The 115343-nt window shown below is 42.2% G+C and carries 93 protein-coding genes and 6 pseudogenes (2 of these 99 cut by a window edge); 20 read left to right on the forward strand and 79 right to left on the reverse strand.

Annotated features, from left to right (window positions below):
• From PGQ38_RS00240 to PGQ38_RS19605, 3 genes are all read right to left on the reverse strand, one after another.
• Positions 1-2322: the 5' portion of a glycoside hydrolase family 3 C-terminal domain-containing protein gene (locus tag PGQ38_RS00240; protein ID WP_195991280.1), read on the reverse strand. Its footprint begins 807 nt before the window's first position; the window shows 2322 of its 3129 coding nt (coding positions 1-2322); its start codon is at positions 2320-2322; the stop codon falls past the left edge of the window.
• A 182-nt stretch (positions 2323-2504) separates the two neighbouring features.
• Positions 2505-5000: a glycoside hydrolase family 2 TIM barrel-domain containing protein gene (locus PGQ38_RS00245; protein ID WP_270430471.1), complete on the reverse strand. Its 2496-nt coding sequence runs from the start codon at positions 4998-5000 to the stop codon at positions 2505-2507.
• Between the two features lie 93 nt (positions 5001-5093).
• Positions 5094-5333, reverse strand: a complete 240-nt coding sequence (locus tag PGQ38_RS19605; protein ID WP_334304063.1) for a DUF6783 domain-containing protein — start codon at positions 5331-5333, stop codon at positions 5094-5096.
• Here PGQ38_RS19605 and PGQ38_RS19610 point away from each other — a divergent pair.
• Positions 5265-5426 carry a DUF6783 domain-containing protein gene (locus PGQ38_RS19610; RefSeq protein WP_334304064.1) on the forward strand — a complete coding sequence of 54 codons (162 nt, stop codon included), beginning with the start codon at positions 5265-5267 and terminating at the stop codon, positions 5424-5426. The genes PGQ38_RS19605 and PGQ38_RS19610 overlap by 69 nt on opposite strands.
• Here PGQ38_RS19610 and PGQ38_RS00250 read toward each other — a convergent pair.
• From PGQ38_RS00250 to PGQ38_RS00265, 4 genes are all read right to left on the reverse strand, one after another.
• Positions 5374-6672 carry an alpha/beta hydrolase-fold protein gene (locus PGQ38_RS00250; protein ID WP_204452455.1) on the reverse strand — a complete coding sequence of 433 codons (1299 nt, stop codon included), beginning with the start codon at positions 6670-6672 and terminating at the stop codon, positions 5374-5376. The genes PGQ38_RS19610 and PGQ38_RS00250 overlap by 53 nt on opposite strands.
• A gap of 285 nt (positions 6673-6957) precedes the next feature.
• The gene (locus tag PGQ38_RS00255; RefSeq protein WP_270430473.1) at positions 6958-7779 is read right to left on the reverse strand and encodes a carbohydrate ABC transporter permease; all 822 of its coding nucleotides are present in this window, start codon (positions 7777-7779) and stop codon (positions 6958-6960) included.
• Positions 7776-8657: a carbohydrate ABC transporter permease gene (locus PGQ38_RS00260; protein ID WP_186900886.1), complete on the reverse strand. Its 882-nt coding sequence runs from the start codon at positions 8655-8657 to the stop codon at positions 7776-7778. The genes PGQ38_RS00255 and PGQ38_RS00260 overlap by 4 nt, the downstream gene beginning before the upstream one ends.
• 120 nt (positions 8658-8777) lie before the next feature.
• Complete coding sequence (locus PGQ38_RS00265) at positions 8778-10094, reverse strand: ABC transporter substrate-binding protein (protein ID WP_118577574.1); 1317 nt, start codon at positions 10092-10094, stop codon at positions 8778-8780.
• A 354-nt stretch (positions 10095-10448) separates the two neighbouring features.
• Between PGQ38_RS00265 and PGQ38_RS00270 the strand changes: the two genes are divergently transcribed.
• Positions 10449-12278 carry a sensor histidine kinase gene (locus tag PGQ38_RS00270; protein WP_270430476.1) on the forward strand — a complete coding sequence of 610 codons (1830 nt, stop codon included), beginning with the start codon at positions 10449-10451 and terminating at the stop codon, positions 12276-12278.
• Between the two features lie 21 nt (positions 12279-12299).
• On the forward strand, positions 12300-13043 hold the full coding sequence (locus PGQ38_RS00275; RefSeq protein ID WP_187565216.1) for a response regulator transcription factor: 744 nt from the start codon (positions 12300-12302) through the stop codon (positions 13041-13043).
• A gap of 93 nt (positions 13044-13136) precedes the next feature.
• On the opposite strand, the pseudogene PGQ38_RS19615 reads toward PGQ38_RS00275, so the two are convergent.
• Positions 13137-13187: pseudogene (locus PGQ38_RS19615) on the reverse strand (DUF6783 domain-containing protein); the annotation flags it as partial.
• On the opposite strand from PGQ38_RS19615, the pseudogene PGQ38_RS19620 reads away from it, so the two are divergent.
• Positions 13164-13412, forward strand: a pseudogene (locus PGQ38_RS19620) (DUF6783 domain-containing protein); the annotation flags it as partial. The pseudogenes PGQ38_RS19615 and PGQ38_RS19620 overlap by 24 nt on opposite strands.
• A gap of 430 nt (positions 13413-13842) precedes the next feature.
• Here the strand turns inward: PGQ38_RS19620 and PGQ38_RS20315 are convergent.
• The 15 genes and pseudogenes from PGQ38_RS20315 to PGQ38_RS00355 form a co-directional block, all read right to left on the reverse strand.
• Positions 13843-15969 (reverse strand): annotated as a pseudogene (locus PGQ38_RS20315) (glycosyl hydrolase family 95 catalytic domain-containing protein); the annotation flags it as partial.
• A 44-nt stretch (positions 15970-16013) separates the two neighbouring features.
• Positions 16014-18380 carry a glycoside hydrolase family 31 protein gene (locus PGQ38_RS00285; RefSeq protein WP_270430479.1) on the reverse strand — a complete coding sequence of 789 codons (2367 nt, stop codon included), beginning with the start codon at positions 18378-18380 and terminating at the stop codon, positions 16014-16016.
• Positions 18381-18566: 186 nt separating this feature from the next.
• Entirely contained in the window at positions 18567-19436 is an 870-nt protein-coding gene (locus PGQ38_RS00290; protein WP_148461547.1) for an AraC family transcriptional regulator, read from the reverse strand.
• 121 nt (positions 19437-19557) lie between these two features.
• On the reverse strand, positions 19558-19854 hold the full coding sequence (locus PGQ38_RS00295; protein ID WP_173718067.1) for a hypothetical protein: 297 nt from the start codon (positions 19852-19854) through the stop codon (positions 19558-19560).
• On the reverse strand, positions 19855-21027 hold the full coding sequence (locus tag PGQ38_RS00300; RefSeq protein WP_270430480.1) for an aminotransferase class V-fold PLP-dependent enzyme: 1173 nt from the start codon (positions 21025-21027) through the stop codon (positions 19855-19857). It lies immediately after the preceding gene.
• Between the two features lie 5 nt (positions 21028-21032).
• A complete protein-coding gene (locus PGQ38_RS00305; RefSeq protein ID WP_187565221.1) occupies positions 21033-22400 on the reverse strand; it encodes a hypothetical protein in 1368 nt (455 codons plus the stop codon).
• Positions 22401-22721: 321 nt separating this feature from the next.
• Entirely contained in the window at positions 22722-25649 is a 2928-nt protein-coding gene (locus PGQ38_RS00310) for a cobalamin-dependent protein (RefSeq protein ID WP_330673613.1), read from the reverse strand.
• Positions 25650-25986: 337 nt separating this feature from the next.
• Positions 25987-26523: a DUF2284 domain-containing protein gene (locus PGQ38_RS00320; RefSeq protein WP_173718065.1), complete on the reverse strand. Its 537-nt coding sequence runs from the start codon at positions 26521-26523 to the stop codon at positions 25987-25989.
• Between the two features lie 163 nt (positions 26524-26686).
• A complete protein-coding gene (locus PGQ38_RS00325) occupies positions 26687-28657 on the reverse strand; it encodes an ASKHA domain-containing protein (protein WP_270430482.1) in 1971 nt (656 codons plus the stop codon).
• A 49-nt stretch (positions 28658-28706) separates the two neighbouring features.
• Positions 28707-29111, reverse strand: a complete 405-nt coding sequence (locus PGQ38_RS00330) for an HI0074 family nucleotidyltransferase substrate-binding subunit (protein ID WP_270413098.1) — start codon at positions 29109-29111, stop codon at positions 28707-28709.
• Positions 29083-29391 (reverse strand): nucleotidyltransferase family protein, encoded by a 309-nt coding sequence (locus tag PGQ38_RS00335; RefSeq protein ID WP_226814871.1) that lies wholly within the window; start codon positions 29389-29391, stop codon positions 29083-29085. The genes PGQ38_RS00330 and PGQ38_RS00335 overlap by 29 nt, the downstream gene beginning before the upstream one ends.
• Positions 29392-29679: 288 nt before the next feature.
• Positions 29680-33057, reverse strand: coding sequence for a bifunctional diguanylate cyclase/phosphodiesterase (locus tag PGQ38_RS00340; RefSeq protein ID WP_270430483.1), 3378 nt, complete (start codon positions 33055-33057; stop codon positions 29680-29682).
• A 327-nt stretch (positions 33058-33384) separates the two neighbouring features.
• On the reverse strand, positions 33385-34425 hold the full coding sequence (locus PGQ38_RS00345; protein WP_270430484.1) for an alpha/beta hydrolase: 1041 nt from the start codon (positions 34423-34425) through the stop codon (positions 33385-33387).
• Between the two features lie 42 nt (positions 34426-34467).
• Complete coding sequence (locus PGQ38_RS00350; protein WP_270430485.1) at positions 34468-36978, reverse strand: glycoside hydrolase family 2 TIM barrel-domain containing protein; 2511 nt, start codon at positions 36976-36978, stop codon at positions 34468-34470.
• Positions 36979-37131: 153 nt separating this feature from the next.
• Positions 37132-39072: an alpha-L-rhamnosidase-related protein gene (locus tag PGQ38_RS00355; RefSeq protein WP_270430486.1), complete on the reverse strand. Its 1941-nt coding sequence runs from the start codon at positions 39070-39072 to the stop codon at positions 37132-37134.
• Positions 39073-39362: 290 nt separating this feature from the next.
• On the opposite strand from PGQ38_RS00355, the gene PGQ38_RS00360 reads away from it, so the two are divergent.
• Positions 39363-40409, forward strand: coding sequence for a Fic family protein (locus PGQ38_RS00360; protein ID WP_270430487.1), 1047 nt, complete (start codon positions 39363-39365; stop codon positions 40407-40409).
• Between the two features lie 365 nt (positions 40410-40774).
• Here the strand turns inward: PGQ38_RS00360 and PGQ38_RS00365 are convergent, their stop codons facing one another.
• From PGQ38_RS00365 to PGQ38_RS20935, 4 genes and pseudogenes are all read right to left on the reverse strand, one after another.
• Complete coding sequence (locus PGQ38_RS00365; protein ID WP_118577592.1) at positions 40775-41221, reverse strand: YwiB family protein; 447 nt, start codon at positions 41219-41221, stop codon at positions 40775-40777.
• 24 nt (positions 41222-41245) lie between these two features.
• On the reverse strand, positions 41246-42067 hold the full coding sequence (gene murI, locus PGQ38_RS00370) for a glutamate racemase (RefSeq protein WP_118577593.1): 822 nt from the start codon (positions 42065-42067) through the stop codon (positions 41246-41248).
• A gap of 87 nt (positions 42068-42154) precedes the next feature.
• Entirely contained in the window at positions 42155-42382 is a 228-nt protein-coding gene (locus PGQ38_RS00375) for a hypothetical protein (protein ID WP_270430488.1), read from the reverse strand.
• A 63-nt stretch (positions 42383-42445) separates the two neighbouring features.
• Positions 42446-42508, reverse strand: a pseudogene (locus PGQ38_RS20935) (hypothetical protein); the annotation flags it as partial.
• Between PGQ38_RS20935 and PGQ38_RS20940 the strand changes: the two are divergent.
• On the forward strand, positions 42491-42544 hold the full coding sequence (locus PGQ38_RS20940; protein ID WP_465220659.1) for a DUF6783 domain-containing protein: 54 nt from the start codon (positions 42491-42493) through the stop codon (positions 42542-42544). The pseudogene PGQ38_RS20935 and the gene PGQ38_RS20940 sit on opposite strands and share 18 nt — an antisense overlap.
• On the opposite strand, the gene PGQ38_RS00380 is transcribed toward PGQ38_RS20940, so the two are convergent.
• The 6 genes from PGQ38_RS00380 to PGQ38_RS00405 form a co-directional block, all read right to left on the reverse strand.
• Positions 42541-44205 (reverse strand): GerAB/ArcD/ProY family transporter, encoded by a 1665-nt coding sequence (locus tag PGQ38_RS00380; protein WP_270430490.1) that lies wholly within the window; start codon positions 44203-44205, stop codon positions 42541-42543. The genes PGQ38_RS20940 and PGQ38_RS00380 overlap by 4 nt on opposite strands.
• Before the next feature lie 9 nt (positions 44206-44214).
• Complete coding sequence (locus PGQ38_RS00385) at positions 44215-45705, reverse strand: spore germination protein (RefSeq protein WP_270430588.1); 1491 nt, start codon at positions 45703-45705, stop codon at positions 44215-44217.
• Between the two features lie 182 nt (positions 45706-45887).
• Positions 45888-46562, reverse strand: coding sequence for a GntR family transcriptional regulator (locus PGQ38_RS00390; protein WP_118577596.1), 675 nt, complete (start codon positions 46560-46562; stop codon positions 45888-45890).
• A 15-nt stretch (positions 46563-46577) separates the two neighbouring features.
• Entirely contained in the window at positions 46578-47432 is an 855-nt protein-coding gene (gene ispE, locus PGQ38_RS00395; RefSeq protein WP_118577597.1) for a 4-(cytidine 5'-diphospho)-2-C-methyl-D-erythritol kinase, read from the reverse strand.
• Between the two features lie 241 nt (positions 47433-47673).
• Positions 47674-49230 (reverse strand): DUF3794 and LysM peptidoglycan-binding domain-containing protein, encoded by a 1557-nt coding sequence (locus PGQ38_RS00400; protein WP_118577598.1) that lies wholly within the window; start codon positions 49228-49230, stop codon positions 47674-47676.
• A 29-nt stretch (positions 49231-49259) separates the two neighbouring features.
• Positions 49260-49706 carry a protease complex subunit PrcB family protein gene (locus tag PGQ38_RS00405; protein WP_118577599.1) on the reverse strand — a complete coding sequence of 149 codons (447 nt, stop codon included), beginning with the start codon at positions 49704-49706 and terminating at the stop codon, positions 49260-49262.
• 202 nt (positions 49707-49908) lie between these two features.
• On the opposite strand from PGQ38_RS00405, the gene PGQ38_RS00410 reads away from it, so the two are divergent.
• Entirely contained in the window at positions 49909-50649 is a 741-nt protein-coding gene (locus PGQ38_RS00410) for a lysophospholipid acyltransferase family protein (protein ID WP_118577600.1), read from the forward strand.
• Here the strand turns inward: PGQ38_RS00410 and PGQ38_RS19625 are convergent.
• Positions 50613-50798 (reverse strand): DUF6783 domain-containing protein, encoded by a 186-nt coding sequence (locus tag PGQ38_RS19625; protein WP_334298310.1) that lies wholly within the window; start codon positions 50796-50798, stop codon positions 50613-50615. The genes PGQ38_RS00410 and PGQ38_RS19625 overlap by 37 nt on opposite strands.
• Here PGQ38_RS19625 and PGQ38_RS19630 point away from each other — a divergent pair.
• On the forward strand, positions 50709-50942 hold the full coding sequence (locus PGQ38_RS19630) for a DUF6783 domain-containing protein (protein ID WP_308768458.1): 234 nt from the start codon (positions 50709-50711) through the stop codon (positions 50940-50942). The two genes, PGQ38_RS19625 and PGQ38_RS19630, sit on opposite strands and share 90 nt — an antisense overlap.
• On the opposite strand, the gene PGQ38_RS00415 is transcribed toward PGQ38_RS19630, so the two are convergent.
• A complete protein-coding gene (locus tag PGQ38_RS00415; protein WP_195699800.1) occupies positions 50885-51823 on the reverse strand; it encodes an AraC family transcriptional regulator in 939 nt (312 codons plus the stop codon). The two genes, PGQ38_RS19630 and PGQ38_RS00415, sit on opposite strands and share 58 nt — an antisense overlap.
• Before the next feature lie 295 nt (positions 51824-52118).
• Between PGQ38_RS00415 and PGQ38_RS00420 the strand changes: the two genes are divergently transcribed.
• On the forward strand, positions 52119-54530 hold the full coding sequence (locus tag PGQ38_RS00420) for a glycoside hydrolase family 3 protein (protein WP_270430493.1): 2412 nt from the start codon (positions 52119-52121) through the stop codon (positions 54528-54530).
• Between the two features lie 132 nt (positions 54531-54662).
• Here PGQ38_RS00420 and PGQ38_RS00425 read toward each other — a convergent pair whose 3' ends face one another.
• Genes PGQ38_RS00425 through PGQ38_RS00445 form a run of 5 tightly spaced genes read right to left on the reverse strand, consistent with a single transcriptional unit; the run spans position 54663 to position 59741 of the window.
• Positions 54663-55301: a bifunctional 4-hydroxy-2-oxoglutarate aldolase/2-dehydro-3-deoxy-phosphogluconate aldolase gene (locus PGQ38_RS00425; protein ID WP_118577609.1), complete on the reverse strand. Its 639-nt coding sequence runs from the start codon at positions 55299-55301 to the stop codon at positions 54663-54665.
• 15 nt (positions 55302-55316) lie between these two features.
• On the reverse strand, positions 55317-56369 hold the full coding sequence (locus PGQ38_RS00430) for a sugar kinase (RefSeq protein WP_270430496.1): 1053 nt from the start codon (positions 56367-56369) through the stop codon (positions 55317-55319).
• A gap of 2 nt (positions 56370-56371) precedes the next feature.
• Entirely contained in the window at positions 56372-58117 is a 1746-nt protein-coding gene (gene ilvD / locus PGQ38_RS00435; protein ID WP_270413074.1) for a dihydroxy-acid dehydratase, read from the reverse strand.
• An 18-nt stretch (positions 58118-58135) separates the two neighbouring features.
• The gene (locus tag PGQ38_RS00440; RefSeq protein ID WP_270430497.1) at positions 58136-58372 is read right to left on the reverse strand and encodes an HPr family phosphocarrier protein; all 237 of its coding nucleotides are present in this window, start codon (positions 58370-58372) and stop codon (positions 58136-58138) included.
• A 13-nt stretch (positions 58373-58385) separates the two neighbouring features.
• Entirely contained in the window at positions 58386-59741 is a 1356-nt protein-coding gene (locus PGQ38_RS00445) for a GntP family permease (protein ID WP_270430498.1), read from the reverse strand.
• A 280-nt stretch (positions 59742-60021) separates the two neighbouring features.
• Between PGQ38_RS00445 and PGQ38_RS00450 the strand changes: the two genes are divergently transcribed.
• Both PGQ38_RS00450 and PGQ38_RS20325 read left to right on the forward strand, forming a co-directional pair.
• Positions 60022-60711: a FadR/GntR family transcriptional regulator gene (locus tag PGQ38_RS00450; protein WP_270430500.1), complete on the forward strand. Its 690-nt coding sequence runs from the start codon at positions 60022-60024 to the stop codon at positions 60709-60711.
• Positions 60712-60732: 21 nt separating this feature from the next.
• Positions 60733-60816 (forward strand): DUF6783 domain-containing protein, encoded by an 84-nt coding sequence (locus PGQ38_RS20325; protein ID WP_416386267.1) that lies wholly within the window; start codon positions 60733-60735, stop codon positions 60814-60816.
• Between the two features lie 6 nt (positions 60817-60822).
• Here the strand turns inward: PGQ38_RS20325 and PGQ38_RS00455 are convergent, their stop codons facing one another.
• From PGQ38_RS00455 to PGQ38_RS00520, 14 genes and pseudogenes are all read right to left on the reverse strand, one after another.
• Positions 60823-60963, reverse strand: coding sequence for an HAD family hydrolase (locus tag PGQ38_RS00455; RefSeq protein ID WP_243243830.1), 141 nt, complete (start codon positions 60961-60963; stop codon positions 60823-60825).
• Positions 60964-60974: 11 nt separating this feature from the next.
• A pseudogene (locus tag PGQ38_RS00460) lies at positions 60975-61785 on the reverse strand (IS256 family transposase); the annotation flags it as partial.
• Positions 61786-61959: 174 nt separating this feature from the next.
• Positions 61960-62832 carry a YitT family protein gene (locus PGQ38_RS00465; protein WP_118577616.1) on the reverse strand — a complete coding sequence of 291 codons (873 nt, stop codon included), beginning with the start codon at positions 62830-62832 and terminating at the stop codon, positions 61960-61962.
• A 61-nt stretch (positions 62833-62893) separates the two neighbouring features.
• Entirely contained in the window at positions 62894-63646 is a 753-nt protein-coding gene (locus PGQ38_RS00470; RefSeq protein WP_173681746.1) for a GntR family transcriptional regulator, read from the reverse strand.
• Between the two features lie 179 nt (positions 63647-63825).
• Positions 63826-64806, reverse strand: coding sequence for an SIS domain-containing protein (locus PGQ38_RS00475; RefSeq protein WP_118577618.1), 981 nt, complete (start codon positions 64804-64806; stop codon positions 63826-63828).
• 38 nt (positions 64807-64844) lie between these two features.
• Entirely contained in the window at positions 64845-65837 is a 993-nt protein-coding gene (locus tag PGQ38_RS00480) for an SIS domain-containing protein (RefSeq protein ID WP_270430501.1), read from the reverse strand.
• A 30-nt stretch (positions 65838-65867) separates the two neighbouring features.
• Positions 65868-66737: a PfkB family carbohydrate kinase gene (locus PGQ38_RS00485; protein WP_195379557.1), complete on the reverse strand. Its 870-nt coding sequence runs from the start codon at positions 66735-66737 to the stop codon at positions 65868-65870.
• 4 nt (positions 66738-66741) lie between these two features.
• Positions 66742-67389, reverse strand: a complete 648-nt coding sequence (locus tag PGQ38_RS00490) for a carbohydrate ABC transporter permease (RefSeq protein WP_202187643.1) — start codon at positions 67387-67389, stop codon at positions 66742-66744.
• A gap of 185 nt (positions 67390-67574) precedes the next feature.
• Positions 67575-68465 carry a carbohydrate ABC transporter permease gene (locus PGQ38_RS00495; RefSeq protein ID WP_118577622.1) on the reverse strand — a complete coding sequence of 297 codons (891 nt, stop codon included), beginning with the start codon at positions 68463-68465 and terminating at the stop codon, positions 67575-67577.
• Positions 68466-68524: 59 nt separating this feature from the next.
• Positions 68525-69832, reverse strand: coding sequence for an ABC transporter substrate-binding protein (locus PGQ38_RS00500; protein ID WP_118577623.1), 1308 nt, complete (start codon positions 69830-69832; stop codon positions 68525-68527).
• 289 nt (positions 69833-70121) lie between these two features.
• On the reverse strand, positions 70122-71510 hold the full coding sequence (locus PGQ38_RS00505; RefSeq protein WP_270430503.1) for a glycoside hydrolase family 32 protein: 1389 nt from the start codon (positions 71508-71510) through the stop codon (positions 70122-70124).
• An 83-nt stretch (positions 71511-71593) separates the two neighbouring features.
• Positions 71594-72439 (reverse strand): carbohydrate ABC transporter permease, encoded by an 846-nt coding sequence (locus PGQ38_RS00510; protein WP_195589307.1) that lies wholly within the window; start codon positions 72437-72439, stop codon positions 71594-71596.
• Complete coding sequence (locus tag PGQ38_RS00515) at positions 72436-73317, reverse strand: carbohydrate ABC transporter permease (RefSeq protein WP_195589309.1); 882 nt, start codon at positions 73315-73317, stop codon at positions 72436-72438. Before PGQ38_RS00515 ends, PGQ38_RS00510 begins: the two co-directional genes overlap by 4 nt.
• 24 nt (positions 73318-73341) lie before the next feature.
• Positions 73342-74643: an ABC transporter substrate-binding protein gene (locus tag PGQ38_RS00520; protein ID WP_270430505.1), complete on the reverse strand. Its 1302-nt coding sequence runs from the start codon at positions 74641-74643 to the stop codon at positions 73342-73344.
• Between the two features lie 294 nt (positions 74644-74937).
• On the opposite strand from PGQ38_RS00520, the gene PGQ38_RS00525 reads away from it, so the two are divergent.
• The 4 genes from PGQ38_RS00525 to PGQ38_RS00540 all read left to right on the forward strand — a co-directional run bounded on the left by PGQ38_RS00525 (position 74938) and on the right by PGQ38_RS00540 (position 80005).
• Positions 74938-76668 (forward strand): sensor histidine kinase, encoded by a 1731-nt coding sequence (locus PGQ38_RS00525; protein WP_195589315.1) that lies wholly within the window; start codon positions 74938-74940, stop codon positions 76666-76668.
• Positions 76665-78233: a response regulator gene (locus tag PGQ38_RS00530; RefSeq protein WP_195589318.1), complete on the forward strand. Its 1569-nt coding sequence runs from the start codon at positions 76665-76667 to the stop codon at positions 78231-78233. The genes PGQ38_RS00525 and PGQ38_RS00530 overlap by 4 nt, the downstream gene beginning before the upstream one ends.
• A 195-nt stretch (positions 78234-78428) precedes the next feature.
• Positions 78429-79106, forward strand: a complete 678-nt coding sequence (locus PGQ38_RS00535) for a helix-turn-helix domain-containing protein (RefSeq protein WP_195698868.1) — start codon at positions 78429-78431, stop codon at positions 79104-79106.
• A 32-nt stretch (positions 79107-79138) separates the two neighbouring features.
• Positions 79139-80005 (forward strand): IS3 family transposase, encoded by an 867-nt coding sequence (locus PGQ38_RS00540; protein ID WP_270430589.1) that lies wholly within the window; start codon positions 79139-79141, stop codon positions 80003-80005.
• A 111-nt stretch (positions 80006-80116) separates the two neighbouring features.
• Here the strand turns inward: PGQ38_RS00540 and PGQ38_RS00545 are convergent, their stop codons facing one another.
• The 5 genes from PGQ38_RS00545 to PGQ38_RS00565 all read right to left on the reverse strand — a co-directional run bounded on the left by PGQ38_RS00545 (position 80117) and on the right by PGQ38_RS00565 (position 83331).
• Positions 80117-80509 (reverse strand): VOC family protein, encoded by a 393-nt coding sequence (locus PGQ38_RS00545; protein WP_270430507.1) that lies wholly within the window; start codon positions 80507-80509, stop codon positions 80117-80119.
• 87 nt (positions 80510-80596) lie between these two features.
• Entirely contained in the window at positions 80597-81130 is a 534-nt protein-coding gene (locus tag PGQ38_RS00550) for a DUF3877 family protein (protein ID WP_270430590.1), read from the reverse strand.
• Between the two features lie 199 nt (positions 81131-81329).
• Positions 81330-82124 (reverse strand): GNAT family N-acetyltransferase, encoded by a 795-nt coding sequence (locus PGQ38_RS00555; protein WP_204452490.1) that lies wholly within the window; start codon positions 82122-82124, stop codon positions 81330-81332.
• Positions 82125-82280: 156 nt separating this feature from the next.
• Positions 82281-82781 carry a fimbrial biogenesis chaperone gene (locus PGQ38_RS00560; protein ID WP_270430508.1) on the reverse strand — a complete coding sequence of 167 codons (501 nt, stop codon included), beginning with the start codon at positions 82779-82781 and terminating at the stop codon, positions 82281-82283.
• A gap of 64 nt (positions 82782-82845) precedes the next feature.
• Positions 82846-83331, reverse strand: a complete 486-nt coding sequence (locus PGQ38_RS00565; RefSeq protein WP_118577634.1) for an RNA polymerase sigma factor — start codon at positions 83329-83331, stop codon at positions 82846-82848.
• A 177-nt stretch (positions 83332-83508) separates the two neighbouring features.
• Here PGQ38_RS00565 and PGQ38_RS00570 point away from each other — a divergent pair, with 177 nt between their 5' ends.
• Together PGQ38_RS00570 and PGQ38_RS00575 are read left to right on the forward strand one after the other, a co-directional pair.
• Positions 83509-84048 carry a nitroreductase family protein gene (locus tag PGQ38_RS00570; RefSeq protein ID WP_270430511.1) on the forward strand — a complete coding sequence of 180 codons (540 nt, stop codon included), beginning with the start codon at positions 83509-83511 and terminating at the stop codon, positions 84046-84048.
• Between the two features lie 147 nt (positions 84049-84195).
• Complete coding sequence (locus PGQ38_RS00575; protein ID WP_270430513.1) at positions 84196-85317, forward strand: DUF362 domain-containing protein; 1122 nt, start codon at positions 84196-84198, stop codon at positions 85315-85317.
• A gap of 58 nt (positions 85318-85375) precedes the next feature.
• On the opposite strand, the gene PGQ38_RS00580 is transcribed toward PGQ38_RS00575, so the two are convergent.
• From PGQ38_RS00580 to PGQ38_RS00600, 4 genes are all read right to left on the reverse strand, one after another.
• A complete protein-coding gene (locus PGQ38_RS00580; protein ID WP_270430515.1) occupies positions 85376-86392 on the reverse strand; it encodes an ATP-binding protein in 1017 nt (338 codons plus the stop codon).
• Positions 86393-86693: 301 nt separating this feature from the next.
• Positions 86694-87950 carry an RNA-guided endonuclease InsQ/TnpB family protein gene (locus tag PGQ38_RS00590; protein ID WP_270430516.1) on the reverse strand — a complete coding sequence of 419 codons (1257 nt, stop codon included), beginning with the start codon at positions 87948-87950 and terminating at the stop codon, positions 86694-86696.
• Positions 87951-88005: 55 nt separating this feature from the next.
• Positions 88006-88416, reverse strand: a complete 411-nt coding sequence (gene tnpA / locus PGQ38_RS00595) for an IS200/IS605 family transposase (RefSeq protein WP_416386729.1) — start codon at positions 88414-88416, stop codon at positions 88006-88008.
• A 510-nt stretch (positions 88417-88926) separates the two neighbouring features.
• Entirely contained in the window at positions 88927-90963 is a 2037-nt protein-coding gene (locus tag PGQ38_RS00600; RefSeq protein ID WP_270430517.1) for a beta-galactosidase, read from the reverse strand.
• Positions 90964-91098: 135 nt separating this feature from the next.
• Here PGQ38_RS00600 and PGQ38_RS00605 point away from each other — a divergent pair, with 135 nt between their 5' ends.
• Complete coding sequence (locus PGQ38_RS00605) at positions 91099-91860, forward strand: PIG-L family deacetylase (RefSeq protein ID WP_270430518.1); 762 nt, start codon at positions 91099-91101, stop codon at positions 91858-91860.
• Positions 91861-91914: 54 nt separating this feature from the next.
• Here the strand turns inward: PGQ38_RS00605 and PGQ38_RS00610 are convergent, their stop codons facing one another.
• From PGQ38_RS00610 to ileS, 3 genes are all read right to left on the reverse strand, one after another.
• Positions 91915-93600 (reverse strand): AAA family ATPase, encoded by a 1686-nt coding sequence (locus PGQ38_RS00610; protein ID WP_270430519.1) that lies wholly within the window; start codon positions 93598-93600, stop codon positions 91915-91917.
• 210 nt (positions 93601-93810) lie between these two features.
• Complete coding sequence (locus PGQ38_RS00615) at positions 93811-96288, reverse strand: glycogen/starch/alpha-glucan phosphorylase (RefSeq protein WP_270430521.1); 2478 nt, start codon at positions 96286-96288, stop codon at positions 93811-93813.
• A 25-nt stretch (positions 96289-96313) separates the two neighbouring features.
• On the reverse strand, positions 96314-99466 hold the full coding sequence (gene ileS, locus PGQ38_RS00620) for an isoleucine--tRNA ligase (protein ID WP_270430523.1): 3153 nt from the start codon (positions 99464-99466) through the stop codon (positions 96314-96316).
• Between the two features lie 674 nt (positions 99467-100140).
• Between ileS and PGQ38_RS00625 the strand changes: the two genes are divergently transcribed.
• Positions 100141-101409, forward strand: a complete 1269-nt coding sequence (locus PGQ38_RS00625) for a D-alanyl-D-alanine carboxypeptidase family protein (protein WP_226855081.1) — start codon at positions 100141-100143, stop codon at positions 101407-101409.
• 63 nt (positions 101410-101472) lie between these two features.
• On the opposite strand, the gene PGQ38_RS00630 is transcribed toward PGQ38_RS00625, so the two are convergent.
• From PGQ38_RS00630 to PGQ38_RS00665, 8 genes are all read right to left on the reverse strand, one after another.
• Positions 101473-101913, reverse strand: coding sequence for an RpiB/LacA/LacB family sugar-phosphate isomerase (locus tag PGQ38_RS00630; protein WP_148461497.1), 441 nt, complete (start codon positions 101911-101913; stop codon positions 101473-101475).
• Between the two features lie 32 nt (positions 101914-101945).
• The gene (locus PGQ38_RS00635; protein WP_195991252.1) at positions 101946-102725 is read right to left on the reverse strand and encodes a cyclase family protein; all 780 of its coding nucleotides are present in this window, start codon (positions 102723-102725) and stop codon (positions 101946-101948) included.
• Positions 102726-102795: 70 nt separating this feature from the next.
• Positions 102796-103761, reverse strand: a complete 966-nt coding sequence (locus PGQ38_RS00640) for an ABC transporter permease (protein WP_173769409.1) — start codon at positions 103759-103761, stop codon at positions 102796-102798.
• Complete coding sequence (locus PGQ38_RS00645; RefSeq protein ID WP_148461494.1) at positions 103754-105256, reverse strand: sugar ABC transporter ATP-binding protein; 1503 nt, start codon at positions 105254-105256, stop codon at positions 103754-103756. The genes PGQ38_RS00640 and PGQ38_RS00645 overlap by 8 nt, the downstream gene beginning before the upstream one ends.
• Before the next feature lie 89 nt (positions 105257-105345).
• Positions 105346-106338 carry a substrate-binding domain-containing protein gene (locus tag PGQ38_RS00650; RefSeq protein WP_148461493.1) on the reverse strand — a complete coding sequence of 331 codons (993 nt, stop codon included), beginning with the start codon at positions 106336-106338 and terminating at the stop codon, positions 105346-105348.
• Positions 106339-106384: 46 nt separating this feature from the next.
• Complete coding sequence (locus PGQ38_RS00655; RefSeq protein ID WP_148461492.1) at positions 106385-107908, reverse strand: FGGY-family carbohydrate kinase; 1524 nt, start codon at positions 107906-107908, stop codon at positions 106385-106387.
• 13 nt (positions 107909-107921) lie between these two features.
• Positions 107922-108737 carry a transketolase gene (locus PGQ38_RS00660; RefSeq protein ID WP_148461491.1) on the reverse strand — a complete coding sequence of 272 codons (816 nt, stop codon included), beginning with the start codon at positions 108735-108737 and terminating at the stop codon, positions 107922-107924.
• On the reverse strand, positions 108730-109680 hold the full coding sequence (locus tag PGQ38_RS00665; protein WP_195991249.1) for a transketolase family protein: 951 nt from the start codon (positions 109678-109680) through the stop codon (positions 108730-108732). The genes PGQ38_RS00660 and PGQ38_RS00665 overlap by 8 nt, the downstream gene beginning before the upstream one ends.
• A 251-nt stretch (positions 109681-109931) precedes the next feature.
• On the opposite strand from PGQ38_RS00665, the gene PGQ38_RS00670 reads away from it, so the two are divergent.
• Positions 109932-110816, forward strand: a complete 885-nt coding sequence (locus tag PGQ38_RS00670; protein WP_148461489.1) for a MurR/RpiR family transcriptional regulator — start codon at positions 109932-109934, stop codon at positions 110814-110816.
• A 312-nt stretch (positions 110817-111128) separates the two neighbouring features.
• Here PGQ38_RS00670 and PGQ38_RS00675 read toward each other — a convergent pair whose 3' ends face one another.
• From PGQ38_RS00675 to PGQ38_RS00695, 5 genes and pseudogenes are all read right to left on the reverse strand, one after another.
• On the reverse strand, positions 111129-112088 hold the full coding sequence (locus PGQ38_RS00675) for a 3'-5' exonuclease (RefSeq protein ID WP_148461487.1): 960 nt from the start codon (positions 112086-112088) through the stop codon (positions 111129-111131).
• A 340-nt stretch (positions 112089-112428) separates the two neighbouring features.
• Entirely contained in the window at positions 112429-112863 is a 435-nt protein-coding gene (locus PGQ38_RS00680; RefSeq protein WP_195991248.1) for an Hsp20/alpha crystallin family protein, read from the reverse strand.
• Positions 112864-113087: 224 nt separating this feature from the next.
• Positions 113088-113901: pseudogene (locus PGQ38_RS19640) on the reverse strand (ABC transporter ATP-binding protein); the annotation flags it as partial.
• 340 nt (positions 113902-114241) lie between these two features.
• Positions 114242-115165: a SufB/SufD family protein gene (locus tag PGQ38_RS00690; protein WP_148461485.1), complete on the reverse strand. Its 924-nt coding sequence runs from the start codon at positions 115163-115165 to the stop codon at positions 114242-114244.
• Positions 115165-115343: the 3' end of an ABC transporter ATP-binding protein gene (locus PGQ38_RS00695; RefSeq protein WP_148461484.1), read on the reverse strand. Its footprint extends 553 nt past the window's final position; only the last 179 of its 732 coding nucleotides appear in the window; its start codon lies beyond the right edge, outside the window; its stop codon occupies positions 115165-115167. Before PGQ38_RS00695 ends, PGQ38_RS00690 begins: the two co-directional genes overlap by 1 nt.

Consider the following 115343-nt stretch of genomic DNA (forward strand, 5'->3'; position numbering starts at 1 on the left):
TTCTCTCTCTACAAGTTCTTTATTGAATGTTGCTGCAACTACAGGTTCTGTAGGCATGGAGCTCATAGAGTAGGAAGCATATTCGTTGTCTGAAGAAACATAAGTCGGCTCGGAAGAGTTGGATTCATTCCAGCGGGTTGCATATCCTGCAATCTGGTCGTAGCTGTAACCGATCGGTCCGTCATACCAGATTGCTTCTGGCAGGAAAATAGAATCCAGCTTCTCAAAGTTTTTATCTCCTGCTTTTTCAATAAAGTTGGCAGCCTCTTCCAAAGTCAGCTGATCCATAAGCTGATCCCATTTTTCATCAGACAGAGGAAGTGCACCTGCGAAAGTTCCATCCTCATTAAACTGGAGGAAATCAACGGTGCTTAATCCGTTGTCAGCTCCCCAGACAACTTCTTCGTCATTGTTCTCAGTAAGCTCATAAGCGGAGTTTGTAAGACCTTTCATCATTTCCTCTATTGGAGTAATGCTTTCCACTTCTTTCCAGCCCTTGCTCCAGTCAGAACGTGTAGTGTATTCAGCAGTATCCGGGATCAGATTGTTAATATCGCAATCCTGGAATGCATTCTCTACGTTTTCAGAATAAGTCTCTTTATCTTCACCAAGAGAAACTGTCACTACATTTTCCGGCTCAATTGTTTCATCGTCTGTAATTGTGATCAGATCGTCTGTGGAATCTGTTTTTACCGCCAAGACATTGTTTAATGCTTCATGCGCACCGTTTCCGATTGTGAAATAATAATCACCGGAATCCAGCACCCATGCGCCCTCTGTTCCATCTTCTTTTACAGCTTTTTCATCATAACTTGCCATATATTCCGGAGCGAACTCAATTTCCAGAGTCTGTGATTCGCCAGGCTCAAGAACCTCTGTTTTTCCAAAATCAAGAAGCTGAATAGAAGCTTTCTCCAGTCCGCCCTCTATATATGGTGTCTGTACATAAAGCTGGACAACATCTTTTCCGGCAACGTCACCGGTATTGGTTACCTTCACTTTTGCAAGTCCCTTTTCCCCAGATATTACATCTACACTTTCCAGCTCCTGAGTAAAGGTTGTATAAGATAAACCATATCCAAACGGATAAGTTACTTCATCTACATAGTTCCAGGCTTTGCCAGTAGAAGAGCCTTCTGTGGTGGCTGCATTTCCCTGATCCAGAACAGTATCCTCGTAACGGGTTTCATAATATTTATAACCAATATAGATACCTTCTGTTTCTACTACATACCAGTCACCCTTGTCTGCTTCTGTAAGTTCTGCACCAGATTCTGCATTGGAAGCATTAGTATAAGTATAAAGACCAAAGTTGGTCATTGCCGGAGCAGAAACAGAACTTGTGGCATAAGTATCAGAAATATGACCGGATGGATTCACAGCGCCAGAAAGTACATCACATACTCCAAGGAATCCATTCATTCCCGGAAGTCCAGTCCAAAGAATTGCTCCAATCTCCGGATCATCCTTCAGTTCCTGGATTTCCATAGGAACATCAGAATTGATCAAAACGATCACCTTGCCATTGCTATTTTCCTTTGCAAGCTGGATCATCTCTTTTTCGTAAGCTGAGATAGACATCGGTGTGTCGAAGCTGTCCCCATTAGGATCCTTCATATTTGTGCTGTAGTCAGACGCCTCTGAACTGTCTCGGGAAAGAACAACAACTGCTGTTGTATCCTTAGCAGATTCCAGAATATCATCTGTGTAAAGTTCAGCAGGTGCCTCACCTACTGTATATGTATCTGCTTCATTATAAGAAGCGGAAAAAGCAGGTACAAGGCTATGGCCCGGAACTTCATTTCCAAAGAAAGAAGCTTTTCTGTAATATGGCGCGCAGGTTTCACTTGCATAAAAGCCTTTCATGGTTTCATTTACTGTGAAGCCTCTTTCATCCATAGCTTCTTCAATACCATAAGCGATCTGACCATCCTCTGAATCAGCCACAACAGAGGAACCAATTAATCCGCCGGTTCCCGGAAGATGGCTGTTTAAGCCCCAGAGGGTAACAGCTTCTTTGGATTTGTCAAGTGGAAGAGTCTGATCTGTATTTTTGAATAAAACGGAACCTTCTGAAGAAATTTCAGCAGCCAGCTGTTCTTTAGCCTTTACCAGATCCTCTACATTGTCAAATTCAGATTCATAATAAATGCCATCAGAGTCAGAATCTCCCTGCTCGATTTTGTAGCTTGAGGTTCCAAGTGTCGCATTAATGAAATCCACTCTTGCATTTGCAATTGAGCTTCCGCCCAGTGTGATTGTGAGAAGTGAGGCTGTAGTTGTTGCCAAACCACGCCAGATTTTCCCGGTATGCTTTTTCATATTTCCTTTCCTCCTAGTAAATTTCCTTTGACAGATAAACACATACTTTTCAGATAGTTACTCTGTCCTTTCAGTTCTGTTTGAACCGCTGGATTTACTATAGCAAAAGGAATGGGATTTGTGAAAAATTCGGCAAATTTGGAACCGTTTCTGGCAAAACTGGTAAGCATATGAAATTTAAATCAATCTAATATTTCAATCTCTGTCTCTGCATTTCCAAGCTCAGATTCAGCTTTCACAACTACTTTACCAGCTCCAGCCTGTGGACGGATAATCGCCAGTGCTTCTCCATAATAAGTATCTGTCTCATTGCTCTGGTAGCTTTCCGGATAGTATGGGCAGGCACTTCCAAATGCCAGAAGCTCGCCACCTTTTACAGCAAGCTTGATTCTGCCTCTTGCCAACGGTTTTGTCTGGCCGTTTTCGTCTGTGTAGCGCATTCTTACGTAGCAAAGATCGGTGTTTGCATTCACACAGGTAAGCTCTGGTTCTGCCTGGAGGATTGTTTCTTTTCCCGCGGTTGTCAAGGTTTTCTCTTCAATTATATTGTCATCTGCATCATAGGCAACAGCCTTGATTTCTCCATTCTGATAGGTTGTATCAAAGAATACCTTGCAGTCATTTTTCGGCTTCTTAGTGCCTACACACTTGCCGTTTATATACAACTTCACATGATCTGCACGAGTGTAAACTTCCACTTTTGCTGCATTCCCATCACAGCCATTCCATGACCAGCTTTCCATTGCATTTGTCATTTTCCATGCAGAAGGAGAATGGGCATCCTTTGTGTGATCAACCGGCATAACTGCAATTGCCAGATCCTCCAGTTCAAAGGCAACTCTGGTATATGCCATCTCGCCAAGAGGCTTTCCTGTGAGATCAATTCGGCCTGAACCGGCACTTACCCAGCCACAGCCGCCATCAAAACGAGGTGCATAATCCTTATATTCCCATGCGCCGATTCCAACCTCACCCAGATAATCCTGAGCTGCCCAGACGAAGTCACCAATGATACGCTTATCACGTTTTGCTTCCTGCATAAATCTGTAAGCATCTGCACAGAATGTTTCACTTCCAAGAATAATTCGCTTGGAATACTTCTTTAAGTCATGACGGTAACGCTTGATTCCATAGTTATATCCTGCTACATCCATATTGGCATATGCATCCCTTGTTTTCACATCACATGGATAAAGAGTTGCTCCTGTTTTCATAAATTCGGCACCAAAAATTCCGGCTACTGTGTTATAAAATTCACTTCCCACAGCCTTTTTCTTCTTGGCATTCTCAGCAGCTTCATCTGCTTTTTTATCGCTGTAAACACCAAATCCCATAGAGCTTAAGAAGTTAAAGAAGATGTTGATTCCGCAGCTTACAGGGCGGGTGGAATCCAGCTCATGAAGTCTGTCTGTAAGGGATTTTGTAAGGGCAATTCCCTTTTTCTGCGCAGTCTCAGATACTTCATTTCCTGTGAAATACATGATCACAGATGGATGATTATAGTCCTTATCCACCATATCTTTTAAGTCTTTTCTGTAATTTTCCAGAATCTCATCTGCATAGTCATACTTTGTTTTATGGATATACCAGCCATCAATATATTCGTCCATTACAAGCATTCCCATCTCGTCACAGGCGCGAAGAAGTGCTTTGGAGCATGGGTTATGTGCAGAACGGATTGCATTATAGCCAGCGTCCAGAAGGATGCGGATTTTACGGCGTTCTGCAAATTCATACGCACAGGCACCAAGAAGGCCGTTATCGTGATGGATACAGCCACCTTTTAACAGGACACGTTTTCCATTGATACAGAAGCCCTCTTCCGGAGTACAGCTTACTACACGGATTCCAAAGGTTTCTTCCTGAATATCCTCGCCGAAGGTTACGCGACAGGTGTAAAGATTCGGTGCTTCCGGACTCCAAAGGTTTGCTCCCGGAAGAGCAATTTCTCTAGAAAATTTACCATCTGCCTGGAGAATTTCCAAGGCGATGATCTTATCTGATGCTTTGTCAGAATTTTGAACGGTTGGTTGTACTGCATTTTCGTCAATACACTGCTCTATGGTCTCGTCTGTCTGGTCTGCACTTTCGCCAGCCACAGCTTTTCTGGTAACAATCTGTTTCTCCATAATTTCCACTTTCACCTCACCGGCAGCATTCGGCCATGCCTCCACGCGGATTTTCGGCTCCTTATAATCCAGTGTAGTGATCTTCACGCTGTCAAATCTTAAATGTTTCTTCGGCACGATATACAGCCACACCGGACGGTAAATTCCGGTACCGGAATACCAGCGGCTATTAGGCTGATCGTGATTGATCACTTCCACCCGGATCACATTTTCTTCCCCGAATTTTACATATTTTGTTGCATCTACATAGAAACCAAGATAGCCATAAGAATGATATGCAACTTTTTCGCCGTTGAGATATACAGTTGCCTTACGGTAAACGCCCTCAAATTCCAGGATCACTTTCTCGTCTTTCGCTTTCTCTGGAAGGATAAATGTTTTCTCGTAAGTGTAATCCTGTGCCTCATACCATCCTGTATTCACACCGCCGGCACTTGTCTCGCTTCTCTCATCCAGCTGCATGGCATCATGCGGAAGAGTTACTGCAAATGCGTTTTCTTTATCTCCTGTTTTGTAGCAAATCCAGTTTTCGTTAAATGACTGCTTCATGATTTCCTCCTGAAATTTTCTATAATTTTCTTTTAATGTCAAGCGGATATTCCAGGTCCGCTTCGCTACTTACTCATAACCGAATGCTGCTTCTCAGCTTAATTCTACCAAATAAAAAGCAGGCTGCGCTATTCCAAACGCAACCTGCCAAAAAACACGCGCCAACTGTGCAAAAAGCGCATTGCTGTTCTCCTGTTCGCAGCAACAGGCTCTAAAGCCTGTTTGAAAAATCATTCCCGCAATCTGCACGCCCCACTTTGCGGTATATTTCACCCGAATTCGGTTGCCGTAGCCCGCTACGGTGCCCCCATCCGAGCGAAATCTCCCACAAATTGTGACGCACATCTTGCAGAAAGCCTTTTTCAAACACGCTCTAGAAAATCTTCTGTAAAAAATTATACAGCGCCAGATGCCAGTTTCCCATAGAATGATACCGCATTGGAAATACATCAAAACAGGTATTTACACCAGACCGCAATCTGGGTTCAATATCCAGCAGAGCCTGGTAATCCTGAATCTGTCCAGGCAGGGCGAAGTCGAAGTTGCCACTTGCCACATATAAATAATGAATTGGCAGTTCTGCAAAATCGCCTGTCTGAATGGTGTCTTCAAATGCAGTCTTGTCTGTCCTGCTTCCGCTGAAGGCCCCGAACCAGGAAAAATAATCCAGGCTCTGGCACAATACGGAATGATACATCGTTACCGCCCCTCTTGACAAACCTGCAAAGGCTCTGTGATCCCGGCTCCTGGAAAATCCCTTATCATCTGCCGATTTTGCATATGTAGAATAAGAGGATTCGATCTCAGGCATCAGATCATTTCGCAGCTCTTTTGCAAAAGAATAGGTCAGCTGATCCAGATCATCTGCACAGTCATCTTCCACATAAAAGGTTGGTGTCACCACGATCAGTGGCTCAATATCTCCATCTGCGATCATGTTATCCAGCATGGTTTTATTATATGGATTTGTTTTCAGCCAGTATTTTTCATCATCACCAGTTCCATGCATCAGATACAGAATATTATACTCTTTTTCCTTACTGTAACCATATGGAAGATATACATAAGCTGACTTTTTCACGCTTCTTCCATCAGTGGCATAAGCCCTGGTATCGTATACAACTTCTTCCACGGTTCCAGCCTGTTCTGGTTCTTCCCCATCATATTTTGCAGGGACTGCCCACAGTTCATCTCTTGCCAGTCCCTGCGCTTCATGTCCTGCATCATACCTTACTTTCCAAAATCCCAGAAATCCTGCCAGTATCAGAACTGCTGCCGCAAGCGGTAAAACTGCCACATGCCCCATAGGGATTTTTTTCCAGATCATCACCGTTGTCCCCAGGCTTCCTCCCAGCGTGGCTACAATAGCCTCTGCCAGAAATAACCAGTTAAAATAATATGTACTGGTAGAAAAATTGGTATTAAAATACAGAATGAAAGCTGCCGCTGCAATCAGCAGATATAAAAATGGCATTCTGCTTTTCCATGCCATATACGCCACCAGCATAAAAACCACCGCGATCATACTGAATGTAATAAATGCTGTCTTATCTCCCAAAATTGCAAACCGGACAATATCAATTCCGGAAAGCAGCACCAGAACAACTGCGGGAATCTGGCTGATCCGGTTCCACATTTTTTCATCTGCTGTCATCTCAATTTTATGCCTCATTATTTTCCCACTCCTACATTTTCTCCAGATACTTTACCACATTTCATGGATCATTTCCTGAAAAATCCGCAATTTGCAGCTCAGAAACCGCAGACTGCATACAATAAAATTCTTCACAGATAAAGATAACAGATTTCTTCTTATTTTTCAGCATTCTGGCAAATGTAGGCACCTTTTAGGCAAAAAAATACCGGAAACAGCTCTCCAAATCCTAACATTCAAAGAACCATTCCCGGTTTAGAAGGAATTTCAATTATAATTTGCAGCCTCGCTGCGCGCCCCAGATCATTCTTTCACCGCACCGGAAGTCATACCGCCCACAATATATTTCTGTCCGATCATATACACGATTACAACCGGAATACAGGTAAGTACAATATCAGCAAAAATGTAATTCCAGTAGCTTTTATTTTTTCCAAAGAACTGATAAACAGCCATAGTCATCGGGAACATTTTACTCTTGCTTGACAGATACAATGGAGTCAGGAAATCGCTCCACACACCCATGAACTGCAGGATAAAACAGGTCACCATAGTTGGCTTCAGAAGAGGCATGATAACCTTAAAAAACAGGCTGATAGGACCTGCGCCATCAATGACTGCTGCCTCATCCAGTTCCACCGGAACAGAAACCACAAAGTTGCGGATAGTAAACACACAGAACGGAATCATGGCGCTTGTAAACACCATAATAATTCCCTGTCGCGTATCGTTCAGATGAAGAGTGCTTAATACTCTCACCAATGTTACATAGTTAACCGGGAAAAACAGTCCGCAAAGTACGAAATAATATAAAAATACATTTAATCTGGTACGCTTGCGGCACATTACAAAGGCAGCCATTGCACAGAGCACAACCCCAAAAGTAGTTGCAACCAGTGCGTAAAGCAAACTGTTTGAAAATCCCTGGATCAGGTTTCCTTTGTCAATAACCTCGGTATAATTGGAAAACAGCCATTCTTTCGGCAGGGCAAGACTCATTCGGGAAGCCTCGCCTTTACTCTTGAAAGAGTTTATAACTACCATATAAAAAGGCAGGATAACGGTCAGGCACAGCAGGATGCAGACCAGATGTTTCAGCAGATTCTGAACTTTTTTCTTTGTCATTGCTGTACCTCCTGTTTTCCTAAAGTTTTAACAATTACAACACCAGCAATTGCTGTGATCAGAAGCAGAATACTGTTCAAAGCAGAAGACATACCGTACTGACCTCTGGAATAAAGCTGGAATGCATAGGTGGTAAGAACCTCTGTTGCATGTCCAGGGCCACCGTTTGTGAGAACGTAAACAATATCAAATACCTTCAGACCGTATGTAATACCAAATACCAGGTTGATCATAATGGCGCCGCTGAGCATTGGAAGTGTCACATAGCGAAGTCTCTGCCAGAAGTTTGCCCCATCGATCTCAGCTGCCTCATAGTAGGATCTCGGAATGGTATTCAGACCGGCAAGGAAAATCGTCATTACATAACCAATACCTCTCCATGCATCCACACCATAAATGGATTTCCACACAACGCCAAGATCCGAAAGCCATTTCTGTTTCAGGATTCCAAGATGCAGACCATCCAGAATTGCATTTAAAAGACCATTGTTATAGTTGAGAATGGACTTGAAAACAAGACCAATGATAACAAAAGGAAGGATAGACGGCAGATACAAAAGTGTTCTGTAAAGTCCCTTTCCTTTCAGTCCTTCCTGAAGCATGATGGCAATCAGAAGTGCCGGGATCAGCTTCACAATATTGGAAATAATGGTAAATTTTAATGTATTTCCAATACCGCTTAAGTAATCCTTATTTGATGTAAAAATCTCTTTAAAATTGTCCAGTCCCACAAAATGGACACCATTTAATACACTTCTTGAATTCCAGTCTGTGAATGAATATGCAACACCCATTATACTGGGAAGCAGGAAAAAGATAATGTACAAAGCCAGCGGCAGTATCAGAAACCACTGTGGATAAATTTTCTTCTTATTCAAAGGCGATACCTCCCCTTTATCAAACAGTGCGAAGGAATCACTCCTTCGCACTGAAGATATACCCTTATTAAATATCTTATGCTTAAATAATTATGTCAATTTCTTACCGAAAAACTTTATTTAGTTCCAGTTTGCATCGCCAACTGTCTTGGCAGCCTCTGCACGGTTGGTGTCCATATTTGCAAGAACGTCATTTGCTTCCATTTCGCCCTGGCAGAACGCAACCATATCCTGACCGAACTGCATCCAGTAGTCGTTTGTATATTTGGTACCAGTCTGAAGAACAGATACGCTCTTCTTGCTGTCATCTACTGTTGCAAGGAACTCTTCTTCCTCTGGCAGCCAGTGTTGCTCAATTGCATCATCGTTCATATCAACGTTTGTGTATGCAGGAGAGTTGTCAAGGATTTCCTGAAGACTCTCTGTGGTTGTAACAAAATTGAAGAATTCTTTTACAAGATCCTCATGCTCTGTTCCCTTGTAACCAAACATGGTAGGTCCAGCCGGGTTGGTCGGATACCAGGTGTTATCGCCAAGTGGGATCAGGAACATACCAAACTCATCCTCTGTGCCTGTGTCATCTTTGATCTGCTGAATGTAACTGGAGTTTGCCATAGCCATTGCAATGTTTCTGTCGCCAAATTCATTTGTCAGGTTGGTGCTGTCAGTTCCAATCCAGTCCTCTCCGAAATATCCTGCATCGGAAAGCTCTTTGAACTCGTTCAGAACCTCAAGCATTTTCTCATTGTCAGCAAATGTAGCCTGATTTGTATTCAAAGCATCGTAAAGTCCTGGTGTAGCTTCTTCGTAAACACCACCGATCTGGAAGAATGCCAGCTGATGCTGCCATCCATCTGCACCTGGCATAAACCATGGAGTAATTCCCTGTTCTGCGATCTTAGCGCAAAGGTCTTTCAGCTCTGCATAAGTAGATGGTATCTCCCAACCATTCTCTTCGAACAATGTTTTGTTATAAACCATTACATATTCTGGTGAATTGTGCCAGATCTGAAGTCCGTATAATTTATCATTGTATACACAGGATGTTTTTCTTGCTTCCGGCATAAGATCTTCCCAGGAAGCTCCTGTGAAATCAATACAGTATTTCTCTGGATCAACGATTGTAGACTCGATTGCAAATGGGTTGGACTGAATCCAGAAAATATCTGCACAGGAATCAGTAGCTAATTTTGACTGAAGAAGATCAGAATACTGGTCAGCCGGAATAGTCTGAAGGTCAACTGTTACACCATAAGTATCTTCAAAACGCTCGATTGTTGCATCATATCTGTTATCCATCCAGCCTGCTGATACCAGAATACTCAGCTCCTCACCGGAAAAATCTGCAGTCTCCTCTGCAAATACGGTAAGTCCGCTTGTCATGGACGCGATCATTGCTGCTGCACAAGCCACTGCCACAAAACTCTTTCTTTTCATTTACATATCCTCCTTTTAATAAAATGGCATTTACCTCATTCAGGAATCTCCGCTGATTCCTCTGTCCTTTTGATGATATTATTTTATCAGTCATGTACTTTTTAATCCATGGATATTCTTACTTTCAATTTGTACTTTTTTCACCATACATTATACTATTTTCATATAAATTCATGTCTCTGCGCAAAGCCACTCACAATTCTTATATATATTTTCTCTGTTTTCGAGCATTTATTTGTACTTTTTATACAAATATGATATACTGATTTTTAATGTTTCACACATGGATTTCTGCATCTGCTTTCCTAATATAGTCAGTAGCACGGGCAAAACAATTAAAGGAGGTATCGCCAGATGAAATCACGCAGTTTACAATCCAAACTTTTTTTTGCCTATATCAGTCTGGCCTGCCTGATTCTGTTTTCCTTTGCATTTTTTTTCTATGTTTTTGTATCCAGACAGCTGAAGGATAGTCAGATCAGTGCCATGAATACGCTCAATTCCAGCTTTCAGACTCAGGTAGATTCCGCGATCCGCAATCTGGATGCAGTATCTGTAAACATTAACTACAGCAATCAGTCAAAAACCATTCTGGACAATTCCTTCAACTTAAATATTTCCAGCAACATGCTTTCTGCCATGTCTGATTTGTTTATTTCCCTTTCCGGAACCGAGCTGAAGGCAGATCAGGTAAATCTCTATGATTTTTCCGGATATGTTCTGGAAGCCGGCATCTCAACTATAGTCAAAAAGACGGATGGCTCAAAGGATGAGTGGATTGAGGCCGCCCGTGAACTGGAGGGAAAAAAAGTCCTTACTCCACCCTACTGTACCAGAGAATATACAAAAACAGCCACCTATGACCAGTGGTTTATTTCCCTGTACCGATCCTTTAATAATCAATATAAACGTGGCGTGGGTGTGATTGAAACAGCCAAGCAGTGCAAATCTGTTTTTAAAAGTATCATCACTTATAAAAAAAAGAACCATGAAGATGCTGCCAGCATCTATGTTTTTGACAGCAATGGCGATCTGATCTATCCCTACGATATTTCTCAGGAATACAAAGCAGCACTTCAGCCCTACTATGAACTTACCAAGGGAGATGATTCAGCCCTCACTTTTATCAGTCCTCTTACAGGAAAAACAGAGTATGCAGCAGAGGCCGTATCCTCTTATACCGGCTATACCTATCTTACAATTCAGCCGGAATCTGTAGTTCTGGCTCCGGTTTACAATCTGCTTCGTATTCTTGCGGCAATTGTTGCGCTGTTTCTGACAATCTCCATCTTTATTTCCTACCGGCTTTCCCGTTCAGTCGTAAAACCGGTAAAGCATCTGAAGCATATTATTCAGCGCATGGAGCTTGATACACTTGGACAGGAAAAGGTAACTGCATATCCGGTTTCCGTTAATGAACTGGAAGAGCTCTACCAGGCCTTTCAGCTGATGAGCGACAATCTGAAGGATTCCATGGAGCAGCTGAATCAGGCTAAGGAGCAGGAAATGAAAGCCAGAAGCATGGCTTTGCAGACACAGATCAATCCTCATTTTTACTACAATACCTTGTCCAGCATTATAGTTCTGGCAGAGAACGGAGATTCTGAGACCGTGGTAAAAATGTGCCGGAATCTTTCCCGGATCATGCGTTATATTACCAATACCACAGAGACAACGGTCACTTTAAAGGATGAACTGGATTATGTACAGAAATATCTGTATTGTATGAAGGTCCGTTATCAGTCCAGCCTGAATTACAGCATCCATGTAGATGAAAGCCTTCTTTCCCAACCAGTCCCCAAGCTGATCATCCAGCCTATTGTGGAAAATGCCATTCGCTATGGTTCGAACTGTGCACCGCCATGGAACATTTCGATCACCAGCATGGTCACGGAAGGAAGCTGGCAGATTGAAGTAACGGATTCCGGTCCTGGCTTTACAGAGGAAGCCAAAGAGAGGATCACTGCCAACATTATGAAAGCCATTCAGAATCCGGGACTTCCGGAACTAAAAATAAATGGGCTGGGAACTATAAATGTGTATCTCAGATGGAAAATATTCTGTAAAGGAGACATTATTTTCAGATATGGAAATACCGCTGATGGGCACGGAATCGTGTCTATTGGACGGTATTTTTCCAAGACAGCTAAATCAGCAGATGAAACTGACTGCATAAGTGAATAAGCAAGGAGGAATCAAAACAGTATGACGTACACTGTCATCGTTGCGGAGGATGAAGAACTTCTGCTCACAAATCTTGTCCAGAAAATCCAGAAAGCGGATCCGGATTTTCTGGTGGCAGGAACTGCACAAACAGGCGATCAGGCTCTGGCTCTGGTAGAAAAGCTCAGCCCTGATCTTGTAATTACGGATATCCGTATGCCTGTGATGGATGGAATCACCCTGCTCACAAAAGTAAGGGAGCAGTTTCCATTTACTAAATTTATTATCACCAGTGGATTTTCAGATTTCGAATATGCAAAAAAGGCCATCACTTTAAAGGTTTCTGATTATCTACTGAAGCCAGTTGATTCAGAGGAGCTTAAAGAAGCTCTCTCCAAGATCAAACAGGAATTTCAGATTGCCGGAAATGATTACGAAGAGGTGTTTAATGCCCGGACTGCTGCCATGACACCAGCCCAGATTGCCACATTACTGAAAGATTTCATTGTAAAAAACTACAGCGAGGACATTAATCTGAACCTGATCGCAGATAACATGAACTACAGTCCCAGCTACCTGACCAAAATTTTCTGCCAAGTCTACGGTTGTACCCCGTCCAAATATCTGATCACCCTGCGCATGAGCCACGCCCAGCGCCTTCTGGTCCATGAGCCTGGTCTGTCCGTGAAACAGATCGGGGAAATGTGCGGCTATCATGATCAGGGGTATTTCAGCAGGATTTTTAAGAAACATACAGGTAAAAGCCCGTTGGAATTCCGGGGGTAAAGCTTTGAAGACCGGCAGGGATTGTTCCCTGCCGGCCTTCTGACACGCTCTAGAGCGTGTTTGAAAAAGGCTTTCTGCAAGATGTGCGTCACAATTTGTGGGAGATTTCGCCCGGATGAGGGCGCCGTAGCGGGCTACAGCAACCAAATTCCGGTGAAATATACCGCAAAGCGGGGCGTACAGATTGCGGGAATGATTTTTCAAACAGGCTCTAGATCCGGAATAATTCTGCATGCTCTTCTTTATACAGCTCTATATTTAAGTACTCTCCAAAGTGCACTTCATCCGGTCTTCCGTATTCATAGGAAACCTTCACAGATTTTCCTGGCCATGGGTTTTCCACTCTGCATGGGTGTCCTTTGTGGCTGAGTATGCTAACCCGCTCTACCTCACCGTCTTTCAAAGCAGCGCTTACCTCAAGCCCTCCCCAGGCACGGAAATTCCGGAAAAAGGCGTTTGGATGCTCAGCTCTCGGCCATACTGGGAAAATGCGGATCATGCCCTCGCAGCTTTGCAGCATCATCTCCTGGATGGCATCCGGGATGGTGTTCAGCTGCTCGATTCCATGAGGATTTTCCTTCAGAAAACCGTTTGGGATTCCCCGGTTTAGGATCATATCGCGCATTTCTTTCCAGATGATTTCCGGAGCGTAGCCTACACGTACTGCGGCAGTGAAAAACAGACAGCTTAGGTTAGAGGCATTAAAAGCACCAGCCTTGTAGAAATGAGGATTTTTTACTCCACCAGATTCCATTCCATTGCTGTAAGCTTCGCCATTTTCTAATTCACCATTGCTATTGAACAGCAAGTTATTTGCATTATCTTTATCTGCAAATTCTGCTTCTTCAAGTGCCTTCCTGTATTCCAGCTCTCCCAGCGCATTCTCCACCAGTGCATGTATCTGCACTGTATTTCGCGCCACTTCCAGCTCTTCCGGGGCACTTCCAAGCCCAATTGCATTGCCCGGATATATCTGCATCACATTTCCCGGAAAATGGAAAGACCATTTGCCACCGATACCTTCATCATAATAAATCTCTTTGTCCAGCATTTCTTCCGGAAGCAGATCCTCCAGCTTCACATCCACCTCTTTCCAAAGAGTTGGATTCTCCTGAATCTCCCGAATTGTCCCCTTTGGATAAGGTGCCAGGTTTTCTGCGATTTCCAGCCATTTTTCTCTCTTTTTCTCATCCAGATCAAGTGCCTCACTGATTCTCGGCATCCAGGTAAAGAAGGTTTTCAGATAACCTAATGTATTCACCGGATCTTCCGGAACGCCATTGTCACGGATGTTCCCATCTGTGCGCTCGTGCATACCATCTCCAACTACATGGTAAACGCCATCCCTGCACACCAGATCCTTTTCCCAGAAATCTGCCACACCGCGAAGATAAGGATAAACCTTCTGTGCATACGCCTCATCCTCCGTGATTCCATAACGATAGATCATATTCAAAGCACCGTGAATGGCTGGGGATTTCATATGCAAAAGCAGGGCCTCACTTACCAGACCGTGAGGTCCCAGTCCCAGCGGATAATAAAGTCCCTCATGGTGAAGCAGCCGCTTACACATCTCATCTGAAATTTCCATCAGTTTCAGATAAGGCGCATCGTGAGGATCGGACTGCTGGAAATGTCCGGAGACCATCAGATTCAGATAGGGAGACTGATGGTTATAATTAATCTTATAATTTCCATTCCATGCCGGACGGTCAAAAGTACTGATTCCCAGAATATTGGGCGGATATTCCGGATCCCGTGATACACTTGCCAGCATATATTTTGACAGATAATATCTCTGCTCGATCACCGGATCATCCAGAGAAATTTCGGAAACACTCCAAAACTTTTTCCACCATACCAGGTGCCGTTCATGAAGAGTTTCCACATCTTCTTCCGTTATCCACCTTGCCCTGGAAAAGGCATACTCATAAGGTCTGCTGCACTTCGCCCAGGAGCGCACTGGCAGAACGAAGGTTGCCCGCTCACCGGCTTTTATTTTTCTGTGAGTGCTTCTGTCACTTAGCTTCCCTGTATTTCCAAATGCTTTAACTGCCTCAACATTCTTTAAAATACCGTTTCCCGCCGAAGGTTCTGTAAATACCGCTTTATTTGATTTATTCCCACTTTCCTCAGTGGATATAATAGATTCTTTCTTTAAAGAACCCAAACTTTCAACGCCGCCAATTACTTTCGTTTCCTTCAGAAAGCCCCCAGCAAAACCAACCTTAGTTGGAATATCCACATGATCTGAAAACTGCCGGTATCCACTTACAATCCCACCGCCGGTTTTCTTTACCTGCAGCGGACGTCCCGTCACCAGTCCAGCGAACATTCCGTTCTGGATATTCTCCGACTCACCGCTTCCCCAGACATCCACAGCTTTTTCGCAGCCTTTTCCTATTTCGTCCGGAAAATAAAAATCAAATTCCACATCCAGATCTGTCTCACTCTCAAACTCTACCACAAGAATGTTCTCATCTGCAGCCACCCAGCTTTTCAGAGAACATTTCTCTCCGGCGGAATTTGTCAATATTGTTATAGTTTCTCCCGTGGCAAACTTCTGCTCCGTATACCACCTGGCACCCTCCATAGCAGGAATATCAAACACCATACGCCCTACCGGTCTGGGGCTTCCGCCGCTTACCGCCGGATCACATTTGGCAGAACTGTTATCATGAAAGAATTCCCAGTTCGCCGCACTTTCCATTTGCCAGAAGTCATTGGTCGTAAACCAGAACTGTGGATACCTCCCATCCCCGGCCACTGCCGCCAGCAAATCTCCATTTCCCAAAATCGGCGCGTCAATCTTCGTCCCCGCATTCTGCCAGATTTTCCATCGTCCGCCCCCTGAAACATCCACATTTCCATCTGGCACAGCCGTCGGAGCCTCAGTAAATACAGCCCTATTTCTCTCTACAACCATATATCTTTCCTTCTCTCCACTTTCGCTTCCCGCACCGCAGTATCCTACTTTATAATCACCGTCTCATAAACCGCTTCCCTCATTCCCGGGAAGCTGCCCTCTCTACGCCCATTCACCAGCTGTCCTGCCGCATCCTTCCACTGGAATCTGGTCGTCGCATACGCCCCATTCTCAAAGTTATAGTTATTTCCTTCATCCTCATACAGCACAAACTCTCCGTCTGCCCCAGGATAAACGATAATCTGTACCGGCTTCTCTGGCTCCTGCTCTGCATAAACCAGCCCATCAGCCACCGGAATGATCGCACCCGCCTTCACGAAAATCGGGATCCGGTCAATAAGTGTCTCCACCTTCACATACTGGCCGCCCTCATATTTCTCATTTGTCCAGTAATCGTACCAGATCGTACCAGCCGGCAGATAACACTCCCATGTCTTTTCCCTGTTAAGCACGGTACTTTCCGGACCATAATACATAGGCTCCGTAACTGCACAGATCAGCAGGGATGGTCCAAACATAAACTCATTCTCCACCTTTCGCACCTCCCTGTCCTCCGGGAAATCAAACAACAGGCTTCGCATAATGGTATAATCCTCAAAATGTACCGCCCCTGCCAGCGAATAAATATAAGGCATAAAATGATATCTCAGCTTGATAAATTTCTCGATAGCATCATAGAACATAGTGCCCTTTTCCCCGAAATTCCAGATTTCTCTCGGCGTATCTGTACCATGAGACCGGAACATAGGAAGAAATGTTCCCATCTGAAGCCAGCGTGTATAAAGCTCACAATATCCCTTATCTTTCACACCCTCATTATATTTTCCCTGCCAGAACCACTTGGGCTCCGGATCCGTGTTGCATCCGCATCCACGGTTCTGCCACTTATCTGCAACTGTGAAAAAGGCTCCGATATCCAAGGTCCAATAGGGATAACCGCTCAGTCCCATATTCAAACCTTCTACGATCTGGATCTTCAGATTCTTCCAGTCCGCGCAGGTATCTCCAGACCACAGCATAGCTGCATACTTCTGACCAGATGCATAACCGGAACGTGTCAAATTCAGTACACGCATATCCTCCCGATCCTTTCTCTGGTTCTCATAAATTCCCTTTGCATGCTCCAGGGCAAAAGCGTTGGCCACAGCAGGATCCAGGTATTTCTTGTGCTCGCCTCCAACCAGCTGGAAACGCTCCCAGGGCTCTCTTTTCACCGCACCGCCCCAGTCCGGACCGGAAAACGGCTCTGTGGAGTCACACCACCAGGAATCAAAGCCCTGGTCAAACAGCCCCTCCTTCGCCTGTTTCCAGTACATTTCTCTTGCTTTTTCATTAAAAGCATCATAGGTTGCATAATCATACAGAAGATATCCGGCATCAAAAAATTCCTGATGATTTTTTCCTCCGGCATTCATATTCGGCCATACAGAGACCATGCTGTGGGCATGCATCTCATGAATCCGCTCCATGCACTCCTTGTTATCCCCATAACGGGACTGATCCAGAATCTTCTCCCCCCAGTTGCCCGGATCCCAGGTATTCCAGTCCTGAACCACACAATCCAGCGGAACCCCGATTTCTCTGTAATGGCGTACAATTTCCTCTAATTCTTTGGAAGTATAATACTGCTCCTTGGACTGAATATAACCATAAGCCCACTTCGGCAGCATCTGCGCCTTGCCTGTCAAATAGCGATAATCATGGATAATTCCATCCATGGTATTGCCGCCCATGAAATAATAATCGATCTGATCCACTGTATCCAAAAACAGGTAAGACTCCCTTCCCTCATCATTAAAAGTCATCAAAGAACAGCAGTCAAACAGCACTCCATATCCTTCTGTAGAAACAAACAGAGGCATTGGAATCCTCATATTGTGCTGGTAAAGATACTGATTGTGTCCGCGATAATTGTAAATTCCTTCCTCCGCCTGGCCAAGACCGTGAATCTCTTCCTCCTCTTTCCAGTCGAAAAATACCCTTGCACGATAACCGTCGCGCACCTTCTCCGGCTTCAGATTCTGAATAAAGTTACGCTCACCGTCAACTGTTTTTACACGGTTGATAACCGGCTTCTCACCTCCAGTTGTATACCGCACTACATCAATTTTTGTTAAATCTGCCTTATCCTGTATGCACCACCTGGTTCCGTCCGCGTGCTTCCACTCTATTCTTCCAGATGAAAGTTCCAGAGAGACCAGAACTTTTCCAGTCTTTAGTTCCAGCTTTTCTTCGTTTTCCTCTGCTGCAAACTCAACTGCCGGATATTCCTTTTTTTCAATAATAAGAGAGTCGTTTCCCTTAATCTCCTCTTTTCCAATTACACAGCGGATAATTTCCTCTGTAACCGGAATCAGCCGGTATAACATTCCTACCGCTTCCGTCTGTACATACCTGTCTGTTTTTATCATTTTCCATTCCCTCCGTTTTTCAATCCCCTTTTTTTACGTTGTCTGTCTGAAAGAGCCTCTTGCGTGATAATAAATTCCAACGAAATTTTCCATTACATAAAAAGCTGGCACATCAGGACAAAGCTTCCTACTTTTATCCTAACATGCCAGCCTGAAAAAGGTCTATGTCTTATCTGCTCCTGAATTTTAATTATTTTTACTCTTCTCATATCCGGGAGTTTTTCCCATATGCTTCTTATATAATCTGTAAAAATTGGAAATATTATTGAACCCACATGCCAGGGCAATCTCAGTCACATTTGCCCCATCCTCCCGAAGCAGCTCCCGGGCCCGGTTCACGCGCAGACGTGTCACATAATCACTGAAGCTGATGTTGGTGAACTTACGGAAATAGGAGGAGAAATAGTTGGAGCTCATATAAACAGACGCTGCAACCTCCTCCAGCGTAATCTTCTCACAATAATGAGCGTTTATGTAAGTAAAAGCCTGCTCCAGACGTTTCATGGCATTTTTCTTTTCCCGAAGCATTTCACCGGACTTGGTCTCATCCTGATAAGCCCGGATCAGCATGGTCAGAATCCGCAGAACATTCGCCTTAATCATAAGCGGATAGCCCTCCTTGCGCTCCTGCCATTCCTGGTAAATCTCCTGTATGCTGGTACGGATCTCCGTATTCACCGGTTCTTCATGGCCCACTCTATTCTTAAAATTAGTTCCACGCTCAACAAAGGGCCGCAGATATTCCGTATCAAAAGTACTGATCTTCTCTGCTACAAACTCCGGCGAAAAGATCATAACCAAAAGCTTCATTCTGCCTCCCAGAAGCTTCCAGCCATGCGGCTCTACATTATTGAAAATGATAATATCATTCTCTTCCATGGTATATTCCTGTCCATTGACGAAATAGTTTCCCTTTCCTTCCAGAACCCAGGTGATCTCAAAATAGCTGTGCCAGTGCCAGGTTCCCGGATGACTGTTGGAAGGGTTAAGCTCCACTTCTGATATCTGAAAAGGAAATTCTTTATCAAGAGGAATGCTGTCTCGTTCCAGTCTCATACTCTGCCCCCTGTAATAATCTCATGAGCACAGTATAGCAGACTTGGGTTCTGCATGCAATCAGCCTTAAAGATTATGTTATTGTTCACTCCGTGACCAGTAACACGGAGCGAGCAGTAACTTATTCTTTTTGGGGACCGGAATCCAAAAATTCTTCTAACTTTTGCAGCTCATCCTCATGCTTCCCATGAACTGCAATTCTGAAATAATCTTTTCCCTGCACTCCCTTTATCATATAATAATCATTTTCTATTTTGAAAAAAGGCTCTTTCAGCATATCCAGATACACAAAACTTCCCAGAGGTCTCAGACTTAATATAAAAGCTCTGTCTATAGGCGCATCCAGAAGGTAATCCGTTGCGAACCAGCCTGATTCTGCACACTTTTCTCTTGACGGCTGTTTTCCAAGAATTTTCATTTAATCGGCTCCTCTCAATGATACTGCAATCTGGCCTGCTGCCTCCAGAAATGCAAGGATTTCCTCTTCTTTCGTAAACCAGGAAACGCTCACTCTCACAGTTCCACTATTTTTTGTTCCCATTGCCTCATGAATCAGGGGGGAACAATGAAGTCCGGCGCGCACTGTAATTTCATAACCATTTTCCAGGATATATGCCGCATCCGAAGCCTTCAGCCCCTGAAAATTCAGGCTCATAACAGGTCCCTTACATTCCGCAAAGCTGCCATATACCTGTACCCCCGGAATTTTTCCAAGCCCTTCATACAAAAGCTTCATCATCCTTTCTTCTTTTTCCTGTATCCTGTCTACGCCGGTTTCCAGCACGAATTCCACACCGGCAAGAAGTGCCCTGATTCCAGGCAGATTCTGAGTGCCGACCTCATACTCATAATCACCGTCTTCATAAGTAAGCTGTTGACTGTTCCGCCCTGTGCCGCCATACTTCAGTGGCTTCAGCTCCAGCCCCTTTCTTATGAAAAAGCCCCCGGTGCCTTGTATTCCCAAAAGACTTTTATGCCCTGTAAAAATAACCCCATCTGCCTTCCAGCTGTCTGCATCCACCGGAATACAGCCTGCACTTTGCGATACATCAACAAGCAGAAGCAGATTATTTTCTCTTGCAAAATTTCCAATCAGCTTCATATCCTGCACATATCCGGTCACATTGGAACAGTGATTTACAATAAGGGCTGACGGATTTTTTCCTGTGTTTTCCAGAGCTTCTTCCAAACCTTTTTCCAGCGCATTCCGAGTAACTGCTCCATTTTCCAGGCAGGAAATGATTGTTACAGGATGCTTCTTTAATACCGGCTGATTCATAAGCGGGCGCAATACACTATTGTGTTCTGTCTGGGTTGCCAGGATTCCACACCCCTCTTCTCCGTAATCCAGTCCACACAGCACTGTGTTCAGGCTTTCCGTAGCACCTGAGGTAAAAAAGATCCGGTCATGAGCATGGATGCCCAGCAGCTTTCCAAGCTTTTCCCTGCACCTTTCTTTTGTATCTTTTTTCAAAATTGCGCTTCCTCCCCGGAATTGCGAAGCAGGCGTGTCCATAAGACACGCCTGTACAGCTTCACATACAGAGGAAGGCTTGGGCCAGGAAGTGGCCGCATTGTTCAGATAGATCATCTAACTCATCCTTCCAGGATATTGAAATCCATAACCTTTGCAATTTTTTTGATCAACCTGGTATAATCACCAAAAATCAGAACCTGATGATGTCCAAAGCCAGCCAGATTGTGCATAAACTCCCTTGCATCATCCATCTGGATATAGTAATACGGGCTGCAATAGGTCTCGGCATATTCCGAACGGATTACTTTTCCTTTCTTAATGCACATGGTATCACCTGCCGGATTGAAACGACCAAGTGTAATATAATCGTCTTCGTTCTGTGTAAAATCAACCTGAAGCTTACCGCCGAAGCCCTGTCCGGTAAATGCCCACAGCTTGTATTCCAGCGGTTTTGTTCCGTATCCGTTCATACAAAGGGCCGGAACTGCATGATGGATCCTGAGCAGCTCATCTGTCTCATGATTTGGATTTCCCATAAAGGCCGGACGGTTTGCAGCGTATTGCATGATCAGCATTGCCATAAGTGCATTCAAGTCTTCCTCGCATCCGCTTGGAATTCCCTCATCCTTCATAATTGAATGACACATGCATGGTGTAAATTTACGGTTCTGTGGAATTTCCGTCGTACAAAGCTCATGACAGGCTGTGGAAAATGCATTGCAGTCATAAATATCCATCATTTTCTTTGCTGCAAGATAGTATTTGATATCGTTGATAAACCAGTCTGTATTTACCTGGGTATCTGTAGAGCCTGCAATCAGCTTCTCGGCAATCGGCTTAGCCTCTTCATCGGTAATCTGATCCATATATTTGAAAATAGAAGTAAATGGAAGCTTGATTACCTCGAATCCATAGCGCTGACGAAGGATCTCAGGATCACGGATAAGACTCTGGATTCCAAATGTAGGCTGTGATCCAGCAGTCAGCACAAGTGCTCTTGTATTGCGAACTGCTTTTCTTACCCAGAGAATATGTGCGATCTCATTTACATCCTGAAGATCCATTGCCACATATGCTTCCACGCCAATTGAGCGGCAATATGCTGCAAAATCAATGCCCTCATTTCCATTCTGCCAGATAATGACCGGTTTTCTGTAGCGTTCCAGCTTCGGAATTCTCCATCCCATGCAAAGGAAGCAGTCAATTTCATCTACATCTTCACCGATCTTGTCGAACATTTCTTTTTCTACAACAAAGGATTCATTATATCTTACATCCAATGCCTCTTTAAATTCAACCTCGCTAATCACGTCCTTCAGGGCCTCTACAGAGCTTTTGAAGGTTTCATCAGCAACCTTTGTCTCTGCCTCTACAGTCATGTCTTCTTTTCGTCCGGCACGGCACGGTCCCTCCCAGAAATGAGTATGTGTCAGACAACCGATCAATGGTCTTACAACAAGTTTTACATCCATAGCTTTCTGTTTCATAGTTTGAAATACCTCTTTTCCCCATTCAATTTTTGTGTTTCCCCCGCGTATTAATTTCAATTATATCTTTTAAAAAAACTTTTTCTTCTATTTTCTTCCTGTTACTTTATACTTTCTTATTGTTTTTTTGTACTAATTGCACAAATATTATAATTATTCCTATTAGTTTTATATGAATTATTGCACGTTGTATATCTCATACAGACAACGCAAAGCGCCGACAGATTTACCTGCCGGCGCTTTGTGGTTTTTATTATGGAGTTAACAAAATAAACTTAATTTGAATATGAGTTTGCTTCCGTCAATAGGATTGCATATGTTTCAGCGTCCCAGAGACTCTACAAAAGTTCCCTTCACATCGCTCCAGTTGCGGTCCGCATAATCCAGAAGATAAGCAGCCTGCTCCATGGACATTTCCGGGAAAAGAAGGAAAAGGCTGTGGGAACCGTATTTATTTACAATTCGGTCTACGTTGCGGATCCAGTCTTCAAACTCACCGGAATATACCTTTACCCAGATGGATTTGCCTGCTGCAATTGCTTTATCATAGATCACATCCCAATCCGGAAGGGTTCCGTCCGGACCGGCATCACCGCTGGTCCACTGAAGAGCATCAATTCCCTCAATTTCCATAAGCGCATCCATGTGCTTAATTGCAGCCGGACCATCCAGATGATAAAGTACATGATCCACATTTTCAGACTGACTGCGTAAGGACGGCTGGATATATTTACGGAAATCTTCCGGTGACATCATTGCTGAGAAATCGCACTGAAGCTTCACCGTTCTGCCTGGTCCCCAGATCTGGAATACGGTGTATGCATTTCCGCCTTCTTCATCTTTGATAACATCATAAAAACGGTCATAATATTCATAATAAATGTCCGTTACCTCCTGGATTCTTTCCCCGATCATTTCCGGCTCATCCAGAAGATCAAACAGAATATCCTGCGCTCCGCGAAGAGAGGCAAGAACATCAATGTTTTCCATAAGATCCGGCATATCCACATAGAAGTCATCTCCGGCAAGTGCCTGACAATCCTTTGCAAGCTGAAGATGTTTCTTAAACCATTTATTCTCCGGATCAAAGGTCAGCTTCGGCACACCGTCCCAGCCGTCCAGACATTTGTTAAACCATACTGTATCTTCTTTAAACCCAATTTCAGAACCAAGATAAGAAGCAAGTGAGCCTGGTCCAAAATCAATATTCAGATTCGGAAAGCTCTCTCCAAGGAATGCATGTGTCTGGCAGAAGTAACGATAGCGGTCAACAATTCTCTGAGGGTTCTGGTATTTGTCCTCCATATCTTTCCACTTCAGTTCTTCCGGCATATTATAGTATTTTCCCTGACAGATCTGATCCAGATAGCCGCCCTCTACAGGTGTTCCGTCGGAGTACTGCTCCACCTCAGGTCTTCTTGCGATTACGCACATAAGCGGTCTTCCCGTGTTCTTATGCGCCCAGTAGTTGCGGAATTTCTCTTTGGCAGCTTCCATATTTACTTTGTAGCCTTCACCAGGTTTCGGAAGCTGAATTTTGCTCAGATCCACTTTATCCTTTACAAAATGAGGTGCCTCATGAAGCGGTCTGCGTACCCAGGTACCATTGGTTTCGGATGTTTCGTAGGAATCATCTTCCGGAGTTTCTTCTGCATCCGGCTCTGACTTTGTCTGCGCATCAGTCATCGCAATATTTTTCTCTTTGTCTTCCGCACCTGCAGTTACGCTTTCCTCGCCCTTTACTGAAACCTGGTCAAATTCCCCGGCTGCTGCCTTTGCACAGAATCCGGATTCCGCATATTTTTTTGCACACTCTGCTGCAGAAGCTGCATCCTCTGTGTATGCGTCTGCTCCGATCTCATCTGCAAACTCCTGGCTGATAGGCGCACCGCCAACCATAATCTTAATACGGCTTCTGAATGGCTGTGAAAGAAGTGCTGCTACTGTGTCACGAAGTGACGGCATTGTAGTGGTAAGAAGAGCGGAAAGTGCTACAATGCTTGCTTCTTTGTGCTTATTTACCTCATCAATAAAAGTCTGGATCGGCACATCAACACCAAGGTCAATTACTTCGAAGCCTGCACTTTCGAACATCATTCCAACCAGGTTTTTACCAATGTCATGAAGATCTCCGGCAACCGTTCCAAGAATGATGGTTCCTGCGCTTCCGGCCTCTCCGGTTGCAAGATATGGCTTCAGTACTTCCACACCAGCCTTCATGGCTCTGGCTGCAGCCAGCATCTGTGGTACAAAAATAATCTCTTTCTTAAAGTTATCGCCAACAACTGCCATGGCGCCGATCATGGCGTCGTTGAGGATTGCAGTTGGATCACATCCTGCATCAAGTGCCTCCTGGACAGCCTGTCCGATTTCTTTATTTTTTCCATCCTGGGTTAATTTGAAAACCTTCTGCATTTTCTCATCAAGCGGAGATGCAGGAGCCGGCTGAGCGGCTTCCTCGGATGCTTTGTTTCCGAATTTATCAATATACTGCAGGCAGTATTCATCACGCTCCAGAAGTGCGTTTGTTGCATAGATCATACCAATCATGTTTTTGTTGGTCGGATCTACGATGGCACTGTCCATACCAGCATTCATAGCAAGAACCATAAATGCCTGGTTAATATTTTTTCTCACCGGAAGTCCGAAGGAAATATTAGAAAGTCCGCTTGTAATGTGGATCTCCGGATATTCGTATTTGATTCTTCTGCAGCAGTCTGCAAATACAGTCAGCGCAGTCTGGTCTGTTCCCAGGGTTACAACCAGTGGGTCAATATGTAAACGGCTTGGTGCAATGCCGTACTGTTTCGCTTTTTCCATAATTCCGAAGAAAATTTTCATACGACGCTCTACGGAATCCGGAATTCCATCGTTATCGCAGAGAAGGGCTACGCACTCCCAGTCTGTGTCTGCGATCACTGGAAAAATCGTGTCAATTTTGTCTCCTTCAAGGGAAACAGAGTTAATAAGTCCCGGTCTTTTACAAAATGGAATGGCTGCCACACAGGATCTTGCACTTGGACTGTCCACACAGATTGGTGTATCTGTCACTTCCTGTACAAGGTCGATCATCCATTTCAAGGTTTCTACTTCTACAGCCTCTTCTACTGAGGCACATACGTCCAGAAATGTGGCTCCCGCTTCTGCCTGCATTCTGGCTCTTTCTCTGATCAGGTCCGCATCCTTCTCAGCAATGGCTTTTGCAACTGACGGAATGGATCCGTTCAGCTTCTCACCAATAATAATCATGGCATTTTCCCTCCAATATGAAATTGTAATTGCTACTGTTCACTCCGTGACCAGTAACTTGTAATTTTCTGTCACAATCTTCTCCGCAAGCTGTAACAGTTTCGTTCTCTCCGCTGCAAGTCCTCCGCTAAAAGGACTTGCTTTTTACAAATTCATTTTATATCAATTGGGGGAAATTCCTCTTCTGTTATTTTCTCATTCGATTATACTATCTTACTGTGAATAATTTCACAGCTTAATGCATATGCAGGATTTCAGAGCAAAGCATCGTAAAATACTCACATATACAACTTTTCTTTGCGAAATATCTAACCACCTGCATTTCATCTTCCCAGTTTCACTTTAATAAATAACAGCTGGTATACGCAATCTTTCCAGGACCATAATAATAGTCAAGGTGGTTTGCCTGACAAACCTGCATGACCAGCATTCCATAGGCTTCCATAGAGGAAAAGGCCTGGTCCGGAAAGCGGCAGGGAGCGTCCGGACAGGTACAGGTTTTGCATTTTGTGCAGCAGCCTGCGCCCATTGGAAGCATATTCGGGTAAAATTTCCGCAGATCTTTTTCCAGGCTGTAAAAGGAGGCTTTGTGCATAGCTTCTGTGCGCATCATGCCTTCCCCATCCATGGAATCCTCCAGCTGTCCCACTGTCTGTACCAGGATTCCAAGTTTATACTTTCTTACTCTTTGTTTGCATTCCTCCAGGGTTCCGCAGCCGGGCGGACAACTCCAGCATTTGTTGTATTTGTGACAGGAATCGGAGGCGCACATCTGGCGTACTTCTGGCTTTAGTTCAATGGTATCGCAGGCCAGGGGTACCACGTTGGTGAAACCGTGGGACAGGCATAGTTGTTTTAAGTCTTTGAAATTCATGTCTCTAATCCTTTTTTAATCATTATTATCCACAGATAACAATATGCAAAAACATTTTATAATTCTCTGTCTTCTATTTTTATATCTTGTTTCTATTTTTTATCTTGCTTCTATTTTTATAAAATCAGCACTAAAATTTCCTGTAATAAACACGGAAATCTCTTTACCTTTCAAATCCCAGCTCATCTACGAAACAATCCTGAAATTCCGGGCAGGCCGCCAGTTCCAGAAATTCCATGTTTCGCACTGCATTTTCAATCTCGTGACGCTCATTCTTATTTAGCAATGCAATCTTAGCACCTTCCCCGGCGATATTTCCCACACATTGTACTTTCTTCACAAAACTTTCCGGGATCAGCCCAATCCGGGCTGCGTTTTCTGCACTCATATAATTGCCGAATCCACCTGCCAGATACACGGTCTGGATCTGGGATTCTTCTATGCTTCTTTTCTTTAATAAAAGCTGGATTCCAGCGGCAATGGCTGCTTTGGCAAGTTGAACCTCGCCAATGTCTTTCTGGGTAAGATAGACTCCGCAATCATTCTCAAAACGCGACTGCCCACTCCCATTTTTTTCGTTTCTCTGTAGGCACTCCGTTTTCTCACTTTGCGCATCCTCTGACATATTCTGCTCACATTGGGCAAAAACAGTTTCTTGTGGTGGCACAAGCATAAACGTGTCTGATCTTTCCTGCCCACTGTGAAGAATTCCATTTTCCTCTAACAGACCTGCACGCAGAAGCTCTGCCACCAGATCAATCAGCCCGGAACCGCATAGGCCTACAGGCTTCTCACCGCCAATTGTGGTATACTGCCATTTTCCATCTTCATATTTTACATGATCGATAGCTCCCGGAAGCCCCCGCATTCCGCACTGGATCTTCGCCCCTTCAAAGGCTGGGCCAGATGCCGCGGAGCAGGCTGCCAGGCCATATTTATTTCCAAGAATCATCTCTGTGTTAGTTCCGATATCCAGCATTAAAGTTATTTCATCCTTCAGATCCTGTCGAAGAGCCAGAAGACAGCCACTGGTGTCTGCGCCTATGTATCCGGCGATATTCGGAAGAAGGAGCAACTGGCCTTTTTGGTGGATGTGAATACCATAATCGGCTGCGCGCAAAGTAAGGGACTGACTGATTGCAGGCGTATATGGCGCATGTACCAAAGAAGCCGGGGAAATTCCAAGAAACAGGTGGTGCATACAGGTGTTTCCAACAAGACTTACCTGATAGATATCTTCCACTCCAGGCATCCATTCAGCGCTTTTCGTCTTGCCATTGACAGTTTGATCATTCACTTTTTTCCTTCCACTTGCTATTTTGGGAGCTTTTTGAGTTTTTACAATAAGACTTTCCAGTATTTTATTTATTGTCTTCTGCACGCACTTGCTCAGCGTTTCTGTGCCATGTTCCAGCGCATAATTGGCTCTTTGAATTACGTCTCCGCCATACTGCATCTGAGGATTCATTCTACTTTCTACTGCCAAGTTTTCCCCAGTTCTACCATCCAGAAGATACCCCACAATTGTAGTCGTTCCAAGGTCGATTGCCGCAGTAAAAATCCCATCACCTTTTTCACCACTACTATTCACTCCATGGACAGAATCTTCATGGACGCCAACAATTGGTCTTAAATCAAGGATTTCTTCATCTGTATAGGCTACTTGCCACTCTGGATTGAAGCTTCGTTTTTCATAGAGACTTCCGGCAAGTTTTACATCTGTTTTTATACACCCATAATCTACATCTGACGTTCTTTTATTGTCTGAGATTCCATATACGTCTTCCACCAGCCGCTCCCACTCTGACTTTTTTTCCCCAGTCTCCGGCTTCTCCAGCCACACTGTTTTCACCTGCAATTCTGGCTGGAAATTCACCTTTCTGGAAAATCCTTCTCTCAAAATTTTACCTCTATTTTTCTTCCCGGGAATCTCCACCTGACAGTCCTTTTCCACCTTCGTCTGACATGCCAGCACAGGCTTTCCATCTACCTTCACCAGACATTTCCCACAGGTTCCCTGCCCTCCGCAAGGCACATCCGGCGCAAGCCCCGCCTGAATCTCCGCCTCCAGAACGCTGGTTCCAACCGGAACCTCTATACTAATCTCTTCCCTCACAAAATACACCTTAGCCATAACCCAAACTCCCTAAAAACAACCGACCGGGCATGCCCCGGTCGATGTATTATTCTTTCAGCAATTTTTCAACAGCCTTTTTGAAATCGTATAATTTATCAATATACACATGAACAATTGTCCCGCAATGTTCTTTCACAATCACTCCATCATAGTCGTGTGCAAGCTGATTTCTTACTTTCAGCATATCCATCCACTCATCACCAGTAATCAGATTCGCCTGAAATGATTCTCTGAGAACTTCTCTTGGTGAGCCAGTGACAAATCCAGTTATTGCATAATACTGTACCAGAATATCTTTCATAACCTTCCACGCCAAGTCAAATGTAATACTGAATTTAGCACTGATTCCACTAAGTACAAAAGAATCTGACAAATCACGCTGTTTCGCCTCCGCCAGAGAGTCCAGTGAATTTCTAAACGACTCAAATCTTCTTATAAATTTCTCGTCCATATTGTTTTATATCCTCCAACAACAGCTGATTCTGACAAGTATCAAGATCAACCAGATCAATTGTGTACAATGTTGGAATCTCTTCTAAATTCTCCTGCAAATCAAGAATTTCGTGTGAAGCGACTCCAGACACTGCAATGTCAATATCGCTCCGCTCTGTCGCAGTTCCCTTTGCCCGGGATCCATACAGAATTATCTTCTGTGCCCCATACAATCTGCACCGTTGTATAATTTCTGTCATGACCTCATCAACGCGCATAGTTTCCCCCATTTCACTCATAAAACTAATTTCATTATAGGTTAAATCCCACGCAACGTCAATTTGCAAAATCTATCTAATTTATTTCCATCAATATCCAGTATCAAATTACCCTTATCATTTTTTTCCATTTTCTCACTCATTTCCTGACTGCTATCACTGATATTTTTTCAAGTTTTTAAAATGTATTTAAAAAACGTTTGTATTTTACATTTTTTTAATTTTATGTGCTGTAGCAGATTATTTTATGCACACATAAAAAAAGAATCCGGCACAAAGCATTTTTATACACTTTGTACCGGATTTCTCTTATTTTTCTTGTACAAATTTTCTCACAAACTCTTCATACCCACAAGGCTTCCCCCAGAAATATCCCTGTGTGAATTCCGGGCACAGCTTTCGGATTTTGAGCCATTCCTGGGCACTTTCTATACCTTCGATACAAATCTTCATATCCAGATTATGAATCATGGTGCAAAACTGATTCAGAAGATAATATTCCTGCTCATCTGCAACTGCTTTCGCAGTGAAAGAACGGTCGATCTTAATGATCTCTGGTTTCAGCTCGCTGAGATAATGGAAGTTCGAGTAGCCGGTTCCAAAGTCATCCAGCGCCAGACTGATTCCCATTCGCTTCAGTTCTGTGAGAAAATGCTTCTCATTTATATTTTGTTCCAGAAGATCGCTCTCTGTCAATTCCACGATCACCGCTTCCAGCGGCAGCCCTGTCCTTTTCATTTCTGCACTGATATCCTGAATCACATCAGACTTAAAGGCCTGTACCTGGGAAATATTAATACTCATCCGGAACCCTGAAAGTATCTTCCTGATCTCACTGCATTTTCCCATAGCCTCTTTCATCATCCAGCGGCCAGCAGGAATAATCAGACCTGTTTCTTCCAGAATGGGAATGAACTCCGCCGGTGAAATCATTCCGAATTTTTCAGAGGTAAAACGCATTAAAGCTTCTGCTCCATAAGGCACTTTTTTGTCTTCAGCAAATACAGGCTGGTAAAAAGCTGTAAAGCCCTGAAATCCATTGATCACAGCTTCCCGCAGTTCCTGGGTGATCTCCCTTTTCCGAAGAAATTTTCTGTAGGTTTCCCCATTAAATATATAACAACGGTTTCTTCCCAGCTTCTTCGCCTCATTCAGGGCAAAATCCGTCAGCTTCAATGCTTCTGCATACTGATTTCCTTTTAATGCTGCAAATGGCACAATTCCTCCTGAAACCGTATAAATGACTTTAAATTCATTGGTTTCAATAAATCTGTCTATTGTTTCTCTCACTTTATCATAAAGCTTATCCGCATCCTGCGCCTCGTCAGAAGAAGCATCCAGGATCAGAAATTCATCTGCCACAAGCTTGTACACCTTCTGTCCTTCTGATGTACAGCCTGAAATACACTCCGCCGTTTTCTTAAGTACAAAGTCACCGTACTCCTGTCCGAAGTTATCATTGATTTCCTTAAAATGATCGATTCCTATACGAAGCAGATATCCTGTCTCCAAAGGAGTATCCAGCTGGTTCATATACTCCCGGAAACCAGACTCTCCCAATAGTCCGCTTACATTATCTGCCTTCTGTCTCTTTCCAATTTCGTTCACACAACCAATCATGTAAAGAGGTTTCATGTTATCGTCACGGACCAGATACCCTTTGCAATGAATCCAGATCGGCTTTTTTTTCAGATCCAGCCAACGATATTCCATGCTATGGGTGCAGCGGTCTGTTTCCAGAAGATCATCAAATTCCGCTTTCAGTTTTTCATAATCCGGTGCATATACAAATTCCTTATGCTTCGAAATTACATTATGAAAACCATTTTTGGGAATACAGAAGCGTTCAAGAGCCTGATTTGCTATGTAATAAAAATCCGACCGAAAGTCAACCACATATGGGTAATTATCTGTAGTCGGACTAAGAAGATCGATCACACTGCAAAGCTCATCCACAGACATGCTCTGAAACTTTTTCTCCTGCAGGATCACCTCATCTGTGATCTCCTCTGTCGACTGCTTACTCATACGGGAGAGCAGATTGTCCAGACCTGCTGACCGTGCCACCTTCTTTCTGCGCTTCTGACGGTACAGCATGGTATCACTTCGTCTTACAATATCCTTAAAGTCAAAATCTATATCAGGCTGATAATAAGCATATCCGGCTGACATGCTGAGTGGATACTCCAGCTTGTTCGTTTCCGCTGTTTTTTTCAAAATCAGCTCCAGCGCCTTCAGCCGTTCCGGAATCATATCCTTCTCATCGCTATGATATACATATGCAAACTCATCGCCGCCAATCCGAAAACAGTTCTTTACATTCTGAAATGCCTGACTGATACACTGATAGCATAGCTTCAGCGCTTCGTCTCCCTTTTCATGCCCAAAATTGTCATTGATCACTTTCAGATTATCCAGATCAAACAGAACTACACCTGTTGTACGAAGTTTAATATCACTTTCCTCCAGATATTTCACCATGTCCTCGTAAGCGTTTCGGTTCATGGCCTCTGTGAGCATATCCATGTTGGCTATTTTCTGCAGATAGATCACCTTTTGTTTCTGGATGTATTGATCGTAATATTGGGAAACCTGGATCCAGATCAGCATAATGATAAACAGCAGGGTTCCTATGGGAAGCAAAATGGATGTCTGTTGAAATTTCCTCAAATAATAAAGGAACATTTCTGCCATTCCGAATACTATGAGCACACACATAGGATACTGGAATTTCTTGGCTTCGTCGTTGCCTTCTTTTCTGGCCTCGTAAAGAATGAGGGCAACTGTGTAAACTGCATTGGCAACCATAATAACATGGGTTGCGGGAAGCAGCCGGAATATATCAATAATTCCCGTACACTGAAGCAGAACGTCAGCTGCCATATTCGCAAGATAAAGAATGGGAAAAATCAATGCACCTTTGTGGTATCTGCTTTTGCAGATATCATATAGCAGAAAATTAAAGGGTACCGGGAAAAGGAAGAATGAAAAATAATCTACAAAATACAAAGTTCTTCCATCCGGAATCAAAAACTGCAGGAATCCACATTGTGCCAGTGTCCATACTGCAATCAGCAATGAGAAAAATCCAAGGTTTAAAAAGACCTCTATCTTCGTTTCTGTCTTGTCTCTTCTTTTTCTTCGCACTGCTCCCAAATAAAGCAGCAGGCAGATGATACTTGCAAACAGAATCCCGCAGCTGAGCAACAGGGTTTTAAAGCTGTCCATTAAAATTTTCAGAACGCAATTGCCTCGTGTTCCGTATACAATGCTGACTTCATTTCCATAATAGTTGTCATATACTGGAATAATTCTGACCTCAAGACTTTTACCAGCGCTGTCTTCCGGAATATTCACAATGTGCCAGCAGCTTCCCGGTGACTTCATAAAGCTGGGAGCATCTTCTTCATTTCCGTATTCGTATATTTTTTCTCCGTCCAGCCACACTTCTGCAATGGTGTGTGTGGTTTTAAATAAGATTGATCTGGGATCATCGAAGTCTTCGGGCAGAGCAATATTCTCTGATTTGATTTCTCCATCTGTCAGTTTTTTTGTTTCAAACCTAATCGTATTATCCCAGAGCAATTTTTCCCTGGCTGTACTCTGACTGAATATCCAACCTGAAAAACCAATTGCAAACAATCCAAATACGAACAGGGTGATCCATAGTTTTTTTTCTATTTTCATAGTTTCTCCCTACTACATAAAATAGCACTGCTCACTAAGTGCACAATGATCACCTTGTGCTGCAATTCTGTGCAAAATTTACCCGCACAGAATATTACCTGTAAACAATGACTTACAACTCATCAAAAGATATACATAGACAGCATATCAAACCCATTTAGCTTTTTCAAGGTTTTGACAGATTTTGTTAAAACCTTTTTATTTGAGGGCAAAAAAATATCTGACGGGGCAATTCTGCCCTGTGCCAGATATTTTCTTCGTTTCTGTCAGCTTATGTGTCTGCCGATTCTCCGGTAATCACGCTCATATTAATGTATGCGACTTCCCTTATGCAAATTTCTCATCCAGATATTCTTTCAGGATTCCCAGATTTTCATCACTGTACAGCTGATCTGCCGCATGCTTATAATTATGAAAAAGCTTAAATTCCACCTTATCTGTCCCAACAATTCTTGTAAGCAGTGCATTCAGTCTCTCAGACTGCAGATACGGAACATCTAAATCCGCATCACCATGCCAGATTAATATATCCGGGCTGTTTTCCTTCGTAAGATTTTTCTCAATATAATACAATGGACTATAGTTGTTTTTCTCATCCTCAGTAAGAGCTTTTACATCCTTGCGCATCCAATAAGATTCCACATCCTCGTAGCCGGTATCTTTAATTGCCCCCTGAAGCCACAGGCTGGCCGCCCAGCGGACAATTTTGGGAATCCTCAGCTCCCTGTAATCATCTTCCATAGTTCCGAATTCCATACAGCCGTAATAGTCCAGAATCACCTGAACTTCACTGGAAACAGGATGGTTCTCATCTTCTCCGATAAATGGAACACTATTAAATTCCTCATCATTGGAAGCGCCACAGATCACTGATAAATACCCCCCAGCTGACTCTCCCCAGATTGCGAAACGCTCCGGATCGTATCCATATTTCTCTGCATTTGCACGAAGAAAACGGATCGCTGATTTCACATCTTCCACTCCTGCCGGAAAGGCTGCTTCCTGGGCAAGACGATAGTTAACGGATGCACATGCATATCCATGATCGCGGAAATAGTGGTACATCAGCTGCGCCTGACGGGACTGGCTATCATTGTATACGAAGCCGCCCCCATGTACCAATATGATCAACGGCATAGGTTCTTCACTGTCCGGCACATACAGATCCAGATAATCATTTTCGGAAGCCTCAGAATATGGCAGCTTCTCATAAGCTTTTCCACCATTCCATTTGGAAGAATCATCCAATTTCACTGATGGAGAGTATACATTATGAAAAACCACACGAACAGCTTCATGATTGTAACCGAGAATACCAACTATAGCAGCAAGACAGATTCCACCTATGATAAAACCTTTTTTCTTCATTTTTTCAACCTCTTTTCCACCTTAAATCATAGGTCTTTCACTTCATTCACATGGAATTTCCACCACATAAAACCGTTCTTCATCTGCCACGGTAACCTTCACCGGTCCGTTTCCATCTGCCTGTACAACTGCCATTGCCTCACCATAATAAGTCGCCACAGTATGGTCAGTGTAATTCCCTTTTACATAAGGAGCCGGACTTCCAAGCCCCTTCAGAACCCCATTTTCTACTGTTACTTTTATATTATGTTTCTCCATTGGTTTCCAGATTCCCTTGTTATCTGTGTATTGCAGTTGAATAAATGCAAGGCCCTCCGGCTTCACGGTTTTCTCCTCTGGACGCACCTGAAGAACCGTTTCTTTTCCTGCTGTACACAATGAATAACGGTTGATTTCTCTTCCATTTTCATCGTAAGAAACCGCCGTTATCTCCCCATTCTGATAGGTGATATTAAAGTTTGCACGGCATTTTTTCACTTTCTTTTTACCAGCACTTTTGCCATTGATAAACAGCTCAACCTGTGCAGCCCTTGCATAAACTTCTACCTTCGCCGGTTCTCCGTTACAGCCATCCCATGCCCAGCTTTCCAGAGCTTTTGTCAGCTGCCAGCCAGTAAGACGAAGCTTTTCTTTCTGATAAACAGGATCAACTGCAATAAACGGACCTGTCTCTCTTTCAAAAGCGACTCTGGTATATGCAGCCTCTGCACGCGGCTTTCCGTTCAGGTCAATTCGACCGTTTCCGCCTGTCATTCTCGTGGCGGGATCTTCAAATTTATAGTCAGAATACTCTGCTGCACCATCCCCGACTTCTCCGATATAATCCCATCCTGCCCACACAAAATCACCGATAATCCGTTTGTTTTTTTTGGCAATTTCCCAAAAACTATACGCATCCTTACAGAAGGTTTCACTTCCCAGAATCAGACGGTTCGGGTACTTTTTCAGATCATGTTTGTAGCGGAAAATACCGTAATTATAACCTGCGATATCCATGTTTGCGTAGGCATCCTTCGTCCTTAAATCGCATGGATAAAGGGTGGCACCGCACTTCATAAAGTAGTCTCCAACCAGACAGGCAAGAGTATTATAGAACTCGCTTCCTACCGGCTTTTTCTTCTTTTCCGGCTTGGAAGCAGCTGTCTTTTCTGCCTTGTCATCACTGTAAACGCCAAGTCCTATGGAGCTTAAGAAATTGAAGAAAATGTTGATTCCGCAGGTAACAGGACGGGTGGAGTCCAGACTGTGAAGATAGTTTGTCATATCGCCGGTGAGGGCAATTCCCTTCTTCTGGGCGGTCTCTGCAACCTCATTTCCTGTGGAGTACATGATCACACTTGGATGATTATAATCCTTGTCAACCATGTCTTTTAAGTCCTGTTTCCACCAGTCAGCAAGCTGTCCGGCATAATCATATTTAGTCTTATGAATGTACCACACATCTACATATTCATCCATCATCAGCATTCCCACACGGTCACAGGCATCCAGAAGTGCCTTAGAGCAAGGATAATGTGCAGAGCGGACTGCATTGTATCCATTTTCTTTGAGAATACGCATTTTACGTTCTTCTGCTTCCGGATACGTACATGCACCAAGCACGCCATTATCGTGATGAAAGCATGCACCGCGAAGAATCACACGCTCTCCGTTAATGGTCATTCCTACCTGAGGATTCCAGATCAATTCACGGATTCCGAAAGTTTCAGTTACTTCGTCTTCACCGAAAATTGCTTTACAGGTATAGAGATTCGGGTGCTCTGTATCCCAGAGCTTTGCGTTTGGAACATCCAGCTGGAAGATGGCCTGGTATGCTGCTTCCTGATTATTTTTTTCCGCTTCCACCTGCGCCAATTCACTCTTCTGACCATTTTTTCCAGTCTGTACTGATTCATTTGGCTGCATGTTTTTATTATCTGATGATATTATTTTGTCATTGTTTACATTTCCTATTTTTGTACTTTCACCAATTACTCTAAGTACTTTAGAGCCCTCAAACTCAATCTTCAGGGAAACCTCTCCAGGCGAAGAAGTTTTCACAACGACCTCAATTCTCGCCGGATCATAGCTTAAAGTACGGATTTTCACGCCGTTTACCGGAATATGTTTTTCTTCCCCAACATACAGATAAGCCGGACGGTAAATACCGGTTCCTGAATACCAGCGGCTGTTTGGCTGGTCAGCATTGCGCGCAATGACTTTGATCTCATTCTCTTTTCCATACTGGAAAAAGCCCTCTGTATCCACATAAAAATTGGTATAACCATAAGGACGGTAAGCCGCCTTTTTCCCATTTATGTAAACTTCACCATTGTGGTAAATACCCTCAAATTCAATGAGGACTTTCTTACCTTTATACTCCTCTGGCACAAAGAAATTCTTGGTATATTCGTAATCTCCACCAATATACCATCCAATATTTCCCTCGCCGGTACTCTCCTGAGTACGCGGCTCACTCAGCATTGCGTCATGTGGCAAAGTCACCGGATAAGCTTCCTCATCCCTGGTAAGACACCTGCATATCCAATCCTTGTTAAAATCAATTTTCTGCATACAGTAAACTGCTCCTTTCTGAAATCTCTGTCCTTAAACCAACTACCTTTTCGGCATTCTCGTTCTGTTGACAGTTTACTGCTTTTTCCTATCTCTGTGGAAGAATTAGCGTGAACAGTCCTTTTTTTAGCGCTAATAACAGCCCACAGAACTTTATAAATCAAGTCTGTGAGCTGTCTTCTCTACCTTCAGCTCGTTCCCATCCCACACAATATGTACCTGTCCCTCAGCAACAGGCAATGTACAATCAAAGCTGTCGAAAAACTCAGTATGCGGTTCTACCACAAATTCTTTTCCGCCGACTCCAGTAAATTTCAGCCCCATGAAATACTTCGCCAGGAAATAGATCGGGCTTGCAGCCCAGGCATGGCAGAGACTTTTTCCAAAGCGGTCGCCGTACATATCGTACTGAGTTTCTACTGGTGCCTCCGGGTCAAACTCTTCCCAGAAGGTAACTGCACCGCGGTCCAGCATACCGCCCCAGTAATTGCGAATCTTATTTAGTACAAATTCCAGATTTCCGGTCTGGCAGAGCATATCCAGTTCAAAGAAGTTGAAATACGGAGTTGTAATTGCCGGAATTGCATCATTCTTAATTACATTTGCCAGAATTTTCTCCTGCTCTTCTTGTGTTGCAATGTGAAAAAGAATTGCAAAAATATTGGCATGACGGGTCACATTTCTCTTACCGGATTCAAAGGAATCAATAAATGCGCCTTTCTCCTGATCCCAGTATAATTTACGGATCTGCCCGATCAGTTTCTCATATTTCTCCATGTATTCCGGATTTTCTTCTCCAAGAGCCGCACTCACTTTCGCCATGGTCTGCCAGCATGCTGCGAACAGCATCTGCTCTGCACAAAGGGCACCAGTCTTATCCATGTCAGCCCAGTCAATGTAGATCCAGTCATTTTCACGACCTACAAGAAATCCGTTTTCATCCAGCTGACCCTCACAGAACTCCATAAGGGAGCACATTTTCGGATAAACCTGGCGGACAAATTCCAGGTCACCATATGCCTCATAATGATAAAGCACGCCCAGGATCCAGAACAGGGAATAGTCCATGATGGTATTGATATGTCTTGTCATAGGATCATTTCCACGTAGTGCTAAAAGAGTTCTCTGGTCAATATCAGGATCTGCCAGCAGATACTGATTTACAAAAAAGCTCTGGTAGGCGTCTCCAGACCAGATCCATTTGTCACGTTTCACCCCATCCAGGAAAAAGATACCGCTGCAAAGACGGAAGGTATGCTCCGCCACCTCCCAGATTTTATTTAGTTTCTCATCATTACACTTAAAGGAAGCGCGTTTCGGGAAATCTACATACTGATAGAATGCTGTGATTTCCACATCTTCGGCTTTGCAATTCGGAATGAATGCAAAACGGACTGCACAGCATGGGCATCGATTTGTAACCGGATTCGGCTGCCAGCTGTAGTAGCAGTGCTCAAGGTCAAGAGCTTCGTCCTCAGATTCACCGCAAAAAACCTCTAAATCCTCATCTTCGCTTGTACTGTCAACACAATTACTGCGTTTACTTTTCACATAAACCGCCGCCGTCAGTTCCGTCTCAAACTCTGCCAGCACGCCACCGTTTATCTCGCTGATTTTCACCGGCTTGCACTCTTTTTCTGTATATTCCCACACAGTAGGATTCTGTCCCGGCTTGGTAAAATACTTACACATTCCAACCGGCACTAATGGCTGGGAATAATCCTCTGCCTTCCATGTTTTATCAGAATGGATCACCTCACCCTGCACATAAGCGCAAGGAAATGCCTCCACACAGCCTGCATGAATAGAGATCCGCACCTTTCCAGGTGCTACTGTAATCTTCTTTCCAAATGGATATTTCTTCTCCCCATTCTCCCTGGTTACAAGCACATGACCAATCGCATTGGAAAATACAGTAAAACTGGTCTCCTGCTCCAATTCATAAGTCCGGCGGAAAGCCACACGGTTGCGGAAGCCCTCACTCTTCCAAAATGCCGGCCATCCAAAACCTCTCTCCACACGGCTGAAATTCTGCTTCATGGCATGATATAATTCAAAATCTCCCGGATACCAGATCCAAAATGTATTTTCCATTTCCGTTTTCCTCCCGTAAATTATTGCTGTTCACAATCTTTGAACAATAACCAATTCTCATTTCTTGTAAATCTACTCATAATTTAACTATAGTATAAAATGAATTTTCCCAATAGTCCACAACATCCCACGTTTAAAAAGCTACAGATTACGCTTTCGTATCACTCAAAAAGCTTGTCTGAATATTATTCCCTTATTTGTGATATAATATTAAGGGAATTTTTCCTTATTTTATTGTTCTTTCCCTTATTTTATGGTATTATTTAAGGGAAAAAGATAGGAGGTGCGAAATGAGAATCTTTAATTACTCCTCACTCAAAGAGCAAAAATGGGATTCAGACATCCTCGGGCTCGTTGCTGCAATATATAAAGAAGCTGGTAAACAGGAATTATACCTGAAACAGCGCCCCGAAGAACTTGAAAAGCTTGTAGAAATCGCTAAAGTTCAAAGCACAGAAGCATCAAATGCCATTGAAGGCATAGTCACTACAAATACACGAATCCGCCAACTCGTCGAAGAAAAGACAACCCCCAAAAATCGTGATGAGCAGGAAATAGCTGGATATCGTGACGTGTTAAATATTATACATGAAAGTTTTGATGCTATTCCGATCACCCAGAATTATATCCTGCAGCTTCACAAAATACTTTATAGTCACATGAACAATCCAATTGCCGGTCACACAAAAACTATACAAAACTACATTAGTGCCACATACCCAGACGGTCATGTTGAAACATTGTTTACACCACTTTCCCCATATGAGACACCAGAAGCTCTGGATAAAATCTGTGAAGAGTATAACCGGATAATCGGAAATATGGAAGTAGAACCACTAATCGCAATTCCAGTCTTTATCCATGACTTCCTTTGTATCCATCCCTTCAACGATGGAAATGGAAGAATGAGCAGATTGCTGACCACGTTACTCTTGTATCGAAATGGATTCTATGTTGGCAAATATATTTCTCTTGAATCTAAGATTGCCCAAAATAAAGATCTCTACTATCATGCCCTTGCAGAATCACAAACCGGATGGCATGAAGGGACGGAAAATGTCTTGCCTTTTATCAAATATATTCTTGGAACAATCCTGGCAGCATATAAAGACTTTGAAGACCGTGTAGCGCTTGTGGAAACCAAACTTTCTTCCCTTGAAATGGTACGGCGTGCCAGCAAAAATAAAATCGGACGTTTTACCAAACAGGATATTCGCGAATTCTGTCCTACACTCAGTGACAGTTCCATCGAAAGTGCCTTACGCAAGCTGGTTACGGCTGGTGAATTAAAAAAAGAAGGGCGCGGAAAAAGCACGTGCTATTTCAGGTTAAATTAATCTACCACGCGCAGAACGTTCTGATTTTTATACAAACAAAGAAGGCGCAGCTTAAAAACAAACTTTTAAGTCGCACCTTTTTTGTTTACATCATTACATAAAAAATGAAAACCATATATTGCCAGAAACATGGGATTACCATAACCAGCGTCATCGATGGAACCCTTTTCAAATTCATGAATGCCGTGCATGTCAGCGCCAGTGACCACTGGTTTCATCTGAAAATATTGATTCCAATACCAGATTCGTCCACTGCTACCGATTCAAATAACAATAAAAAAAACAGCAGGAGTTCATTCTAACAAACGAACGCCTGCTGTCTTCTTGTTAAAATTAATTTCTGTAATGCTTCTACCCAACAGTTCCTACAACACAAACCCAGTTGTATTCTTCCCCTGCGCCTGAATATCCAGACAGCAATCTGCCACATGCTCCTGATTCAGGTCTAGAGAATAATTCACTTTCATGGCAATTTGCCCGTCACTTTCTTCCAATTCCAGATTCGTCGCTGAAATTCCCATTTCAAGAGTTCCGAATGGGGTGGTATAAAATGCCATATTACGCTTTCCCTGCTCGAAAACCATATGTGTATTTACCTGTCCTTTTTTTCGGACTTCCATTCCCCTGGAGGATATCTTGATATAATTTACAGTAGGATCTCCCTGCTCATCCAGCATTTCTTCATAGCGAAGATAATGACTACCGTTGCGGAAATAATACTCTCCCGGAACCACAATCTCGATTGGCTCATCACCTTCTGGTGTGTCCATCATATGTAAACCTTTTACGTGAATTAAAACTTCTTTTTCCATTGTTTTTCCATTTCTTTCTCTTTTTCAATATTTCTCAATATCAATCTTCTGCGTTTTCTCCACATCAAATGGCAGAATCGAATTGGCAAAGCCCTTGAATTTCTCTGCCAGATCGCTCACATAGAAACGATATGGGAAATCAGACTGTCCCTGTCCGGTGCTCTGCATATCCTGCTCTTTCAGAAGTCTGCCAAGCTCCAGTGCCGTCTCGTACGCCGGGTTCACCAAAGTAACCCCCTCTCCCATGATCTGTCCGATGGTAGAACGGAGCAGTGGATAATGGGTACAGCCAAGGATCAGTGTATCAATATCTTTTTCCTGTAGTTCCCTCAGATATCTGCTTGCAACTTCCACTGTCACCGGATCATGAGTCCAGCCTTCCTCTACCAACGGTACAAATAAGGGACATGGCTTTCCAATCACTGTAATCTCCGGATCGATCTTTTTCAGAACCTCCGCGTGGATTCCACTTCCAACAGTACCTTCTGTACCGATGATTCCCACCCGTTTATTTCTGGTAACCTGCGCAGCTACCTTGGCACCGGCTTCAATCACTCCAAGAATGGGAATGTCAAATTCTTCCTGAACTGCCTCCAGGGCAAACGCACTGGCTGTATTACAGGCCACCACAATCGCCTTCACCTTCTGCTCTTTCAGGAAACGGATTATCTGACGGGAATATCCTATAATAGTCTCTCTGGATTTGCTGCCATATGGAACTCTGGCAGTATCGCCGAAATACACGATTTTCTCTGCTGGAAGATTCCGCATGATCTCCCTTGCCACAGTAAGTCCGCCAATACCGGAATCAAACACACCAACAGGCGCATCTCTGTCTATTTTCATTTATCTATCTCCAAATTCATAGTCAAGCGATATTTGCAATCTGTATTTCATTTTAACACCAAAGGAGCGGCGGTGCAAGTGCTTGTACTACATCAAAGCGTTAAGTGTCTCCACAATCCAGAAATGAAATCTTGGCTCTGCTTTCTGACCGTTCTCCGTCCTCGGTGCTTCCATAAAACAGAACTGAGGATAAATGGTTCCCCACCACGCAAGAAGGTTGGAAGTTTTATTAAAATTTTCACTGCATGGGCAAAGTAATACAGCTGTCAGAAGTGCTGCCGCTATATGATATTTTTTTTTTCTCAGACAAAGCATAAAAGTACCTCCCATATTTTTCTTAACAAAAGTATTCCCTGTCCCGGCCCGGAATAATCACATTTATTCCCACTGCTTATTGCTTTTCGCAGCTTCCCTGGAGCGTGTCTGAAAAAGGCTTTCTGCAAGATGTGCGTCACAATTTGTGGGAGATTCGGCTAAAATTTCACTTCCAGTTCCTTTCCATAAATTTCCAGTTCTGGCAATTCAGACAAAGCACCACGTTCATAAAACTCATGATAAACCTCACGAAGCGTTACTGCCTGTCCCGGGCTTCCATTTGGATTATTTTCCAGCAGCCCAAGAAGATACTCTCCCAGAGAAACGTCCTGAGGGCTTACCCAGGCTACTGCTTCAGATGCCACAGCACAGCGAAACACATAAACATTTTCACCTATAGTCGGCTCCTGCTTCAGATACTCAAGAACCTGCTCCCAACGCCCTCCATCTAACAAACTCTCGCCCAAAACCAGAATTTCCAGATGTCCCATATCCAGATATTTTTCCTGTGTCCGGCTGTATATATTTTCAATCTCACGGAAAGTTTCTCCCTGAATCGACGGAGCAGCATTCCCCTGGTCTTCCCCGTCTTTTTCCTGTCCTGTAGATTTTGGAAGATCCGGAATTCCGTAAGTCAGCAGATATTTCCCCTCTGTAATATCGGCTCCAAGTGCAAGCGGATACATGCGTTTCTCCGGTTCCACACCACCACAGCCGGCTAACAGAAACAATGCACTGACACACGCTACGGCAAGCTTCTTTTTCCACTTCTTTTTGCCTGTCATAAAAAAAATAATCTGAAGCACCAGCATTCCGGGCACAAAAATATATTTCAAATATAATGGAAAACTATTCCGGATTCCCCATCTTTCAATATCCCACACGGCTCCGGCAAAAACCAGAATAGATATCCACAGCTTTCCAGTTCCCATATCTGCTTTTTCCACAATTAAATGACCATAATGCAGAAAACTTCCAATAGAAAATAAAAGGCTGTATAAAAGAAATCCCATCCAGAGGACATCAAATCTTGCCAATACATTCCCTGGAAGCTCGGCACCTGCCAGAAGCGGCAAAATCGGACAGCTTTCATATTTCAGCCGCCCCCATCCAAATACGGAAGGAAGCAGTAACTCCGTCAGAATAAGCAAAATTCCCAGGGTAAAAACGGCAAAACTTACAGTTTTCCCTGTATCTTTACTGTTTCCTACACTGTCCAATGCAAAGGGAAGCAGCCCCAATCCGGAAAATGCACATATCACATCATATCCACTTTCCATAATTTTTCTTCCTGAGAAAGAGGAATTCCATACCATTTCCTGAAAATACTCCCATTTTCCCTGTCCCACAGCCAGGACTAACATAAGCATAACCGCTGCAAGTACCACGCCTCCTGACACTTCTCCCATTCTGCCTCGTCTCTGAATCCCCTTTTGCGTGCCCAGACTGCAAACCAGCAATGTGATCAGACAAAGCCATTTTTTTCCTATACCTGTTCCCAGACTGACTGCAACAATTTCTACCAGAAGATTCAAAAGAAACGCAGCTCCAAGAATACAGTATATAAGAAAAAACGACGCTGCCAGCCGTCCCAACACCACACCGGCTGTTTTGCAGGGTCTGGCAAAAGCATAACGAAGACGGATGAGAAAAATCACATAAAACAGCACAGCTGCAAGGGCCGCTGCAGTCCCTGCCAGCCCGCCAAGCCCCAGAGTTTTTCTGTTTTCGAAAAGGCATAATATTAATGGTGCAATAAACACAATCACAATCTGCCTGTAGAGCTGCCGCTGGGAGATTTGATTATTTTCTGCAAATTTCATTTATTCCTGCTACCTATCCTTCCTGTTTTTATCGCGGATTTTTTGCAGTCTCACTCGCTCATTTTGTCTGGCATATGAAGGGCGCCTCCATCTCTTATTAAATGGCACTCTCACAATTTTGCTTCCAGTCCCATTATCCGTACTTTGTTTGACAAAGGGCGACAGGTATGGAACTCCAAAGCTGAGAAGTCCTGCCAGATGTGATACTGTCAGATATACTCCTGTCACAATTCCAAAAATCCCCAGATATCCTCCCAAAAACAAAAAGAAATATTTAAGCATCCGAAATGCCGAGGCAAATTCTTCATTTGGGATTGCAAGAGAACCAAGTGCCGTGATTGCCACAACCATGACCACGATCGGGCTTACAAGATTCGCTTCCACAGCAGCAGATCCCACGATCAGTCCTCCCACAATTCCCATAGCATTTCCCAGCGCTCCCGGAATCCGTACACCAGCCTCCCGAATCAGTTCAAAGGATAACTCCAGCAGAACAAGCTCCGCAATGCTGGAAAATGGTACACCTTCTCTTGCCTGGGCAAAGGACAGAAGCATGTTCGTGGGAAGAATCTGCGTATGAAACCGGATCACCGCAAGATAAAGCCCCGGCAGCAACGTAGCTGCTGCCATTGCCACATAGCGCAGTATTCGAAGAAACGATGCCATTTCAAATCGGTTATACCAGTCCTCACTACTTTCCATAAAACTGTGAAAAACACCTGGTAAAATAAGCGCTGACGGAGAATTATCACAAAGAAGCACTGCTTTTCCATTTAAAATTTCCTGCGCCGCCCGATCCGGTCTTTCCGTAGTCTGATACTGTGGAAATGGGGAAAACCAGGAATCCTCCGTCAGCTGTTCCAGCATTCCGCTGTCCAGAATTCCATCAATTCGAAACTCTCCAAGCCGCTCTTTCACCTGCTCCAGAAATTCCTCCTGCACCAGATCTTTCATGTACACCATCTGTACCAGTGTATGTGATCTCTCCCCAATATAAAATTCCACTACCTTTAATCTGGTATCCCGTAGCCGCTTCCGGATCAGTGCCGAATTTATTTTCACAGAATCAGAGAAGCCTTCCCTGGAACCTCGCAGAACCTTCTCCATCTCCACTTCTGTTACCCCCATGCTTGGATAACCGGCACTGGAAATTTTCATAGCCTGGTCAAATCCGTCCATAAAGAAAACCGCGTTTCCGGCAAGCAGCCCTGCAAACACCTGCTCCATGTCAGTCAGCTTCTTTACATCCGCAATTCCCAGACTGTTATACTCCACAAATTCCTGCATCTCCCCAGGCGAAATCTCCCAGAAATGCCCAACCATTTTTCCAATGGCAGAGTCCTCCAGCATCATATTGGAAGTCGCTACCTCAATATAGACCATCAGACAGTCAACCTTCCGCTCATCCCCCAGCCGCATCTTCCGGATCTGAATATCTCCACAATCTGCCAGACGTTCTCTTATATACCGTTCATTTGCTCGAATATCCTTTGAAATCATAACAATATTATCATTTTTATCCAACGCTGCTCCTCTTTTCCATTTTCAGGCAACAAAAAAAAGACACTGGTTATCTCTCCCAGTATCTCCCATAAAAACAATTATATTCATTTTCTCTCAACTTCCCAAAAAGAGGAACGCGGGCAGGATGTGCCCGCTCCGCTCCCAGAAAACCACTCAGTTTACTCTTCTGCCCGAATCGCCTGAATAATTCCCATCCGCTGATTTTCCAGATGTTCAAAAGACAGCTCCTGTGCCGCTTTCACGTCCCGTTCCTTAATCGCCCTGGTAATTTTCTCATGCTCTTTCACCAGACGGTTTCTGGACTCATCCTCTTTCAAATATTCTACACGATATCTGTAGATCTGCTCGCGAAGATTATTCAGAACCTGCATCAGTCTTTTATTATCAGCAGCTTCATAAATTACCTCATGGAAATTCACATCCGCCTCAGCCATCTTTACCAGGTCGCCTTCCGCCGTACTGGTCTGGAAAACCTCAGCCGCCTGCTCCAGCTTCCGGATATCCGCATCTGTCATATTAGCACAGGCCTTCTCAATGGCCATATTTTCCAGAGTGATCCTGACCTCCAGAACGTCATTCAGATCCTTCTCTGTAATATTGGCAACCTGGGCTCCACGTCTCGGGATCATCACAACCAGCCCTTCCAGTTCCAGCTTACGCATGGCCTCCCGGATAGGAGTTCTGCTCACCCCAAGCTTCTCCGCAAGGGCAATCTCCATAAGTCTTTCGCCCGGCTTCAGTTCTCCCTTCAGGATTGCCTGACGCAATGTGTTAAAAACGACCTCCCTAAGTGGAAGATACTCATCCATATGCACTGTAAAATCACTTGTCATTTGTATTTTCCTCCGCTAAAAAACATCTGTGGCAAAAACAGTCTTCGCAAGTCTGCTCTCCCTGAGAACAGCTGCTGCCCGATCCATTTTCTCCTTATCATCAAAAATGCCAAATACAGTAGGACCACTTCCGCTCATCATGGCCTTACGTGCTCCGTTGCTCTCCATCAGATCTTTGATTTCCTGGATCACAGGATATTTGCTGATAATTCCCGGTTCAAATACATTTCCCATTCTGGAAATCATTCCATCAAGATCACCATTTCTGACAGCTGTCACCATACCATCGATATCCGGATGAACCACAACAGGATCGTCCAGTTTCAGGTTCTCATAAGCAGTCTTGGTTGAAACATTTACTCCTGGTTTTCCCACCAGAACATAGCAGTAAGGTACTCTGGGAAGTCTGGTCAGCTTCTCCCCGATTCCCTCTGCAAGAGCAGTTCCGCGCATCACACAATAAGGAACATCCGCTCCAACCTTCACAGCACGCTTCATCAGCTCTTCCTCAGAAAGTCCCAGTCCAAACAGGCGGTTCACTCCAACAAAAGCAGCTGCCGCATCAGAGCTTCCACCAGCCATGCCGGCTGCTACCGGGATAAACTTCTCCAGATTCATGGTAAGCCCCTCTTTTATATCAAACTCATCCATTAACATTTTCGCCGCTTTATATACAAGATTCCGCTCGTCAGTAGGAACGTAAGGAATGTTCGTGGTAAGGACAATTCCCGGCTCCTTTTTTTTCTCAATTTCAAGCACGTCATACATCTGTATGGTCTGCATGATCATACGGACTTCGTGATATCCGTCATCACGTTTTCCAACCACGTCAAGTCCCAGATTTATCTTTGCAAGTGCACGTAAACGCATAATTTCCTCCGCTTGTAGCTGCCGCTCACATAAAACCTCTGGCAGGCTCTAAGAGCAGCAGTTTCTTTGTACTTTGTATACAATTTTATCAATGCTTTTATTGTAAAATATTTTTGTATTTTTTTCAATACATTTATGCGAGGAAATTTCTCATTCTATATATATCGTTACTGTCCACAACGTGACCAGAGCATGTTTGAAAAGGTTTTCTCCAAATATATGCAGTAAACAGAAAGCAACCTTACCCTTCCACCTTCTTCACCAACAGCAGCGGCATTCCAGGCACAACTCTGTCCTCTTCCAGTTCATTCAGCTCACAGATTTCCTCCACTGTAGTATAAAATCTTTTCGCAATATCCCACATAGAATCCCCATTTTTCACCACATACACCGTGATTCCCGGCATTGCCTGGATTTTCTCCATATCAAGGGGACGCTCCTCCACTTTGCTTATGATCATCCGGTTTTCACACTGAAGCACCAGCACATTGAGACTGATCACAGCCTTCACCTCAATCTCATTGCTGTCGATCATAGACGTTGACAGCTGTTCCAGATCTGCCTGCAGAAAAAAGATACTGTCCTCATTGACCCCGTTTGCCTCAATTATATGGGAAAAAGGGATCATCCCATCAACGGAATAGAATGGCATTTCATCATTTCCTGTAATATACAGGATTTTCATAAATACAATTCCATCGGCCTGGATTCCATTTTCTACAATTTTCGTTTTCTCAACCTTTACACGTCCCTGGCTGTGACAGATCTGCAGGATTTTCCCCTGGCTTTCCTTCAGTTCAATACGGTCAGATATGCGGCATTTGGAGTCATTCCGTACCAGGAGGCTTTCCAGACACATCTCTTTTCCCTGAGGAATGCATTCTTTCAAAGGCGAGTACACATCCAGAATCAGGTCATGCTCTTCTTCGCGGTAAAGCTTCATGTCCAGTTCCAGCACCGTGTCTACACTCATTACCCGTTCTTCCCCATCGGAATCCGGTTTTACTTCAATGCTCTGATGCATAACGGAAAAGCCAATATTTGGAATCATCTCTCCCATACAACCAGTACACTCCACTTCCGTATTAAACGGAAGCACATACTCTGCCCACTGAAGCGGATTTTCCTCATCTTCTCCCGAATACAGGACAAAAACTGACAGCTCCCCTCTTGCCTTCACCACATTATCCTCTGGACGCAGATCCATTCCACGGACATCGATGGTATACCACAAAAGCTGTTCAATGTTCGGTTTATTGGACACTAAAGTCACTTCATCCTTAATCCGCATAGTGTCCTTTTTATGTACCATAAGACTCATTAAACGGACTTTCTTCCTTTTTACTGAAATTCCCTCCTCACTGATTTCCACCGGAAGCTGAATCCCTGCCATTTCATCTACCACTGCATAAAAGGTGACAATTGCTTTTATGTTTAGTTTTCGGGAATGAATCATGTGCACGCTGAGATCCTCAATCTCCCACTTCAGGCACATTTTATCCCCACTTGCAATCCCTTCCAGGTTCAAAGTCTCATCAAAAGGCAGTTTTGCCCCCAGACTGCTCACTTTCTGGTTTTCTTCCCCCACATAGAGAATATCCACGTTCAGGTTTCCGCTGATAAATGCCTTTCCTTCGCTAAGACGCACTTCATCCATGGAAACGTCACCCTTGTTCTGGATCAGTCGGCCCACATCCGGCTTTGCATCTGGTACATTATAATCTGTATCAAACGTTACCTGGCTGGCTGCACGGCTTTTTATCTGAAGCATCTGCACACTTTCTTTTCTTAATTCCACGATTTTCCACTCCTTTTTTCACCAGACTGCTATATTGCATCATTTTCGCTTTTTTCAGTAAAGCGTTCAAAAATCACAGGTTCTTTTCGGTATTCCGTCTTCACCACGATGTAAGGATAGGAAGGCGGACTGATCGTTATTTTCTCGTCTGATGGCCCCAGCAGCATTGTCCGGAAAAAAACAGCCTGGGAAGTCCACCCCAGTTCTTCCACGGAAATACTGTAACCTCCGCTCATTTGCTCCCCGTATCCTTTTACAAGAAACAGGTCTTTTTCACATTGATAGGTCAGTTGAAATTCATTCTTCTTTTTCTCCTGTATCAGGGCAGCCAGTTCTGCCGGTATCTCTTCATTTTTTACAATGGAATACTCCAGAGGCTTCCGCGGCTCTTCCTCAATGCGGATAAAATTGCATCCACTGATCAAAAGCAGTGACCACAAAATTACTCCCAGAAGAACTGCTTTTGTTTTTTTCATTCTGCCACCTCAGATGTCTCGTTGCTGTTCATCTGATGCTCAGCCTTTAAACACAGCAAACAGCAATCTCCATTTATTTTATTGTATGAGGAATAAAAAAGATTTATTGCAAGAATTTTTCAAATTACATATAATAGACATAAACAATATGCCAAAACATGCTTCCTACGCATGAGGCACAGATCAAAGAAAGGAAAATCATATGATTCGTTTTATTTTATGCGTGATCGTAGTGGTTGGATTCCTGATTTTATCCATTCCCATTCTCTTTGTAGAATGGATCATCGGCAAATTCAATCCTATGGCAAAGGAAATCAGCTCTCTTCGGATCGTTCAGGCAGTATTTCGTTTTATCCTGTGGATATCCGGTGTGAAGCTGACTGTTATCGGAGAGGAAAATGTACCAACTGATGTGCCGGTTCTTTATATCGGAAATCACAGAAGCTTTTTTGATGTACCGATCACTTATCCACGCTGCCCCATCCGTACCGGCTATATCGCAAAAAAAGAGATGGAAAAGGTTCCTCTGCTTTCTACCTGGATGAAACGTCTTCACTGCCTGTTTCTTGACCGTAATGACCTGAAGCAGGGACTGAAAACCATTCTCACTGCTATTGAGAAAGTGAAATCCGGCATTTCCATCTGCATTTTCCCAGAGGGTACACGAAACAAAAATGAAGATGAACTGGACATGCTTCCATTCCATGAGGGCAGCTTCAAAATTGCCGCAAAGACAAACTGTCCGATCATCCCGATGGCGATCAGCGGCTCCGCTGATATCTGGGAAAACCATTTTCCAAGAGTTAAGAAAACCCACGTTATCCTGGAATATGGCAAACCAATCTACATAGACCAGCTGGAAAAAGAGGACAAAAAACATCTGGGTGCTTATACACAGAATATCATTCATGAAATGCTGGTAAAAAATAAAGCGCAGTTATAATGCGTCAGCTTCCAACTAGAGCGTGTTTGAAAAAGGCTTTCTGCAAGATGTGCGTCACAATTTGTGGGAGATTTTGTCCGGATGAGGGCGTCGTAGCGGGCTACGACAACCGAATCCGGGCAAAATATACCGCAAAGTGGGGCGTGCAGATTGCAGGAATGCTTTTTCAAACACGCTCTAGCAGAACAGACCTTCAGGCTGTCCTGCTTGTTATTTTCAGAACCCTCCGGAAAAATCATTCCTGCTTTTTTCCCAGCTGTTTTCTCCTTACTTCCTTCGGCGATTCCCCATAAGCTTCCTTAAATTTTCGCAAAAAACCTTTGTAATTGGTAATCCCGTTTTTATCCAGAAGAAATGTTATATTTTTATCTGTCTCCAGAAGATCTGTGTGGAAATGCTCCATGCGGATCTGATTTACATAAGCCAGGAAGGTCTGTCCTGTATATTTGCGAAAAAGGCGACAGAAATGCTCTGGTGTAATGGCCAAAAGCCCTGCAGCATCGGCAAGGGAAATTCTTTCCCCATAATGTTCCCGGACAAATTCCATGCATAACTTCATCCGCTCCAAGTCTCGCAGAGTGCCGTGAGCGGTTTCTGTATCTTCCTCACTCCTGATTCCTTCTGTATAAAGAAAATAAAGTAAACGGTAAACAGCAGAAAGCACCAGAAGATGATAGCCTTCTTTTTTTTCTTCATAAAAGCCTGCAATTTTCCGAAATACGTCTCTCAACTGATCATACAGATCATCAGCCCGATTTGTAGACTTTCGATTCTCCCTCATCTCCACAAGTCCCTTTCCCTGCACATTCTCCAGTTGTTCTCCCTGAACACATGCGTCAGCTGATTTCGACCTTATAAGCTCCTGAAATTTCAGTCCCTTCCACTTTGCAGAAATTCTTTCCAGATGAACCGGCGGGATCTGTAAAAGATAATACCTGGCATCCTCATGCGTGTAGGTATAATGGATATCATTGGAATTTACCAGAAAAATATCCCCTTTTTCCAACTCATAACTCACATCATTAATAGATGCTGTAATCTCGCCGCCAAGCACATAAATAATTTCCAAATGCTCATGCCAGTGCGCCGGTAACAATTCATCCCAGGTATTTACATATGTAAAATGAATTTTCCCCAAATGATCATCCAGCACGTTTTCATATTCTGCTCTCATAGTATGCCTCACCTTCTTTTTTCACTCAAATTTCCCGACTTCCATAATACGCAACACTTATGCTGCAGGTTTAAAATCAAAATACAACATTTATGCTACAGGTTCAAAATCAAAATATACCATTTATTCTTTATGATAATATATAATATTTCATCTATAATATCAAGAAAGACCTATAAAAGAAGCAATAAACCATCTAGTACACCACCGCTTTTTCCAGTACAATAGCAATATCAAGGCAACTACACGAAAAAACTTTCTAATTATAAATTTATCTACAGGAGGACATCCCACAATGAACAAATGGACCAGAGTTAAATTCCAGCCAAACCTTCCCCTTAAGGAAAGCAGCCGTGTTACCGCAAGCAAAGAACATATCCTTCTTTCCAAAGAAGCCGCCAAGGAAGGTATGGTTCTTTTAAAAAATGAGAAAAATCTGCTTCCTCTTGTTGAGGGCACACGCATCGCCCTTTTCGGCAAGGGCAGCTTCGACTATGTAAAAGGCGGCGGCGGAAGCGGTGATGTTATGGTTTCTTATGTACACAACCTTTACGACGGGCTGAAAATGCAGGAAGGCGCCGTTCAGATCTATGAGCCATTATCCGCATTTTACCGCACCGATATCCAGCACCAGTATGAAAAGGGTGCCGCACCAGGAATGACGGTAGAGCCAGAGCTTTCCCCAGAACTTGCTGACGGCGCAAAAGCATTTGCTGACGTTGCTGTTGTTGTGATCAGCCGTTTCTCCGGCGAAGGCTGGGATCGTTCCAGCATTGAATGCAACAACGAATTTAATCCATGGGATACGGAAACCACCATGCCGAAAATTTCCGGCGAAATTTTCCCGGATGGCGACTTCTATCTCACTGCCCGTGAGAAAGAAATGCTTTCCATGGTAAAAGAGCGCTTCGATGATATCGTGGTAGTTCTCAACATCGGCGGAATCATGGATCTTTCCTGGGTAAAAAATGACGACCGGATTTCCTCCGCTCTTCTTGGATGGCAGGGAGGCATGGAAGGCGGACTTGCCATGGCGGAGCTTCTCACCGGCAAAGGAAATCCTTCCGGTAAGCTGGCTGACACTTTTGCCGCAGACGTAAATGATTATCCATCCACTGCCAACTTCCATGAGTCTTTTGATTATGTAAACTATACGGAAGATATTTATGTAGGCTACCGCTATTTTGAAACTCTTCCAGGGGCACAGGAAAAAGTAATCTATCCATTTGGATATGGACGTTCCTACACCACCTTTGGCCTGGACACCATCGCTATGTGGGAAACAGAGAATCAGATTTTTGCTGAAGTTCAGGTGACCAACACCGGTAACCTGGCTGGAAAAGAAGTTGTCCAGATTTATTTCGAAGCTCCACAGGGACTTCTGAAGAAACCAGCCCGCCAGCTTGCCGCTTTTGCAAAAACCCGTCTTCTTCAGCCAGGCGAGACACAGCAGATCCGCCTTTCCTTTGCAAAGGCTGACATGGCTTCCTACGATGACCTTGGAAAGATCAAGAAATCCGCATATATTCTGGAAAAAGGTACTTATAAGTTCTATATTGGAACTTCTGTGCGCGACACCAAGGAGAGCATCCTGACAATGGAACTGGCTGAAAATGTAATCACAAAGCAGCTGACAGCTCATCTTGTTCCAACCAGCCTGAAAGAGCGTATGCTCTCTGACGGCAGTTTTGAGGAGCTTCCACAGTCTGCATGCAATGACATGAACGAATGCGTATTTGAGAAAATGGAGCCGGGCACTGAGGAAGGTATTACCCCTGCAGTCCGCTGCTGTGCACGTGGCACACTTTTCGACAACTTTGGCAGAAAGCAGTTTATTGATGTAGCAGAAGGCAGGCTTTCCCTGGATGATTTTATGGCACAGTTAAGCGATGACGATCTGATTCATCTTCTTGGAGGACAGCCAAACGTAGGTGTTTCCAATACCTTCGGTTTTGGAAATCTTCCGGATTACGGCGTTCCATCCATTATGACAGCAGACGGTCCAGCCGGACTTCGTATCAGCGGGGAATGCAGCATGAACACAACAGCATGGCCTTGCGCGACACTTCTTGCATGCACCTGGAACCCGGCTCTTGTTCAGCAGGTTGGACAGGCTGGTGCCGAAGAAGTGAAGGAGAACAATCTTGCTGTATGGCTTACCCCAGCAGTAAATATCCACAGAAATCCTCTTTGCGGAAGAAACTTCGAGTACTATTCCGAGGATCCGCTGATTGCCGGAAAGATGGGCGCAGCTATGGTAAAAGGTATCCAGTCCCAGCACATTGCAGCTTCTGTGAAGCATTTCGCAGCAAATAACAAAGAGACCAACAGAAAGCACAGCGATTCCCGTGTTTCCGAGCGTGCACTTCGTGAGATCTATCTGAAAGGTTTCGAGATCATTGTAAAAGAGGCACAGCCATGGACCATCATGTCCTCCTACAATGCAATCAATGGTCACCGCGCTTCTGAGAATCGCGAGCTTCTGGAAGATGTTCTCCGCGGCGAGTGGGGCTTCAAGGGCATGGTTACAACTGACTGGTGGACAAGAGCTGAACATTACAAAGAAATCAAGGCCGGAAATGACGTAAAAATGGGAACCGGTTTCCCCGAGCGTGTGAAAAAGGCCATGGAAATGGGACAGCTTGGCCGCCCGGAATTAGAGCACTGTGCAAGACGGGTGCTGGAGCTGATTCTGAAGATTGACTGATATAAGATGATACCAGTGTCAAAAGACCTTTTGATACTCATTTCATAAGATTACACATATTCACAAAAACAGGGCCCTGCTTTCATGCAGGATCCTGTTTTTTGTGAATATGAATATGTGTAATACCTCCGATTATTTTCGGATGGAATCAACCAGTTTTCGTGCTTCTGCTGTCAGGTCTCTGATCTTGTCAAATTCTCCGTTTTTTACAAGCTCTCCTTTTACCATCCAGCTTCCGCCGCAGCATATAATTTTGTCGAAAGAAAGATAATCTTCCAGATTTTTTGCATTGATACCGCCAGTGGGCATAAACTTAATTCCCACATAAGGTGCGGCCATAGCCTTGATCATGGCAACTCCGCCTGCCGGTTCTGCAGGGAAAAATTTTACAACCTTAAGGCCTCTTTTTACTGCCTGTGCGACCTCAGACGGTGTGATGCAGCCTGGAAAAACAGGAATTTCTTTTTCCAGACAGTAATCTACGATCTCCGGATCAAATCCAGGGCTTACAATAAACTTCGCACCGGCTGCAACAGCTGCATCTACCTGCTCTCTGGTAAGAACGGTTCCTGCTCCTACAAGCATCTCCGGAAACTGTTCTGTCATCAGACGGATAGATTCTTCAGCTGCCTCTGTACGGAAAGTTACCTCTGCACATGGAAGTCCACCTTCAACAAGTGCCTTGGCAAGGGGTACTGCATCTTTTGTATCTTCCAGCACAACTACCGGAACAACACCAAGCTTCTGAAACTTTTCTGCTATATCCATCATTTGAATTTCCTTTCGTTATCTTTTTATATCAAAATTCATTTCCATCACATGTCTGATCAGGGAAACATCATCTGTAATATTTCCGTCACCATGAATGGTATGCTTCACTGCACTGGCTGCAACACCAAAGTTCACAATATCCTCCGGTGTATATTCATTCATCAGTGCATAAATAATACCGCTTACAAATGCATCTCCACCTCCAACACGGTCAAGAATATGGAAGGTAAGCCGTTTGCTTTCATAAATCTTTCCGTTTAACCAGAGATAAGCCATAAGGCTGTTCTCACTGCAGCTGTGTGCAAAACGCACATGTCTTGCAATGCATTTGATATTCGGATATCTCTCTGCAAAGGCCCTGAAGACTTTTTCCTGCTGTTCACGGTCCGGCTGGAAGGGAACACCATCCTTTACATCACCTGCTGTATGATCTTCTTCATTTTTCCAGATATGGTAAGGCTCAATTCCAAAGAGAACATCTACGTATGGAAGGCAGAGGGTACAGAAATCTCTTGCTTCCTCCCAGTTCCACAATGTACTTCTGAAATTTCCGTCAAAGCTGACGGTCATGCCATTCTCCTTTGCTGTTTTCAGGCAGGTCAGGATCAGTTCACTGCAGCTTTTTCCAAGTGCCGGAGTGATTCCGCTCAGATGAAGCCAGGTGTATCCTTCCAGAAGTTTCTTCACATCTGTTTTGCTGAAATCATACTCTGAAAAAGCACTGTGTTTTCTGTCATAAACGACTTTACTCGGGCGGATTCCGTAACCCGTCTCCAGATAATAGGTTCCAAGCCGATGTGTCGGTGTCTCTTCTTCTGTTGAATAAACTACGCTGTCGCAATTTACGTCATTGCTTCGCAGCATACGTACAGCACTTTTTCCAAGACTGTTTCCCGGAACTACTGTAAAGAATGAGGCATCTACTCCAAGATTTGCAAGGGAGAGGGCCACATTGGCCTCACTTCCCCCATATCTTGCCTCAAAAGATGTTGCTGTTCTGATTTTTTCATAATCCGGCGGAGTCAGGCGAAGCATGATCTCGCCGATGGTAATAAATTTATGCTTCATAATCAATACTCCAGATAAGCTCCCTTCATTGGACTTGCAGCATGCTGGCTGAAAAGTCTCAGGACACCTTTTTTGTATTTCATTTCACGTGGTTTCCAATTTTTACGTCTTTCTGCAAGAATCTGGTCAATTTCCTCCATAGACTTGCGTTCTCCTGCGATTCCGATGATGTTCAGTTTTCTTTCCATAACATCGATTTCGATAAGGTCTCCTTCTTCCACAAGAGCGATCGGGCCTCCATCAACAGCCTCCGGGCTGCAGTGTCCGATAACCGGACCGGTAGATGCTCCTGAGAAACGTCCGTCTGTGATCAGAGCAATGCTCTTTCCAAGTTCCTTATCACTGCTGATTGCCTCAGAAGTGTAGAACATTTCCGGCATTCCGCTTCCCTTCGGTCCCTCGTAACGGATGAAGACTGCGTCACCCTTCTGAACCTTATGTTTCAGAACTGCATCCAGACATTCTTCTTCGCTGTCAAATGGTCTTGCGCGGAGAACAGATTTAAACATTTCCTTCGGGCATGCAGTGTGTTTGATCACGGCACCTTCCGGAGCAAGGTTTCCACGAAGGACTGCAATGCTTCCATCTGTTCCGATTGCTTTGTCATATGGACGGATGATGTCTTCCTTCGTAACATTTACATTGTAACGTTTGTTAAACTCCTGAAGCCATTTATCACATTTTTCATAGAATCCGTTGTTCTTCAGTTCTTCCAGGTTTTCTCCTAATGTCTTTCCTGTAACAGTCATGACATCCAGGTGAAGATGCTCTTTGATCTCTTCCATGATTGCCGGTACACCACCTGCATAATAGAAGCACTCTGCAGGCCAGCGACCTGCCGGACGTACATCCAGAAGATATCTTGCATTTCTGTGCAGCTTGTCAAATGTATCACCAGTGATCTCAATGCCAAATTCATGAGCGATTGCCGGAATATGAAGCAGGCAGTTGGTGCTTCCTGAAATTGCAGCATGGACAAGGATTGCATTCTCAAAGCTGTTCATAGTTACAATGTCAGAAGGACGCATGTTTTCCATCTGAGCAATTCTCACTGCCTGTCTTCCTGCCTCTCTTGCAAAGTCAAGAAGGTCAGGGCTGGTTGCAGGCATCAGGGCTGTGCCTGGAAGTGCAAGTCCTAGTGCCTCTGCCATAATCTGCATGGTAGATGCAGTTCCGATAAAGGAACATGCGCCACAGCTTGGGCACGCATTGCATTTTGCCCAGTCAAGCTTCTCTTCATCAATTTCGCCACGCTCAAATTTTGCGCTGTACATTCCAAGCTGCTCCAGGGTCAGCATTTCCGGTCCGGCATTCATGGTTCCACCTGGAACAAATACGGAAGGAATGTTTACTCTGGCAAGTCCCATCAGATTTCCCGGAACACCTTTGTCACAGCTTGAAAGGTATACACCTGCGTCAAAAGGAGTAGCATTTGCATGGATCTCGATCATATTGGCGATCATCTCACGGCTGGCCAGACTGTAGTTGATTCCATCTGTTCCCTGGCTTTCACCGTCGCAGATATCGGTACAGTTATAACGTGCTCCGAAACCGCCTTCTTCTGCGATTCCTTTGCGGACTTCTTCTACAAGGATATTCAAATGTCCGCTTCCCGGATGGCTGTCACCATAGGTGCTTTCAACCATAACCTGGACTTTTCCAAGATCTTCTTTTGTCCAGCCTGTTCCAATGCGCAGCGGATCAAGCTCCGGTGCAAGTTTTCTCATTTCCTGACTTTTTAACTGCATGATTTTTTCCTCCATTTTTTATTCTCTGATAAGCTTTAAACTTTCCAGTGCTTTCCTGAGTTTCTCTTCGTCCTCTTCTTCTGCTCCAAGTTCTACATCATCAAATGTGGGAAGACTGAACACCCCCAGCATTGATTTCGCATCTACAATATATCTTCCACAGATCAGATCTACATTTTTCTCACATCCTGATGCAGCCTGCACCAGATGCTTGGCATCACACATATCTCTTAAATAAACCGGTATCTTTATCATTGCGTCCTGCCTCCTATGCAAAGATTGAAACAATAAAGCTTACAATAAGTGCCGTAACACCGATCAGTGTCTCCATGATCGTCCAGGATTTCAGTGTTGTCTTTTCGTCAATCTCAAGGAATGAGGTTACCAGCCAGAAGCCTGCATCATTCACATGGCTCAGTGCAGTTGCGCCACCACAGATTGCACAGCACATAGCAGCTCTGTAAATCATGCTGGTATCCATTACAGCCGGCATGGTCGCCATGATTCCGGATGCCATTGTCATCGCTACAATCGAACTTCCTACAGAAGCTCTGACCAGAAGGGCAATGAGAAATGCGATCAGGATCAATGGAAGTCCACTCTTCTCCAGCACCGGTCCGATAATATTTCCAAGGCCGGAATCCTGAAGCATCCATCGGATCACTCCACCGCTGGCAATGACCAGAAGAATCATACCTACCGGTCTGAGTGAATGATCCAGGATTTTCTTTAACTGGGCTCCTGTAAATCCTCGTTTGATTCCAAGGAAGTACATAGATGCCAGCGTTGCAATGGTTAATGCAAGGAATGGTTTTCCTATGAATCCCAGAACATCCTTTACTCCTTCCGGAAGCGGCATATACTTGGATAACGTGCTGAGAAGAATCAGAACCAGTGGAATCAGTATCACCCCTAAGACCAGTCCAAAGGGCGGAAGGTCTTTTCCATCGTCTTTAATCTCTTCCACATTTGCCGGAAGCTCTGTGTAAATCTTATTGCCAACAAAGCTTCCCCAGAAAATTCCGGAAACCATCATACAGATCAGCGCTGTCGGAACTCCTACCATGATCATGGTTCCCAGATTCACGCCAAGTGCATTTGCCACAAGTACCGAGCCAGCAGACGGCGGAACAAAAGCATAGCCACTTGCCAGACCGGAAAGAAGGGGAATCGCATAATACAGGGTGGATTTTCTGGTCTGTTTCGCAACGCTGAACACCAATGGGATCAATACCACAACACCAGCTTCAAAAAATACGGTGGTACCAATTACAAGTCCTGTAAGTCCAAGTGCCCAGCCGGCTTTTTTCTGGCCAAATTTACTGATCAATGTCTCTGCGATTCTCTGGGCTCCTCCGCTTACCTCCAGGATTCCGCCAAACATGGAACCAAGTCCTACCAGAAGCGCAATTCCCTGCAAGGTCTTTCCAACACCTTTTTCTACTGTGTCCGAGATCATCGTAAGCGGCATTCCTGCTCCCGCTCCGATGATGATAGCGGAAATCATCATTGACAGAACCGGATGAAGCTTAAATTTGATGATCAATACCAGCAGAACCACAATTCCCACCGCCGCCGCGATCATCAGTCTCATTGGATCCGCCGCAAAAGTTGTTTCTTCCATTTTTCTTTTTACCTCCTTAATTCATCTGATATTTTGCCTTCTTCCTATGAATTCGTCTGACCTATTTAGTCGTTTTTATGTTTTTTACGTTGTTTAATGTCTTTTTTCTTGGAATTCATCTGATGTATTTATCATATATTCAATTCACTAAAAATGCAATACTGGAATTTTATCTAAAATTATATATCTGTTTTTGTATATTTTATCATTTTGACATTGAATCAAAAAAACCTTATCATAAAAAGTAAGAATTATAACTATCAGAAACGGAGCAAATCATATGATGAATTTGTTATCAGAAGAAAAAAGCCTTCCCCAAAAAATATCAGAGGATATTATTGCATTTATTTTAGAAGAAAACTTACAGCCAGGAGATAAATTACCGAATGAAACCATTCTTTCTGAGCGTCTGAATGCAGGAAGAAGTTCTGTACGGGAAGCCATGAAGCTTCTCGCATCCCGAAATATTGTTACGATCCGCCAGGGCTCTGGTACCTATATTGCCTCTTCCCCCGGAATGGTGGATGACCCACTGGGCTTTACCTTTATCGGCAATAAGCAAAAGCTGATCAATGACCTTCTGGAAGTGCGCTTCCTCCTTGAGCCCCCTATTGCTGCAATGGCAGCCACACGTGCCGATAAAAAAGACATAAAAAAAATCACCGCGCTTTGCGATGAAGTAGAAGACTTATTAAAAAAACATGAAGACCATACACAAAAGGATATAGATTTTCATGCAGCCATTGCTTTGAGCAGCAAAAACGTTGTGGTTCCAAGACTGGTTCCTGTGATTAACAGCTCAATCCCTCTGTTTGTAGAGACCACCAGAGGTACACTGCTGGAAGAAACCATCGAGACCCACCGTGAGATTGCGGATGCCATTGCCGCACATGACCCGCTCCGCGCACAGGATGCCATGTATCTGCATCTGGTTTATAACCGTAAGAGAATTCAGATGATTGGAAAGTGAAACCAGAGAGCCAGAGCGTGTTTGAAAAAGGCTTTCTGCAAGATGTGCGTCACAATTTGTGGGCGATTCGCCCGGATGCAATTACACGTTTATATTGCCAGGTAGCCTTTATTACAAGGCTACCTGGCAATATCTCTCTAAAAACACAGCTGCACCATCTTCATCGCAGTCTGATGTTATCTCATCTGCTGCACACTTTACACTTTCTTTCGCATTTCCCATTGCAACTGCCATATGAACCTGTTCGAACATTTCCAGATCGTTCTCAGATCATTATAATTTACATATTTGAAAGAATTGCGTAGCATATGGATCACACATCTCTGCCTGCGGATAAACTGCCTGAATAGCTTCTTTAAAACCCGGAAGACCATCCACGCAGAAGAAAAGGACATCTTTTACTCCGCGGTTCTTAAGATCATTAAGCATCCCAAGCCAGAACTTGCTGGTTTCATTTGCGCCTACTGTGATGCTGAGGATATCTTTGTATCCCTCCACTGTAACGCCAAGAACTACATACGCAGCACGACTCAGGATCCTGCCATCCTCACGTACTTTATAATGAATACAGTCCATAAAGACAAACGGATAAACCGGGTTCAGAGGACGGGACTGCCATTCCTTAACCTGAGGAAGTATTTTGTCTGTGATCTTGCTGACCATTTCAGCTGATAGCTCAATTCCATAAAGATCCTGGAGCTGATCGTGGATGTCACGTGTACTCATACCACGGGCATATAAAGATATCACTTTTTCCTCAATCCTGGAAATATCTCTCTGGTATTTAGGTATGAGTTTTGGTTCAAACTCACCGTTACGGTATCTTGGTACGTCGATTTGAAATTCACCGTATTGACTCTTTAAGTTTTTTGTAGAATGACCATTTCTTTTATTGTCTGTCTGTAGATCTCCCTTATGGTTTTTCTCGTAGCCAAGAGTTGCATCCAGTTCTGCCTCCATCAGCTCCTGCAGGATATCCTTGAAACGGTCTTTCAGAAGCGTGTATATATCTGCAACGCTATTAATGTTGTTTTCTGAGATGATCTGTCGAATTTGTTCTTTTGCAACTGCCATAAAAAATACAAACTATTTTACACTACCTGAGACTTTGATTAGTGCGACAGCTCTTTTTAAAATCATATTCCAACATCGCTTCTGAATTATCCATCATTTTATTCAGAGTTCCTCATTCGGGAAGCTTCACATTATTCTTTTCCTGACATAACATTGCCAAATAACACTGTATTCTTAATTAACAACACCAGGTTCAATAAACCCCTCCCCCAGTACCTCATTTGAATCCATAATGACAACAAAAGCTTCAGGATCTATCAACAATACATTTTTTCGAATAATATACAATTCTTTATTATTACAAGCACAAAGCACTATTTTCTTATGATTATGTGTATAACTGCCTTCCGCCCAAAGAAATGTTGCCCCTCTTCCTACTTTTTGTGCAATCATCTGAGCAATTTGTTCTGGATAATGCGAAATAATCATCGTCATTTTTCCTGCTGAAAATCCATTCATTACTTTATCTATAACTACCGATATTAAGAAAGTAATTAAAATTCCAAACAAAAGACTGTCTGCACTTTTTGACACTAGGCATACTCCCAAAATAATAACTGACGAATCAAGAATCAATGTTAATGAACCTAAAGAAAGATGTGGAAATTTTTTTCGCACAAGCATAATCATAAAATCAGTCCCACCGCTTGATGCATTTCTTGTATACATTAGAGCATAACCAATTCCTGATAAAGTCGCTGTACACAAAACTGCCAGAAGCGTTTCTCCAGTATATCTTGGAAACAATGGTGCAATATAATCTGTAAAAAAAGCAACACTTGCAATACACAGTATAGACTTTTCCAAAAATTCCCGTCCTAGTATTTTCCATGAAATAAGAGCCATCGGTATATTTAAGCAAACCACAGTCATACCTATAGGAATCCCAAATAAATGATAACCTATCAACCCTATCCCAGTAAACCCAACCATAGGAAAAGAAAATGCCGATGCAAAATTATATGTTGCAATACCAATCAGAAAACCAGAGAGTAAAAAAATCCCCAGATCCTCTAATTTTTTTTTAACCTTTTTCTCTAATTTCATTACAAGCCTCCACGTATTCTAAAAGAGCCGGAAACCACATTCAAGGCTTCCGGCTTTTTGTTTAATTACTGTTCACATGCTTTACCACATTCATTCGCGGACTGATATATTTAAATTTATCACCTCGCAGCACTGACTTGGTTCGATGGAAGGGCTTATCATATTGATCATACACAATTTCTTCCATCAATAAACAAGGTGTCCCTGTTTTTACTTTCAACTCCGCTGCTTCTTCTGGCGTAGCCTCGCACACACTAATTTCCATCACTGAGTTTCCAGACTGCAGTCCATACTTTTCAAGAAGGATCTGATACAAAGATGCATTATTCAAATCTTCTACAAGTATATTTTTCAAATGTCCTGGAAAATAAAGCTTTTCCAGCATAACAGGTACATCATCTGCTGTTCGCACACGCTCTACCAAAATAACCATTTCACCATTTTCTAATTTTAACTGCTGCCGATCTCTGTCTTTTGCCTCCTGAAGTGTGCATTTTAACGTCTTGCCTCCTGGAACTTTGCCATTACGTTTACAGAGATTGGTAAAACTATTTGGGCTTGAAAGATCCTCTGTCATCTTTTCTTCCTGCACAAATGTTCCTTTTCCCTGTTTTTTCGCCAGAACGCCCTCTTCCACCAGTTCAGCAAGTGCTTTCCGAACAGTCATTCGACTAATTTGATATTTTTCACTTAATTCCAATTCTGTCGGAATTTTCTGATTTGCTTTATAAATTCCCTCTTTAATTTCCTGAAGAAGCAAGTCCTTCAACTGTTTATATAGCGGAACAATACTCTGCGGATCTAATTCGTTCATAATGCACCTCATTCATCTGTATATGTCTCTAAACATATACGCTTTTATTTTATATTATATAATCTTTTTTCCGATCCAGCAAGCTTTCTAAGTATATTCCTCTAAAAGTTACCAGCGTTAGATATTTCAACTTCATCTGGGCTATCGTATTTCAAGCCAGTTCTATACCATTTTCCCAATCAATAAGGAACATGCCACATATATCGGCGTACATATACGGAATGATTACGAGCATCTGCAAGACGGTGGCTGTATCTGCTCAGTACTCCGGTAAATACCAGCGGGCTTAAATACTCTGCAACTGTTGGGCCGAGTATATCAATACCAAACTCTTTACCATCCAACACTGTGATGCGTTTTCCATATTTTTTCAAGAAATCAACAGCTCTTTCATCCATTTCTCTTTCTCTTCCTACCCCCACAAGTACAAGAAATGGAACTTCCTTATCTACAACTTCAAATGGTCCATGGAAGAACTCTCCACTGTGAATTGGATTTGAGTGAATCCACTGGCACTCCATTAAAATACATGTAGTTGTTGTATACGCTACGTTATAATTTGCGCCTGTGGCCATAACATGAAGCACTTTATCATCTTTATGTTCTTCTGCAAATCGGATAGCACCCGGCTCTGCATATTCGCGTGCTTTTTTAATCACATCGTCCAGTATATCAAAACCATGCTGCATGTCATCATAGTGCTCATATCCTTCCGCCTGCTGCAAAAGTTCCACCGCAAAACGCAGAGCTACTGCCATAGAACATGTGGAGTACTGATACTTCGGCTCATCACCATTAAAGAATACATAGTCTCCCTGCTCTGCAAGTGGAGAATCCTTCTTACCTACAATTGTAATAGACACTGCTCCCTTTTCTTTTGCTGCTTTTGCAGCTGCAACAGCCTCTGGTGTAGTTCCGCTTGCAGACAAGGTAACTACAATACAATTTTCGTCAAAAGCCTTAGGTGGACAAAGTACAAACTCTTTTGCAGTATACACATGACTATCTATTGTTGCTGACTCACACTTTAAGAAAAAGTCAGCAGTTGTTAATCCTGCTTTAGAACCACCGCAGGCAGCGAAGTAAATCGCATGAATACCTCCATTTTCCTTTCTTGAATCCAGAATTTCTTTTACGACTGCTTTATAATCAATTTTCATAATATGACCTCCTCAGTTTTATTGTTTTATCTTTCACATCAATAATCCAGTTTGTGATAATATCTTCTGATTTCCATTGGATGTTTTCTTACATTTTCCAAATGGACATTAATACGCGCATAAATAGCAGCCATTACCATTGGTGTCAAAAGTTCTCTGAATGTGTCATCTATTCCAGGTGTATGATATTCTTTTGTATCAAATACTGTAATATTATCGCAGATTCTAGGTAAGAAACGTTCTACACGTTCTGCTTGAGCTCTGCCATGATCTTCCCCTTTAAACAGAGTTACATTCGTATCTTTTTCAATAATTTCAAGTGTACCATGGAAAAAGTCTGCACAGGAAATAGATTTTGTACGCATCCACAGCATCTCTTCCATGTAGCACATAGCGTAGCTATAAGCTGCACCTTTTAACATTCCTCCACCAACAACATAGTGCATACTGTCCTCACCATGTTTTTCTGCAAATTCTTCTGTTTTTTTATCCGCTTCTTTCTGCACATTAATTAATGCATCCCCTAATGATTCAGCCTGCTGATAAAAGAGATCATACAATTCGAACTCTCCCTTTTCTTTCATAAACGCCAGCATAATCACAAGTAGCTTCAGATAAGCTCCACCTTTGCATGAAAACAAAATTTCAGTTTCTTTTGCCAGAGGAGAGTCTTTTTCATCCACAAATCCCAAAATTGTGGCTCCTTTTTCCTTGCCATAGCGCACAGCATCTGTCATTTCCGGAGTATTTCCTGTAGCCGATGTGATCACCATAACAGACTTTTCTCCAAGCTTTGTATTTCCTTCAGCTGTCAGATCCGCTGCATTTTCAAGATATATTTCAATTTTGGAATGTCCTTTAAGGTAAGACATTAATTCTTCTGCAACTGCATATGTACCGCCAATACCTACGAGAAAAATATTGTCATAACCTTTCTCGCAAATTTTTTTCACAGCACCTTCCACATCTTTGCGCAGTGCAAGTGTCTCTTCTACATCTTTTTTGATTGCATCCTCATTAAACTTAAGCATTTTTTCCTCCTTTTATTTGCATTTCATTATTTACATTTCAATAGAAAGTCCCATACCAAAAGATCCTTCTCTTAAACAGTTACGTCCTGAAAAATCTGCTGCAGCTGCAAAAGCAACTTCTATCATAGATTCTGTAATGATACCGTCTTTGGTCCATCCTTCTTTCAACAACGTTACCAAAAATGCTGCAAAGAAAGAATCTCCTGCACCCATAGTATCTACGGCTTGTATTAATTTTGCCTGTCCCTTATGGCATAGACCATCTTTTGTTACCAACAGCTGTCCACCTTTTCCCCTGGTCATCAACACATGTGCACCACCATACCCTTGTACTTTTTTGGCAAAGCTAATACACTCTTCATCCGACATATCTTCACAGGAAAACAGTGCCATATCCACCATAGCGCTTACTTGTTTCAGATATTCATCTGTACGATATTTATCTTCAGATGAAAAATCAAAGCTGATAATCGGTCCTAATGCACGTACTCTTTCAATCTGATTTTCTACATGTGCATAGCAGGAACTGTGTACAAGCTGAAATGATTCTACATAGTTCAGATCCGCACTGCTCAACATAGGTGGGTACAAACTTCCAACACCATGTTTTTCTTCAAAATAACCACTAACAAATACTCTGTCACCATCAACAATGTTGACCGCAGCCCGTCCGGATACTCCATGCTTCACAGGACAATGTGAAATATCTACATGCTTTTCTCTGGCACATTTCAGGATATGTTCTCCTATGACATCATCACCTACTGTTCCTAAAAATCCTGCTTCAGCGCCATTCTCCGCTGCATACACCGCTACATTAAATGCATTTCCTCCTGGAAACGCCATCTTTTTGTGAATATAATAATCCACACAACAATCACCCAAACCTAGTATTCTCATTTTTTTATCCTTTCACGCCTCCCTGTGCAAGCCCTCTGACAAACTGTTTTTGAAATACCAGAAAAACAACAACTACTACAGCAGCCGATATTGTCAATCCTGCAATCAAAACAGGATAATCTGTTCTTAAAGCAGTCTGCAAAGAAACCAAACCGACAGGGACTGTTTTTAACTTATCACTTTCTACAAATACCGTAGCAAACATATATTCATTCCATGCATGCATTGTGGCAAACAACGCTCCTGAAAATAATATTGGTTTGCTCATTGGTAACACAATTTTTGTAAACATTTGTATTACAGAACAACCATCCAACATAGCAGCTTCTTCCACAGATTTTGGAAGAGACAGCATATAAGAACGAAACAGCAGCACTGTAAACGGAAACTGAAATACACTATAGGAAATAATTAATCCAAGATACGTATTATACAATTTTAGTTTCTGCATAAGTTTAAACAAGGAAACCAGATTTACTTCTGGTGAAATCATCATTCCTGCCACAATCATAATAAATATGAGATTTTTCCCTTTAAACTCAAACCTGCTTAATACATAGGAGGCCAGCGAACAACAGAGCACAGTCATAATTACAGTTCCAACTGTTACAATGATACTATTAAAAAAATACTGACCAACACCATATTTCACAGCATATGCATAATTTTCCCAATGTATTTTATCTGGAAGTGACCACGGTGAAGACAAAAACTCCGTATTGTTTTTCACACTAGAAATCAACATCCATACAAGTGGTAATATAATAGCAACTGCAAACAGACAAAAGAACAGAAACACCAGTATTTTACCAATGGAAGAATACCATCGATTATATTTCATTGTTCTGCCTCCTCTCCTGTTCTGGATAGCTTCATTTGTATCAAAGATAATACCAACGTAATCACAAATATTACTACCGCATACGCACTTGCCACACCCATCTCATCGTTATTAAAAGCTGCCCTATACATTGCAGTGGCAAGAACCTCAGTTGCTCTTCCCGGGCCACCACCTGTCAGTATCTGTATCTCTGTAAAAATCTTATAGCTTCCAATTGTTGTTATAAGTGCAGTTACCAACATCGACTCTTTACTCATAGGTAACGTTATGTACCAAAATTTTTTTACTGAACTGGCACCATCTATAAGTGCGGCATCATGAATTTCCTGCGGAATCTTCTGGATGCCAATCAGATCAAGCAGCATACAATATCCAACATTTTGCCACTGGGAAATAAAGATACAACAGAAAATTGCAAGGCCAGCATCACCCAGCCAGCTGGGTGGATTTTGAACGTGGAAAACCTGTACCAATAATTGGTTCAATGGTCCTGTATTAGGGTTAAAAATACATTTCCACAAAAGACCAATAACTGACATAGAAATTAATGACGGAATAAATAACACTGTCCTGAAAAATTTCTGAAACTTTCTCATAAATATTTCTTCCAGGCAAGCTGCCATTACCATCGCCAAACCCACCTGACACACGACAGAAAGGATTGCATATATAGTATTATTGAACAGTATTCTTAAGAATCCTTTTTTCTGAAATATGGCCAAATAATTTGCTATTCCTACCCACTTCCTATCCGGTGAATAGGATACCCATTTATACAAACTACCTATAATTGTCTGTATCAGAGGATAATACACAAAAACAAGCAATCCTATAGTGACCGGTGCCAGGAACAGTACTATGATTTTTTTATTTTTATAGATACTCATTCCCGAATCTCCTTTTACTGTCCATGAGAATTATCTATTCCCATGGACAGTTAGTTCTATTATTCTTCTGAATCACCCTGCACTTCTTCTGCAATTTCCTGCACCTCGAACATCAAGTCCTCTGGTGTCACAGTTCCTGCAATTACCTCTTGCAGCCCAGGTACATAAACATCTGCAATCTTACTGTGAATATCTGCATCAAGCCAATTTGCAAACCCTGAAGCCTTACTGTAAATGTCAACTGCCTGCAAAGTCAATGCATCTGAATTTTCTTCATTATGAATTCCCTGTACAGATGCCGGACTGGATAACTGTGTGATCATCCTCTCCTGCCATGGCTTACTGGTCATAAGCTTCAGAAATTCAATGGCAATTTCCGGATTCTTACAGGATTTTGAAATCATAAATCCATCTGGTGAACCAGTTACCAGTTCCGGATCTCCATCTTCTCCCTCTGGGAATGGAATCTTAAATGCACCTGCATTAAGATTATTTTCTGCACATCGTCTGAATTCAATAGACTGCATATACGTCATAGCTGCATTTCCTGTAAGGAAATCGTTTCTTGCCACCTCAAAGTCTATAGAGTTCGTATTTTCTGTAAAATACCCTTTATCATTCAAGTCTTTTAACATATTCAATGCCTGCACATATCCCTCATCTGTAAATGTACCAGTCTTATAATTATTATCTACTGCACGTACATCACTTGGTACACACATACTGTTAAATGTGGAAATATAATGGCAAGCTGTCCAGGGATCACTGTTTCCCATAGCCAATGGCGTTATTCCTGCATCTTTAAATGTCTGGCATACATTTAAGAATTCATCATATGTAGTCGGCACCTCTACATTATATTTTTCAAATAAATCTTTGTTATAAATCATCAGCTTTGCGTCAACTCGTACCGGTACTCCATAAATTCCTTCCTCATACTGAAATGGCTCAAGCGCAGCTTGAATAAAGCTATCTTTCCACTCGGGATCCGCTTCATAGTATTCCATCAGATCCAGCGCACTTCCCGCTCTTGCAAACTTATACGCAAATTCACCGCTCCATGAAAAGAAAATATCAGGAGCATTATCTGCACCAAGCATAACCTTAAGTTTAGACTTATAATCCGGATCTCCAACATTCTCAACAACAATGTCCACATTTGGATGTGTTGACTCAAACTCTTCAGCAATGTCTTCAAAATACGGTGCCTCATCTACATTGATCCAGTTATGGAAAAGTTTTAATGTAACCTTTTCTCCACTGTCTTCCGATTTTGATGTAGCTGCATTTACGCTCGTTCCAAAACTAGCCATTGTCCCCACTACCATACATGCTGCAATTACCGTGCTTATTACTTTTCGTTTCATAAATTACCTCCTTTTAACATTTGTTTTAATGTTGTCTCGTTTTGTATGCATACATTATATGACATCTTATCTTGTATGTCAATAAGTACAATATATATTTTTGTTTTTTGTGATGTTGTTGTAATTTAGTGTGTAAAATGTATTAAATAGCGCTCATAATTGTATATTTTGTATAAATTTTCATTCGAGTCACAACAATTCTCTAACGCCACACAAAAAAGGTATCATAAGATCAGCCCCGTCTTATGATACCTAAAAAATTATTTTTCAAACACACTCTAGTAAACTATCACTTTAAACCTATAGTAACCTTACAATTTGTAACCTTCAGGCTTCCCTCTGACGCAAATAAAGATAAGCTTTCCCCTGGTCTCTTGTATGCTCGTGCATTCAATGCCACACCGTTAACATAAATAGTAGCAATTGTATCATCCACGATCATACGAATGTTATATTTCTTTCCCGGAATCAGATCAAGCGGTCTTTCCAGTCCGATGTTCTGATTTGCAGGCCATGGCCAGTTCGGTTTTTTCTCGAATACATAACGGTTCTCTGTAGTATTAAATACAAACTGATAAGATTCTGCTTTATCCTCATCCTCATAAAATCTTACACCAAACGTCCTTGTACCATCAGAGAATTCCACATCTGCTTCGAACTTGAAAATGTCACCGGTATTTCTTCCAATAACTACTTCTGAGCTCTTAGTTGGTGTATCGATTACGAAATCGTCCTTCTTTTCCTCTTTGTCAAAAGCATTCCATACTGTTTCCGGAATTCTTACACCAAGAGTGCCATCCTCTTTCTGGTATACCTCATGCGCCATGAAGGTTCCTGCCCAGATGAAGTTTTCGTCATCATCATCTTTGTCTTTCGTTGCAACCCATCCAAACAGAATTCTCTGTCCATTCAGTTCAAAAGTACGTCCTGCATAATAAGCTCTGCCGTCAAATGCATCATCCTTCGGTGCAATCCATGGACCATTCAGGCTCTTGCTCATACGGTAAACCATTTTGCTTCTGTCACTGTATTCTGTCACAATGTGATACCACCAGTCACCGATTTTAAACAGGTCTGGCATTTCATGCATGGTATAAAGATCCGGCGCCCAGAAATCACCTTCGAACTTCCAGTTTTTCAGATCCTTGGAAGTAAATTTAACAGTTCTACCGGTCTGTCTTGTTTTTGGTCCCTGCAGTCTTGTTCCAAGAACCAGTAAGTACCGGTCATTTTCCTCGTCACGAATCACCCATGGATCTCTCCAGTCATCTGAATCATAGCCTTCCTGTGGTGTAAAGGTAAGAGCATCCTGAGTTTTGTGCCAGGTAACCAGATCATCACTATATGCATGCATCAGTACCTGAGATGGTTTTCCAAGAGCCGGATAATCACGGTTGTAACCGGTGTAGAAAATATGATACTGTCCTTCTGCTTCAAAAACACTTCCTGCGAAAATAAACTGATCCTGCTCTTCATCAGTTCCTCTTGGAATTGCCACTCCACAATCTTCGTAGTGAACAAAATCAGAGGTTGTTGCTAAATCCCATCCAAATGGCTCTCCAAATGGTCCCGGTTTTCTGGTATCTCTCTGATGATATAAATAGAATTTATCTCCATGTCCGAATGGCATACAATCACCGAACCAGGTTTCGGGAAACTGATAGTATAATTTCTGCATAATAATATATTCTCCTTTTCTTTACAGGCATTCATGTATCGAATGCCTGTCCCATATGGTAAAAAAGTCCTTTTATCAATTAATTATCCTTTTACTGCGCCTCCCACGGTAAGAGAGTTTTCAATTTTGTCACTGAAACACAGGTACAGAATAATTGTAGGTATACTGGCAATCATCATTGCCGCACCCATAGCTCCCCAGCTGGTACTGTGCTGTCCCACAAACGTTGCGAGTCCTGCTGGCAAAGTTTTCAGCTCATTGCTGGAAATCATAACCGTTGGAAGAATATACTCATTCCATATTCCCAGTGTGGCAAATAAAGCACCTGAAGTGATTGCAGGTTTTACCAGTGGAAGCATAATTGAAAAAAAAGTTTTATAAATACTTGCTCCATCAATTACCGCTGCCTCTTCCAGTTCAGCAGGCAGAGCCCGAAAAGAGGATGAAATTATCATAAACGGAAATGCCAGATTAAAAGCAATATACGGCAAAATCAGCGCCCAATGAGTATTCGCAAGTCCCATGTTTTTGATAAGAACAGAAAGAGGAATCAAGCTGACCTGCAAAGGGATAAAAAGGCCGATTGAAACAAACATGGAGGCTGCTCCCTTTAACTTCCACTTCATTCTTGCTACTGCATAGGAAAATGGCAAAATCAGAATAAAAACACCAACCAATGCAATGGCAGTTGTAAGCAGACTGTTCTTAAAATATGTCATAATATCAAAGGTTGTAATTGCCTTTATATAGTTGCTCCACTGCGGATGCAAAGGAAGCCCAAAAGGATTTGAATAGAATATTTCATCGTTTGTCTTCAGCGAATAACATGTCAGATATAATAATGGGTATATGCTAAGGCAGGCAAATATCAATAATATAATTGTTTGTACCCAGGCCTTGTGAGATCTTACTTTGATTCTTTCCATCATTCATTTTCCTTCTTCTTACTCATAAGCATGTTAATAACTGCAATCGAAACCAGACACATAAACATTAGCGATACTGCTGAAGTACAGCCATATCCATATTTTCTAAGTTTGAATGCACTACGGAATGTCATATACGTCAGGCTGTATGTAGCAGTTCCAGGACCACCTTGAGTAAGCAGCTGCATCTGAGAATAAATATTAAATCCACCTGTCACAGCAAAAATCAGACAGTTTCTCAACGTATCTCTCAGCATAGGCAAAATAATATAAAAGTTTGTCTGCCATCTGGTAGCACCATCAATACGACTGGCTTCAATATAATCTGTTGGAATAGAATTTGCCGCTGAATAAATAATTACAAATTGATATCCCATGTACTGCCATGCATTTACAAATGCCACGACCAAAATTGCCACATGCTTGTCCGACAGCCATTGCTGCTGGAAATCAAGGCCTAATGCAGAGAAAATCTGATTGATCAGTCCAATTTCCGGATTTAATATTGAGGACCACAGCTGACACACTACTGTTACTGACAAGACAACTGGTATGAATAAACTGCTACGAATAAATTTTCTGCACTGAATCCTTTTATCCATAAGCACAAGCGTCAGAAACGTTCCAAGAATTACTTCAAAAACAATTAGAACTCCTGCAACCAGAAAACTGTTGCGGAAAGATGTCCAGAATATTCTGTCCTGAAAAAGTTTTATGTAGTTTGCAAGTTCGGTAAATGTTTTGGTCGTCAATCCATCCCAGTCAAAGAAACTCATGATCACAGTTTGAAAGACCGGATAAAAGGCTATCAGCCCAAAGAAGATCAGACAAGGCAGTGTAAAAATCATTATTGCTTTCTTATCTGCCATCACCTTATTCATATATATTCACCTCTGTCTATACTCTTAGTTTCCCCCAACACTGTCTACGAGATCATCAATAGACACAATTACATCATCTACATCCATTCCTGTAAGCATTTCCTGTAATAATTCTACAAAACTTGTGGCAAACTCAGCGTTTTTCAAAGTGTGTGTCCATGCAGTCTGGAAATCCATGTTCTTTAATTCTTCTGCTTCTTTTTTTGCCAGTTCCGGAACCGGAGCATTTGGTTCAATAGAAGAATCTATATTAATTACAGTTGGAATTTTGGACTGATAGATATAGTTTCCTTCTACAGTACCCTCTGCCAGAATTGAAACGATATCAGCAACAAGCTCCGGATCCTCTGTATCAGAAGAAACAGCATATCCCTCATATGTAAAGCCACCGGAAAATGCATAATAATTATCCTGCTCTTTTCCTGCATCAGCCATAGGATAGGATTCAAAATATCCTACATCATCGCCCATTTTTTCTACTAGAGAAGAAATATCCCAGTCACCGTTAATAAACATTGCTGCCTGGCCTGATGTAAACAGATTCTGTGCTGTCTCATAGTCTGTAGATGTACATCCAGCCTGGAAGAATCCCTCATTTACAAGGTCAACCATTTTTTTAATGCCCTCTGCATATCCACTATCTGATGCATGAGCCTTTCCCTCTGATAAAGCCTTTAAACCAGCTGGATTAGATTTCAGTGCAAACATATCGAAAAATGCGCCGCTCACAAAACCTTCTTTGGCAAAAAGAGCACATGGGATGATATCATCTGCTACCAGTTCTTTCGTTGCCTCAAGAAGTTCATCATAATTTTCCGGTATCTTAATGTTATTATCTTCGAATACCTTTTTATTGTAATAGAGCAGAATTGCAGAAGCTCCGGAGTCCGGGAAAATATATGTTTTTCCATCATCATAGACTTCAGTTCCCTTTGCAGATTCGGTCATTTTATCTGCATATCCGGTGTCCTTTACATACTCAGCTACATCAAGTAAGCTGCCACTTGCTGAAAGTGATTTCACATCTCCGGCATTTACATGTGCAATATCAGGCATGTCTCCTGTTGCGGCACGTGTCTTTAACGTCTGACCATCATCATTAGGATGTGCCTCAATTTCGAATGTTACATTCGGGTATTTCTCCTGAACTTTGCTGATTGCATAATCCAGAATCGGTTTCTCTGCTTCTGCATAATGTGCAAAAATTTTTAATTTCCGTTCAACATTCGTATCTGTTTCTGCATGCACATTTGCAAGTCCATAGCAGCCAAGTCCAGACAATGTAAGGACTGCCGACATCATAAAACTGATTACTCTTTTTTTCATTTCTTAATCCTCCTTTTTGATTACCTGTTGTATTTGATGTCTCTATTATCTTTGATTTCATTGACAATTTCCTGTGTTTTATAGGTTTGTTTTTGTAAAAAACAGGCTTCTTTTCTTCATCTGGAAAAAACAGGCTTCTTTTTAGAAAAAACAGGCATTTCTTTTGTTCAGCTTTAACTCTCCATACGATAATGTTATAATTCATTACAGGTTTACAGTACATGAATCCCTAAAATTATTTTGTACTTATCCTATATTGTGAGATTACTTTATTTCGGAACCGGAGGAGAAATCATGTCTGCAAAACAGTTGGCATTACCTGACTTTACATTAAAAAAGAAACTGATTCTTATCATCATGTTTCTTGTATTGCTGCAAAACATTGTTTTACTTATTTTCGCCAATTACCAGTTTTCGCAAAAAGAGCTAAAAAGTTCTATAGAGCATATTCAAAATGAGTGTCATCTACTCCACAATGACATGAAAACCCAATATCATAATGTCATTCTCTGCTCAAATGAATTGATCAGCACAATCAACCAAACTCAAAGTTATTATTTTAGCAATCCAGCTAATTCCTACCTGAAGTCTGCTTTTAATTATAACTTGCACTTATTTTCTTTTGTAGACTCTGTGGTTTATCTCACTGTAAATGATAAAATTGTCTGCGCCGGTACCGACAGGGAACCTGATCTCAGCAAAATCAAGGAAGAACTGCTTGATTCTATTCCTTCAACCGGGGTTCCGCAGAATCAGTTTCTCAATATACAGAAGCGTGCATATCTCGGAACCGATTCACCAGTTTTAACATTTTCAAAAAGAGTGATCAATATTAATACCGGAAAAACACTTGGTTATTTATTTTTAAACACAAAAGTTGCTACTATTTCGTCTATGTTTGACAATTTAAATCAAAACTATTATATAATCAACTCCAAACAGGGAATTGTGATTTCCAATTCAGAAAGCACTTCTTTGTGTCAGGCAGATCCTGACAGTTATTCTTTTATATATAGCGCTAAAACCGGTTCCCAGGTTATAAACATAGACACAAAAAAGCACATGCTGACTTGGACTCCCGCAGGCTTTCTTGATTATATTCTGGTCAATGAAACTCCACTGGAAAGCCTCAGATCCACTTTTACTATAAATATGTTTTTACTGGTTCTTATCCTGATATTAAGCATAATCACTATTATTTTTCTGATTTCTGCTTTTACCAGACTTATTACAAACCCTTTGGAATATCTTTCTGAAAGAATGCAGTATGTCGAACTTGGAGATTTAAAAGTTCGCTCTAATCTTAAGCAAAACGATGAAATCGGAGATATATCCAATAATTTTAATAACATGGTTCAGGAACTGGAAAAACTGACTGCACAGATCAAGCAGGATGAGCGTCAGAAACGAAAATATGAACTTTCCTTAATGCAGGCTCAGATCAATCCCCATTTCTTTTACAACGTATTGGATTTGATTTATATTTCCTGCTATCAAAAACAGGAAAAACAGGCAGCCACTGTAACAAAATATCTTGCAGATTATTATCGTTGCGTGCTCAGTAATGGAAAAGAACTAATTCCAATTCGTGAAGAATTCCGTATGCTGCAAAATTATCTGCTCATTCAGAGATACCGTTATGCTACTATTTTGGATTTCCAGATTGAAGCCGAACCAGAGGCAGAAAACTACATAATCCCTAAAATGACCTTACAGCCTCTTGTAGAAAATTCTTTATATCATGGAATAAAGGAAAAAACATCTCCGGGAATTATCAAGATTATCTCCAGAGTACGGACTGACCATATTACTTTATGTGTTTGTGATAACGGAGTAGGAATGGAACAGGCAAAGCTTCGTGGTTATCTGAATTCTTCTGAAGCAGAAGATCATTTCGGATTGAAAAGTGTTTACAACCGACTTTTCCTTTACTACAATAACAAATGCAAATTTCGGATTTTCAGTCAAAAAGATACCGGTACAGCTGTTGTCATCTGTATACCAAAGAATTGGGAGGAATTATGATACGTGTATTAATAGCTGACGATGAACTATACTTTCGTAATTACATGCTTACTGCCGTAGACTGGCATTCTCTTGGTTTCCAGGTCTGCAGCCTTGCTCAGAACGGAGAAGAAGTTCTTTCTGAGCTTTCAAAAAATACTATTAATATTGTTTTTCTGGACATTAATATGCCCCATATAAATGGATTAATACTAGCAAAAAAAATCAAGAACGAATATCCCCATATTATGATTGTATTTATAACTGGATATTCCGATTTCTCATTTACCAGAAAGGCAATACAGCTCCAGGTTGAAGACTATATGCTAAAGCCAATATCTCCGGATGAACTCTCTGAGCTTCTTCAAACTCTGAATCAAAAATATAAACAGAAACAGCAGGAAAACATTCGCAAAAAGAAATTGCATGACTTTACCCTGGATAATTATATGTATTCTCTTCTTTCCTTCTCAAAAGAACCATCTGAATCTGATGATGGTGCAAAATATCTTTTTGACCACTGGAAAGTATCTGATATTTATCAGATTGCCATAGTAGAATTTAATTATATCTCCTGTCAGGAGCTTAATAAATTAAATTTATCTATTCTGAAATTCAGTGTAAAAAATTGTCTGGATGAATTGATAAATTCAACAGTTAACTATTACTCTTTCCAGGATACTTATAATAACATTGTTTACCTTTTTAATTTTCAGACACAAAAAAGAGCGGAGAATTTTTCCTTTGATTTTATGAAAACCGTCAAAACATTTATTCAAAAATGGTTTTCTATAGATCTTGCTTTCGGAATTGGAACCATTGCAGAAGATTCTGGTCAGATAGCGGACAGCTACCAAAAAGCTTTACTTGCTTTACAATATAAAACATCACAGGACAATCCCATTTACCGCTATAGCAATAATAATCATATATTTTCGCCACGCTTTGCTGGTTTGGATATTTACAACCGCTTTCTTATGGCATTGCGTCAGACATCATTGGAAGATGCGAAAGAGGTACTGCTGGAAATTGAACAACAGGTTTTGCTGCAGAATTCTGACATGTATACTGCTCAGCTTCTATTATCTCCGCTTTTTTCCATCATTCTTTCTTTTCTTTCAGAAAAAGAAATTAATATCAATGATGTGCTGGATAATGACCCTGTTTTATATCCAAATATTTTTCTGAAATCCTCAACACATGACAGCTGTGATCTGTTGTTTCACATATGTCAGAAAGCGATTCTGCTTTCTGGCAATTCCAAGCCTTCACGTGCATCGGAAATAATTCATCTGGTTCAGGATTATATTCAGCAGCATTATATGGATGAGGAGTTATCAGTGAAGCAAATTTCGGAAAATGTTGTTCTGGATGCCAGCTATATTCGGAAAATATTCAACAAATATATGAAATGTACCATTACAGATTATATACTTTCAGTCCGAATGGAACATGCCAGACGATTACTGGAACAGGGAAATACCAGTATTACAGAAGTTTCTTCTCTTGTCGGCTATAAAGATTCCGGTTACTTCAGCAAAGTATTCAAGAAATATTATGGAATCTCCCCTAAGCTATGCCGATAATCAGACAATGAAACTAACAGTGCTATAAGCACCTGGACGTTTACCTTTACAACAGTTAGCAAATATCCATGCGTACATGACATCTTAATTCATAGCCCACAAAACTGGGGCTGTCACACTTGATGTGTGATATGCTCCCTTCTAGGTAGACAAGTGAAATAATAAAAACTTGTCACTTAGGAGGGAGCATATTTTATGTCTAAAAGAAAAGTATCTGTTGCGGATAAGATATATGCTGTAAATCTATATCTGGATGGAAAAGAAAGTCAACGGCGAATTGCCGATATGTTTGATGTAAGTCTCGCATCTGTCCAACAATGGATTCGAAACTATGAATCTATGGGAGCAAATGCATTCACATTGAAAGGGAATAAAAAATATTCCAAAGAATTGAAACAACAAGCAGTCGTAGATTATTTAGCAGGCTATGGTTCTCAAGATGATATTTGCAAAAAATACGGAATCCGTTCAAAAGCTAAGTTACAAATCTGGATAAAGAAGTATAATGGTCATGAAGAATTAAAATCTTCTGGAACAGGAGGAAGCATTATCATGACCAAAGGAAGAAAAACCACTTTTGAAGAACGGGTTGAAATAGTACAGTATTGTATCGCACATAATCGTAATTATGCCAAAACAGCAGAACAATACCAGGTGTCCTATCAACAGGCTCGCAATTATATAGTCAAATATGAAGCTGGTGGAGTAGAAGCTTTAAGAGATAACCGTGGCAAACGAAAACGTCCCGATGAGATGAGTGAATTAGAAAAGCTGCGTGCTGAAGTTAAAATTTTAAAAGCAGAGAAAGAACGTGCTGAAATGGAGGCATCTTTTTTAAAAAAACTCGAAGAAATAGAGAGGAGGCGGGGCTAAGCCTGGTCCGTCATGAACATATATATCAGGCAATCAAAGAAGAACATGAAGATCATAATTATTCAGTTGCTGCACTTTGCAAACTTGGTAATGTTTCTAGAGCAGCTTATTATAAATGGCTACACAGAGAAATTCCCAAAAGCGAGCAAAAGAATAGGTTTATTGCTGACAAGATAGAAAAGATTCACACAGACTCACCGGATAAAGGCTATCGAAGGATCAGAGATGATTTGGAACGATATCATGGTATTGATATAAACGATAAACGTGTGTTACGCATTTGCCGTAAACTTAATATAAAATCAACTATCAAGTATTCTAACAACGGATGCACAAGACAGGCTGCAGACCCTCAGTATATAGCTGAAAACATACTTAATCGGGAGTTCACTGCCAAAGCACCAAATGAAAAATGGCTCACTGATGTGACAGAATTCCATTATTATATTGGGATTGAAAAGCATAAAGTTTATCTAAGTGCAATACTGGACCTATATGATAGACGGATTGTTTCGTATGTTATTCGTGATAAGAACAACAATGCTTTGGTGTTTGATACGGTAGACAATGCTTTACTTAGAAATCCTGGTGCGCAGCCACTGTTTCACAGTGACAGGGGATTCCAATATACGAACAGGACATTTCATACAAAACTTGTAAATGCTGGAATAATACAAAGCATGTCGCGAGTTGCTAAATGTATCGACAATGGACCAATGGAAGGCTTTTGGAGGATTTTGAAGAGAGAGCGATACTATGGAAAACGATTCACTGATAGAGGTACTCTCGTAAAAATGATCGAAGATTATATAGATTACTATAACAATAAACGCTTACAAAGGAATCTCGGAATTTTAACACCAATGGAAAAACACGAAATTTACTTGCAAGCCGCATAAAAACTGCCAGCAGATAAATTTCTGCTGGCAGGAAAAATTTATATTTTTTCAATTGTCTACTTGACGGGGAGCGGTTCAGTGTGACAGCCCCTTTCCTGTTATAAATATCCTTTATAAGTACTGACTGAATTCAACCTTCTCTTTGTTCGGACCTTCAATAGTGAAAAACTTTACTCCATTTTTCCAGAATTGTAAAAAATGAATACTGTCCTGTGTGGTATTCAAACCAGCCTGGTTAATGTACTGATAAATTTCTTCTATATCCTTAACATCGAGTGCAACATGATCAATTGCTCCAGCACGAAAGACTGCTGCATGATTCTCATAGGCTTCCACAACCAGAGTTCCAAGCTTCAGAAATACAACCTTCTCGTCCGCCTCTTCATTAACTGTTTCAAAAGCTGTTTCAAAACCCAGTTTATGGTAAAAATCTACAGTTTTATCAATATCGTTCGTTGGAATTCCAATGTGCTGGACACCTGTTGAATAGTTTTTCAAATCCATTTTCGATCTCCTCCTTTGTAATGAACAAACAACAGCTTTTTTACAATATACGCACAAGTTTTCTTGTTTGTCAAGATTTACGCTTGTTCAAAATCCAAAATCCTCATAATCCTCTGGCAGAAATCTATGATAAATAAAGTGGAATCCCTCATCCTTAAAGCAGTAATAATAGGTATCATCTGGCTTATCCAGAAAGCGGATGTAGAAATCAAATTCTCCATTGTCCAGTTCCTGACACTCTGTTTTTTCCCAGTAAGAAGCAAACAGATCAAGTAATTTCACTTTCGTACATTCATGCTTCTGAACCAGTTCAATGAGTACTTTAATAAATTCATTCTCTTTCATATTCTCATGTACATAGACACTTCCTGGCTCCGGTATATAAAAGCAGAATCTGTCCCCTTTATGAGACACCCTCACTTCTCCCAGTTTGGATGTCAATTCTTCCGGCAGGTTCTGGAGACGGGCTGCCATTTCATCTGCGCTATCCTGTGCCAGGAAGAAATGATTCAGGGAAGACAGCGGATAATATAAGTGAATCTTCTCTTCTTTAAATCCAAGCTTAGCCTGTTCTTCTTTTATTACATCTATTAAACTGTTTTCCAGTTTCTCAAATCCAATCATAAGTTCTCCTACTTACACTAAAAATCAGCCTTACATCCCATTCTTTCTGCCGAATGCTTCCGCTGTTTTTTTAATTAGTTGACTTTTTTCTTCTATTGTGGATGTTTTCTTTTATTTTTTTATAACAAAAATCACAATTATACAATACTTCGCTTCAGCATTTCATATTCTATCATACTTCCAGGTTCGCCGCAACTTACTTTTTCACTTTATAAACCACATACTCATGGCTGAAATGATACCCCAGTTTCTCTGCCAGTCCTACTGACATTTTGTTGGCTGCATCCCAGTTTGGATAAAGCCCGCGTTTGTCGCACTCCAGAAGCAGCCGTGCTGCTCCGATATATGCAAGACCTTTTCTCCGGTAGTCCTCACGGGTTACTACCTCAATTTCAATTCCACCATGACATCCAAGATTCTCGTCACTTCTTCTGCCATAACCAGAATAAGAGGAAATTCCGGCGACTACTTCCCCACCCGTTAAAATGCAAACACCAAGTCCATACTCTTTGTATTGACTATAGCTTTCGTAGTTTGCTGTCAAATCCTTACTCCACTGTGTATCTCTGCAAATTTCAAAAAGCGACTGGTCGATCAGTCTCATTTCATACTCTTTTGGCAGTTTCTCTGTCACCTTCAAAAGCTTCTCCAGATCAAAGATCCCAGGTTCCTTTTTGATTGCATAACGGAGCGCTTTCTCTGCCTTCTCCCCGTAACACTCCACAATCATCTGTGCCCAGTCATCATTTTGCGGAACCAGAATCACTTCCTCTGATGCACTGTTTGCCAAAGCTCCTAAAATAATTTCTGAGTCCGGTTTTCCGCTTAGAAAACAGAAATCCCCAAGCATAGCAACACCACTCTCCAGTTTTTCCAGAGAATCCACATAGATTTTTCCCATCACTCCCTGCAATGCGGACCAGACTACACTATCCCGCCAACCTGCAAAAAGAGCACTGGCTCTGCCCGTTTCTATCAATTCATAAATCATATTCATCCCTCTTACGTAAATCAGGCGAGAGACCTTTGCCCCTCGCCATTCTTGCTTAATTCAATTATCTAAACGAACATGTCGGTGACATCACCATATATGGAAGTCAACTGTTCCACGCCTACAAAACGCTTTAGAGCGTGTTTGAAAACGGCTCTACGGTTCTATATATTTATCATTTGAAAAGGTGTACCCATTCTTATATTTCACCGTTAAATAGAATGTCTCTTTTCCATCTGTCACCTTTACAAAACAAACATTATTATCATCAAATTTATCGGTAATGTCAATACTCTGATTATGAAAATAAACCCATACACTTCCATCCTCTTTATATTCTACATCCGGGGAATTAATTTCTTCCATAAGTTCTTCCGCTGTAAGGGCGCGCTGAGTTCCGTCAGCATCAATAGATACTCCACCGCCACCGGTCTGCTGAAGTGTGCCATCCTCATTATAGTATTCCATGGTATAAGTACCGTCATTGGAAACATCTAAGGTCGCCTGCGTCTGATCGCCATGGAGCCATATCTGAACCGTGCGCTGGATGCCTCCAACATTCGCTGCATATGCAGTACCGGTTCCTCCAAGGATAATACAGCCTGCAATCACTGCAGCTGCAGTTTTCATTTTTGTTCTTTTCTGTAATTTTGCCATATTTTCAACCTCCTGTAATGAGCCCTTTGAAGTCTGCAATACGGAAAAAGCTTTTTTATATTTTTCACCATTCGTCATTTTCCCATTCCTCCTTTAAAGAATCCTTAAGCAAGGCTCTTCCCCTGGAAAGCCGAACCTTTACATTGCTTTCTGAAAGCTTCAGGATTTCGGCTATTTCCCTGACGAGATAATCTTCGTAATAAAACAAGTGAATCACAATGCGGTACTTGTCCGGAAGCTTCATTACCTCTTCAAACAAATCTCTTGACTGGGAATCTGGAAAAGAAAGAGTTTCCATATAATCCTCCAGAGAGCATTTATTTTTCTTCCAGAAAGTCCTGTTTATATTTTTCGCCTTATTGATAACCACACGAAGGAGCCATGCCCGGATGTGCTGCTCATTTTCAAATTCTTTTCTGCTGGTGTAATACTGAACAAACGTCTCCTGAACAGCATCCTCCGCATCCATCTGATTCTGACAGATATTAAACGCTGCGGTGAAAAGATTGTTCTGGTAGAGCTGGATCAGCTGTTGAACTGGTTGTCTCATGAGAACTCCTCTGGCTGCTGATCAGTATGAAAAGCAGCGGTCTGTTATTTTCTTGTGTCGGGTACCTTCACTAATTATACAAATAAAGAGGGAGAAAGGTTACAAAAAATTTTAACTTTTCACATCCAATGAATTATGCTAAAATACAGCCAAAACATACTTTAAGGGGGCTTTTTCATGGAATTTCAGACACTTATTGAGAACAGAAGATCTGTGCGTAAGTACAGTTCCCATACAAACGTTACCAAAGAGCAGATCCAGCAGCTTGTACAGGCCGCTTTGGAAGCACCATCATGGAAAAATACGGAAACAGGTCGTTATTACTGTGTTTTATCCGAGGATATGAGTCAGAAGCTTCGTAAAGAATGCCTGTGTTACGCGAATAACGATGTAAAAACTGAGCATGCAGCTTTGATTGTCACTACCTTCGTACATAACCGTGCCGGTTTCCAGACAGACGGCACTCCGGATAATGAGATTGGAAATGGATGGGGCTGTTATGACCTTGGTCTTCAGAATGAAAACCTGATTCTGAAAGCTACAGAGCTTGGTCTTTCCACTCTGATCATGGGACTTCGGGATGGGAATAAAATTCGCGAAATGCTTTCTATTCCGGAAAGTGAAACCATTGTTTCCGTTATTGCTGTAGGAAAAGCTGATGAGGAGCCCAGCCGTCCGAAACGCAGAGAATTGGAGGATGTTCTGAAGTTCTTTTAAAACGTGTTTGAAAAGGCTTTCTGCAAGATGTGTGTTACAATTTGTGGGAACGATTTTGAGGGCACGCTATAGTACAAAAATAACTTGACATTAAAGCAATCACAAGAATAATATGAAGATAAATAAAAATCAGAAATGAGGAATTTTATGGAAAAATCAACAGTATATTTCACCGACTTCCGCTGCAAGGTCGGCACAAGCCAGCTGGACAAGCTGAAAAAACTGTGCATTGCAGCCGGAATCAAAAACATTGATATGGATGGTAAATTCGTGGCCATCAAAATGCATTTCGGAGAACTTGGAAATCTTGCTTTCCTGCGCCCCAATTATGCAAAAGTAGTAGCCGATCTTTGTAAGGAGCTTGGAGGAATGCCGTTTCTTACTGACTGTAACACCCTTTATCCGGGAAGCCGCAAAAATGCCCTGGAGCACATGGATTGTGCGAATCTGAATGGCTTTAATACTATCACCACTGGTTGTCAGATCATTATCGGTGACGGACTTCGCGGTACCGATGACGTGGAGGTTCCTGTAGAAAATGCAGAATACTGTCCTACTGCCAGAATCGGCCGTGCTGTAATGGACGCTGACGTATTCATCAGTCTTACTCATTTCAAGGGACATGAAGCCACCGGTTTCGGCGGCGCAATCAAGAATATTGGTATGGGCTGCGGAAGCCGTGCCGGAAAAATGGCTCAGCACAATAGTGGTAAACCAGTTATCGAAACAGACCTTTGCCGCGGCTGCAAACGCTGTGCAAAGGAATGCGGAAGTGACGCTATTACATATCCGGAGAAAAAAGCGGTCATTGATTATGATAAATGCAAGGGCTGCGGCCGTTGTATCGGTGCCTGCAGCTTTGATGCAATTCACAACCCGCACAGCAATTCCAATGAGCTTCTCTGCCGTAAGATGACAGAGTATGCACAGGCAGTCTGTCATGGACGCCCATGCTTCCATATTGCTCTGGTTCAGGACATCAGCCCGAACTGTGACTGCCACGGCGAAAATGATGCTCCGATTCTTCCGGATATTGGAATGTTCGCAAGCTTCGATCCCATTGCTCTTGATCAGGCCTGCGTAGATGCATGTCTTGCTGCGGAGCCAATCCGCAACAGCCAGCTTGGTGACAACCTTGCGAAACCAGAATGGCATTGCCACCACAACCACTTTATGGATTCCAATCCGAATATAGAGTGGGAAGCAACTCTGGATCATGGACAGAAGATTGGACTTGGAACAAGAAGCTATGAACTGAAGAGAATTTAATTAATAAACAGCTGCCACATTATCAAAACACTTTGAACAATGCGGCAGCCGTTTAACTTTAACCTTTTTTTGCCAGATACCTTTTAATCAAAAAGGAGCAGAAATATGGAAATGTATAAATGCCATTTTCTATTCCCACATTGCTGTCAGCCAGTTTTATTCCCCACTTAATATCGCTGTAACTTTCATTATCAATCAGTTTTCTTAAAGATTTTGAGCGATTTTTATTTGCCTTTACTTCAACCGGAACCAGTTCATCTTTTGTCCTGACAAAAAAATCTTCTTCCAAAGTTGCATTTTCTTTTTTGTAATAATATAATCCTAATCCTTGTTTCAGAAACGCCTCTGCAACGAAATTTTCATATAAAGCCCCCTTATAAACACCCATATTTTTATTTGCACGTAAATCTTCCTGCGCTTCTTCATCTAAAGAGGCAATTAGCAGTCCTGTGTCTGGATAGTACAGCTTAAACTTCAATTCATCATAATTTCCTTTTAACGGCAATTCCGGATATTCCAGACAGTAGCAGACAGAAACAACTCCCGCATCCTTAAGCCAGTCAATACAGCCCGAATACTCTCTACTTCTTGCGTTTTTCTCAATTTTACTTAACTGGAATTTTTTATTCTCTTTTGCCAGCTGTACCGGAATGCTTCGATATACACTGGCAATCTTCGTTTGGTCTAACCCTTCTGCATATTTTCTGATATCTTCTTCATAATCAAATTGAATCTGATGCTGAATTTCCAAAGTATCAGAAAATGTATTCGTTTCTATATATTGTCTGATCACTGCCGGCATGCCCCCAAGCACACAATATTCAAGAAACAGTTTTTTGTAAACAGACAGCTCCGTATCAGAAAATGCTTTCCCAGAACACATATGTTCCAGGATCTGTTCGATGTGTAAATCTGAGTAACCCTTTGCCCAGAGAAATTCCTCAAAATCCATGGAAAACATTTCGTAATCTGTTTTATAGCCAACGCTATTGCTGTGGATCTTTCTATAGTTAATTCCAAGCAGAGATCCGCTGCAAATTACATCAAATCTTCCATCCAGCTTAAAAGCCTTCAAAGAAGTGGCAATATCCGTCACTTAATATAGTTTTATACTGCCCCTCCAGCACAAAATTTATAAAAACTATATTCTCATAATTTTCACTTGCAAAATGAACAATAGATTCCGTTTTCCCAATCTGTCTTGCACCTTTAATGATTAGCGGAAGCCTGTTTTCTTTATCCTTCCACTGTCTTAAATAACTATCTACCTTTCTCGTGAACTACTCGGCAACTAAGTTACCAGAGTATCTGAAATCTGGCGGGATACCGCCTTTTTTCAGGGTGCGTCCATGACACCAATACTGCTTGCCTTTCGGCTATACAGCTACTTTTATTATTTCTGGATTTTTTAGTCCGGTTACGGACAGTTCCTTCTGCTTTCCGGATACGGAAAGATATTTCCGCAGGATATTAAATGCTCCTACTGCATCGGCATTATATCTTACTCTGTTGGTTATATATATGCCCCGTTCTTTTCGGTTTGATGCTTCTGCATATCTTTTTGATACTTCTGGTGCTAACGGACTGCACTGGCTGGTATAGTTTTCTTCCCGTTTTATCAATTGTATTCCATACAGTTTCAGCTTATATTCCAGCATGATATACAGCTTGTTATATGGCAGTTCGTGTAACTTCTGGTTGGTCTTATGCCCCATATCATTTTCTTTGCGGATGTTTCGGATGTCTCCCACAACCACACAGCGGATGTCTTCTTTTCTGCAGTATTCTGCAATCCATCTGGTCACTTTATGAAGATAATCCTTCACTGCATTCTGCTTTTTCCTGTAAAGCCTCTGGATATGTTTCGATGATCTTGGATATTTTATCCCTCTTTCCGACTGCTGTGCATACCATACAGACTGTACTCTGGCAATCTCTTTATGAAAATATCTTTCCAACGAAAGATATTTCCTTCCCAGGATAAAAGTCCGGCCATTTCCGGAATCATAACAGGTCATCAGATTATGAAGCCCAAGATCAACAGATAAATAATGTCCATTCTGAGAAAGCTGTTCCGGCTCTTCAATCTCATAGATAACAATAAGGTCACATGTTCCATTTTCCGGCGGATAGATCCGCAGCTGTTTTATATGATCCATGTCCCTGAAAATCTTATTTTCAAGATATAGAAATTTTTCATGGATCCCGTATGTTTCTTCCATATAGCTTTTCAGATCTTTTGGCAGCGACAGACGCAATTGATCTGAACCTTTCTCATGCCGGATCCCCATCTGCATGTATGTAACCGGGATATTGTCCTGTTTAAAACGGGGCGGATTTGGAGCTTTGATTCCTCCGGTCTTTTTCAGGACATAAAAAGATTTCCATGCCTTGTCCAGCTGCTTGCAGGTCTCCTGCGCTGTCTGTGACGGAAGCTGTTTATACCACAGATTTTCTTTATGTGCTTTTTTCTGATAATACCAGTCAGGATACTTTTCCAGTCCCAGTTCTTTATAATGATGGCGTTCATAGTTGCAGACATTCCAGAGTTTGGAAGCTGCATAACACATATGTCCTATAATGTTGGAATATTCCGGCCGGATTTTTACAGATGTCCTGTGTGACAACAGCATTCCTCTTTCCCCCTTCCAGCAGCTATGCAGATAAAAATTTACCCTTCACCTTGATTTAATACGATTTGCTCTGATGTTCAATATAACGGCGGATATTTTCTTCAGATACAGACCCGATTGTTTCCACATAATAGGAATGATTCCATAGCTCTCCCTTCCACAGCTGGTTTCTTATTTCCGGAAAACGTTCGAATAATTTTCTGCCGGTGATCCCTTTCAGATACTTGACAATTGCTGTTATAGACAGCTTTGGTGGAGCTGATACAAAGCAATGGACATGGTCTCCTTCACCACATTCAAATAAATGAACAGTAAAGCCCTTATCCTCAGCAATCTGCTGCACCAGTTCCCGAAGGTATTCCTCAATATCTGGGGTTAATATCTTCCGTCGGTATTTCACCGACCATACCATATGGTAGTTAATATTACATACACAAGTTCTATAATGTATTAGATTTTCTTTCATACATATAGTATAACATAATGAATTGAAACATGCAATGAAAACCGAACATATTTTCGACTTGTTGTATGCCGGTTACGGCATTAATATCAAAGAGCTTAATATCAAAGAGTAAAGAGATTATTATATTATTTCAATGTGCAGATATGCACAATTCTACGCTTTCATCTCGGTAATTGAATTGCCGAGGATTCCCGCTTATCGTCCTAAAATACATAGTCTCACCCCTTCAAGAAAAGTCATCACGTTTTATAAGCTTTTATTCGCAATTTTCTCACGTTTTTCATTACTATCTTAACACAAAAATCACGTTTTATGTGCATTAAATTATTTAGACCTATATCCGCTTTCCTTACAACCACAATCAGACCAGGCAGAAAGCCGCCAGCATATAAACCAACACACGGACCAAACAAATCACGCTACTGGTGTTCCAAACAAATACTGGTAACACAAAAAGTTCCGGTAACCGATGTCTTTCCACCGTTTACCGGGACTTTTTATGGTTTCTTTTTAAGCTTCTTCCACGATTTTCACACCCCATGCAGGCATTTGGAGAGCGGTGCCATTTTCTACGGCGGTGTTTTCTAACAGCTCTATGCCATTTTTATAATCATAAGGCATTTCCAGTTCCATACCAGAATAATTCAAGAAATAACAAACAGTTTTTCCCAGATCATTCAAACCTTTTCGCACAATAATTGGGTAGTGGTATTCTGGGATTTCTACGCCTGCTTCCGGGAGCACGGCTTTATAAATGGACTTCAGGGTTTCCTCGTCTGTCATGCAGCCGATGTATACGGCCTGGCCTTTTCCGTAGTGGTTTCGGGTGATAGCGGCGTAATCTTTCCAATTATAGTGCTCGTAAGATGCCAGCACTTCTGCTCCTTCCGAAACCAGAAGCTCCATAAATACATTCGCAGCTGGGTGTGCATTGCCTTTCTGATCTGGTTTTTCCGGAATGACTTCCCCTGTTAAGCCTACATTTTTCGGGAAAGTGAACTGATCGTAATGGACTCCGAAGCAGTTGCTCAGAATATGTGGCTGCACCTGATGACTTACCTTCACATTTTCATTTGCAAAAGCAGTTTTAAAGGATGCAATCAGGGTTCCGCCATTTTCCACATACTGTTTTAACCGTATGAGAAGCTCATCAGGTGCCGCATACAGGGCTGGTACTACAATTGCTTTATATTGCTCCAGATTCTCGGACTCTGGCCAGATGAAATCGCATTCTACGTTCATGTGATACAGAGTATCGTACATCCAACGCATAACGTCATTATAATAGATACTCTTAGCATCCGCGCCGGGTGCCTGTTCCTGGATTCGGAACCAGTTCAGGGCAGTAAGCGCTTCATTGCTGACCAGTACTGCCACTTCATTTTTCTTCTTCAGATTAACCAGATGTTTTCCAAGGCGGGCAAACTCGTTACCAATTGTGCAGGCTTCCCTGTAAGTGGCATTTTCCTGGAAATCATGGCTGAGCAGGCCCTTCCAGTATGTCTCAAAAGAATTATGGATGGAATGCCAGTGCCAGTACATCACGCTGTTTGCGCCAGATGCCAGGTGACTGTATGCCTGTAATCTCAACTGTCCTTTATATGGTGTCCATCCAGGAAATCCCTGTGCTTCGGTTTCAATTACCAGATAGTTGTTCTGTTTTAGGGATCGGATCAGATCTCCGCCGAATGCAATTTCTGCGCCAGTGAGGTCATCCTGTGTAGGATGGTAAATATCGGTTCCTGCAATTGTCAGGCACTGGGACGCATGAAGATGGTTTACATAAGGCTGAATGCCATAGGAATATCCACGCCACTCAAAATCCAGATTATGGGTTACAAACTGGTCTTCTCTTCTATATTCATTTACAATATCAGCCTGCCAGCCGAGGAATTTGTCCACCAGAGTTCTCTGGAATTTTTCAAATTCGGCGCCAAGGCTTCCATTGATCGTACCACGTACATCTGGAAAATCCTCCCATGCATTGATTCGATTGCTCCAATAATCCAAGCCAAATTCATAATTCATGGCATCCAGATCATCATGGAATTTTTCACGAATATATTTCACAAACTGCTCCTGCACATTTTTGCCAGCAGTTCCGTAATATTTCGTCTCATTATCCAGCTGGAAACCAATGACGCACTTTCTATGTGCTGTACACTTCATCAGTTCTCGGATTACACGCTCCGCATAGAAAAGGTACACCGGATGGGTAATATCCATGATCTGACGGGCGCCATAAATACCTCTTCCCTTTACTGTCTCAGCCAAAACATCCGGATGTGCCTTCACCATCCAGGTAGGCACAGCATAGGTAGGCGTACCGATGATCACATTGATTCCTGCCTCTTCCATGGCATCCATTACTCTTTCCACATGGGAAAAATCAAATTCTCCTGGCTGTGGCTCGCAGGTGCTCCATGTAGACTCCGCAATTCGAACGGTATTGATTCCCGCTTTTTTCATCATTTCCACATCTTTATCCAGGCGGTCATACGGCATATACTCATCATAATATGCTGCTCCGTAAAGAAGTTCTTTCATATTCATCCTCCATTGTTTTTTATGGTATTATATCTTAGCTTGTAACTTATCTCAAATATAGTATAATTGTTACAAATAATCAATTTCATTTTCGATTTCGTCTATACAAATAAACTCAGAAATGGAGTACCTGATATGAAAAATATTTTTTCTGCCAGTTCCAGCACTGTTGGTCTTTTTTCCTGGTCAGTGCGGCACTGGAAACAGTTACTGGCGACAATTGTAATACTAAGCGCGATTGCCTTTGCCGGACATAAGCTTTATCTTTTTTATCCTTACCTGAATCTGCCCCATGTAACTACTGCCGATCTGGACGCCCTTGATCTGGATGGTTACGACAAGGTGATGTTTGTGGCACACCCAGATGATGATCTGCTCTGGGGAGGACGGCATTTGATTGAGGAGAAGTATCTGGTAGTATGTATGACCCGTGGAAATGATCCGGTTCGAAGCGCAGAATTTAAATCCGTAATGAAAGCTACCGGGGACAAATATCTGATTCTTTCCTACCCTGACAAAATCGGAAAAGATCGCAGCAGCTGGAACTACTGGAAAAAAGATATGGAAGCAGATATTGCCACAGTCCTGAACTACAAAGACTGGAAACAGGTTGCCACTCACAACGCAGACGGCGAGTACGGCCATCACCACCACCAGATGACTCACCAGCTTGTAAAAAAAGCCTATAAAGAGACAGACTGCAATGCTGATTTCTATTCTTTTGGAAAGTATTATGTAAATGATAAGGTTCCCTACGACCTTGAAGAAATGCCGAAAGACCTCTACATCCAGAAGCGCAAACTAGCCAAACTCTACACCAGTCAGCGGACTACCGTAAGGAAAATGTATCATATGCTGGCCTATGAGTACTGGCAGGAAATAGCAATAGAAAAATAATGTATAACACCAACGGGCAGGCAACTCAACTAAGAGCTGCTGCCCGTTCCTGATTTATTCCTGCTCAATCAGCACTTTCTTTCCCCAAAATGCAAATCCCAAATGTCTGATATTTTCTTTTCGAATTCCCCGTGCCATAAGCTCCGCATCATAATTTCTTTCCGCAATCTGCTGCAAAGCATTCTGTGCGGTTTCCTCCAAATCCTTTTCACGCTTTGCTTTATGCACTTTAAATTCTATTACATATGCTCTTTTATTTTTCTCCAGGGGCTCCATCATAATATCGTACCGTCCCAGACCGCTTTCCCGGTTAGAGGTAATTCTGTATTTATCTGCAAGGTCAACCATCAGCCCCAGTACAAAACCATGGTAAAACCGCTCCGGTTCCTCCTGCTCTTCTGCCTTTTTTCCAGTATCAAAAAAGCTGAAAGTCTGCATCGCAACCTGATTCATATACTGATTCATGTAATCCAGGTCATCTGACAATAATGCTTTAATAAAATCGTTGTACCTTACGGACACATTACCAAACCATCCCTGAATCATGCGGCGAAACATGTTCTGTACTTCAAAATTAGTCAGAGAAAGAATATAGTTTCCACCAGCGCCATCTTTTGAAGCTTTATTTACCTTCAAATATCCACATGCCAGCAACAGACTCCACACAGCCGCACTGTTATTTTCCAGCTGCTCAAAAATGATTTCTTCATCAATGGCAGTTTCTATGGTCTTTCCCTCCAGCAAATCTTCCATAGCAATTTTGATATCTGAAGTACCGCCTTGAATCAGCTTATCAATCAACGAATTGGAGCTGGTATTAACCCAATAGCTGTCAAATTTCCCAGTATCCAGATATTTCGTAATAGACCAGGGATTGTAAATATCACTCTTATTTCCAAAGCAAAAACCATCGTACCATTTTTTCACATTATCCGCCTGATCCTGGAGTCCAAACAGCTGCAGGGCATTTCTCACTTCTTCCTCCGTAAAACCAAAAGAGGTGCTGTATTTATTTGAGGTGGTTGTCACTATTTCCAGATTATTAAGATCGGAAAAAATAGATTCCTTGCTGACCCGTGTGATTCCAGTTAGCAATCCACGTTCCATATATGGATTGGTTTTAAACGTATAATTAAACAGACTGCTCATAAAAGAGGTCAGTTCATTCCAGTACCCTTTCACATAAGCTTCCTGCAGCGGCGTATCATATTCATCCAGCAGAATCAACACTTTTTTCCCATAATACAGACTCATACAAAGAGATAATCTCCGAAGCGCCATAGCTGCAATGGTATTGGACATTTCACCATTCACATAGTCAAAATAGGCCTTTTCCTTCTCATTTAGTGCATCACTCTGGCGCAGATAATCGTACTTCGCGTATAGATCCAGGATGGTCTGCACGATTCCTTCGCGCACATCGGAATAAGTGTCGCCTTTCACAGAAGCGAAACTAAGAAAAATCACCGGATATTTGCCGTGAAGTTCCCGGTACTTCTCTTCTTTCCAAATCTCAAGCTCTGTAAAAAGATTCTCCTCCGCCTTGGATTGAATTGAGAAAAAATTCTCCACCATACTCATGTTCAAGGTTTTACCAAAGCGTCTGGGGCGGGTGATCAACGTAACTGTATCCTGATTTTCCCACCATTCTTTGATAAACGCTGTCTTATCAATATAAAAATTATGATTCTCCCGAATGGATCTGAAATCCTGATTTCCAATGGATACGATTGGTTTCATAACAGCCTCTGACCTCCTTATCCGCATTTTTCCCACACTGATATGTATATATTCATTATGGCACACTTGAATGGTAAACTCAATCTGAAAAAAATTCATATTTACTGTAGCGGAAAAAAGCTGCATCCACACCAACCTTTTCAGGTTCTGGCATGGATACAGCTTTTATTATTTCTTATAATCTTTTTCGCAAAATAAATTTGCCCTTATTTATTTCTCAGCAGCCTCGCTCTTGGTTACAGTAACCTTATCCAGATGCCAGATATCATCTACATACTCCTGGATGGTTCTGTCAGAGGAGAATTTACCACTGCATGCAGTGTTCAGAAGCGCCATCTTCGCCCACTTCTTCTCATCCTTATAAGCTGCCTCCACTCTCTTCTGAGCCTCAGCATAGGATCTGAAGTCTCCGAGAATGAAATACTGGTCTGCTCTGGAGCAGTTCTTAGTGTTCAGAAGAGAATCATAGATATCTCTGAACAGCTCTGTATCGCTGGAGAAGGTTCCATTGATCAGCTGCATCAGTACCTGACGGATCTCAGCATCTGTGTTGTAGATAAAGTCTGGATCGTATCCGCCATGGTTCTCATAATTAATGATCTGGTCAGCGCTCATGCCGAAGATAAATGCGTTCTCCTGACCAACTTCCTCAACGATCTCTACGTTTGCACCGTCCATGGTTCCAAGTGTAGGAGCACCGTTCAGCATGAACTTCATGTTACCTGTACCGGAAGCCTCTTTACTTGCAGTAGAAATCTGCTCGGAAACATCTGCTGCTGCAAAGATCATCTCAGCATTAGATACTCTGTAGTTCTCGATAAATACAACTTTGATCTTGCCGCCAATTGATGGATCGTTGTTTACAATATCTGCTACGCAGTTGATCAGTTTGATGATCTTTTTCGCACGCTCATATGCTGCAGAAGCTTTTGCGCCAAAGATGAAGGTTCTTGGATAGAATTCCATCTCCGGATGTAATTTAATCTGGTTGTACAGATAGATTACATGAAGGATATTAAGAAGCTGTCTCTTATACTCATGAAGTCTCTTAACCTGTACATCGAAAATGGAGTGAGGATCAACTTCAACACCATTGTGCTCCAGAATATATTTTGCAAGACGCTGTTTGTTCTGGAATTTAATGTTCATAAATTCCTGAAGAGCCTTCTCATCGTCAGCATATACCTTCAGCTTGCTGATCTGGGAAAGATCTGTGATCCAGTCTGGTCCAATATGGTCTGTGATCCATGCAGCAAGATTCTGGTTTCCGTGAAGAAGGAAACGTCTCTGAGTGATACCGTTGGTTTTGTTATTAAATTTCTCTGGCATCATCTCATAGAAATCTTTTAACTCCTGATTCTTCAGGATTTCTGTATGAAGTCTTGCAACACCATTTACAGAGAAGCCTGCAACGATTGCAAGGTGAGCCATCTTAACCTGTCCGTCATAGATGATTGCCATCTTTTTGATTTTCTCATAGTTTCCAGGATATCTGTTCTGTACTTCAATGATGAAACGACGGTTGATCTCTTCGATGATCTGATATACACGTGGAAGAAGTCTGGAAAACAGCTCGATCGGCCATTTCTCAAGAGCTTCAGCCATAATGGTATGGTTGGTGTAAGCAACACATTTGGTAGTTACAGCCCATGCATCATCCCAGCCAAGACCTTCCTGATCCATAAGAAGGCGCATAAGCTCTGCAACAGCCATAGTCGGATGAGTATCGTTCATCTGGAATACGACTTTCTCGTGGAGCTTCTTAATATCATCATGTGTTTTCTTATATTTCTCAATTGCAGCCTGAATACTTGCAGATACAAAGAAGTACTGCTGTTTCAGACGAAGCTCTTTACCGGACATTTTATTATCGTTCGGATAAAGAACGTTTACGATATCCTTTGCGAGGTTCTCCTGCTCAACGGCTTTCTTGTAATCACCTTTGTCAAAGGAATCAAATCCAAACTCTTCGATAGCAGCAGCATCCCAGATACGAAGTGTATTTACTACATTGTTCTCATAACCAACGATCGGCATATCGTATGGGATTGCCTTTACTGCCTGATATCCTTCATGGACAAATTTGTTCTGGCCGGTTGCCTGGTCATATTCAACTCTTACATATCCCCCGAAATGTACCTCTTTTGCGTACTCCGGACGACGAAGCTCAAATGGATAGCCTTCTTCAAGCCATGCATCCGGAACCTCAACCTGGTATCCGTCTCTGATTTCCTGTTTGAACATACCATAACGGTAACGGATTCCGCAGCCATATGCACTGTATCCAAGTGTTGCAAGGGAATCAAGGAAGCATGCTGCAAGTCTTCCCAGACCACCGTTTCCAAGAGCCGGATCCGGCTCCTGATCCTCAAGTGCATTGATGTCGATTCCAAGCTCTTCAAGAGCTTCTTTCACTTCACCGTATGCACCAAGGTTTAAAAGGTTGTTTCCAAGGGCACGTCCCATAAGAAACTCCATGGACATATAATATACGATCTTCGGATCCTGCTTTTCATAAGCGTTCTGTGTATCAAGCCAGTTATCGATGATCACATCCTTCACTGTGTAGCTTACTGCCTGGAAAAGCTGCTCCTGAGTTGCCTCTTCAAGCTTTCTGCGGTAAAGAAACTTAACGTTGTCTTTTACACTTTTCTTGAAGGTTTCTTTGTCAAACTGTTTGTCAATCATTTTGATCCTCCTGTTGTATGTTAAATCAAAGCTTTGTAACACCAAGAGTTACATGCTCTTTATTAATATTCCACTCTTTTACATAACCATCTGTCTCGCCATAAACGACTTCCTCAGCCAGAACTTCAGATTTGATCTCAGCCTCGTTTGCCTTCATGGTCTCGATAATCTTGTCATTATCTTTTACAGATACACGGATCTTATCCACAACCTCAAAGCCAGCCTCTTTACGCATGGTCTGTACTTTACTTATGATCTCGCGGACAAATCCCTCTTCGATCAGCTCAGGTGTCAGGTTGGTATCCAGAACAACTGCAGTCTCGCCTTCTGACTCTGTCACGTAGCCCTCTGTCTGTGCAGTCTCGATGAGCAGGTCTTCCTCTGTAAGCTCAACCTTATTTCCATCGATATCAAGTACAAGTACACCGTTTGTCTTCAGGTCGCTCATAGCCTTGCTGCCGTTGATTTCTGCAAGTGCAGTACGGATTCCGCCGAGAAGCTTGCCGTATTTCGGTCCCACTGTACGAAGCTGTGGCTTGAAGCTGTAGGAAATGAAGGATTCCACGTCATCTGCAAATTTCACTTCTTTTACATTCAGCTCGTCTGCAATAATGTCTGTGAAATATTTATCCATCACCTTCGGAGCTTTTACATACATGGTTCCGATTGGCTGACGGTTCTTGATATTTGCTGTATTACGGCATGCACGGCCAAGAACAACAACGTCCAGAACTTCTTCCATGTTTTCTTCCAGATCCTTGTTGATCCACTCTTCCTTTACTTCCGGGAAGTCGCAGAGATGGATACTCTCAGGAGCTGTTTTGTCCAGAGATCTTACAAGATTCTGGTAAATATCCTCTGTCATGAACGGGATCATCGGAGCTGCAGCCTTGGCAACTGTTACCAGTGCTGTGTAAAGAGTCATGTACGCATTGATCTTATCCTGCTCCATGCCTTTTGCCCAGAAACGCTCACGGCAGCGTCTTACATACCAGTTACTCATCTCGTCTACAAAGCCCTGAAGTGCTCTTGCAGTCTCCGGAATCTTATAGTCGTTCAGATCCTCGTCAACAGTCTTTACAAGTGTATTCAGCTTGCTGAGGAGCCATTTGTCCATAACCGGAAGCTTGTCATAGTCGAGTGTATATTTGGTAGCATCGAAGTTATCAATATTTGCATAAAGCACAAAGAATGCATAGGTATTCCACAGAGTACCCATGAATTTACGCTGACCTTCCTGAACAGCCTTGCCATGGAAACGGTTCGGCAGCCATGGTGCACTGTTGATGTAGAAGTACCAGCGGATGGCATCTGCACCGTATGTCTGAAGTGCATCAAACGGATCAACTGCATTTCCCTTGGACTTACTCATCTTCTGGCCATTCTCATCCTGAACATGTCCAAGAACGATAACGTTCTTATATGGAGCCTGATTAAACAGAAGAGTAGACTCAGCAAGAAGGGAGTAGAACCATCCTCTTGTCTGGTCAACAGCCTCAGAAATAAAGTTTGCCGGGAACTGCTGTTTGAACAATTCCTGATTCTCAAATGGATAATGATGCTGTGCAAATGGCATTGCTCCTGAATCGAACCAGCAGTCAATAACCTCCGGTACACGGTGCATAGTGCCGCCGCACTCCGGACACTTCATGGTAAGCTCGTCAATGTATGGGCGGTGAAGCTCTACTGTCTTGGCGCGCTCGTCACCAGTTTTCTCATAGAGATCCTGACGGCTTCCAACAGATTCCATATGACCGCAGCTGCACTCCCAGATATTCAGTGGAGTTCCCCAGTAACGGTTACGGCTGATTCCCCAGTCCTGAACGTTCTCAAGCCAGTCGCCGAAACGTCCTTTACCGATACTCTCCGGGATCCAGTTAATGGTGTTGTTATTGCGGATCAGGTCATCTTTAACAGCTGTCATTTTAATAAACCAGGATTCTCTTGCGTAGTAGATCAGTGGTGTATCGCAACGCCAGCAGTGTGGGTAATCATGTTCAAATTTCGGAGCATCGAACAGCTTGCCTTCTTTTTCAAGATCAGCCAGTACCATTGGGTCTGCTTTCTTAACAAATACACCGGCATATGGTGTCTCAGCAGTAAGATCACCCTTGCCATCTACAAACTGTACAAACGGAAGGTCATATTCGCGTCCTACACGGCTGTCGTCTTCACCAAACGCAGGAGCGATATGAACGATACCGGTACCATCACTCATGGTAACGTAGTTATCACATACGAGATAATGCGCTTTTTTGCCCTTGGATGCTACATAGTCACCTGTGCATTTAAACAGTGGCTCATATTCCTTGTATTCCAGGTCTTTTCCTTTATAGGTTTCCAGGACCTCATATGCAGGCTCTTCTTCCTTTGCAAGCTTGCCAAGTACTTTGTCAAGAAGTGCTTCTGCCATATAATAAGTGTATCCGTCTGCTGCTTTTACTTTACAGTAAGTCTCATCCGGATTTACGCAAAGTGCAACGTTAGAAGGCAGTGTCCACGGTGTTGTGGTCCATGCCAGGAAATATGCATCCTCTCCAACCACTTTGAAACGTGCGATTGCAGAACGCTCTTTTACTAATTTATAGCCCTGGGAAACCTCCTGGGATGAAAGCGGGGTTCCGCAGCGTGGACAGTAAGGAACGATCTTGAAGCCTTTGTATAAGAGGCCTTTGTTCCAGATTTCTTTCAGTGCCCACCACTCGGACTCAATATAATTGTCCTCGTAAGTTACATATGGATGCTCCATATCAGCCCAGAAACCAACTGTTGAGGAGAAATCCTCCCACATTCCTTTGTATTTCCAGACACTCTCTTTACACTGCTGGATGAACGGCTCCATACCGTATTCCTCGATCTGCTCTTTTCCATCCAGACCAAGCTTCTTCTCTACTTCAAGCTCTACCGGAAGACCATGGGTATCCCATCCAGCCTTACGCGGAACCATGTAACCCTTCATTGCACGGTATCTTGGGATCATATCCTTGATAACACGTGTCAGCACATGGCCGATATGCGGCTTGCCGTTTGCTGTTGGCGGTCCGTCATAGAATGTGTAAGTCGGGCCTTCTTTACGGTTTTCCATACTTTTTTCGAAAATATGGTTTTCTTTCCAGAATTCTTCTACTTTTTTCTCGCGATCTACGAAATTGAGATTCGTGTCTACTTTCTGGTACAAAGTTTTTTCCTCCTTAAATTAATTGTTGCTGTCTGCACTGGCGGACAACTTGTTAGATGAAAGCCGATGCTGTATTGGACTTCCAGAGTACGCAGTCAAAACGCCAGAGGAGTTTCCTTATATAAGAAAAGCCTCCATCCCTGCAAAAGGACGAAGGCTTTCAGCACTCGTTATACCACCTGTTACAATGTACAGGCCCGCTGCCGCGACCGATACATGCTCCCTATAACGGGGGAATTCCGTTATCTCTTACTTGAAAGCTCCGAATATATGCTATGTTCATTCCTGCATCGGTAAAACACAAATATATTTCCAGCGGAATTCAGAGATAAAACTCCGGAGTGATCTTCGGCTGAGTCTACTTGCGGCGGGCTTGCACCGTCCCCGTCTCGCTGAAAAGATCCCTGGCTCTCGCCCCTCGTGACCTTAAACGTTCAAAATCAGCTTACTGTCTCCATCGCAGTCTTTACCTATGATGTTTTCTTGTCTATTATAAGGGGCATAATTTCTATATGTCAAGTGTTTTTCCGCTGAAAAAATGGAGAGAATAGGGGAAAATACTGCTGGATTTGTCTATTTTCCGGGGTGATGGAAACAATTCACACTCTTTTAATAGTTTTAGGAAGGGAAAAGTGGTATAATTATTGAAGTATTTATTTAAGAAAGGATTGTATATGAGCAGAAAAAAACTTCATATGAAAATAAAGCGGATTTTCTGCGGAGTTCTGGCAGCGGGAATGCTTCTGGGGCAGACTTGTGCAGTCTGGGCAGAGGCCACCGATACTACTGCAAATGATACAACAGCCAGTTCCCCTACTCCTACTCCGGATCCGCATACCGAATATTATGCACAGGCTGCTGACACGGATTCCATCCAGGGCTGGCCGGAGGGTCCTAAGATCGAGGCACAGGCTGCAGTTCTTATGGATTTAAATACAGAAGCGGTCCTGTATTCCAAGAATGCCGACACCCAGCTTTACCCAGCCAGCATTACCAAACTTCTCACTTGTCTTCTCGGCTGTGAGAATCTGGATATAAACGCACAGCTCACCCTTTCCCAGCAGGCAGCTTACGGAATTGAAGCTGGAAGCTCCACCATTTACGGTGACGCCGGGGAGGTTTTCACTGTGGAGCAGTGTCTGATGGCACTAATGCTGGAATCTGCCAACGAAATGGCACTTGGCATTGGCGAAGAGGTTTCCGGTTCTGTAAAGAAATTTGTAGAGCTGATGAACACCAGAGCCGCACAGCTTGGATGTAAGAATACCCATTTTAATAATCCAAACGGGCTTCCTGATCCGACTCACGTTACCACAGCAAACGATATGGCAAAGATTGCCAAGGCAGCATGGCAGAATCCTCTTTGCAGGAAATTTTTCACCACAGACCTGTATAATATTCCGCCGACTAATATTTTCAACGAAACCCGTTACCTCCTGAACCATCACAAGATGATGGCAGGCAGGGATTACGCCTACGACGGTGTCCTTGGTGGAAAAACAGGCTACACAGATGCCGCCGGTGCTACCTTGATCACCTACGCCAAACGTGGGAATATGACGCTGGTTGCCGTTGTCCTGAATTCCGTAAACGGTGCATGGGCAGATACCAAGAGCCTTCTGGATTACGGTTTTGACAATTTCGAAGTCCAGAAGGTCAAAGTCAGCAAGAATCCTGTTCCGAAGAAAAATCTTCCAAGCGAACAGTACCTGCTGAACAATTGCGGAAATACCTATCCATTCTACTATACCAGGAATGTATATGTAACTGTCCCCACTGGCACTGACCTTAGCACTCTTACTAAGAAACAGGCAATCCTTTCCAATGCGGTTGGACCATTAAGATTAAAGAGCAAATATTACTTTAACGGGCAGATGGTTGGATGGGGAATGCAGTATGAGCGGTCGATTCTGACGAATCTGCTGACAATACCAACTTTATAAAATAAAATGTAATGAAAAAGGACTGCGCGACGGCAGTCCTTTTTCATTAGCTATTATATGTTTTTATCTCTCTTCATCATAGTGTACAAATGCATCTACCTTCGGCTGTGATCCACAGCCTGGGACAAACTCATTTGTAAGGAATTCTGTTGTCATAAATTCTCTTTCTTTGACACCAGTTGTAAAAGCTCCCATACAGATAATATTTGCATCATTGCTCAACCGAGCACGCTGTGCTGAATAATAATCTGTTACCAACGCAGCATATGCACCTTTAACCTTATTTGCCGCAATAGACATACCAATTCCAGTTCCACAGATCAGGATTCCCCTGTCAAACTTTTCAGCAGCCACAGCTTCCGCAACTTTAAATGCAACATTGGCATAAATTGGATCTTCACTTCCGTAGTCAGTTACTTCTCCATAGCCTTTACTCTCAATAAATTTAATCAGCTCTTCTTTTTCTTTCTGTGCATTCGGGTCACAGCCAATTACAATTTTCATAATATCCTCCTTACAGTACCGTAAGCCCCTCTTTATTCTGGAATAAGTGCTCCATCAAGGAATGCCATAATTCTAACCGGGCAAGCCTCAATACCATGGATTTTAAGCGGCTCAATTGTAACAAATGCTCTCTTTCCTACTTTATCAAGATTAGTCAGAGATTCTACCATTGCAACATTGTGTTCAAATACATAGTTGTGGTTCGGCTGATCATCAATTCCATCTGCATTTTTATGATTGAAATTCTCCAGAGAAGTTGCATCTGTACCGATTGCTTTAATTTTCTTCTCGTCTACCAGCCATTTAATAGCATCCATTTCTACATATGGATATGGCTCCCAGTCATTTGTTCTCCACTTAGCATCAAGTCCTGTATGAAGGAATACCATATCACCTTCCTGGATATGTTTTCCTCTTTCTTTAAACTCTTCCAGAGTCATTGCATCTTCAGCTTTTTTATCTGTAAAATCAATAATTGATGCATTTCCAATCAGATTCTCAATTGGATAATTCTGTGCCTGAAGTCCGTCTTTTCTATGATGGTACGGAAACTCAACATGAGTTCCGCAATGTGTCCAGAAAAATACTTCTCCGGAAATATACCAGCTTCCTTCTGGATGTGGCTCTCCACGCTCACCCATAACAGAAACATCATAGGTCTGTGCCATTAAACGGAAGTGCTCCTCTTTTGTGTGATCCGGATCAAATGGTGCCGCCTCTGGTGAGTGATCGAATGGTTTTACATCTGCAGTTGGTGCAGACGGAATCATATCATGGCTTAACTCGATTACTTTTGAAAAATCAACCTTCATTGTGTGGCCTCCTGTTTATAAATATTTTTTATTTTTAGCTTCTGTAAAATGAATTAAATTGTAAAAAACTTTATGCTGCATTTAATCTCTTAGATTTTACACAATCGACAGCAATTGCAATAAGAATGATTGCACCTGTAATAACCTGCTCCCAGTATGCTGAGATAGCCAGGATCGTAATTGCATTCTGAACAACTCCCATAAAACATCCGCCAATAAGAGCTCCAAGAATACTTCCACGTCCGCCAGAAAGAGAGGTTCCTCCAATTGCAGCTGCTGTAACAGATGGCATAACCCAGTCAGAACCAACTGTCGGCTGTGCTGTACCAAGTCTGCAAGTGATCAAAATTCCTCCGATGGATGCCATAACTGCTGAAATTCCATATACATTAATCGTAACATTATCTGTTTTAATACCTGCAATACGGGCAGCTTCTTCATTTCCACCAACTGCATATACATTTCTTCCAAATGGTGTGTATCGCATTACATATGCCAGCACGATACAGAACACAATCATTGCAATTGTCGGAAATGGAATGACTCCAAACAGCATTCCACGTCCAAGCTGAACAGCGCTCTCAGGAATGTCCAGAATAGGATGTCCCTGAGTAATTACATAAATAATACCAGTAAAAATCTGTCCGGTTGCTAAAGTAACAATAAATGGAATCATTTTAATTTTTGTAATCAGGATTCCATTAAGACATCCACAGGCATATGCCAGAACTAAAATACATGGAATAACAATTACTGGTGAGATTCCTGCATTTACCATAAACCATGCGGATAAAATACCAGACATACCTGCCATACCAGCAACGGAAAGGTCAATTCCTCCCGTAAGCAGTACAAGTGTCTGTCCAAATGCAACAATCGTCGTCCATGAAATGGTTCTGATTAATGTAGATACGTTAAAGGATGAATAGAATGCCGGTCTCGCAATACACAAAGCGATGCAGATTACAACCAGAACAACCAGCATCATATATTCTGTAGGCAAATTTAAAATACTGAATTTCTTTTTATTATTCATTTTTTCCTCCATCCCCCAGGGCTATTTCGAGAATATCCTGAGAAGTATTTATACTTTTCGCATCAAGAATTCCTTTTTGTTTTCCTTCATGCATAATCATAATCCTGTCGCAAAGAAGCATTAACTCTTCATGCTCTGATGAAACAACGATTACAGTAACCCCCGCCGCAGTCATCTGACGGATCAAATCGTAAATCTCAGCTTTTGCATTTACATCAATTCCTCTTGTAGGCTCATCCATAAAAATAATTTTTGCACCCTCTGCAAGCCAGCGCGCAAGAATAACTTTCTGCTGATTTCCTCCACTTAAAGATTTGATTGGAGTATCTACCGATGGAGTTTTTATCTGTATTCTTTCAATATAATCATTTGTGATTTTTTTCGCATTTGAGTAATCAATTTTTCCAGCTTTCATTATCTTTTTGTACATTGGAATAACCATATTCTCCTGTACTGATAAAATTGGAAAAATTCCATGTGCACGGCGTTCCTCCGGAAGATATCCCATACCCTGTTTTACCCCATCAGAAGGTGATGTGATCACCGTCTCTTTTCCATACAGGTAGAGTTTTCCATTTTCTGGTCTGGTTCTTCCGAATATTGCACTGATAAGTTCGGAACGACCAGCTCCAACAAGTCCGCCTATTCCAAATATTTCTCCTCTGTTCACAGAGAAATTAATATCTTCAAATTCTTTCGTCCTGGTAAAATGTTCAACTCGCAGCACCTCGTCTTTTTTCACTTCACGATTTACACGAGTCTGCTTTGCCATTTTTTTACCAGCCATTTTTTCAATCAAAGTTGCCTCATCTATACTGGACGTATCATCCACAGATACCATTTTTCCATCACGCATGACTGTAATACGGTCTGTAGTAGATAACAATTCATCCAGATGATGGGTAATGAAAACAATTGTTTTTCCTTCTTCTTTCAGTTTTTTCATCAATGCCAGCAGCGTTTTTACCTCGGCTGTAGTAAGAGACGCTGTGGGTTCATCAAATACAAGAATCTTGGCACCAGTAGCCAAAACACGGGAAAGCTGAACCAACTGCTGTTGAGCGGAACTAAGACGGCTTACAATTGTTGTGGGATTGATATCAAGGCCGATTGATTTCATCACCTTAACAGCCTCTTCGTTTGTCTTCTTCCAGTTGATCCTACCGCCAGTCTTAATTTCATTTCCAAGAAAAATATTCTCAGCTGCAGTTACAAATGGATTCAGATTCAGCTCCTGTGGAACCATACCAATTCCTAATTTGATGGCTTCTGTAGGGTTTCCGATTTTTACGCTTTGTCCTTCAACCAGAATTTCACCTTCATCAGCTTTGTAAATTCCCATAAGTACTTTCATCAAAGTACTTTTTCCGGCTCCATTTTCCCCTATAAGTCCGTGTATTTCTCCGGACAGGATCTCAACAGTCACATTATCCAAAGCTTTTACACCAGGAAATGTCTTAGTGATACCTTTCATTTGCAAAATATACTTGTCCATTTGTAATTACCTCTATTTTTTCCCAGACCCGATCGACTATAAGCAACCAGGTCTGGTTATTCAGATTCTACTTAAAACGAATACGTATATTAGTTCCAATCGTAGTCATCAACATTTTCCTGATATACAAATGCTGCTGGAATATCATCCTCAACCTTGTAAGGCTCATTTCCATCTGCGATCATGATCATGTTGTAAACACTGTTATATCCATAAGACGGAACGTCCTGTTTTAATGTGCAGTACATTGTACCATCTTTCAGATATCCTGCTGTTTCCTCATCCTCAGACATACCTACAACAAGTACATCGCCAGCTTTTCCAGCATCTTTGATTGCACGACAAGCACCAACTGGAGCTGCACCATTGCATCCGAATACACCTTTCAGATCTGGATATGTGGAAAGATAACCCTCTGTAATAGAAAGTGCATCCTCAACAGAGTCATTATCCGGCTGCTCATCTACAATCTCAATATTGGTATTCTCAGTGATATAATCTTTGAATCCGTTTACACGCTCAATATGGTTGGAAGCACTAAGGGTTCCGGAAAGGATTGCAACCTGACCTTCATTTCCAAGCTTGTCAGCCAGAACCTTTGCCATTTCGTAACCATCCTCATAATTTGTTGAATGTCCGCAATAGTATTTTCTGGATGAATCTGGAGCGTCAACATCGAATGTTTCAACATTAATTCCTGCTGCAACGATCTCATCTACAACAGATGTTTCTGCTGAAGGGTCAATGATTGCTACAGACATTCCATCTGGCTGTGTAGCTGCATTTGCTTCCATTTTTGCAGTCTGGTCTGTTACAACAGCATCTGCCGGAGCATCCCATACATAATTAACTTTAACGCCTTTTTCCTCAAGTTCTGCAACGGCTTCGTCAATACCAGTTTTTACGCCTTCGTACCAGGTATGAACAACCTTCGGGATGAATACGAGATTGTACTCGTCTTTTGCAGGAGTATACTCGCTGTAATTACGATCTTCTTCTGCATCAGCTGCGTATACGCTTACTCCCATTGAGCCCATTGCTACTACAGATGCTAACAGTACTCCCAATACTTTTTTGTTCATTGCTTTTTCCTCCTAAATGTTTTTTGTTTTGTATACTAAATCTTTCTCAAAGATTTGTATCGTTTAATATGTTTGCTCTGATACTCATTGTATCTTTTAAGTTTTCATAAAGTGCTTTATACACCTTGAAATATTCATTATAAGCGTTGTGCTTTTTCATATCGGGCATCACCGCTTCATTAAATTCAATCCATTCACTGATCTGAGTAAAATCTATTGACTCTTTCCCAGCTTTCGCTGCCATGAATGCATCTCCCAAAGGTGCCTCAACCGGATTGATTGGTGTTAGTACAGGAAGCCCCATTATGTCTGCAAGAATCTGTTTCCAAATCATAGAGCGGGAACCTCCGCCAACCAAAACAATCTTTTCGATTCTTTCATTGTCAAGATTCATAGAATCATTCATGTCTCTCAGTGAATAACCTACTGCCTCAAGAATTGCGTGATAAACATGCGTCTTTTTGTGTGCCAGCGTCATTCCGAAAAATACACCGGTTGCATTCTGATCCCAAATAGGTGAGCGTTCACCCATAAAATAGGGAAGAATAACAAGTCCATCACTTCCTGGTGGAATGTCAGCATCAATAATGCCTTTTTCTATCTCAGCATACTCAGCAGCTCCATCTCCACCGCAGAAATTATTTACAAACCAGCGTGGCAATGCACCTGCTGTTGATGCCCCTGCATATGTATAACTGATATCTTCCGGATCAATCGCATATGGCATTGAAACGATCTGCGGATCCCCTGATAAGCCAGTATGAAGCACGCCCCAGTTTAAAGAAGTTCCAAGAACAGCTGCATTATCACCTGGCTTAACTGCATTTGCACTAAGCATAGAAGAAATACAGTCAATTGTTCCAGCACATAGCTCAACTTCATGTTTCAGACCGAGCTTCTTGGAAAATTCCTCATTGATCATTCCAACAATATCATATGGCTTACAAAATTCTGTAGGCATGGTTTCAAAAGGTATTCCAAGAAGCCCACACATTTCTTCACTCCAGCAGTGGTTTCGGTAATCATATATTCCACCAAAGTTTCCAGCTGAGCTGTAATCCACCATAAGCTTTCCAGTCATTCTGTAGACGATATAACTATTTGCCGGTAGAACCCATCTGAGTTTTTTCCAGTTCTCAGGTTCATTATTTTTCACCCACAGAAGCTTAATATATCCGAAATAAGAATCGATTCCATTATCGGTTACTTCTGCTATTTTGTCTGCCAGATTTTCCTGGGCCCAGGCACTTTCTTTCTCAGCCCTTCGATCCAGCCAGATTAGTGCCGGACGAATGGAATTCATATTTTCATCTAACATTGCACCGGTTCCTGCATACAATGCACTAATACAAATTCTTTCAATACAGGCTTCATCAATCTGTCCAATCACGGCTTTGATGGATTCCACAGCCCCATCCAGCCACACATCAGGTTCCTGCTCCGCCCAGTTGTTATGTTTTTGTATGAAAGTATATTTCTTTGAGCCTTCTGCCAGAACCTTGCCATTCTCATCTACTGCAACGGCTTTTGTGCTTGATGTTCCAACATCACATCCAATGTATATTTTCATGACCAGTCTCCTCTTAAGCTAAAGCCTCCATTGCTTTTTCATAATCTTCTTTAGAAGGAGTTTTTCCATGCCATACAACAACATTCTCCATAAACGGAACACCTTTTCCTTTTACTGTATGTGCAAGAATTACGGACGGTTTTCCTTTTGTTGCTCTCGCCTGATCCAGTGCATCCAGAATCTCATTGAAATCATGTCCATTAATTTCCTGAACATTCCATCCGAAAGCTTTCCATTTCGCAGCCAGGTCTCCCATATCTTTTACTTCTTTTGTAGGAGCATCATTCTGAAGACCATTCACATCAACAAATGCGCAAAGGTTATCCAGACCAAATCCGGCAGATGTAGCTGCTGATTCCCAAATCTGACCTTCATTAATCTCGCCATCACCCATCATACAATAAACTCTGCCTTTATATCCCTGGTATCTATTTCCAAGTGCCATTCCGGCAGCTACGGAAAGTCCGATTCCAAGAGATCCTCCTGCAATTTCTACTCCAGGAGTTTTCATACAAGGATGTCCCTGTAAAAGGCCATTGATTCTTCTATATGAATCAAAAAGTCTTTCTTTTGGAAAACAGCCCACATCAGCAAGATTAACATATAAGGCAGGAGCTGTATGTCCTTTTGATAAAACAAATCTGTCTCTGTTAGGATCATCCATGTTTTTACCTGAATAATTCATCTCACCATGAAACAGTGCTGTTAAAATATCGATTTCTGAAAGAGAGCCGCCCAGATGACCTGACTGAGCAGCGTAAATCATTTTTACAATATCCCTGCGAAGTTCTTTTGCTTTTGCTTCTAAAGCAGTCACATCTCTAGACATTTGCCTTTCCCTCCTTTATTGCAATTGCTTTCTTGGCTTCTTCTACAATATGCTGGGCTGTCAGACCATATTTTTCAAACAGATCATCCTGCAGACCAGATTCACCAAACCGGTCCTGAACACCAACGGTTCTTACAACTGCCGGACATTTTGCTGATGTTACCTGTGCCACTGCAGCACCAAGACCACCAATAACGGAATGATCTTCTACAGTAACCATCGCTTTTGTCTTCTTTGCATACTCAAGAATAACATTCTCAGCCAAAGGCTTAATGCAATATGCGTTAATTACAGCTGCGTTAATTCCTTCTTTCTTCAATTCCTCAGCAGCTTTCATTGCAACTTCTACCATCAGACCGCAGCCAACAAGTGTTACGTCACTGCCATCCTGGAGAATATCACATCCGCCAATCTGATCTACTTTTCCATCTTCGAAAATATCAGTTGCCTTATCTCTTCCAAGTCTCAGATAAGCAGGTCCATCATATGCCATCATTGCTGCGAAAGCAGCTTTCTCATCAGCAATGTCTGCTGCTACGAACACTTTAAAATTAGGAAGTGTTCTCATAATTGAGATATCTTCAAGGCACTGATGTGATGCTCCATCCTGGCCTACACAGAGACCTGAATGTGTTGCAACAATTTTTACATTCAGATTCGGATAGGCAATTGCCTGTCTGATCTGTTCATAGGGTTTCTCTGCAACAAACATCGAAAATCCTACAACTACCGGTTTAAGTCCTGTAGTAGCAAGTCCTGCTGCAGTTCCAATTAAATCGGTTTCGCTGATACCAACGTTGATCATTCTCTCTGGATATGTCTCTGCAAATTTGGTAAGACATAAGGCTCTGGCAGAATCTGCATTGAGAACCACTATTTTCTCATCCTGAGAAGCCTGATCCATAATTGCATCGATAAGATTAGTACGAAAAGATCTTTCCATATTCGCCTCACACTCCGTTTTTTATTTTTGATAATTGGAGTATAGCACATTGTATTTTGAGTTTCAATTGCTAATTTATATAATATTACGGCTTATTTTTTATGTATATTGCACATTTATTGCAGTTTTAGTCTTGATTTATACTCCGTTTTATTTTATAATTTAGCGGAGCGATAATTAATAGAAATTCGCTTTACAAATGCAATACATCTATATAAAATAAAATTAATGTATGTAATTGGGAGGTCACTATGTCTGAAATTTCTGTAGCCGCAAATTCTTCTCTTAATATTTTTACTGCAATCCGGCTTTGGAAGCCATCTCTGTCCAAAACGGAAAATCGAATTGCAGATTACTTTTACAATCATCCACAGGAAGCAGCCAATCAATCTATGCTTAAAGTCGCAGAGATATGTCACTGTGGAGAGGGTTCTATTGATCGTTTTTGTAAAAAAATGGGATATTCCGGTTTTGCACAGGTTAAAGAAATGCTGGCGACTCAAAACGCAACTTCTGAAGCCCTTGTGCAGCAGGTTGATATTGAGCAACATGACTCTATAGAATCAATCAGCGAGCAAATATGTAATTTGTACACAAATACAATACAACTGACTATGGAGCTGAATTCTCCTTCTGTTTTCCAGGAGGCCACAAACAGAATCGTTTCTGCAAAACATATTTTCTTCTATGGAATCGGAGATGCAACCGTTCCCTGTTTATGCGCCAGCTACCGATTCCGGCGAATTGGGTTCAACTGCTATTTTGATTTTGACCCAGATATGCAATTAATCACGGCTTCGAATATTGCCAGTGATGATGTGGTAATCGCGATTTCTCACTCCGGTATGTCCAGAACTGTCAACGCCGCTGTAAAAGCTGCTCACGAGGCAGGAGCCTTTACCATTGGCATTACGCAGTCAGTAAAGTCCACAATGACCCAATATTGTAATTTAATATTTTACAATGCAACCTCTGATATCACCGTGGGTAAGGAAATTGTTGCACACCGTTTTTCAGAAAATGCGATAATCGAAATTTTATACGCAAGTGTAGTAAGCAAAATGCCAGAGACCGCAAATTACCATTTGCGGAAATCTGCAGAGATCCTGACAGCCAACAAAGAGCCTTCATTTTAATCAAATAATTTATGACACCTGTGACGCGACCCAAAAGACAAAAAAATCCTCTTTATTCTGTTTTGCACTTTGAATTTATGCAAATAGAGAATAAAGAGGATTTTAATTTTTGTACATATTATCTGTAGCACAGTGCCTTTTGCAAATATTCTTTCGTCTCTTTATTGGGAACAAAAACCATCCCATTGTCATATGTCAGCACTCCATACATCACCATTGCTGAATAAATTTCTTCTTTTATCTTTAGCTCCTGGGCGGTGACGGCGTATTCCTGGATTCCGGAGGGGTTTTTTCTATTAACCAAGCGTTAGTTTATTGGCTTGGCTGCTCTTCTTTTTTCAGGCGGCGTTTGGCCCTGTGGGCATCACGTTTCTGGCGGATCTCGTCGGCTTCTTCGTCGGTTACGTTAGTCAGTTTCTTGATTACATAGTACATGTTGTCTTCTGTCCGGCGGATCCGGATCTTGCCAAGGACAAAGCCATGTTCCTGGCAAAGGGACACGCTGTAGTAAACCTTGGAATTATTCATAAACCAGCGGATCTTGCGCTTAGCCGGGTTATGGCACAATGGGCATTTCGTGCTAGTTACTTCACGGTCCTTCATGGCTTTTTCCCGGGAATAAAATTCACGGGACACATATTTATCGTAAGCCGGGTAGGATACGTGGATCTCTTCCCGTTTACTCTTAGGGTTCTGGTATACGTCCAGGGATGAGTTAGGAAAAATATACTCGTCTTCTATTTTCTGGAGAATACATGCGGTGTAATAAGCATCTCCCAGAGCGCGGTGGAAGTCCATTTTCTTCTCTACGCCCATTTTATCTGTGGCAAATTCCAGGGCACGGCGCTCGTCGTTTTCCTCGTAGCGGATGGCAAATAATTTCTGCACATCATAATAGGTCACCGGACCTTTGATTCTGGAAAGCCTGCCATAGTATTTCATATTCCGCTGCAGCTCCATCACATCCTGATTTCCCCAGGTGAAGAAAATATATTCTTCTCCACACCAATCCAGAAACTCTGTAACTGCCTGTGGAAAAGGGGTTCCGTTCTGCAGATCTTTATAATTCATATGAATTACTTCATGGATACTGTCATGAATCCAGTTATACACCTGGGGCTTGACCAGACGCTGAAAGCTGTCCACAATTTCTTTCTTTTCATTCAGTTTTACGGCGCCGATTTCTATGATCTCAAAAGGCAGACGGCTGTTGGACCACCTTTTTCCCCCTGGGCTCTGGTTCCATTCCAAGTCAAATACAATGTAATTCATGGGTAAATTCCTTCTCTTAAAACATTGTTACTGTTCACAACGCTTGCAACAACATTTTGTTTTTTACAGTCAGCAATAATTCCAGACAAGTATAACAGACAGGTGAAATGATGTAAAGACATAAGAAAAAACCTGCCGGTGGGTAGCCGGCAGGAAATGAGGGGGTATGAAACAAAATCTATGTAAATTAGAAAATCGTCTTTAAATGAAACACAATCTATATGAAAGAAGCTGTTCACAGTATTCAGTAATTATTTACGCCAGCCGCCGCTTCTATTTCACGGCTGGCGCACATATTTTATGTCAGTCTATATCAGTCCAAAAATCTATTTTACCAAAATCAGCCTTCAATAGAAATAAACTTCTTCTCTTCCGGCACTTTTTTCTTCGCTTCCTTCGGGAGGGTAACAACCAGAACACCGTTGTCATATTTCGCATGAATGTCCTCATGCTCCAACTCTTTTCCTACATAGAAACTTCTGGAGCACTGTCCGGTGTAACGTTCTCTGTGGACATATTTACCATGATTGTCCTTCTCATCTTTATTCTCAGTTCTGGAAGCCTGGATGTTCAGGTAACCATCCTTCAGCTGAATCTTCACATCTTCTTTATGAAATCCCGGAAGGTCCATGCTCAGCTCGTAGTTGCCATCCACATCCTTAATATCTGTCTTCATCAGTTCTGTGGTTCTGTAACCTCTGTTCGTCTCTCTTTCTACAGGTAATCTCATCCAATCATCAAATAAATCTTCTCCAAAAATACTAGGCATTAACATAATCCATTCCTCCTTATATTGTGAACACTTACGTGTTTAATTAACATTCTCAATGAAACTGGAAGATTTCTTTTTCTCTCTCCCTTTGTTCTGTATGTAATATAACACGTATTGTTAGCACTGTCAATAGGTGAGTGCTAATTCTTTTGTGAAGAATTTGTGTCCTTAAATTATGCCTTTTTCAGATAATTCAATTTGGATATTCCCCAACTGTGCATTATTTCTCAATGCGCCGGTTTCCAGCTTACCGCCTGCTGCCTTGCATCCACAAATCTCTTATAGATACCTTCCTGCTTCATTAGCTGCTCATGTATTCCCTGCTGCACAATCCTTCCTTTGTCAACAACCACAATCTGATCCGCATGTCTGACTGTTTTTAATCTGTGGGCAATCATAATAATCGTTTTTTCCTTTGTAAGTGCATCTACTGCATCCTTCATGATTGCTCTGGCTATCGAAATACGCTGTTTCTCGCCACCTGAAAGTGTAGCTCCTCTCTCTCCGATCACTGTATTGTATCCATCAGGAAGTTTGCTGAAAATCGTGACAGCACGCTTTCTTTGCCGCTTCCACCACTTCCTCATGGCTTGCATCCTGACGTCCGAATTTAATATTATTCTCAATAGTATCTGCAAACAAATACACAGACTGAAATACAAATGAAAAATTACGCATCAGACTGTTCATGCTGTAGTCTTTTACATTCACGCCTCCAAGCGTCACTTCCCCGGAATCCACATCCCAGAATCTGGCAATCAGATTGCAAAGTGTTGATTTTTCTCCACCAGATGGTCCAACGATCGCTGTCGTCGTTTTCTGTGGGATAGAGAGCGATATATCATCAATAATCTTCCGTTTGTCATAAGAAAACGAAATGTTCGAAAGTCTGATATCATAATTTTCCGGCTGGATCTCTTTGCCGTCAATATCCATACTGTCCAGCTCCAGTATTGCATTTGCTTTATCTACACATACACTTACCACATGTAAAAGGGATGAATAATTTCCTGCGCATTCCAGGCTGGAATAAAGCATAAAGTGCTGACCAAGTGATGAAATAATACAGATGACAAAATCAGAAACCGCAAATATTCCATTCGCCACATAATGCGCCCCAAACGGCAATACCGTAAGAAGTGTATAAGCTGTGACCACCATCATCAGTCCATGAAAGATCGAGCACCGTTTCATCCAGGAAATAAAGGAATCCGCATATGCCATAGCCGCCTTTGTAAATTTGGCATATTTCGTCATTTCCATTCTATTGTCTGATGTGTTTATTGTAACATCGTGTAATTAAAATTGGAGACAAAAAATACCAGGATAGTGCCCTTTCAGAGCTCACCTGGTATTTTATTTCCACAAAAGCTTTATATTCTCAACTCAGGAAGTTCTCAATAATCACATTTTCTGCCTCAGCCTCGGTCATGCCAAGAGTTCTCAGCTTCAAAAGCTGCTCATCGTTGATTCGACCGATTGCTGCCTCGTGAATGATCGCAGCATCCACATGTTTCGCCTGAATCTCTGGGATGGAGCCTACTTCGGCATGGTCCATAATAATGGAATCACACTGGATATGGGCATGGCATTTATTCTTTCCAACTGCCTTGGGATGGAAAACCTGGGAGGAATTTCCTTTTCCAACGGAACGGGAAATAATCTGTGCAGAAGAACCCGCTCCATTCATACAGACTTCAATATCAGACTCTGCTTTCTGCTCTCCGTCAGTCATCAGACGCTCCAGAACAAACAGCTTGGAATCTGCATCCATTGACACATTTGTAGTACGGATGGTGGAGTCAACCCCCTTGATCTGAACGGTATCCAAGGTGAACACAGAGTTCTCACCAAGTTCAATATTAGTCACCGGATTCAGCACTCTGCTGCCGGTTCCTTCGCCCTCACCGTAATGCTTTTCCTCGTAATGTACATTGGCATTCTTGCCCACATGGAAGGTGTGGATGCCATCGTGACGGCTGTCATTGCAGCCGCTGTTGTGGATTCCGCAGCCTGCCACAATGTCTACATCTGCACCATCTGCCACATAAAAATCATTGTAAACCAGGTCTGTCATTCCGGACACACTGACTACCACCGGGATAAAAACCTTCTCCCCTTTCGTCTCGCCATCAATGAAAATATCGATTCCCGGCTTGTCCTCTTTTTTCTTTATTTTGATGTGCTCGCTATCACCGTGGCAAATGGAAATACCGTTTTGACGGAGATTAAAAGCACCCTTCTGCGCGAATCCTTCGCTGATCTTATCCAGCACGCCCTGGGTTGTTTCTTCTACTTTAACCATCAACATTTTCCTCCTTCATTCAGACATTTCTGACATTTTTCCTGCTGAAATAAGGTTGGGAAAACGTCTTCTTTCGTACCATATTTCTTTACTTCACCGTCTTCAATTACCATGATCTTATCTGCCATATTGATGATTTTTTCCTGATGGGAAATCAGGATCAAGCACTCCTTTTTCT

The organism is Blautia faecis, from assembly GCF_027662325.1.
GTDB lineage: Bacteria > Bacillota > Clostridia > Lachnospirales > Lachnospiraceae > Blautia_A > Blautia_A faecis.

Bases quoted from the DNA above. Each gene is read 5' to 3' on its own strand.
- murI (WP_118577593.1), bottom strand. From the start codon at position 42,067: ATGAAAATAGACAGAGATGCGCCTGTTGGTGTGTTTGATTCCGGTATT.
- PGQ38_RS00535 (WP_195698868.1), top strand. From the start codon at position 78,429: ATGTCTAAAAGAAAAGTATCTGTTGCGGATAAGATATATGCTGTAAAT.
- PGQ38_RS00300 (WP_270430480.1), bottom strand. From the start codon at position 21,027: ATGATCTATCTGAACAATGCGGCCACTTCCTGGCCCAAGCCTTCCTCT.
- tnpA (WP_416386729.1), bottom strand. From the start codon at position 88,416: ATGAAAGAAAATCTAATACATTATAGAACTTGTGTATGTAATATTAAC.
- PGQ38_RS00380 (WP_270430490.1), bottom strand. From the start codon at position 44,205: ATGAAATTTGCAGAAAATAATCAAATCTCCCAGCGGCAGCTCTACAGG.
- PGQ38_RS00545 (WP_270430507.1), bottom strand. From the start codon at position 80,509: ATGGATTTGAAAAACTATTCAACAGGTGTCCAGCACATTGGAATTCCA.
- PGQ38_RS00515 (WP_195589309.1), bottom strand. From the start codon at position 73,317: ATGAATAAGGTGATGGCAGATAAGAAAGCAATAATGATTTTTACACTG.
- PGQ38_RS00590 (WP_270430516.1), bottom strand. From the start codon at position 87,950: ATGCTGTTGTCACACAGGACATCTGTAAAAATCCGGCCGGAATATTCC.
- PGQ38_RS00350 (WP_270430485.1), bottom strand. From the start codon at position 36,978: ATGCAGAAAATTGATTTTAACAAGGATTGGATATGCAGGTGTCTTACC.
- PGQ38_RS00645 (WP_148461494.1), bottom strand. From the start codon at position 105,256: ATGGACAAGTATATTTTGCAAATGAAAGGTATCACTAAGACATTTCCT.
- PGQ38_RS00275 (WP_187565216.1), top strand. From the start codon at position 12,300: ATGACGTACACTGTCATCGTTGCGGAGGATGAAGAACTTCTGCTCACA.
- PGQ38_RS00625 (WP_226855081.1), top strand. From the start codon at position 100,141: ATGAGCAGAAAAAAACTTCATATGAAAATAAAGCGGATTTTCTGCGGA.
- PGQ38_RS00555 (WP_204452490.1), bottom strand. From the start codon at position 82,124: ATGATTTATGAATTGATAGAAACGGGCAGAGCCAGTGCTCTTTTTGCA.
- PGQ38_RS00425 (WP_118577609.1), bottom strand. From the start codon at position 55,301: ATGATGGATATAGCAGAAAAGTTTCAGAAGCTTGGTGTTGTTCCGGTA.
- PGQ38_RS00525 (WP_195589315.1), top strand. From the start codon at position 74,938: ATGTCTGCAAAACAGTTGGCATTACCTGACTTTACATTAAAAAAGAAA.
- PGQ38_RS00320 (WP_173718065.1), bottom strand. From the start codon at position 26,523: ATGAATTTCAAAGACTTAAAACAACTATGCCTGTCCCACGGTTTCACC.
- PGQ38_RS00655 (WP_148461492.1), bottom strand. From the start codon at position 107,908: ATGAAAATATACATTGGATGTGATGTTGGAACATCAAGCACAAAAGCC.
- PGQ38_RS00600 (WP_270430517.1), bottom strand. From the start codon at position 90,963: ATGAAAGAACTTCTTTACGGAGCAGCATATTATGATGAGTATATGCCG.
- PGQ38_RS00445 (WP_270430498.1), bottom strand. From the start codon at position 59,741: ATGGAAGAAACAACTTTTGCGGCGGATCCAATGAGACTGATGATCGCG.
- PGQ38_RS00355 (WP_270430486.1), bottom strand. From the start codon at position 39,072: ATGGAAAATACATTTTGGATCTGGTATCCGGGAGATTTTGAATTATAT.
- PGQ38_RS00560 (WP_270430508.1), bottom strand. From the start codon at position 82,781: ATGGCAAAATTACAGAAAAGAACAAAAATGAAAACTGCAGCTGCAGTG.
- PGQ38_RS00480 (WP_270430501.1), bottom strand. From the start codon at position 65,837: ATGCTTAAGTTTAATGAGGATGCAATCAAAAAAGATGTAGAAGAGACA.
- PGQ38_RS00660 (WP_148461491.1), bottom strand. From the start codon at position 108,737: ATGTCTAGAGATGTGACTGCTTTAGAAGCAAAAGCAAAAGAACTTCGC.
- PGQ38_RS00495 (WP_118577622.1), bottom strand. From the start codon at position 68,465: ATGAGTATCTATAAAAATAAAAAAATCATAGTACTGTTCCTGGCACCG.
- PGQ38_RS00270 (WP_270430476.1), top strand. From the start codon at position 10,449: ATGAAATCACGCAGTTTACAATCCAAACTTTTTTTTGCCTATATCAGT.
- PGQ38_RS00430 (WP_270430496.1), bottom strand. From the start codon at position 56,369: ATGAAGCATAAATTTATTACCATCGGCGAGATCATGCTTCGCCTGACT.
- PGQ38_RS00340 (WP_270430483.1), bottom strand. From the start codon at position 33,057: ATGAAAATAGAAAAAAAACTATGGATCACCCTGTTCGTATTTGGATTG.
- PGQ38_RS00290 (WP_148461547.1), bottom strand. From the start codon at position 19,436: ATGAGACTGGAACGAGACAGCATTCCTCTTGATAAAGAATTTCCTTTT.
- PGQ38_RS00345 (WP_270430484.1), bottom strand. From the start codon at position 34,425: ATGAAGAAAAAAGGTTTTATCATAGGTGGAATCTGTCTTGCTGCTATA.
- ilvD (WP_270413074.1), bottom strand. From the start codon at position 58,117: ATGCAGTTAAAAAGTCAGGAAATGAGAAAACTTGCACCGGAGCTTGAT.
- PGQ38_RS00360 (WP_270430487.1), top strand. From the start codon at position 39,363: ATGAGAATCTTTAATTACTCCTCACTCAAAGAGCAAAAATGGGATTCA.
- PGQ38_RS00415 (WP_195699800.1), bottom strand. From the start codon at position 51,823: ATGAGAGCAGAATATGAAAACGTGCTGGATGATCATTTGGGGAAAATT.
- PGQ38_RS00690 (WP_148461485.1), bottom strand. From the start codon at position 115,165: ATGGTTAAAGTAGAAGAAACAACCCAGGGCGTGCTGGATAAGATCAGC.
- PGQ38_RS00635 (WP_195991252.1), bottom strand. From the start codon at position 102,725: ATGAAGGTTGATTTTTCAAAAGTAATCGAGTTAAGCCATGATATGATT.
- PGQ38_RS00390 (WP_118577596.1), bottom strand. From the start codon at position 46,562: ATGACAAGTGATTTTACAGTGCATATGGATGAGTATCTTCCACTTAGG.
- PGQ38_RS00325 (WP_270430482.1), bottom strand. From the start codon at position 28,657: ATGGCTAAGGTGTATTTTGTGAGGGAAGAGATTAGTATAGAGGTTCCG.
- PGQ38_RS00630 (WP_148461497.1), bottom strand. From the start codon at position 101,913: ATGAAAATTGTAATTGGCTGTGACCCGAATGCACAGAAAGAAAAAGAA.
- PGQ38_RS00665 (WP_195991249.1), bottom strand. From the start codon at position 109,680: ATGGAAAGATCTTTTCGTACTAATCTTATCGATGCAATTATGGATCAG.
- PGQ38_RS00265 (WP_118577574.1), bottom strand. From the start codon at position 10,094: ATGAAAAGAAAGAGTTTTGTGGCAGTGGCTTGTGCAGCAGCAATGATC.
- PGQ38_RS00385 (WP_270430588.1), bottom strand. From the start codon at position 45,705: ATGATTTCAAAGGATATTCGAGCAAATGAACGGTATATAAGAGAACGT.
- PGQ38_RS00450 (WP_270430500.1), top strand. From the start codon at position 60,022: ATGATGAATTTGTTATCAGAAGAAAAAAGCCTTCCCCAAAAAATATCA.
- PGQ38_RS00565 (WP_118577634.1), bottom strand. From the start codon at position 83,331: ATGAGACAACCAGTTCAACAGCTGATCCAGCTCTACCAGAACAATCTT.
- PGQ38_RS00530 (WP_195589318.1), top strand. From the start codon at position 76,665: ATGATACGTGTATTAATAGCTGACGATGAACTATACTTTCGTAATTAC.
- PGQ38_RS00510 (WP_195589307.1), bottom strand. From the start codon at position 72,439: ATGATGGAAAGAATCAAAGTAAGATCTCACAAGGCCTGGGTACAAACA.
- PGQ38_RS00475 (WP_118577618.1), bottom strand. From the start codon at position 64,806: ATGAAAATTGATTATAAAGCAGTCGTAAAAGAAATTCTGGATTCAAGA.
- PGQ38_RS00500 (WP_118577623.1), bottom strand. From the start codon at position 69,832: ATGAAACGAAAAGTAATAAGCACGGTAATTGCAGCATGTATGGTAGTG.
- PGQ38_RS00365 (WP_118577592.1), bottom strand. From the start codon at position 41,221: ATGGAAAAAGAAGTTTTAATTCACGTAAAAGGTTTACATATGATGGAC.
- PGQ38_RS00285 (WP_270430479.1), bottom strand. From the start codon at position 18,380: ATGATAAAAACAGACAGGTATGTACAGACGGAAGCGGTAGGAATGTTA.
- PGQ38_RS00605 (WP_270430518.1), top strand. From the start codon at position 91,099: ATGAAAAATATTTTTTCTGCCAGTTCCAGCACTGTTGGTCTTTTTTCC.
- ispE (WP_118577597.1), bottom strand. From the start codon at position 47,432: ATGCGTTTACGTGCACTTGCAAAGATAAATCTGGGACTTGACGTGGTT.
- PGQ38_RS00420 (WP_270430493.1), top strand. From the start codon at position 52,119: ATGAACAAATGGACCAGAGTTAAATTCCAGCCAAACCTTCCCCTTAAG.
- PGQ38_RS00335 (WP_226814871.1), bottom strand. From the start codon at position 29,391: ATGAGTGAAATGGGGGAAACTATGCGCGTTGATGAGGTCATGACAGAA.
- PGQ38_RS00410 (WP_118577600.1), top strand. From the start codon at position 49,909: ATGATTCGTTTTATTTTATGCGTGATCGTAGTGGTTGGATTCCTGATT.
- PGQ38_RS00295 (WP_173718067.1), bottom strand. From the start codon at position 19,854: ATGAAAATTCTTGGAAAACAGCCGTCAAGAGAAAAGTGTGCAGAATCA.
- PGQ38_RS00305 (WP_187565221.1), bottom strand. From the start codon at position 22,400: ATGAAACAGAAAGCTATGGATGTAAAACTTGTTGTAAGACCATTGATC.
- PGQ38_RS00610 (WP_270430519.1), bottom strand. From the start codon at position 93,600: ATGAAACCAATCGTATCCATTGGAAATCAGGATTTCAGATCCATTCGG.
- PGQ38_RS00310 (WP_330673613.1), bottom strand. From the start codon at position 25,649: ATGATTATTATTGGTGAGAAGCTGAACGGATCCATTCCGTCAGTTGCA.
- PGQ38_RS00250 (WP_204452455.1), bottom strand. From the start codon at position 6,672: ATGAGGCATAAAATTGAGATGACAGCAGATGAAAAAATGTGGAACCGG.
- PGQ38_RS00470 (WP_173681746.1), bottom strand. From the start codon at position 63,646: ATGAACGAATTAGATCCGCAGAGTATTGTTCCGCTATATAAACAGTTG.
- PGQ38_RS00255 (WP_270430473.1), bottom strand. From the start codon at position 7,779: ATGACAAAGAAAAAAGTTCAGAATCTGCTGAAACATCTGGTCTGCATC.
- PGQ38_RS00520 (WP_270430505.1), bottom strand. From the start codon at position 74,643: ATGAAAAAAAGAGTAATCAGTTTTATGATGTCGGCAGTCCTTACATTG.
- PGQ38_RS00245 (WP_270430471.1), bottom strand. From the start codon at position 5,000: ATGAAGCAGTCATTTAACGAAAACTGGATTTGCTACAAAACAGGAGAT.
- PGQ38_RS00670 (WP_148461489.1), top strand. From the start codon at position 109,932: ATGTCTGAAATTTCTGTAGCCGCAAATTCTTCTCTTAATATTTTTACT.
- PGQ38_RS00455 (WP_243243830.1), bottom strand. From the start codon at position 60,963: ATGTTCGAACAGGTTCATATGGCAGTTGCAATGGGAAATGCGAAAGAA.
- PGQ38_RS00405 (WP_118577599.1), bottom strand. From the start codon at position 49,706: ATGAAAAAAACAAAAGCAGTTCTTCTGGGAGTAATTTTGTGGTCACTG.
- PGQ38_RS00505 (WP_270430503.1), bottom strand. From the start codon at position 71,510: ATGCAGAAATTATACTATCAGTTTCCCGAAACCTGGTTCGGTGATTGT.
- PGQ38_RS00330 (WP_270413098.1), bottom strand. From the start codon at position 29,111: ATGGACGAGAAATTTATAAGAAGATTTGAGTCGTTTAGAAATTCACTG.
- PGQ38_RS00615 (WP_270430521.1), bottom strand. From the start codon at position 96,288: ATGATTGACAAACAGTTTGACAAAGAAACCTTCAAGAAAAGTGTAAAA.
- PGQ38_RS00570 (WP_270430511.1), top strand. From the start codon at position 83,509: ATGGAATTTCAGACACTTATTGAGAACAGAAGATCTGTGCGTAAGTAC.
- PGQ38_RS00375 (WP_270430488.1), bottom strand. From the start codon at position 42,382: ATGCTTTGTCTGAGAAAAAAAAAATATCATATAGCGGCAGCACTTCTG.
- PGQ38_RS00440 (WP_270430497.1), bottom strand. From the start codon at position 58,372: ATGATAAAGATACCGGTTTATTTAAGAGATATGTGTGATGCCAAGCAT.
- PGQ38_RS00485 (WP_195379557.1), bottom strand. From the start codon at position 66,737: ATGAGAATACTAGGTTTGGGTGATTGTTGTGTGGATTATTATATTCAC.
- PGQ38_RS00650 (WP_148461493.1), bottom strand. From the start codon at position 106,338: ATGAACAAAAAAGTATTGGGAGTACTGTTAGCATCTGTAGTAGCAATG.
- PGQ38_RS00680 (WP_195991248.1), bottom strand. From the start codon at position 112,863: ATGTTAATGCCTAGTATTTTTGGAGAAGATTTATTTGATGATTGGATG.
- PGQ38_RS00640 (WP_173769409.1), bottom strand. From the start codon at position 103,761: ATGAATAATAAAAAGAAATTCAGTATTTTAAATTTGCCTACAGAATAT.
- PGQ38_RS00675 (WP_148461487.1), bottom strand. From the start codon at position 112,088: ATGAATTACATTGTATTTGACTTGGAATGGAACCAGAGCCCAGGGGGA.
- PGQ38_RS00465 (WP_118577616.1), bottom strand. From the start codon at position 62,832: ATGAAATTAGAGAAAAAGGTTAAAAAAAAATTAGAGGATCTGGGGATT.
- PGQ38_RS00575 (WP_270430513.1), top strand. From the start codon at position 84,196: ATGGAAAAATCAACAGTATATTTCACCGACTTCCGCTGCAAGGTCGGC.